Genomic DNA, 115343 nt, shown 5'->3' with positions numbered 1-115343 from the left:
TCAGCGCGCCCAGCGGGCCACCCAGAATGACCGCCATCAGAAATCCGGTTAAACCAACGGTAATCAGCGGTAAAATAATTAACGGTACCGAGCCAGCGGCCGGACCTGTAATCTTAACTTTGTTTTTGACCCACAAGGTGATGTATCCGGCAAAGAAGCCTGAGATCAACGCGCCGAGGAAACCGGCGTTGGTCTGCTGTGCCAGCACCCCGCCGATCAGACCTGCGGCCAGCGCAGGTTTGTCGGCAATGGAGTAGGCAATGTAACCGGACAGGACAATCGTCAATAGTCCAATACCGCTCCATCCTACATTTTGCACGAGATATAAAATATGCAAGAATCCGCTTCCATCTTTGTACGGATCAAGATCAGTAATGCCCATTGATAGTGCGATAATTTTGCAGATGGCAACGACCAGGGAACCCGCGATAATGACCGGCAGCAGATAGGAGATACCTGTCATTAGATGTGTTTTTGCTTCACCAAACCATTTTCTCATCGTACTCTCTCCTCATGTGGAAGGTGGGGTTAAGCTTGTCCGTTCACTGCCTCGACAGCTTTGGTTAATACCGCTTCTGCCTGACTTACGGCATGACCAATTTTGACACGCACGACTTTTTTATCGCCAAACCGATCCATGTCCTTCACCGTTTGATCGGCTGCAATCAGAACAAAATTCGCTGCTGCAATATCTTCTTCCGTCAGCTTATTGACTTGCCCCATGGCTCCCTGCTGTTCCACTTTGATCTCATATCCCAGTTGTTGAGCTGCTTTCTCCAATGCTTTGGCGGCCATCGGGGTATGGGCGAGACCTGCGATACATGACGTTACACCTACAATTTTCATTATGACACCAGTCCTTCCGTATATTGATGAAGCAACGTATATACATCTTCCGGCTGCACCGCTTCTACGATGGCCTCTTTGAATGAATCTTCCAGCAGTAAGGTGGCAAGTGAAGAGATGATTTGCAGATGGGATACGTCTACATGACCTTTAGGCACAAGGATGGCAAAAATAAATTTTACCGGCTTGCCGTCATGAGATTCCCAATCAATGGGCTCCCGCAATCGAATGACCATCACTGCCGGACGTGTTACAACTTCACTCTGGGTATGGGGAATCGCAAAGTGATCCTGAAGTCCCGTGGAGTAGACACGTTCGCGTTCCCACAGATCAGCCGCAAGTTGTGCACGGTTTGTAGTGATGCTGTAACGCTCTGCCTCCGCAGATATAAAATCAAATACGTCCTCTTTACTATGCAATGTCTGATCGAGATAAATCTGATTGGTTGTAATCATGATCTCTGTCTCTCCTCCTCTCTCTATCCAAAACGATAAGCGCTTACAAGATCATTGTAACGGATTCTTCCTTGACCTTGGATCTAGAAAATTTCCCCTTCGAAGCGGAAAAACATTAGCCATAGTAAAAAACCCTGAGTCGAATAGACTCAGGGCAGTTGTAAATGAGTTTCAATGGTGCGCTGCAAAGGCAGCTTAAGTAAGTACAGAACCTGGACTCTAAGCGGATAAAACATCAGGAACGCTGTGTCCAACGCTGCATTCCTGATCGAAGACCGTAATATGCTGCAGCTAGCAAAATAAATCCGGCAACAGCCATAATCATAGATGTTGTATCCCATTGAACACGGCTTCCAAAAGCAATCTTGGATTGCAATGGGGTAACAGAAGAAGCGGTGTTCGTAAGATCAGGTACATAATTCATGGTCATGATCATGCCTTGAACGACATTCCAAGCTACAAAACCGATGATGAATAACAAGGTAACCAAAAAGGATTCCATCGCTAATCGTTTGTTCATGCTTGTCATTTTGCCTCCTCTTTCCAACTCAATTAGACAAGATGTGCTGCATCTCCTGTTTCAAACGTTCTTTATTTTCGTCCACATATTGATACAGCAGGTCAAAGCTTTCTTCGTTATCCGATTGCATGCTCAAATTCGCGGCTTCCAGTTCAATCTGCTGTAATACCTCATGAATCTGTTCCCCGTGTGTTTGCAGGCTTGTCGTGATGTCATCTTCGGACAGGCCATTCACATTATCTCGTAATTGCCCGTGCGTTACGCCGCTTTTGGACAATAACTGTTCTATCTTCTTCAGGATCACGGCATCTGCATCATTGCCGATCCGCTCCATAGCTGTTATCGTCTCACCCAGATACTGTCCGCTGGAATTCTCAAGGAAACCGGTCATCCCGTTCATGGACAGCTCGGTATCCAGATCAATGATTAGAATGATATCTCTAAATACTTGCGGAAGTTCCGGCCCACTTTCTCGAATCGTCGCAAATTCAGCCCGATAAAGGTCCATGGCAATACTCCCCACCACTTCTTCACCTGAGATCTCTTCAAGCTGATCAAGTGGTAACAACTCCTGCAATTCTTCTTGTAACTTGTTCATCTTTCTCTGCCTCCTGTATCTCTCTGTCTAAATAGTTTGAACGTGTTTTTTACACTGGACCACTACGCAGTCAGAATAAACTTCCGATCGCTGTTATCCCCAGATTTTTTCAATCCCTTTATTAAAGGGTAAAATCCGGTGATAAAGGCGAAGTGTAAGCTTCCGAAGCAGCTTTCTTGCAGAAAGCTTTTAGCTCCGCTTCTTCAGTTTTTTTCTGCCCTCTCCGTTATCGTGTAAATTTCAAGTTCAACTACGCCGACACGTTATTACATCATATCAGAATACGCTATATAAGTTGAACTTATGGAAGTTGGTATAGTATATCCTTTAACAATTTACAGGGAATATCGTCAAGTTAACGTGCACTTGACCTCTGGAAAATGTTCCGCTGTTATGATCTTGACATCACGAGTCTTGGGAGGGGTAATGATGCGCCTGGCCTTGTTCACAGACACCTATCTTCCGGAAACCAATGGTGTTGCTGGCACGCTCCACCGCTTGAGTAACCATCTGAACCGCAGAAGAATTGAACATCTGCTGTTTACTCCGAACTCCGTCATTGAAGGAAGCCATGAGACTCAAGTCCGATCGGTTGCCAACATCCCTTTTTTTCTGTATCCCGAATGCCGCATTGCTCTACCCAACAGAGCAGACACGCACAAGCAGCTACAAACCTTTCAACCCGATCTGCTGCATATCGCCACACCTTTTAATATGGGGTTGCTTGGTCTGAGGTATGCCCTCAAACACCATCTTCCCCATGTTGTCTCCTACCATACCCACTTCGATCGTTATCTCGAATACTACCGGTTGAAAAGTATGATTCCTCTCTACTGGAAGTATATCCAGTGGTTCCACCGTGCCTGTGATGCAACCCTAACTCCATCGCAGGAAACGTTAAACACCCTGCAAACCCAAGGCATTCAGCGTCTGAAACTTTGGTCTCGCGGGATTGATTGCAACCTGTACTCCCCTGATAAACGCAGCTCGGATATCCGTGAACGATACCACATCACCGCTCCCCTTATTCTACTCTACGTTGGACGCATTGCCCCGGAAAAAGATATCGCTACACTCACGACTACCATGCAGCAGTTGCCCCAGGAAATGCAGTCCCGTGTACACTGGATCATCGTTGGCGACGGCCCATCTCTCCCGAAAATGCGTCTGCAATCCCCACCCAATGTCACCTTTACAGGTTATATGCATGGCGAAGAACTTGCTGTTATGTATGCTTCGGCAGATCTGTTTGTGTTTCCTTCCTCTACGGAGACATTTGGCAATGTGGTACTGGAAGCGATGGCTTCAGGACTCCCTGTAGTGGCGGCCAATGCCGGAGGTGTAAAGGATCTGATATCCCACCACCGCAATGGTGTATTATTCGAGCCAGGTCAGGCTGATGCACTGATTCGGGAGATATGTCTCTGGGGAAATCACGTGAACCAATTGAGGATGATGGGACTGGAAGGCAGAAAGCTGGCTGAGCAGCGGTCGTGGGAGCATATTTTTGATACACTGATCGGGGATTATGAGGAGGCTATAGAACATCGGAATAGACGAACGAAAGATCGAATTATTACAGCGTAGTTTTATGAAATCATCTTCTTCCAACAACCCATAACCACCGCCTCTGCCCTATGCTAAATTAAACCGGTTCGCTCGTTCAGGCTGCCATAGCATTTACACTCTGCTACGGTCAGCCTGAAACATGTTTCCAATACGTTTCATAACAAAACCTCCTTCTTGGAATGGGTTAAGCTATTTATTCCGTATGTAGAAACATAGAAGCCGAAGTTATTGAAATTATTTAGAGTATTTTGAATGATTGTATAAATAGAAAAAGACATGACCTCATTGAACTGGATCATGCCTTTTATTACAAACAATCTATTGGTTGAATTTACTGAACGGGACTTTGATATCTACAAACCCTTTAGCGTAGGGTGCAACCTCATAAGGGTGGAATCGGATGACGATACCTTTGTCATATAAAAAGAATTCAGATGTTTGATCAAGCTGAAAATCATAAATATTTTCTTCAAAAATAGAAACTCCTGCATTATACATGGCTAATAGACTGTTGGAGATTGATTTCTCTACTTTCTCCATTTGAGTATCGTCTTTAACATACTTGCTTAGCTTCAGTTCTTTCCCCGTTCTTAAATCATAGTTATATGATTTTGTCGCATCCATTCCATGTGCTCCGCCAGTGTACACATGATCTTCATATACCACAGATAACTTTTCTTTTGCATTGTATTTTACACTGGCCATGGTGATGTAGAAATATTTTTTGTTTGATTTCTTTTCTTCTTTGTCCAGGCGAGCTGCTTTCACTGCGTGGAGTTTAAATGTCTTGTTCAGTTTATCCGTCACAGATTTATTACCACCTGTTAGATGTATGTATGGCTGTCCTTTGTAATATTGGACCTTCGTTTTCACTGTAATCGTGCTGCCTGCCTCCACATGACTACTCGGAAGAATGATAGCAATCAGTACAGTGATCAACAGGTAATTTATCCATCTCAATTTTTTTCTTTCCATTCTATATTTCAACATTATCGATTAACCCCCTTTGGCTCAAATGATAACGTTTCCTGCATTCTGTTCCATATTACCTGTGGAGTGTTCTTTAGGTCTGTTCCGCTCTGAACGTTGCCAATCCAGATGTCCTCTGCTCCTGGGTGTTGTAAATAGTGCCTAAGCGTTGCTTTGATCAGAATAGACGAATTTAAGTCCAACACCTCATCCAGTGGTATCCAGAATAACTCGCCTTCATCCGAGGGCACAAAATGTCGATGCGTCGTCTCTCCGAAATATACAAACTGTTGCCAAATCTCACCACCGTTAACTTCCAACAGAATATATCGAAGCCGAAAGTGTTCGACATCCTCTTGCGTGAACCCGGTCTCTTCTTCAATCTCCCGATAGTTGGCGGTCATGGGTGTGTTCAGTTCCCCTTGTTCCAGATGTCCGCCAATGCCACCCCAGAATTCAAAATCAAACAATCTGCTACCCGCCTTCTTCATCATCAGCATGTCTGAGCCATTGCTCAAAAACGCTGTAGCCATCTGTCTAATTTCCATATGTTCCTCGCTTTCCAAACTGGGATTATAGGAGTCTTTATCTATTTAAACTGAACTAAAGAATATTTACACTAGCCACTCCGATGACAGAACAACCTTCCGATCGCTGTTATCCCCAGATTTTTTGATTCCTTTCCTAAAGGGTAAATCCGGGGATAAAGGCGACCGCTCCGCTTCTTCAGGTTATTTCTGTCCTCTACGTTTTGTGTAAATGTTATATTCAATTTATATAACCGCCTTCTACAGCAATTCCTTTAGCTCACTTAGATGCTCAATCGTATGTAAAGGACTAGTTTTAATCCTGTCCTGCCACGGCTGGTTGACCTTCATCCAGATGGTGCTCATGCCTACGCTTGCTGCTCCTTCAATATCGTTCACCGGATGATCGCCAATGTAGATGCATTGCTCTGGGCTTAGACCGAAATGATCTAGCGCAAGCTGAAATATGCGTGGATCGGGCTTTTTGACTCCAGCCTCTTCTGAAACAATAATATGGTCGTAATCATCCCGGATACCGAGTTGATCGATCTTCCCATACTGAATATCGGTCTGCCCATTGGTAATTAACCCGGTTTGATATTTCCCCCGAAGATGCTGAACGACTTCTCGCGCCTGTTCCATCAGAACTGAACTTCGCACATACTCTCTGCCATAGAACTCCATCAGTTCTGCATGTGGCGGATACTCTGCCCAAGGCAGTTCATTCAACAACTCGTTGAACAGAAGGGGTTTGTCCTTATAACCATCCTGGTCGAGTTCAATAATTCGTTTGCTTATATCTTCGGTTGACTCAAGGTGACCAAAATAGGTTTTAATCAAACTCTGCGTGAAGCCGTCAAAGGTCATTGTTCTGTTCAGAATTGTATTGTCCAAATCAAAAATAACGGCTTTAATATGATCCATCTTTCTTCTCCCCCAATTCTAGTACATGCGTTATCTTCTCCATACTCGTCACTTCTCTAAATCCCAAGTCGCGATAAAAAGAGCCGGCAACCGGTTGATCCGTGTACAGAACCAGTCGAGCGTAATGTTTTTCCGCTTTATGAATAACCGCATCCATCAGCCTGCGCCCAACCCCATGTCTTCGAAATTCTCTCATCACATAAAGCCTGCGAATTCTTCCGGTATCAGTCACTTCAGAATAAGGATCTCTGTTCAGACCGCAGATCCCAACCACCTTATCGTGCACTCTGCATTCAAAAAGCGCTTCATCTTCTTGCTCGAATGTATTGATTCCTGTCTCATATTCATGGATTAATCGCTCGATATGTCTGAACCCCTCACTGGAGCTTTCGACCAGCATCGCCACTAAATCGTCATGATTCCACACCGATATCTCCTGTATTTGCATGGTGTAACCGCCTCCATCATTTTAAATCAATGGTACACATGCAAACCCAACCATACATTGAACGATGGCCGGGTTTATCTTGTACAGCTCATTCTCATTTTTTCTTTTTGTGAAAGTGATAACCCGTGCACAGACCCTTTTGTTTGGATTTGGCTGAACAGTTATGTCCACCGTTCTTATCCAGTCTGCCTGGATGAGCATAAGCGGAAGAGGATACACCAACAAGTACGACAAGAGACAGGATTACGATAACAACCTTTTTCATAAGTCACCCTTCGATCAACACCCTATGCTTTAGGGCTTAATACGTGCTATATCATTCTACAATAAAATCCACAATTTGGATATCCTTCATCTTTTTAGCCGATCCATTCTCATAAAATCTTAAATTGCTTCAATGCATGGGTGACTCCATCTTCACTTGCCCGCAGGGTGACATAATCGGCGCTTTGTTTAATTCGTTCTCCGCCATTTCCCATCGCAATTCCGATTCCCGCATACACTAGCAGATCCACGTCATTCTCCCCATCGCCAAAGGCCATTGTATCCTCTCTGGATATCTTCAGGTAGTCGAGAACTTTCTCTGCGGCTATAGATTTGCTGACTTCGCTCGCTTCCAGCACATTCACTACATACGGATGGAATCTCACGAATCGTAAGGAAGGAAATCTGGATTGGAATTTCTCCGTCTCCGCTTCATCCGCATATAAACAAATGCAATATACGTCCTGTTCCAACATGCTGATTTTCTGTGGGGAATCCATAAGTCCAAGCGTATCTCTTAAAGCGTCAGTAACACGACCATCTGTTGTACACAACCCGTTCGTCTCAAATGACTCTGTAAAATATGAAATACTGTGCCCCTGCAACTCGGCAAACTCACTGAATGCTCTAACCATCTGTGCTGAAAGTACAGACTTATGTATCACTTCATCACCTGCTTTGATCAATGCCCCATTAGCCGAAATGATTGTATCGATTCCGAGATTTCTGAATTCTTCGCATAAATTATAGGGCCTGCCTGTGACGAGTACAACTTGAACGCCTTTACGAATCAATTCCCGGATCGACTCAGCTGTACGCGGTGATAAACTCCGATCTATTTCGCTCAGCAACGTACCGTCCACATCAAAGAATACAGCTCTAATCAAAATTTACTTCCTCCTCTGTCTTCAATTAAAAAGAGCAAGCACAGAATAACCTTGTGTGGTCTTCCTGCACTTGCTCTTGCAATTAACGGGTCTGAACATCTTGGGTACGACCCATGTACCATGATTGAAATGATTTGGCCGTATCCAGGGAAATGTCATGTGCCCGATGATGCAGTACTGGCTTGGCGCGGTTTACCGTATGAATGGAAGCCACACCGAACCAACGCTGTAACACATTACGGGTGATCTGCACTTCGATGACTTTCTCACGTTTGGAGATGAAGAGGGTTGAAGTGAGCGCACCGGTTCGAAGTTGAATGAAATTCTGATGCAGAATGTATCGGGTATGGAAAAAGTCCATCACTCTGCATGTTGCAATCCACACGAGCAGAATCGCGGAAATCACCCACCAGGCATGTTTCTGCCCAAACACCAATGGTTTGAAATACCACAATAAACCCGTAATTATGATCCACCCCCAGCTTGGTTTGAGCAGGCGCAGCCATAGTGATATTCGTGGAAGTTTTTCCATCTCCTGCGTAACCCGATAGGATGGCAGGATCTCCTCAATCAGGGTATAGGCTTGCTTCACAGGCAAGAAAGGATAGAGCGAGTTCACCTCCTGCTCGGATTCCCCCAGACTACCTGCAGTGGTCAGTTCTACTTCCGCTAATCCAAGCAGCCTTTTCATCGGTGACTGTGTAATTTTCACGGCCTGGACTCGCTCTTTCAGGATTGAAAATGACGTTTGCTCCATCATGCCCTTCGAGATATAGATCCGTTTGGCATCCGAGGTGATCTGGAAATTACCATACTTTACGAAGGTTCTGACTATGCCCAGAGCAATAGATATAATCAATAAAACTAAAATCATCAAACCGGCAATCCACCAGGAATCAAGCCAGGTTAATAACAAACTTTCCGTTACTTCTTCATCAGGGAAGAAGTCCTTCACCCAGGAATAGAGCGTAGCCAGGACCGGAATCAGTACGAGAAAGCTGAGCGAGGTAAAGGATGCTTTGAATATGTCCTTGCGGGTGGAATGATAATGAACAACCCGTTCCTGTTTTTCTTTTGCAGGCAGAGACATGACTTCATCAGTTATAAAAGGTTCGGATTGCGCCTCTCCCTCTTCCATAACCTGAACTGCATCCAACCTATCATGTTCCTCTGTTGCTCCTACTGTTTTTGCTTCTTCAGCCATATGACCTGCTACAATCTTCTCCAGCTGTTCCGCTTCGGAAAGTGAAACAACGTGTAACTGAAAGGTAGCATCTTCTCCCTTAATTCCGGTCTCGAATCGAATCGACGTCACCCTGAATAACCGATGAAACAACGTTGTATGACGATTCACATTCTGGACCTTCGTATAAGGTATCGTTCTTCGGGTACGGTTAAACACACCACTATAGATATGAAAGGCTGTATCGTCTGCTACATAACGCGAGGTGAACCACTTCAGGATCATGGACAGGATGCTAATGGAGACACCTACATAAAAAGCGATTCTTCCATAGAATATCCATTGGGACTCCGAGCCCTGACGGAAAACAAACAAAAAAAGGACGATAGCGAACCAATTCTTTACCCGTTTCCACAAGCTCCACAGCATGGTTAATGGATGATGTCGCTTCATATCGATCATTCATCCACCTCATTAATCCGCGCATAGGACGCAATCTGATGACGGAGTGCAAGTGCGACTTCCTCTGGCAATGCCGGGATTTCATGCGATGAACCCATCGTGCCAACCGATACGGAATAGAGTCCATATTTTCGCATTAAAGGTCCCTGATTTGTTGTAACCGATTGCACTTTCGCCATGGGGATGATCTGATGTACCTTGGTTAGCGCCCCACGCTTCAGTTGCAGGAACTCCTCATTCACATCATAGTACCAATGCTTGTATAACCATGAAGGCTGGATGAAAATATCCCACACCGCATAGAGCACAGATATGGCCGTAACGCCCCACAACAACCACCCAATCCACGTCTTCCATCCATAGATGGAGTCGAGTATTAACAGTACGGCAAGGATCAGGAAACCTATTGCATTCCATATGATGGCGCTAATTCTCCACAGGTTTACTGCATGAGGAGATAACCGTTGCTCGGGTGTATTCCACTGAATTGACATATGTTCACTCCTTTTTTCCTCGGGTACATAAAAACCACATGATACAATGTACGAACAATCGTCCACGATCGATGCAAAAAGATAAAGAGATGACCCCTATACAATACAGGTCGTCATCTCTTTTGTTCATTTCATTTTACTTTAGTGCATGTTCAAAAAGACTGGTTTTCAGTACCGAGAAGATGGGATGAAGCTAGAAATGGAGTAGCGGAGCGTAGGGAAAACTACGTGAGCAACTACAATGTTTCCTCAGGAAACATACTTCGTAAGCCTCCCGCTTATTTCGGCTGAATTCCATATTCGATGCTGATGATGCCACTAGGCATCCTTCGTAATCAAAAGCGGGCTTTTTGAACAACCTCTATAAAATCCTGTACTTCACACAGCCAAACCATATGATCTGTTCCTTCGCCCCAATAGTTGTTCGCCACCACATAGGGTTCACCGAATTTGCGTTGCCACTTCTTCTGTGCGATCTGGTAACCGCTATCCAGGCAGAATTGCTGAATTCCCAGCCGTTGCAGTTCACTAACCAGTGCAAGAATGAGCGCCGAACCAACCCCCTGTCCTTGAACCTCGGGCAACACATACAGGCTACCCAGTTCTCCGGTATCGTTCAGCCGGCCCTCTGTACATTCTCGAATCTCCTTACCACACGGTCCATACGAGATTGTGCCTACAATAACATCTCCCATTTTGGCGACGAGGAAAAATACACTTGCTTCGATGTTGTCCTTTGCTTGCAGTGCCTTGCGAATCATCACTTTTTTGTGTGTTATTTCACCCTGAATATCATCCAGAAGCGAGCCTATTCCCTCCTGATCAAATGCTGCGGGGATGGTTGTCTCGAACACCTGATACACTCCATCTGCATCCGATCGCGTCAAAGGTTCAATGGTAATTTTGTCATCCACAGGTTCTTCTCCGTCCCATATACCTTCTTAATCTGTACGTCGCTGAATCAGCCTTCTTAGTTGATTCGAATCCTCAAGAGGAATGCTATATCCAGTGTTCGTGTCTTCAAGGTTTACTAACAGGCCTTGCATCTTGGGATCCATTCCTAATGAAAAATCATACCGTGTTATCGAGCTGTCCGCATTTGTTATGCTCATGTCGTACTGTGCACTATAATTGAGAATACCCGGCATACGCTCTGCCTTATGTATTGCCTCCATCACGATCCGTATCTCATCAGATCGATCAAACTCAACATCTTGACATGGTTCCAAGGTGAGGTCTGGATTACACGTTAAGGTGATCAACAGAGGAAGCCCCTCTTCCGCGTTCGATTCATTCGGTTTACTGCACCCTGCAATGAACGTGGCAATGACAAATACGAGCAACACTCCTACATATTTCACCATACTGCGTGCCTCCCTGACTTAGTATTAAATAAACTAGTAATGAGTAGAGAAGTAATAAATACAGTATATAATGAAATGACTCAACTGCACTAACTATCTATATTCATATCAAGTTACGTAACTCCGGGTCCCATGAAGACAACATAGCTATCAGTTGCTCTACGGTCTCTTCCACAAATACCTGAACTCTCTCACCCGTGATGAACTCAGGAGTAATTCCCGGTTCTTCCCCATTAAGAAAAGAAAACGTGTGGTCCCGCCAGCGCACAATCTCATCAGCAGTTAAACGACCCGTCATGTCATAACCTGGTGAACTGTTGAGCACCTGCCATACCTCTTCGCTCCAACTCGAACCTTGATAGAGATTGAAATCGATCTGGTCCGTCTCCTGGTAATATAAACGCGCTAGTTCATCCTTCGATCTGCTACTGCCTATATGTTGATCTACCTTGTTGACCCGTTCGACGAATTCGGGATGCACACTACGGAACCAGTAATAATCTGTTAGCACATGCATAAAGTATCCTCGCACAAACCACTTCCATCCTTCATCGGTAAGTTGTTGCATATAGAATGAGTAAAGATCCTTCAATTCACCAACGTAATCTCCATCATCTTTTGGGTTGAAATGGGTGTATTCCTTATCATCTCTGGTTGTACCTTCGCGCATATGTATGGAATCTGGGGCGATATTCCCCAGATATAATGAACCTCGATCAGCCTGAATTTGCAGCGAGTCTGCAATCAGATTAGCAATATTGAGATGAACCATAGGTAACGGCATAGAGTTGATCTCCTTTTATCGGGAAGTATTCTACTATACTTAATAAAAAGAAACGATATAACCTACTGGTGCAACGCAGATCACTGGAATAGTGAGACTTCGCTAGGTTCCACCTTTTTTTCACCGTAGATGCGTGATTAACCCTGAATTCTCTCCACTTGCATGCGGTCAAACAGTTGCTCCAGATCCGTGTGGTACTCCGGATGCTCCTTCACAAGCAGACTAATATATTCCGACCCACACTCATAGAACATCAAGCGGTTAAACGGAGCAGTGTCTCCCATATGATTGCTTTCCTGCCCGAATTTTGCCCGAATCAGATTCTCAATATAACGCGCGTAACCCTCGTTCCACTCCAACCAGCTCCAATACTCGGCTTGTTCTTCATTTAATGAAGTGAACAACGCCTTTCTAGCTGTGTGTACTTGCGTCAGGTCTTTACTCTTCAAAGCTGACAACAATGAGTTTATCCGCTCCACAACGATTTCATCTTCGTACGGAAATTCATAATCCAGTTCCCATGTTACGCGCTTCAGCTCGTCCATTTTATGCTTAATTTGAAGACGGTTGACGATCCGCTCATCATATTTCTCATATATATAACAATGAACATATTCGTGGAACAGATAAACTTTCTGCTCCAGATCTTTGAACGCTGTATCCGTTACAATCGCACACATTCGTCCGTTCATATGATGCACCGGCATCGCAGCAAGGCATTCATCTGGAATATATAAATCGTCCGGTACCGTCTTCACCCACTCATATTGTTGCGTTTTGGACGAATAATCATAGATATATAATAAAGCTTCATAGGCTACAACCACTGGATAATGTTCTGCAAACAAAGGATGTATGCTAACCAAGTCTTTCTGAAGCTCGTTTAACTTGTTAATTTGCTCTAAAAAAGCATCCATGTCATTAACCCTCTCTTTACTGGATTGATGCGTTAATCATACTAGATCAGGAAAGATAAAACACTGAGAGAAAAATGATAATTCTGTTCGAGTGTGAGATGGTGAACGTTAAAAACGCTCTCCCCGTTTCTCATACAGGTAGATATCCAGTGCCTGAATCCCACGCCGGGCCAGCTTAATAAACAAGATCAGCGCATACACGCCCAGTCCATATAACAACACATTAATCAACATTGCAAATATCGTAACTATAGAACCAACCATCATTATAATTCCTCCTATTTTACCCTTTTAAATCATCACTCCCTATTCTAGCATATTTTTCCTTAGTTAACTTTTTTGGTAGATGTGAGAGTTGTTAGGTATGCTTATTGTTTCAAAACAAAAAAACTTCCACATCCGTATGTGAACGGTGGAAGTTTTTTAATCTGGTATACAGTTTCCTAAGTTCGCTCACCACTGACTATATGCCAATGCTGATGCTTCGAGTCTTGATAACTGCCCAAGTTAGTTATAATCTTCGACGAGCCTGTCTGAGCTAACAAGTCAGCAGCAATCTTTTTAATGACACGCATCATTTCTAAGAGTAGTTCATCATTATTCTCTTCCTCTTCTGAAATGAAGGACTGAATATGAATCTTGGGAATCACCACGATATGGTGTTCGTAGTATGGTCGGGTATGGTGATAAGCCATAACGTTATTTGTTTCCATGACAACTTTGACTTGAATTTTACCACTCACAATAGAAGTCCTGCGTCATAACATACCCTCCTCTTACTAGTGAGTTCTAATATATCCTGCCTTCTTCAACACATATTCCGTAAACGGATTGATCTCAGGGATCGGCTGATTCAGATCAAAATATCGGAGTTCCAGCCCTTCATCATCCAAAATGGTTGGGCTGCCCTTGATACCTGAAGCTTCATAAACAGCCATGACGTTGTAAACTTCATCACCATGTGGATACTGATAGTACATGTCCTCACCTGAAAAAATGCTAATGAGTTTGAATGATTCCGCTCTCAGTCCGGCCTCTTCATACAATTCCCGCGCAGCTGTTTCCTCCAAAGACTCCCCGGGTTCCATGGATCCCCCAAGTGTCCCCCAATCCAAGCTATCTGTACGTTTTTGTAGCAACAGGTGACCTTCCTCGTTGAACACGAGTACACATGAGCCCGCCATAATTAGAGGACGCGGGCCCACCAGTTTTCTTAGCTCCATGATATATCCCATCCATGCTTCTCCCCCATCTTCAAAGTGCATACGTGAAACCTACCCTTATGATTTGGTCAAGATTCCCTGATCTACGGATTTCTGAATAAGCTGCTGCGCATACTCCCACAATGTTTCGGAACCGTTCGCAATCTCACGGTTTCTGTTTAATACCTGATCACTTGTAATGTTATATTTCTGCCACGTATCTCCCTCATTCTGATGATTATGTATCAGAGGCTGCAACCGATCCAGAGATGAGGCAAATTGTGCTTCAGGCGTCTGCTTTGCTTCAAACTCTAACCATAATTGGAGTAGTTCTTCAGCCTGTTCCTTAGGCAACATACCAAACAGCCGATGAGCTGCTTTGAGTTCACGATCATATTTATCCGTGTGTCCCACCGTATCATAAGCGAACGTATCTCCGGCATCAATCTCGACCAGATCATGAACGAGAAGCATCTTAATGACTTTGAGGATATCCACATCCTTGTTGGCATGACTCTGCAAAACCAAGGCCATCATCGCCAGATGCCAGGAATGCTCCGCATCATTTTCAAGTCTCTCACCGTGCATAATTCTCGTCTTTCGTTCAATCGTTTTGAGTTTATCAATCTCAATGAGAAAGTGAATCTGATCCTGTAATGATTCGCTCACAGCACATCCTCCTTCATACCCATCTATGTGGATAGATCATACCAGTAAACTCTATAGTTAAAATCGAGTGACATCCCCACACCTTTTGCCAGACGAATTGAGCCTGTATTGTCCGGTGAACAATCCCAATACGGATGTATACCTACACGACTGCATTCTTCCACAAAAGCTTTTGCCACCATCGCACCATAATTCCTTCTTCTGTAGACTTCAACCGTTTCAATATCAACCGCATGTGTCTGATCTGCGATAAATGCCGAAAAGCAAACACTCGCGATATCATCGTTATGCACTGCAATATAGCCAAAGCCATGTTGTAAAAAATCATCTATTGTCTTCCAAAAGTGAGATATTTTATCTTTCAGGAATGGAGAATTGTTATATCTTTTCTCTCCTAATAGTACTTCATCTATCCTGAGAATTCTGACTTTCTCGTCCTGTGAAGCACATATGTCGAGAGGTGCTTGCTGACTTATCGAATTTGGATTCAACTTGAATACATGCTGAATATCACTGGAGATATCTCTTTTCCCGGAGATGTGCCGAAGAAAATCTTCCCAGGCTTCGTCCACCACACCAATTTCAACAGCATGCATATGTAAGTCCAATAACTCAGGTTCAATACGTTCCCGCATGTACTCTTTCAATTCATTCAAAAAGGGTTCACTTCGAGAATCTCCGATCAACTGAAAACCAGATTGTCCATGTACCCAAATTAGAGCTGCTGTGATATTCTCTGCATCATCTACATATATCCGTCCCGGGTTCAAGCCAGACGCCACCGCCTTGACTTCAATATTCTGACACGAGTCCGTGAGATGTTTTACTTTGTGGAAATCATGTTTATTAATCTCGGTAATCATAGGTTCATTCCTCCCGAATTCAAGACAAAGCCATAAAGCGTGTGTAACCTCTATCAAATCGTATATTCATAGATTCTCGTCTCTTCATCATCGAGCAGATATCCTTTGCCGATATAGGCCCAGTTATTTTTTTCATAATAATCAGTCAGATCAGTACATAAATACAGCTTGTCATACCCTTTTGCTTTCACCTCATTTAATGCATGGGTCTGAAGTTGTCCACCCAGATTTCGGCCCCGATATTCTGGATCAACATGAAGACATGCAAACCAGGGAAAGAGATCCTGCCTGCTATTCAGATCACTTCGCAACAAAGCGTACCCACCGACAATTCGGTCTCCGTCCAACATCACATAAAATCTTGGCACATCACTCTCTGTATCCACAGAACGCTCTATACAATCCCGATAGAAATGGAAGCTTGATTCCGAGCCCCATTGTTTCCAGAAATACTGTACTGCTTCTTGCATCACGTCCGGCTTCTGCCGAATATCAATAATTTGCAAAATGTTAATCTCCCTTCGCGCTTTTTGCTTTCGTATATGATCAAATGTCCAATTCAACGTTTAGTTCACGCACAAATACAGCTGTCCCCTTCATTCTGACATCCATATCCTCACCATCCCGAATCACACTCACTTGAACCTTTCCATCTCTTCCAATCTCATGCCCTTGCTCTATCACAAACTGTACCTCATCAATCTCTGGTTTCACATAGGTTAAATAATAAGCACCCATCACCCCGGAGGCTGTTCCAGTCACTGGATCTTCCGTCGTACCAGAGTAAGGTGAAGAGAAATGTCTGGCATGCATCATCGCATCGGAATCACGGGTTTTGAAACAAAAGGGGTGTAGGGAAGCTTTGGGATTCTCAATTAAAATTTCAGGGAACAGGGAAGAATCCGGTTTCATTTTAATAAAAGAGTTCAAATCACGAATCGGGATTAATACCGTCCAGGTTCCCGTACTTCCATAAACGATTGGAGTTGAAAGGTCAACATCATCCAGAGTGAGATTGATGGCGCTTACCAGCTTCTCGATATCCCCCTGGAATGGTATAAACTGCGGCTGATCCTGTTTCATTTCCATGTAAATGGTGTCGGCATTGCGCTCAAATCGTATGGGTAATGTACCTACATTGGTTTCAATTGTGATTAACTCGCTGTCACTTAACATCCCACGCGTCTTCAAACCATACAGTGATGCCATTGTGGCATGACCACACAGATTAATCTCATGTCCCGGTGTAAAATAACGTAATCTGACGTCAGCTATTTCAGAGTTCAACACAAATACTGTCTCATTAAAACCAACCTTATAAGCGATCTGCTGCATCTCCGTCTCACTGAAATGATCCGCATCAAAAACCACTCCTGCCGGGTTACCTTGACCCGGAACGGTAGAGAAAGCATCATAATGATAAACCGTAATTCTCCCCATGGTTATAACCACCTTTGCCCTAATTTACGAGAAACACAACAGAACCAACGTAGTCATCTTATTTCCTCCCGTACCTATTAGACTGACTTAAATTCTCTATCCAAAATCGAGAAAAAGTACTGGTCTGTCCACTGATTGTTCCACCATAGTTCTTCCTGGTAGACGGCCTCCCGTGTCATACCCACATGCTTCATCAGTGCTGCTGAGCGAACGTTTTGTGAATTGCACATACCGACGACCTTATGAGCTTGTAACTCTTGAAACGCAAATTGTAACAAAAGATGTGTAGCCTCGCTCCCATACCCGTTGCCTGCGTATTCCGAAAGCACACCGTATCCAAGTTCCCAGCTTTTTCGGTAATCCACATAACTCCACATCTGAACAATACCAATGGGTGTATCTTCCGGATCATTCAAGCGGCGTATAACAAAATCATAGGCATACGGTTTCTCATCTGCGACAGCAAAATGGCTGCCATATTTCTCACGGACCTTTTCCTCATCCGTTTCAACAGTTTCCTCAAAGCTCCATATATTTGTGTCACATTCAAGTTGACATATGAAGTCGAGGTCCTGCTCTGTGACTGTTGTTATTCTTACCTTCTCTCCCACGAATTCCATGTGTATTCATCCCCTTTATAAAAAAGATCATTGCTTCGGAATCTCCCACTCTGTATTAAGCACACCTCTACCAATATTCCATTTGGCGAGCAAAGCTCTCTGTCTGTTTTCCAGATCAAGATAGGGTGCTGCAACACAGGATAACGTGTCAAACATATGGATAAAATGAGGCCCTTCCTTGAAACGTCGAAGTCCGCCATATTCTTCATCATCCGCTGCCCATACAATCTTTTTAATACCCGACATTAATATGGTACAAGAGCACATAGGACAAGGTTCACAGGTAGTATAAAGCGTCAAGTCTTTCTTCTTCGAGAATTTCTTCTTCTCTACATCCAGCAAATGTTTTCCTGCCCGACGAATGGCATCCACCTCAGCATGTGCGGTGGGGTCGCAATCCGAGAAAACTCGGTTCCTGCCTTTACTCACGACAATCCCATCCACATCCACGATTATCGCACCAATCGGATACGTTCCTTCAATAAGTGATTGTTCTGCTTCTTCCAGAGCCAAAGTTAAATATTCATAATCCGATAACTTCATTTGAAAGTCCCCCTAAGTACAGTTATAGACCACCTACAAAACAGACTCCTTGTGCAATGTGTAATAGAAGAGATTGACGGAATCACCTTTAATCGTTAAACGTTTCGGATTGTGTACTGCCCGGCTTCACCCAGAAAATCACTTTTGGTTAACTCTTTTTCTCCGAGTAACATCCTGTAGTTCGATATCGTACCGTCATGTGAAATGATAAACGTATTGCCGCTCTGTTGCCTGCACCATTCAAGAAGCTTTTCAGCTAATATCTGGAACCGATCTGCATCCATCTGATTAATACTTTCTTCCCAACAATCCAACCCCAAATTAAGCATTCTTATGTCAGTATACTGATGGCTGAACTCTTCCTTGGAATAGATCTGATCACAGACGAAAGGTACAAACTCTGGATTCTGAAGAAACATTCTTGGGCCAACCAGCGGGCTGAAGAACACAAGATTTTTGTTAGGGGTTAGGAGTTGTGCTGTTTCAATAGTACGTTTCGTTGGACTAACCAAAATGACGTCTTCAGGCGCAAAAACCACTTGTTTACGCAACGCTATAACCTGACTTTTTCCCAATTCAGTGAGGCCCGGATGCTGACAATTTAATTGATTTGGGTAATCCATCAAGTGTTCGCCATGACCATGACGAATAAATGTAATGTCCATAGGCACCTATTCCTCTATTTCTGAATGAAGTGTTTGATGCCTTTTGCATCAAGAAGGTTAGTCAGTTCCTTTTTCAAAAACACAGGATATACTTCCATCCGCTCCAGTTCGTCCAAGGAAAACCATCGGAAGATTAACTTACCGTTATCCTCTAGACCTTTGAATTCAGTTTCACTATATAGTTTATGGGCTTCCGGCAATGTGATGAGATAATAAAAGCCAACTTCATGATACTTCAGGCCATCATATTCAAAGAAATCTTCACTAACATATGCGAGCCTTTCCGCTTCTACATGAACACCCAGTTCCTCCATCATTTCTCGTACAATAGCCGCTTCTGTTGTCTCGTTTAATTTCACCCGACCTCCGGGCAGATTCCAGAAATCATCCTGTTCAGTCGTATGCAAAAGAACTCTTCCCGCATCCATCACAATACCTGCCACACGGAAGTTGAATTTGTTGTTATTTTGTTCATACGATACATTATTGTTATCTGCAGTGGTCATCTCGCTGACCATCCATCAGCAAATCCGTCCATGAATCCCATGATGAATGAGGGAATGATGAGTACGAGCAATAAAATTAAACTGGCTATGCCCCATCTAAGAATTACTTTCCGTTTGCTTCGAACACCGATAATAATTAAGATTGCGGTTATTGCAATTAAGGCTACTCCATAAAATGTCATAAAACTGACCTCCGGTATGTATTCGTATTTCATTAAGGTTACTGCAGAATCTTTTCTAGCTTGTGCCTACAAGCCTCGCGGTCATAATCCGAATTATCCAGCCATACCTTATCCATCTGAAGTAACCCATAGATTTCGGACTCCAGCTTCTTTCTTTCCTGCAAAACCTGTACCGTACCCTCAACACCCTGATAACCCTGTGCCTGCCCCAAACCCTGGTTCGTATAGTAATTAATGAATCCCTCTGACCATTCTTTTGGTCTTTCACTAACCGCCTTATCAAATGTATAGGATATATCTTTCTGGTCGATATAGATGAGAAGCGGGTTCAGAGCATGAATGATACACCCAAGTTCCAATACATACTGCACGTTTTGCTCTTTGGATTGATTGCATTTTACAAGACCCATGGTTAGTGGATTCTGGATAAAACAACATTCAAATATCGTGATGCAGTCATCATTCGTTCTTAACACGTTTTGGGAGAAATCTTGCCACTTCCTGGTGATCAGCTTAACATTTTGCTCAAAAGGAATTTCGTAAATATCTCGTCTGAAAATATCCTGTACAATGTGATCGGGAAGCTCTATTCCCCATTGCTCTTTCATCTTACGGTATGGAATCAGGAAGCCTTGATCATAGGCAATCGCATTGCTTTCCAGAACCTCTCTGTAATCTTCATGCGTGCCCAATAAAGCCTCGAAGTCTCCTGCATAATAAAAAGATACGCCCTCGTAATCAGCAGGGTGATCCAGGTTCCCTTCTTGAAATAGTTGTACCTCTTTGCCTTGTCCTATCAAAATTTCGGATACCATTTTGGCAACCGTTGATTTGCCTGAACCCGGTAACCCTTCAATGAGTATTAATCGCCTATCCATCATTACATCATCCTTTAGGTTGTATAAAATTTTCAGCTCCATGATCAAGACAGTGTTCTACTGTGCTTAATCAATGTCTGCAAAAATCCATTGCGCGTTATCGCCATCTTCTTTCTTTTTCCAAAACACCATCGTATTGCTATACTCTTCGTCGTTCTCATTTATCTCATTAACTATCACCACTGCCTGATAGAGTTTCCTTTGCTCCTGTATAGTGATATCGCTCATGGAAGTAACCTTGAGAACTTTGTATCTTCCCATACCTGATATAGGAGATTCAGGATCAATCAAACTCATATATGCTATTTCATCCTTTTCGTATAAATAACGTATACGGGCATTCATAAGTTTGACGATTTCCAATTTGTCACCGGTATAGTTTGTTTCATCGAGATACTCTGGTGGGATGTCTTCCTTCTCATGGGATGTCGATATTTCTTCATCCTGTTGTGTCTCTTTTGCTGTGACACTTTGAGCCAAGGAATCTATTGATTGTTGTGCATCTTCAGTGTTTTCCTGGTTCTGACAGGCCACCAGAAGTAGAAATAATACTGAAACTACGGTTAACTTTTTCATAATCAGCCCTCCATTTAGTCATGGATAACACTCCCCTGGTAAAGACCTTAAATGACTTTTATTTAAAATAGAGACTTCCTATGTATGTAAAATTTTCTCTCAAGGTACATCATAACCCATAATGTGGAATTTGCGAATAAACGAAGTAAACCATCTCTGTTTCTATCGCATTTCGCGCAAAAAACCACGCTTCTCTGCACGAGTTACATCATGCAAAGCGCGTGGTTAACAGCAGAACTTTCACTCAACTTTTGTAACTGTCCACAATCAATCTACCTATCTATCAAATAACATATTTATTATGCCGACCGCTTCAATCTGGATCTCTTTTTCTTCATTATCCGAGAAAAGGTAACTATATGTTGAAAATATTCCCATATGCAGTATATGTCCACCTTTATAATGAAGCGTCTTTTCTTCACCGTCGATCGTCTGCGTAAACGTCCTGCCTTCATTCACATCATACGAAGAATGGATGTTATGTTCAGTTGCAAGCCATGCGACAAAATCTTCTTCGTTTGGATTGGTCATGACTAGAATAACGAACAGAACAACAAGCACAACAATGCCCGTTCTTAGTCCTCCGCCCCTCTTGCTACCATGCTGCGTGTTCTCACGCTCCATCCCGCTCACCCCGTTTCTTGAACAGAAATCTCTACGTTCTTTGCCAAAACCCAACCACTCAATCCATACGAGGATGAGATCACCATGTACTTGTAATTCTCTTCTATCAGCCGAGTTTGCAATTCGTCATAGGAATCATAACTGGCAGGCCACCCCTGACCCATCCCCGATTCTAACAACTCTCGATTATAAGGGATAAAATGCTCTATTTCCCACTCATCCAGATCCAAAATAATGCTGCCATGCAGCGGTGTATCAAACGCATGGGCCATTACACCAGAGAATAAAACATCCATATTTTTCGACACATCATGACTTGAACGAGTACGCATCCTGATTCTTTTGTTCTCTAAATCAACTTCGTAACTTAATATGATGTTGTCATGCAAACTTGGCATAGTCCCCCTCCTTCCATACCTTATAAATCCGAATCAAACACCATAATATTATTTATAGTGTGAGACCCATTCCGCGTTGGAGAAATTAACAAAATCATACGGTTCTAGGCTCCAATCCGTACAGCTGCAACAGTTCTTCCTCGTTCATATTTGTTCCCCTTACCTACTTGAGAATGTTGTTTAACTCTTCCGCTTTTTTCCTGCTATCCATTCTAGCATAAAAATAAAAAGCGATGACGTGTAGCACGATAGATAATAACCACATGCCGGGGAACCAGGGAGCGATGAATTGGAACATGTCTACCGAGAATAACCATACCATCGCCATACCTCCTGCAATATTGAATGTGGAAGAAATGACGATATTCCATACCGGTTTTAACGTAAAATAGTTCCACAGTATGTTATACATCATTCCAAACAACAAAGCTGCAATAAAAGCAATACCCGCTATGTTCCATAAATAGGACATCTGAATGGGCAGATCACCAAAGAATATTGTAGCCAAGAACGTGATCCATAGCGTCATTATAGTGAATACTTGAAAAAAAGAATTTCTAAGTTGAGTAATCATGATAATTTCCCCCTAAAGTTTTTAATATAAAATCGGCTGACGAAGTAACTGGAGCTATCGCTCAGGTCTACCTTAATTCGAGCTTGGTCTGTTGCAGAGAATGCGGTGATGTACCGCGTATTGATGATCGTTTGATTATTTATTTTTACAAAATGAAGGTCATCCAGATCCTCTTCTACAAATTTCAGACGTTTATGAAGCAAGTACCTCTCACCTGAGATCACCCGGACACAGCACATCCGATCCTCTGATTCAAAGGCAACCACTGAGCTCAACTGGATCTGTATATTGCGATTATTCTTGGCATGGATGACCGTTAATTGAGTTTCCGATTCACAGATTGCCTTCTGAATACGGTCCCACTTCGACTTCTCCGCAGGATGGGTTATGACCTTGGCTAACCTTTTTTCAACTGTCGTGTCCTCTTCAAAAATGACTTTCATGTGTTTGCCCCTCCTCTCACAACTCATATTACAAGCATAGTTACGGCAATCCCACTGTATTGCGTTTTGTTGCATGATTTTGCAAGTTTGTTGCATCGGTACTGCATAAATACTAAAAAGAACCACTCCATGGGAGCAGTTCTTTTAATATAAGGAGGTGCTACGTTAACCTTACTCAATCTCCAGATACATATCCCGATTTTGCAGGATCATCTCATTCATATGTGTAATAGCTGCTTGCGCCACGGTCTGATAGGTGTCATATAACACCTCTGTTCTCTGAAGCAAGATTGGGTCCTTATCCAGATCTGTTGCCAGCACCTCAAGCCACTCTTCACCCACTTTATTTTTGTCCGTAATGAGACTTTCAATCTGTTCAAGTACATTAACCATCTCATCTAAATGAAAAAAGTGCATCCCATTTTTTATTCCATTCCAGCTTTTGATCTCAATGATGTTATATGCCGAAAACCAATAAAATTCTGCCAGACTTTTCGTGTGATTGTGATAGGAATAGAACAGAAATAAAGCTTGTTGCCCTTCGTGTAACATTCGGTATATCTCTGTTTTGGCTGCCATATCTCTGCCCCGTACCGAAACAAGCATTGGTTCAATACACAGCCAGCTAAGTTGCTTTGAATATATATCTTCTGGTCGAAGTTTAGCCTTCATAACATGCCCCTTTCTTTTTACCTATTTAAGGATTCTCTGGTACTTCCACGGCCGGGTCATTCTCTCCGCCCATTCTGCGTCTGGATGTCTCCATTTTCCCTGTCGAAGGCACATGGTCAGAAGCTTTAGCTAATCCGAATTTGGGCATGTTGGCGTATATGGTCTCGAAGGAACCCGACTGAGCCTTGTATGTTTCATGATATATCCCTACTGTTCCGTCAGTACCAATGGATCGGTTGAATTTTTTCCAAGCTTCCAAGTGTAATCCGCCTCGTGCGTATTTCTCCAATTCATCGTAAGAGCGCCAGTATTGTAGTAGCGTCACCCCACGCCAACTTATAAAATACTCTGTACTCAGAAATCCAGTCTCCGGATTCATATACAGTTCTTTAATCATCGGTCCCATGGACTTAAAGACAGGCAACCATTTGTGTATAGCCCACAGACGATTGATCCTCATTCCGATGATAAAAACAACAAATTCTCCCTCAATCTGAGCGGAGTATCTTCCCTTATGTATGTTCACCATGTCACCCCTCCTTCTCGTCAAACACATTCGATTTCATCGGATCTGGACGACCCTGCCTATCCGCTCATAGGCATTCAGGGGAAATTCAAAACTCCACCGTTTGTGATATTCCTCCGGTCCCATTTCCTTCATTCTGCTTAGTTCTCTGTAAAATAGCTTAGTCAACTTGACCAAGGATAACTCCTCAGACATAAGCAATCGCCCCTCTGTAACGGCTTCCGTGCTAAAGTTATCACTCATCTCATACACCATGAATTGAACGATTACCTGCGAACGTTTCTTGATCCAGAAGCGATATTCTCCAGGTTCGGTCTGCATAGTCATGGTTACCTCCGTGGCTCCTTTGTGCAATGCAACGAATTGACGTGCTATCTCATCCACCGCATCCGACAAAAAAGAAACCGGAATCTCAATCTGTTCTCCCTGATCAGGTTGAACCAGGATATCCAGCCATCCGTGCGGTTCAAGCGTCATAACGATGTCCATGTCCTTCCTCCTTTATGTGATTCTATGATGCAAGATTAACTGGAAACCTACTTTCAGATATAACCGCTGTGCCGCAATATTTCCTGCATTTACAGCTAAAATAATCTCATTGATCTTCGAATGCAGCATGCGAACGAATTTGTGCAGTGCCTTCATTGCTGCGTAAATCTTCATACACATTCCATTTTGTATACAATTCTTTTAGCGCTAACGCCGTTTTATGTATGAACTCTTCCATAGCTTCCATGGATAACATATTTAAATCACCCAAAGGTTCGTTGTCAGGGTTAACTAAAAACTCCAGTTTTTCTTCCCTATACTGATACACTTCGGATTCCAGCAATCCACCTAAATCAAATGCTTTTCCCACGTTCAGCTCATTTAACCATTCATGGGCCCCTTTCCAATTCTGTAGAATCATAAACTCTAACTTTGTGACATCCTGTGTATACACGCTTCTTCCATTGGGGTGGACTTCATATGCAGGATACATATCGAATGTCCACACGCGATCCGTATAGATATGGGCGATGTAACCGCACAGATATTGCAGGAATTTGGGATCACTATAAGCTAACTTCTTTTGGGTTTCAAAAAAGTCTTTAAGTTCTTCGTCTGTTGCAAATCTTCCTGCCTCCGGCATGAGGTGGGTTTTTGCCTTTTCTGTACGAAGATTAGTTCTTACATGGATCGAATCAGGAGCAAGGCTCCCCAATAACAATTCAGGGGATGGCTCGGATATCAACTCGGATGCAATTGCAAAATGTACCATCGGCCAAGGCAATGTAAAAACTCCTTTCTTTATTAAAAGGCTCAACTATGATGTTCTATGACTTACAAAGCTAAGTGCTCACTCTCTTGCACATGTATCAATTCAATATCCTCACAATAAAATCCTAATATTCCGTCCTCATAGTCTTCAACGTAATATTTCATCGGATGATATCCGTGGTCTTTCAGATCTTTAATCTTAAACCCACTGATCTGAACTAGAACACCATGAGGCTTATAATGAAAACTTTCAATATTAGTGAATCTAAGAAGTAATTCATATGTAACATTTAATAATTTTATTAAAAATGTAATATCTGCTATCGAAATATTTTCATAATATTTGTCTTGTTTTATATACAGATTCAACCCAGCAACCCACTCCAAATTTTGAACAGAAAATGCTGGGATAAAAGGTTGAATTATTGCCATGTTTTTCACCATAATCTAACCTCTATTCATTTTGGGCTATTATATTTACGCAATTACTGGCGTAGCAATTTAGACTCTCCTTGCTTCAAATCTACAAATATAGGCTTCTGCACATTGTTAATTGTGGAAATATCAATCTCATCCAGGCTTTTAAAAACAAGCTGTAATGACTCCTTCTGTTCATCTTCAAATAAAAGAGTTAATTGATCATCACAGAGTTTTCCTTCCAACTCCGCAATAACGTCAAATAAAAACATTACAAATACTACTTCATTTCCATCCGGATACGTATAGTGCATCCTCTCGCCCGTATAGATGGAGGCCAATTCATAAGAATTCACCTCAAGCCCTGTTTCCTCTTTCACTTCTCTAATCATGGTTTCTTCGATTCGTTCACCTGGTTCCATACCACCACCGGGTAATCCCCAATCTCCATAATCTGATCTCTTTTGCAGCAGAACCCTCCCCATATGATCTCGAATAATAGCTCCACCCGTAACTACAATACGACTAGTCATTATTCTTGCTCCTCTCTGTTGGATTACTTCAACAGCTTACGATTTTAATCAGGAACCTTTTCTATTGATTCATATTCCAAAATGTACAATACATTTCCCATTTATCTCAGCGTACTTTGCCATGTTCGCAAGCTTGTTTAATTCGTTGATTAATTCAACTTTGTTGTACACGAGTTTCTCGTAACTGCCCTTCTGTTCTTTCCCATCAACACAGTAACTCCCTGTTAGAACAATCGGATCCGTCGCATGGCTGAATAGATCCATCCAAGCCCGAATCAGTTGATGAAACTTCAACAAAACATCCTGCTCTTCAATAACGGTTAATCCATAGTTGTTCAGTCCACTACATCTCATACAGGTAGATGGATTCCATGTATCCAACCAGCAAAGGGAATCATAGATGTACGCAATGAATTCGTCTTCCAAGGTCGCATGATTCTCTGTGGTTAATCCATTTCCATGTATCACGCCGTTAGAGTCCCAAGAATAGAAAGTATAGATATCTTCGTTTACTTGCGATTTGTTTTCAATAACAAAATGATGCTTCGACATACCCGCACCTCCGTTACAGTTCCCCATGCTTCAATATCTGTTCAATCCTCTTAATTCATCATAACCCATGTATTGGTAAATGCGAAATCATTTTGAGCATTGAACTCTACCATTTATATTCTACTCTTTTCAGAAAATCAAAAAAGCCTCCACAGTCTTATTCGACAGTGGAGACTCTATTAGCATCTATACCTTCATCAGAAAAGTCACTAATGAAAATGGTCTTCATACATAAATATCAGGGTGTAGCAGTAATCTCCCCCGTACCAACCGTCTGAGTTGCTGGGGCAATATAATTTCCTGCATCAAGCCCTGTAAGAGTATACTTAATTGTTATTACTTTACTGGTACCAACAGCTGCATTATTGTATGTCGCTACAGCATTTACTTGTACGTCATCCCCATAGATCACGTTAGTTAATACTCCTGGTGTTACATTTGCTGCAAGAGTTCCGTCATATACTTTGGAGAGTATTAATGTCGGATCCGTGATCATCAATTGCTTTGCAGTGATCACACCTGTATTCACTTCGATACTGGTTGGCGGTAAATAATTTCCTGCACCATTACCCGATAGAGTGTACGATACGGTTATCTTCATATTTGTTCCTACATGTGTATCATCATAAGCTCCTGAAGCACCTACCGTTACGTCTTCCCCTGGACAAATTCCACTACCTGGACAAGCCCCTTCTCTAGAACCCGCTGCTACATTTGATGCTAAAGTTCCGTCATACTCTTTGGAAGTTGTTATCAGGTCTAGGATAATCCCAGTATGTCCGGTGTATTGTACATAAACAGTGTAATTCGTATTATTAGCTGGAGCAATATATTTGCCACTATCCGTACCAGCTATTGTGTAAACCACAGTTACAAGTGCCGAATTAGGCGGGGAAGTTGTATCATATACCGCCTCTGCACTCACCGTCACATCCTCACCTGGAACAACCCCAACTAAGGAACCGGAAGATACGACTACCGATGAATCTCCATCTGTCTTCTCAATAACAGTCAACATCGGCTCCCCGATCGTCAACTGTGCGGCTGTAATGGCCCCTGTCTGGATTATATAGTTTGCAGGCGCAATATACTTGGCCGCATCCGCTCCGCCCAACGTATAAACTACAGTTATTGTTTTACCTGTGCCTATTATTGCATCATTGTAGGTGGCTGCTGCACTCACGGTTACATGGTCTCCAGCAGCAACTCCGGTTAGTGAATCTGCTATTACTGTAGCCGAAGACGTTCCATCGTACATTTTCTCGGTTGAGAGTACTGGAGTCGAAACGGTTAACTGATTTGTACCAATCACGATCTCTGCCGAAGCCATCGATATATTGTTCGCGAGATCAACGGCATATACGACATACGTACCTGAAGCTAATCCCACTGTATTAATTGTGGCATCTAAGTTTGCTATCACAGACTGCTTCTTGCCTAACAATCCTGCAACAGATTGATTTAAACTTGTGATTGTTTTTGGTGTTGCGGAAGGAACCAAATACAGATACCCATTTTCATTGCTTCTACCCACCACAGGATCTCCACCTGCAATATGACCACTCGTTACATTGGACAGAGTAGGAGCGATTGTATCCGTTCCTCCAGTGGAAGGTGAAGTCACAGGAGCAGTTGGAGTAGCTGGAGTCACTGTATTTATGACTTTATCCAACAGTCGAATTGTAGTTTCAAAAGTCGTACCACCTTTAGCAACGGAACTCAGCGTCACCTTTTCAATAGTACCCGTGCCTAGAATTTTAGCGACTGCATCTAAGAAAAGGTTTACAATCGTTGCATCCGTGCCTAAGTTAAGAGTCGTCCCCGTTGCTGTAACTGCTACGATAACGTCCTTAATACGGCCTTCAGGAATATCCACCTGAACCCCACTGCCTTTAATGATTAAGGAATCAAATGTTCCTTTCAAACCTACTTTTGAACCCGCAGGTAACCGCTCGGATAATGTAATCTTGCCGAAGCCATTCCCCGTAATATCCGTTTCTTGTAGCGTAGCAGGGGAGTGAATGGTTACTTCTCCAACTGTCGTTGAACCTTCTACAATAATGAGAACGGGTCCTTTTTTCTTATCAACAATAAGGGTAGATGTTACGGTATTTTTTAAATAGATGGTACTAACGCCCCCACCCTCTACCCGTGTCACACCTTTAATCGTAACATTCGTAAGGTGTACATCTCCTTCTTGGATACCTTCACTAAATAATAGGTTTCCTTTGATGATCATATTCTTCAATTTAACCCCAGCCGTGCTAATGAGCACATCCCCATCAATGGTCTGCGTCCCCGCCTCAGGGCCATATGTTCCAGCTAAGCTGTAATCCGTTGCTCTTGCATTCACTGAACGATCCAGCGCAACGACTGCTTCAGCACGAGTGATCGGTTTATTCGGATTGAAGTTATTATCGTAGCCCTGTAAAATCCCTTTAGCCACTATAGCATCTACCGAATTTTTAGCCCATAAGGCTATCATATTGGAATCCGTAAAGTGATTTCCAGTACTAGCTTCATTCGATAGATCCAGAAGATCATTGATAATAACTGCAACTTCTTGTCTAGTAATGGGTTTATTGGCACCGATTGTACCGTCCCTATAACCCTTTATGTATCCAGCTTTTACAGCTTTGGAAACCTCAGCATATGCCCAGTTAGATGAAGTAACATCCTTGAAGGATACAGATGCTGTTTCAGTAAATCCATATGAACGATTAACCAATGAGAAAAACTCTGCTCTTGTTATGGTATTGTTCGGTTTAAAGCTGCCATCTTCATAACCATGAATAAAACCTTTGTCGATCCATTTCGTAATTTGGCTTTCTGCCCAGTTTCCCTCGATGTCTGATGCCGAAGATTCGGCGGCACCCAATACTACATTAAACGATGAAAACAACATAACTGTAATCAATAGAGTGGTCACAAGCTTTTTAGCACAATTCATGATATTAGTCCTCTCACTCATAGTATGATTACTGGATCTTACTCGCTCAACTTATCACAAAGATCAGCAATAGTATACATAAAATACTGACCATGAAATATGGCTACAAAACCCAGTCTGTTAAAGAGTTTAGAGCCCAACTTTCGGTGCATACAGTATACATTTTTCTACTCCTCCCTATCACATCAGAACTGAAATATAACAAAAAAAAGGACACCTCGTTGTCGTATCCATAGGTATCCTCGTTTATTAAATTAGGTAGTAAACTAAAGTGCTGAATCGTTAGTTTCCTCAATGCTCACATTCATAAAATCCTTCGTCTAATCAGAAATGCTGTTCCTTCTTCTCGGTACATCTCTATAGATTCATTGGTCACATGATCATGCCTCAGTGCTCCCATATAATCTGTTCCAGGTTTGTTCGATCTATAATCTGAATCAATCGTGTAGATATTGAAGTGCACCTCATCTTCATCCTCTGACACATCTGTTATATCAAAAAGTGCAATCACTTCATCTTTACCAAGAAACCTAAATGGAGAATCCTGACGCTCTATAATATAAAATGGATATGTGATGTTCTCTATCTGAATGAATTTCTGGTAATCCCTTAAGCTCCTCGGGTATGAGATCCATATACTGTCTAGCTACATCTTCTGCCTGGAATACACCCGAAACCCACTTCAAACTCCCCTTGGTTGCTACGATAATGAACATACTAATCACCTTCTAATTTAAATATTATTTCTCTCTTTCACGCACAAAAGTCTGGGACAAAATCCGGTGGCTACCAGCGATGTTGTCAATTTCAATGTTATATTCAGACTCAGTATATTCTATCTGATGTTGCTCATAATATTTTTTCCAGAACGAAACTGCTGCCGCATTATTAGCAAGCTGTTCCACTTTGAATGTACCCTCAAATTGAGCAAAAACCAAGTCAACCGCTTGGGCTGCCAGCCCCTGTCCGCGATATTTTTTGACCAAGAACAGCTCTTGCACGGTATAATCCACACCTTCCGGCACATATGGAGGTGAGCAGACCAGTACGAATCCAATAACCTTTCCTTCATACTGAATCAAAAACGGATGTAATTCATCGCGTTCCAGATATAGATAGGTGTTCGTTGGATCATATTTCCCCTCTTCAAGTAGATCCTCGCCAGAAAATTCGGACAGATCATATAAGTACAAGTTGTACAGGTTGAGGAACAATTCCTTTTGTTCTGCCAAAATACTCGTAATTTGTACATTCATCTTCATTGCACATCTCCCTCAGTTAATGAGTTGGCTAGTGGTCCATACATGACATTACCGATGTCCACAACGAGTTTGCTGTGCCCTGTTCTCAATATATTCTTTCAACCACAGCAGATATAGGCAAAGTTTGGTTTAAACCATGGAGTAACCTTACTTTCACAGTGGACATGAACATTTGGACAAAAAAAGACTCCCTAAAGAGTCCGATTATTGGTCTTGTCTTTATTTTTCACCAAATATCCATTAGCACTTAGCTAATAATTATCGAATTATATAGGTTCAACTAAACTTTTTACACAAAAACGGAGAAGACAGAAATAACCTGAAGAAGCGGAGCGTTCGCCTTTATCACCGGATTTCCCCTTTAAAAAGGGAATCAAAAAAATCTGGGGATAACAGCGATCGGAAGGTTGTTCTGTCATTGGAGTGCTCAGTGTAAACCTCTTTAGTTGAACTTATATAGATAATCAACCACAGGATATGAGATCACATTGCGATCTCTGTACGTTGAAGTCACTGCTTCGGGATGTGTGCTAAGAATTCCATTTTGCAACATCACCGGCCGGAAACCTCGCTCCATCGCTCCGTTGTAGGTGAATAGAACACATTCCTCTGCGGCAAAACCGGCGATGATCACCAATTCAACTCCATGACTCTTCAACACCTGCTCCAAATCGGTCTGCCAGAAGGCATTGGAGGCTTCCTTGGTAACGGTGAGATCCTTCTCATTCACGTCCACCTCGGGTATGATGCGATACTCATCTGACACTGCCTCCTCCATGCCCTCCACATCCTGCACGTGAACGACCGTATGATCATTCGAACGCAGCACATTAGCCACATGGTTAATGTACTCACAGGCATGGTCTATCGAAGTCTGATCCATCTTTTTCCGCACAATACTCTCCTGCATATCAACAATAAGCAAACCTACTTTCATCCAATCTCTCCTCATAAATAAATTTCATGTCGCATGGTTGAGTGACTTCCCTTGTTAAACTGAGAACTTAATCTTTAAATAATTCATTCAGCATCCGGTCGCGGTTCTCCAGAAAGCTGCGAGTAATCTGATAATGATCGGTCTCCTCATAGGCTACCTCTTGAATATGGCTATCGTCAAAACTTAAAATCTCTGCCCCCGGATACCCCAGTAAAATGGGTGAGTGCGTCGCAATAATAAATTGTGAAGTGCCCGACAAATCATGAAGGATACGCAATAAGGAGAGCTGCCTAGCTGGAGATAAAGCGGCTTCGGGCTCGTCAAGCAGATAGATGCCTTTGGAACTGAAGCGATTGACGAACAGACTGAGAAAAGACTCCCCATGTGATTGTTCATGTAATGAACGCCCGCCATAATATTGAAGCGATGCCGGCATCTGATCGACATGTGATGCGAATTGATAGAACGATTCAGAGCGCATGAAGAAACCATTCGTTATTTTGGGTAACCAGGCCAGCCTGAGATAATTCCCGAGCGAGGATTCCGAAGCATGTGTCTCATAGGTATTATTCCTGCCGCCCCCTGCGGTATTGAATCCACATTGATGAGCGATGCCTTCGAGCAGCGTAGATTTCCCAGAACCATTTTCACCTACAAAAAAAGTAACGTTATTCGTGAGCTCCAATCGTTCCAAGGACCGGATCGCGGGGATGTCAAAAGGATATTGGTTCCGATTCTCGATCTTGGCCGACAGGAGTTCCACACTTCGAAGATACATAATCATCCTCCCACATTTATTTATATAAGTTCAACTAAAGAATATTTACAATTATGAGGATAACGAAAAGCTGCGGGTTTATTGCCTTCATAATAGAAGTGCCCCATCCAGGATAAAGCGTAATGGGTGACAGCGAGTAGGAGCGTGACTTTGATATCAATAAACAAAAAAATCCATGCCACAAACGCCGACAAAAACGCGAAGTAATGCAAAATGCGGTTTTTCCGATCCTGATGCTCCTGAAGATAATAACGCAAGTCCTTGCGCACACGATTCAACATCAGTCCACATCCATTTCACCTAAAATAAGGCTCCTTATATCCCACTCCATCGTAACCTATTTCGGGGTACATATGAAACCGTTTCAACCAAAAAAGAGCAAGCCAGTGGCTTACTCTCTCCTCAGAGTTAATAGACAAATCTGCGCTGTGCCCAATAGCTGAACAGGAAGATGGATACCTCGGTCAGCAGCTTAGCTGCGAGCAGCGGGATAATTAATTTTTCATTATAAAAATACAATAAACCGTAGTTTAATAACAGCACCAGTAGGACAAGTGAGAAGTATTTGGGCAAAGACTGCCGAACCTTAGAGGTTCGTCCAGCGGAAAATACGTACTTTCGATTAATCGTGTAGTTGAAGATGGAGCTGCACAGCCTTGCTGCGACAACCGACAGAAACAGATTATGCGTCAAATACTGGATGACGAACAGTAATCCAAAATCAATCAGTGCCGATAGCACCGAAGATGTGCTGAACATCAGGATTGGCATATAGATCCGGAACGAATCTACCAGTGGGCGGAAATGAGAGGACTCATTGTGATCCAGATACACCGTATCAATAAACTCCTCCGTAATCTCATACCCTTCCTTGTGTGCCGTTAACAACATGTTCATCTCGTATTCAAACCGATCCCCGGGAATCTGGTTCAGCCAGTCCAGCATGGAGTAGGGAAAACCGCGTAGACCGGTCTGCGTGTCATATACTTTGGTACCTGTTGTGAGGGAAAAGACCGCCCTTGTGACTGTATTGCCAAACCGGCTACGTGCTGGAATTTTACCACTGAAGCGACGGCTGCCGAGTACAATTCCTGTTGTGGTTTGTGCGAGTAGCACTTCGAAGATACGCTTAATATCATGTGGCAGATGCTGTCCGTCACTATCTGCGCACACTATACCGCCCTGAGGTCCATACTCCTTAATATACTGAAAGCCAGTCTTCAAGGCCCTGCCCTTACCCAGATTGACGGGATGTGTCAGGACCGTACAGCCATACGCTTCTGCCGTTTCAAAAATTCCACGGTAACCGGGGCCACTGCCATCATCCACAATCACAATGGGTCCAAGTTTAAAGGTTTGCAGTTGCAAAACGAGATTCAGTAAACGCACATCGGGTTCATATGATGGAATTAATATCGTCATGATCCTTGTCCCTCCGTCAGATATAAAATGTCACTTACGCCACGTTCCTGGTTACGCCCCAGCGGGTTATTGACAACTCTGCCCATAAAATACATGGTGGATGAACCGCCACCATCCAGATTGTAGGCCTCGGTTGCTCCCAGACCTTTCATGACATCAGCCAGTTCTGCCAAGGTCATGCCTCGGCTGTTGTCCTGCCGTCCGTCCACCACCACAAAGACGTAATGATTCGGAGCAATCATGCCAATCGCTGTTCTTGGATTTGTATCCTGGATGGAGCGGTTGCCAAAGTTGTTATCGATTTTCACACTGCTAAAATCACTGACGATCTCGCCATTTTGAATCAGAATGGGCCCAAAGGATAGTGTATTGGTTGCACCTTCAGCCAGCAGTTCCGAGGAAGAAATTTCATTCTCGTTATATGTTTTCATCGTACCGTCGTTGAATAGGGCAAGTGCATCCCGCGTTGGGCTGTCCCGGTACAACGTTCCATTTCGGATAATGACACCATCATCACGGAATCCGTAGTAGTCACCATTAATGGCCAAGATCGCATTATTGGCAGCAGCAATCTCTGACGTATTCTCGGTGATGTACGTTCCAAAACTGTTGTCCGCTAGCGCAGTTCGCAGGCTGCTTGCATCCGTTAGCTGAACATCGGCGACATAATACGCAATCTGATCCGAGCCTGATCCTGTCTGTACCTTTTCAATACTGACTTTCATATCATCACTCGAATAATTCCAATCATCTGACGTTGCATTCACTTCAGTCGTAGTGGTCGTAGTACTGCTGGAATCATTGGCGTTGCCCGTTGCTACCGTTGCCGTGTTCTCATCCGCCACAACCACCTGCACATGCCGGATCAGGTAACGGTCAGCCAGGCTGTACAGGATTCCACCTACTGCAAGCACGATGACAAGTGTGATGATGAGCCATCTGTGCTTTCTTGGAGAGATCGGTCGTTTATGTGGTTCTTTCCGGGTTGGTTTCTCATCAATCTTTATCATGTGAAGCTCACCTCTTCATCTAAGTTCTTAAGGCCATATTAGGCTGGGTAGCTTAAATGAATCTGAAACCATATCAATTGAACTAAAGAATATTCACACAGACACTACGATGATAGAACAACCTTCCAATCGCTGTTATTGTGTAAATGAATAGTTCAATCAAAAAAGGCCATCCGTTTTCCCATTGAGGAAATCAGATCACCTTGATTTTCAATCTATATAACCCTAAGGCCACTAATATCGTGTACATATTCGTTCAACATTCATATCACATATCTTCAACAGGTCTTCCTGTTATGCATCTGCAAAAAGAGCATCGTACGCGGGACAAGGCCGCTTCTCCAGGAATTCCGTTAACGCCGGGGGCTGCTGAGCGTAAATATCCTTCAACGACGTTCCAGTATAGATGTTGCCAATCACAACAGGATGGCATAATTCACAGATGAGAATATCCCCGTTGCCGTGCAGATGCAGCTGTTTCGTGCCATCCACACAATTAGAGAAATACACACCAGGTTGTTCGCGCAAATTCAACTGTTCAGCGAACCGATCCATACAGGTGAAATAGAGCGTTGTATCTGGCTTTTTATGTTTAATTAATTCCGTAACAGATCGAACAAGGGACTCTTTGGATACAATCTGGGTCCAGTCGGTATGCGGCATCTTAATACTGTTCTGGATCTCATGGATGCGCACACCCAGATCATACACCTTATCGCTAATGGCCTGCATGTTCGCTTGGTTACCCTCAAACAGTAACGTTTCCAGCACCGTCTCCAGACCAGCTTCCGTACACATATGGATATTCTGCTCCAGTCTCTCATACATGCGAGGATGCACGTGGTAGTACGTAGCATACGACTCCGCATCCGTATAATTGAACGAGATATGAATGTTGGACAAGCCTGCATCACGCAACGCCATGATTCGTTCTTCAGTCAGCAGACTGGCATTACTGTTCAATTGTGTATCGATGCCATGTGCCGCACAGTACGTCACAATCTCCAGGCAATCCTGATATTTCAGAGTAACTTCTCCCCCTGACAATCGCACTCGCTTGAGACGAGGAAGCTCACTAATAATACGGATGACTTCCTGACTATTGATGCACGCTCCATCATCCCGATTGTAGGCGCAGCAGTAGTCACATTTATAATTGCAGTTCGATGTCACTCCCACTTCAAGCCCTTCTAGCTCATATACGCCGGGGGTTTCCAATTCGAGTGATTTATATTTGTTTTTGATCGTCAATTCGTTGTACCTCCTGGTTCTTTCATTCAATCCACATTTGGATAACTTGAAGATTATAGCGGAAGGCACCAGGTTCAAGATATGACATTATGTACGTTGCTTGCTGAAAACAAAAATAAAACCCATTTCCTCAATGATCGGGAGTGATGTAAGGTAATCCCATAATCCTCTATTGTATGTCATCCTTGTTGAACTCAGGATTATAGGCAAACTCATGGCTCGCCAGCATAATGAATGACACACGACCCTTTTGATCAAAATTCATGGACAACCCTTTCATGTTCTCAAATCCTCCTTCCAATATTGCATGATCAAAGGACGGTATGACATGGTAATTACCTTGTTTATTTTCCTCCATGACATATGTAATACTTTTTACTTTTCCTTTTTTAGTATCTATAAAAGCTTTTTTGCCGTATTTTTGGAAGACCTCCTGAACTGTACTTCCATAACCTATCCCGCTTGGCGTTTTGTACGTTTTGAACTTTGCCGGGCCATCAATCATAATGCCATCCACAATGCCATCTTTGTAATGAATTCTCATATCTTTGTACTGATAGACATTCGTGTAGTAGTAATAATCCACGTGGAGTCCAAGTTGCTGCTCAACCTCTTCACGAGTACTTCCTAATTTAATCGTAATATCTTTGGATTTAATCTGAAATTGGAATTCATCCTCAGTAAATATCTTTGTTGCATGAGATGCAGGAGGTTCTTTTGAAACGGCATTACGATTGTATGTCACTTCTGAGCTACTTAAAAAAGTCATGAATAACATAAGATACAGAATTCCTTTGTTCATCCTCGATCGCCCTTTCAAAAATACGTTCTTTATTTAACACGAGTATAGAAGTCTTCTTTTACGATAGCATACATCTTCAGATCTTGAAGCTCATTTTTTACCTTCATGTATTTCCTCAGCACACCTTCGAATTGCATGCCTGCCTTCTCCATGACCTTGGCAGAACCTGTGTTTTCCACTAAACATCTGGCCTGGATTCGCTCGAGCCCCATTTCGTCAAATCCAAATCGGATGATTCGTTTCACTACTTCAGTCATGTAGCCTTGATTCCAATATTGATCAGATAACACATATCCCAGCTCAACTCTCCTGTTATCGCTATCACACCCTAGATAGTTACAACTACCGATCAGCCTCTTGGTGTGTTTATCTTCAATCCCCCATGGGCCTATTAGATCCGTCTCATAGCGACTCATGACAAAATCTAAAAAAGCTTTGGTGTCTTCTTTGCTCTGATGCGCGTCCCAGGTGGTGAACTCCGATACAGCAGGTACAACGCAGTAACTATACATATCCTCCAGATCATCATAGGTAAGAGGTCGAAGTAACGTCCGTTCGGTTTCCAACATGGGAAATGGTTTGAAGAAACTTTCAATCGTTTTCATAGATTTATCCTCCCTCAGATTGTTAGGAAAAAGAAACACACAGCAGTTCGGTCCGTGTTGCCTAACTCACCTGTTGTACAATCAAGGCCACAATCTGAGTGTCTTCCACTGCCCATCTTGCTTTACATATTGGACTCGTACATGCTTGCGCTCCGAATCTCCCTGCCAAAACTCCACCTCTTGTGCATTCACGGCATATAGACGCCAATGAGGTGTAACAACACTGGGGTCACGTCTTATTTTTTCCTTCTGAGCTTCAATGGAACTATCCAGCACTTCCTTGCTATCCAAAACCTCACTCTGATGCCCTGTCATGGCAACTGCTCGCGCTCCAGCTGAACGTTTGCGGAAATCATCAGCACCCGCTTCATCTCCACAATCTTCGGCAATTCCCCTTATCCGAATCTGTCTTCCAAGGGAAGGCCAGTAGAAGGTGAGAGCCACATGAGGGTTCTCCTTCAACTGCTGCCCTTTTCGGCTCTCCGAACTGGAGGCAAAATAAAACGTTTCGTCAATTACGTTTTTCAAAATCAACACCCGCGCATCAGGATAACCGTCTTGATCCACGGTGGAGATTGTCATAGCATGAGGTTCTTTCACTTCGTTCTCAACCGCCAATCTCAACCAATCCAAGAATAGCTTCCCGGGCCGATCCGGCAACTGCCCCGTATCCCACGTTGGAAAAGGGCCGGATAAAGATTTTAAACGTTGCAACAGTTCAATTGGTTTATCGCTCATGTCATCGCCTCCGTCTTCTATTTAATCTATCATGAAAACAACTAATGTAGATGACTTAACACATTTGCACTGCTAAGTTTCCAACCATGCCTTCCCTTTTCAACGGTATGTACACTGGTGTTGTCCATGGGATAAAAGCTGGACTTATTGCTCCATTCCCTCTTCTCAAGCAGATAATACAGGATGTTAATCACTCCGCCGTGAGTAATTAATAGAACATTGGACTTGACTGTTTGGTCCTCTATATCTCTAAGAAGATTCTCGAAAGATATGCTTATCTGGTTATAAAAATCCCCTGGACTTTCTCCTCCTGGAAAAGGCGAATCCATCTCAAGGGTGTTGAAATAAATCCCTGGGTAATGCTCTTCAGCATCCTTATGGAGCATGCCTGCCAAATCTCCGTTATTCATCTCCCGCCAATCTTTCATTAAGCTAGCTTGCATGTTTAATTGTTTCTCAATTTCCCGTGTAGTCTGCACTGCACGAGGAAGATCACTGCTAATAATCGTATGTATGTTGTACTCCTCAGCGTAACGATGCAAATGCTCTCCCAGTTTCTTTGATTGAATATGACCCTGTTCCGTAAGTCCACGATCGCTCCATCCGCCTCGATACCCTTCCTCATCCATCCCATGCCTTACCAGATAAATCTTCAAGATCTCTCCTCCTTTTCACTTCTATAATGAACAATGTACCTTTACACTGTATGACTAGCCCGGCATATATACAATAAACCCGACCTCAGATAGCTTCTATCCAAGATCGGGCATTTCCTGCTTACCATTTATCTTACAAATGTGTTATGAACTCGCTCGGATTTGATAAAATAAGGAATCCAAATGGCACAAGTGATGACAGATTTAGCAATTTCTCTGATCGAGCTTCCATCTTCCAATTCTTTTGCTAACGGAATCTGGAGCAATAATAGGTAATCAATAATACCTACAATCAGACTGAGACCATAGAAGATGATCATCAGACGGGGTAATATTGCTTTCTTGCTATAAAACACAAAAATTGTATATACACTGAATAATAAAAACAGCGTATTGTACACCATCTCAAAAATAAGTACTGGACCCCATAATGGGTGATAATAGTCTGATTGTTTGGAAGTTAGCATTTCCCAAGTCTCAGTTGTGAATGTGGGTATTATCTGCTGAAATAATTGCACTGCAAGTAGAATTACCGTAACAAATAATCCAATCTGGATGAGAATCAGCCAACCACCCAATCCCGACACGCCTAGTGGACGGTAGTCTGTTTTTTGCTCTTGAATATGTGGTTCCACCTCGTAACACTTCCTTATGCAGTTTTGTTTTTCTGAGATGAGTCTTCCTCGTAATAGTAATAATGCAAATCGAATCTACGGGTGCTTCTATCCCTTTACTTCACGTGCGTTGTATGTATTTTCACACTCTCCTTATAGCGATCTCTCCGTCCTCCTCTCATATAGAATTTTACACAACTTCCTTATTGTACTACGAGTGTCAAGGACGAAGCAGCATTTTCAAAAGATCTTACTCATACGCTGCAAAAGCCATAGAAGACCTTCGCTATACTTCCGCCATGTTCAGTTTAGTACGTGAACGTCATAATCCTCTTATACAGATGCAGATGGTGACTCTGCATTTGACTACAAAGGAGGATATGGATATGCCCAATCCTAAAGTAAAACTTTTGCCTTTTGCCGACATTTCAAATTATGTCGAGGACTTCGATATCGTTTCCACCCAGTGGGGCGGTGATGGCCTTGTCTATGTGTTGTTGATGAATCAGATCCCCGAGAGAGAGCGAGGTATGTTCGTCCAAAGTAAATTGAAGCAAAGCTATACGTACAAAGTGCTTATTGTGACAGATCAAACTATTGAGGAAGTTGTCATCTGGGGGCAGACGTTCAATTATCATTACGTACAACCATTACATGATCATCTGCTGCTCGTCGGAGCACGGTGTGCGAATTACGGAAATGAACAATTTGATTTGAACGCCAAAGTGTGTGATTTAGACGGAAATACAATTCGCGAGTTTCTGTTGGGAGACGGTATCCAAAGTGTACAGGTCACAGAGCAGGGAACAATCTGGACCAGTTACTTTGATGAAGGGGTATTTGGTAACTACGGATGGGCCGATCCAATTGGATCAAACGGTCTGTTGGCCTGGGATGAGCACGGTAATAAAGTGTACGAAAACAGCGCAGCTGACATTGCAGATTGTTACGCACTCAATGTGGTGAATGAGAAGCAGATCTGGTTCTACTTCTATACCGATTTTGAACTCGGTTGTATCTCAGGGGGAACCAGTGAACCTAACGTAACATTTATGAATCCAAACATCTCCGGTTCCTCTGGCCTCAGTACGGATGGTTATCATTTCTTGTTCGATGCCGGGTACGGTAAACAAGGTACGTTTGTCCTTAAGAAAATGGAGAAGCCCGGAAGAATGAGCAAGGGGCAGAAGATTGATTTGCTAAATGAAGATGATCACCCCTTCAAGCAGGCACGACAGGATTTTCGCCAACATCGTCTGCTACTCAGTGAAGGTAACTTCTTGTATCGGGTAACGATGGAGGAGATTACTTCCGCTTCTGGTTTGGATTAGTGGAACAGCGTGAAGAGGGTTATTTCTTAAAAGACAATCCCTCTTCTTCCAAAGCGCTTCGCAGTTTGGGCATGGCAGATGGCCCGATTCCGTGAAGTTTCAGGATCTCTTTCTCCGTGTACTCCGCAAGTTGCAGTAGTGTTGTGATGCCTTCATTCTCCAAGGCCCGTCTGGCGGGAGCTGACAATAAGGCTAGAAATCCCTCTGTCGGTTTACGTTCAGCTTCGCACGTCGGACAGGTTGGGCAATCACTTTTTTTATAATACAAATGTCCTTGTTCGCATGTTCTGAGTGTTCCTTTATCGTTTGCCATGTGGGCATCACTCCTTATAAATTGTATAATATAACCAAGGCAACCTGAATGATAGTTTACTCATAGGAGTGTGTAGAATGGAATTAAAAGACAAGTTGTTATTAATAAAAGAGAATGACTACCAAGCACCTTCAGATATATTTCCATTAGTACAAGAAATGATACATAACATCGGTTCTTTGGATGCCCAGCTACGTGATGAATTAATTTACACAACCTTATCGAATTGGATTCCTGGTCATGCTCTGACTGTGTACGAACTAGAGCAAATCTTACCCGTAGTCTTGGATGAAAACCATTTGCATTTTAGACTTGGAGAAACAAATTCAGACGCTGTATTCACTCGATCTTTCTCTATGTTGGTTATATCGCTCTTTTTATCCAGGCATAGAGAATCACCATTTCTCTCAAAAGAACACATTCATCAGATAAAAGGGAACGTATTCTACAATGTACAAAAAGAGCGTGATTACCGTGGACATGACGAAGTAAAAGGCTGGGCTCATGCCATAGCACACGCAGCAGATGTTTTGGATGATTTAGCTCAATGTAGCGAACTAGATGAGACCGATCTCTTAACTATCCTCGACCTAGTTTATCAAAAGATAACCGTCACAGATCGCGTGTACTCCGATGGGGAAGATGAAAGAATGGTGAAATCCATCATTAGTGTCTTAAATAGAAAGATACTTAGTGAGACTTACATAAAGCAATGGATTCAACGTTTTGGTGATGTAGAGAAAGATGCAGAATTTCTTCCCGCGTTTAGGCAAAAGAATAACATAAAAAACTTTCTAAAGAGTCTATACTTCAGGATTAAATTTCACCAATTGGATGCTGATCTCGGTCCAACTATTGAGCACACGTTATATAAAGTAGAACCCGTATATTACTCATGATTATCAGTCCTTCCAAATTAACACCCTTATCTCAGACATATTATTGGAAGGAATCGCAATTTTAATTATTGTTAAATTCAGCTCCAAACAAATTGAAATTAGGTTATGAATTCGGCTTGTTTTCTTACCATATAACTTATAATCCGTACTCGGCAAAAACGGCTGCATATTTCTTTTCTAATATCGTCCAGCGCTTTTCGGCTCCGTATTTGGCGTGCAGTTGCTGTAAATAATGCTTGGCTTCTTCCGTATTGCCGGCTTTTAGCAGGAAGCGGAAGGTTACTTCGCTTAAATATAGCGCTGTCTTGTCCATATAATAATGGACTATATCTTTGGCCCCTGTTAGCGAGTGTAAGAATGACATACCCTCTTCCAAATGTGACACCAGTTCTTTCGATAAAGCGTCTGGATCGATATCAGGCGTTAAGGTATAGTGGGCCGGAGCGGAAGGGGCTATTTCTCTGATTCGGCAGGTAAAATGAGATGTGAACTCCAATATGTCTCCATTCAATCCAACGGAATGCAACTCCGCAAGTTCGGTGGAATGAACACCACAATTAACATAAAACTGGACTTGTCTACTGGTGTTATACTTTGCTCTTTGAATGTTGAACTTATATGCGAGGTTTCCATCCGCTTTGTAGAAATTCAGATTTTTCTTCGAATAGCCGTGTTTGGCAAATACGGGTTTGACGTCTGTTTTGATGATCTTCTTAAAAAGTTCCTGCATTGATATCACTCCCAAGGCAAAGTTTATTTAATTCGTTGTTACCCTTTTTTGTTCAGAATCATGCTTGTTCTATTTTATAAAAATAAGGGCCACACATGGATTCGTGCGTATACACGTACGTCCATGTAAACGCTCGGTCGAAGATATAGATATCCTGCTCCGAATCAAAATCCGCTGCAATAATCCGATTCGCGTTTTCGTATAAAAGCACCCAACCACCACTTTCATACATCACATATACTTCATCTTTCGGCTCGGCATTGAAAGCATCTCGTGCTTCATCATGTGTCAGACATTTCTGTTGTTCATAACTGAACATATGCCACTTGTACTGGCTATAATGGATAGACTCTTTGACCACATCATCGATATTATGGGCAAATACGCTGTCCCATTGCTGTACAATCCCTTCGGATTCCTCATACAGTTCGGATACGACAACCCCTTTATCCTGCAATTTCTCCTTGAACATATATTCCTGATGGATACGCTCAATCCCCCAATATGCTCGGTTCAGTTCCATTTCGGGTAACGCATCCAGCAGCTCGTTAATTTTATCTCGAATCATCATTACCTCCGTAAGTTATCTGGAATTATAATACCTGGGCCCTTGCCTGACTGTTTAGCTTCTTCTCGTAGCATATGAGCCAGTTTGTACATCTCCGCAATGTCATATCTGTTCTGTTCCTGGAATCTTCGGATTGCCTTATCAATCTCTACCACTTCCACCGCAACCACCTGCTCGCCATCTTCCGGATTCAGTGGATCACCGACAAGTTCAACATCTCCATATCCGATGATTCGTACAAAATGGGGATGCGGAATATGCGGCCGATACGGTTCCAAAGCACTGGATGTGCAATAGAATTGACCAAAGATCTGATAGGACCGCATGTTTGCCCCAAGCTCCTCCATCAGTTCACGCTTCAGTCCATCCATGTAATGCTCACCTGCTTCAAGCGTACCCCCAGGCAGCTCCCAGGCTCCATTATCCAGTTGGAAGACAACACATTGATCCCCGACAAACGGAATGATGCTAATATTACTCACCAGCTTTTCATCCACGATCTCGTTTAATCTGAACTCTGCCTCAATAATTCCCCAATGAATTGACGTACTCAGCGCCGGAAATAATTCCGCACTCAAGCTACTCATCCGCACCCGATCCTCTCTATTTAATTCCACTATTCTTCCAATTATAGTCGAAAACATAGAAAGAAGGCCACCTTCCCACCGGGGAATACGTGACCCTCTTCTTACGCTCTCTGCAATTAAGCCTTGGAACAGTGTTCTCTCCAGACTCTCAGGCCATTCTCCCTAATGCTGCACCAGTTTCCCATTTTCCAAAAAAAGAACCCGGCTACAGAGCGGCAAAATCCGCTCATCATGCGTAACCATCACTGCACTCTTGCCCTGCTCTTTCACGAGCCGTGCAATCATGCCTACAATATCCAGCCCACGTTCCGCATCCAGACTGGCTGTCGGTTCATCTGCGAGCAGGACAGCCGGATCGTTCATCAATGCCCTTGCAATGGCGACCCGCTGACGTTCTCCGCCAGACAGCTTCTCTGCATATGCCTTCCGCCGATGGGTCAACCCCACCGTGTCTAATAGCTCATGAACGCGCTTCTCCGCCTTGTTTTTTTCCGTTCCGGCGAGCTTTGCAACGACCATGAGCTGTTCTTCTACTTTCAGATAAGGAATGAGGTTGGCACTTTGAAATATAAAACCGAGTTGCTGAAGCCGTACATCGGATATATCTTGTTTGCTTTTGCCCATAATAGAGTCTCCGTCCAGCAAAACCTGTCCTTCCGTCGGTTCAAGAAGTGCGCCTGCAATGGACAAGAATGTACTTTTGCCCGAGCCGGAAGGCCCCATCACAGCCACAAGTTCCCCTTCAGCAACCTCAAGGTCCAGTTTGTCCAGAATCGTGCGTTTGCTGCCGCCATCTTCAAAGGTCTGTGTAATTCCCTGTAATACCAATCGGTTTCTCATGCTGCTGTCCTCCCAATCGCATCAAGTGCATCAATTTTGCTAACCTTCCACACCGAGAATAACGAACCCGCCACAGACATGAGTATGAATAATACACAGGTCAGTGCGAGAGTGGACAAGCCTAATTGAAATGGCATTGATGCTGGCAAGATGGACTCGAACAGTCGAACCAACAGTACGCTAATGACCAGACTACCAACTGACAAGACCAGAACTTGTAACGAAACGCTACCCGCCAGATAACCATTCCGCGTTCCGATGGCTTTTAATATGCCGAACTGACTCGTCTTCTGAATTGTGATGACATAGAAGAATACCGCAAGCACAAACGCCGAGATGATATATAGAAATGCAATCATCATGAGCAACGATCCCTGCTCTTCCTTATATCCAGGAATGGCCGATACAGCATCCGACTTCGTAATTATTTCTGTATTTGGTATTGCAGCACTCAGGCCGTCTACCTGCTCGCCTGCACCCTTAATCGCAATAGCATTGTATATCGGAATCGGAGCATTCGCATTGGTGTCTGCTGAAGCTTGAGAAGTCCGTGAACTTCCCTGGAGTGCGAGCCATTCCTGTTCATTCAGGAATACGACCGGGGAGTGACTGAAGGACTCATTTTGTACAAATCCACCAACGGTCCACTCCGTTCCCGAAGCTTGATCGACCAGAACGGTACCAATCGTGACACCAGATTCAGACAACTTTTGGTCCACCACAACCTGCCCTTTTGTCTGATCTGTAATCGGAGACCCTTCAGTCACCGTTGGAGCAAGCCAGCCCTCCGGATTAACCATGAACAGCGTGACATCGATCTTTTTTGTGTCGCCGGTTGGACTGACGGTTGTCATTTTCACACCGAGTGGCTCAGCGTTCTCTTGCCCCACTGCGGAGCGAGCTTGATTAAGTTGATCCTGATCCACTTGTGACCGGGTAAATCGATGATTCGAATCCTGCTCCAGCACAAAGTGGGTTGCTGCCATATTTTTGACCGAAGCTGCGTTATCATACGCCAGCCCCTGTGCAAGACCTGTAACAAACAGTACCAGAAATGAAACCAGTACCATGATTGTAGCAATTAAGGCATAGCGCCCTTTGGCATACCTCATTTCCCGAATAGCCAAGTACATGTTCTGTGACCTCCCTCTTGATAACCCAAGTATAGGAGGCGAAAATGAACGGCAAATGAATAACAGATTACATCTGCGGAAGTGTCACCGTGAAGACTGTACCCTCAGGCGAACTGGAAACCTCGATTGTACCGTCATGAATTCGGATAATTTTCTGCACAATGGCAAGTCCAAGCCCGGTTCGTCCAGAAGAACGTTCCCGCGCACGATCCACCCGATAGAATCGATCGAACAGGAAAGGCAGATGCTCCGCAGCAATCCCGTCTCCTGTATCCCGAATCTGAATCACACACTGGTTATCCGACTGCTCGGCATGAATCTCAATGCTTCTTCCCTGTGGAAGATGATTCACTGCATTGCCCAGCAGATTCATCCACACCTGCATGAGCAGCACTTCATTGCCGACCAGCTGGATGGATTCGGGCACCGATATCCGAAGCAGCAGTTCTTTTTCTTCGAGTTGCCATTGCAACACCTGAACCGCTTGCCGGAATTGATCTCGCAAAGAGAACTTTACTTTAGACAGATCTTCGTTGCCTTGTTCAAGGGAGGACAGTAAAAGCAGTTGTTTACTGAGCAAGGAGAGATGACGACTCTCTTCCTCAATGATCGATGCATAGTGCTCCCGCTCCTGTTCAGGTAGATCCCGATCCGCAACTAATTGGGCAAAACCCTGAATCGAGGTCAGAGGTGATTGAATCTCATGGGATACGTTGGATACAAACTGCTGCCGCGCCTGATCTACCCTCTCCAATTCACGACTCATGGTCATGAAATGCTGGGCCAATTGTCCAATCTCGTCACGCCGTGCAGTAGGTAGTATTAGATTATATTTTCCTTGTGCAATGCGCTTGGTCGCCTCGGACAGACGTTCAATCGGATTGACCAGATAGCGGGTACTGATCAGAAAGATCAGGATACTAATACCTATCGTCAATGCTCCAATCAGCGCAAAAAAGATCCGCAGCTCACCGAATTGCAGAATTACATCCGGACGCATAAAGAGTGCGTAATTTGCATTGTCCAGCTGTAGATGAACACCCACGGTATTGCTTAATTGATTATCGAAGAATCCGGTAATAAACGGTTTGCTTGGAAACTGGGCGACGCCATGGTATACCTCACCATTCAACACCAGTTCTACAGCTTGCTTGTCCAAATCTTTCTCTCGAAATTCGCGGCCGTAGAATTGGTCGTTGCCTTTTCCATCCGTCACATAGATTTCGTACCCAAGTGCGGCGGCATTGTTCAAATACTGCTCCATCGTGCCGGGTTGCTGCTCCACAAATTGCTTCATATGCGACGCGATGCCCACCAGCTTCTCATCATTAAAATCCTTGAGCTTTGTATGATAGTAGATGTTGGACAAAAGAAAACCGAGCATGCCGCTGACCATAATCACCGCAATTGTAATGAGGAATACCCGGACGTACAAGGTCCTCAAGGTGCTTTCACCTCCATCTTGTAACCAATACCCCGCACAGTCTGGATGATGAAATCGTCCGTATAATCGGCAAAACGATCACGCAATCGCTTGATATGTACATCAACGGTACGGTCATCTCCTTCGTAGTCTGCTCCCCATACGAGCCGAATGAGCTCATCCCGCGAGAACAAACGGCCCGGAAACTGGGCCAGCTGTGAGAGTAATTCAAATTCTTTCATCGGCAAAAAAAGAATGGATTGCCCGTCGGTAACCTCCACATTGTTACGGTCAATGACAATCCGGTTCATACGGATGATATCGCTGGATGTGCGATGGTACCGACGAAACAACGCCTTTACCCGATAGACCAGTTCTTCCGGTTCAAATGGCTTGGTCACATATTCATCTGTTCCTTTCAAATAACCGTCTCTCTTATCGGATAGCTGATCTCGTGCTGTCAGCAACATAATTGGAATGTCGTAATGCTGTCGAATGTAATCACATAACTCCAGTCCATCCATGCCTGGCATCATCACATCTAAGATCGCCAGATCGATCGGTGTTTCTTGCATCAGTTTGACCGCTTCCAGTCCGTCCTGCGCTTCATGTACCCGATACCCTTCCTTGGTCATGACATGCCGCAGGAGTGCTCGAATATTGGCATCATCGTCTGCCAGCAGCAGATGTTTCATATCGTTGTCCGCCCTTCTATGTAACGAGTACATCTCACTTTGATCCTGCACAGATGGTAGCATAAAAGCAATCTTATTCGCCAGCACATGCATGGAGACACCTTGGACATGTTTATATTTTCTTAAATCTGGTTGACACTACTAAGAGGCAGAACTATAATAAATCCATAACATATGAACGAACGCTCATATATTCATTTGTAGATGATCACACATTGCCAAGAATCATCTATATTCCACTAGAAACCATATTACATAACGGAGCAAGGCTCCAAAGGAGAGGATTTATATGTCCGGACATCATCACGATCAGAACCATGGGCACGATCATGGACACAATCACGCTCACACCACCAATAACAAGAAAGTCCTGTTGTTTTCCTTCATTATTATTACCATCTATATGATCGTTGAAGCCATTGGTGGATTCATCACTAACAGTCTCGCGCTTATCTCGGATGCAGGTCATATGTTGTCCGATTCCATTGCGCTCGGGATCGCTTTGCTGGCGTTCACCTTTGGTGAAAAAGCAGTAAATACCGGCAAAACCTACGGCTACAGAAGATTTGAAATTTTGGCCGCTACGTTAAACGGAATTACGTTAATCGCCATTGCACTCTACATTTTCTACGAAGCGATTGGGCGTTTTATCAACCCGCCAGAAGTCGCAACCGTAGGCATGTTAATCATCAGCGTCATTGGATTGCTCATCAATATTCTGGTGGCCTGGATCATGATGCGTGGTAGCGATACGGAGAATAACCTGAATATGCGCGGGGCTTATCTCCATGTCATCAGCGACATGTTGGGATCGGTTGGGGCCATTGCGGCAGCCCTGCTCATGATGTTCTTTGGCTGGGGTTGGGCCGATCCACTGGCGAGTGTAATTGTCGCGGCGTTGGTATTGCGTAGTGGGTTCTATGTCACCAAATCATCCCTGCATATCTTGATGGAAGGCACTCCAGCCAATGTGGATGTGAATGAACTGGTGCAGACCATCAAACAAGTCGATGGCGTCAAAGGTGTTCATGATGTGCATGTCTGGTCCATTACCAGTAACCTGAATGCGCTGACCGCACATATCGTGGTGGATGGAACGATGGATGTCTATGCATCCGAGATCCTGGTTCAGAAGATCGAACACATGCTGGAACATAAAGAAATCAAACATGTGACGCTCCAAGTAGAGTCCGAAAAACATCTGCATGACACCTCGGTATTATGTACCGTCAAAGGCGACGCACCAGATGCCCATGCGCATCATCACCATTGAGATGGGTAACAAATATTAGTTGCTTCTAAATGAAAACAGGGCAGATTCCCCGATGAAAGGAACGCCCTGTTTTTATTTTCCTAAGTTCAGCTTTTTGGTATGAGTAGAAAATAGAATAGCCTTTACCTAACCGCAGCGGGCTCTGGACTACTTATATCTGGAGAGTAACTTCTCTTTTTTTTGATCGAATTCATATTCTGAAACGATATTTTTCTCTTTTAATTCCCCCAACTGTAACAGTTGTTCATGAACATTCACAGGGGTCTTTTTTCTCTTGCTTGATATGATCAAGGCTAGAATTGAGAAAAGCAGACCATACAGGACACCCAAAATCCCCAAACCTGCCGCTACCTCCGCACTTTCTTGCGAACCATCTATAAAAACTACGATTAATAAAAAATTGAGTAAGAACCCAATAAGGCTAACGATTGATAATGCTTTCAATGAATATTCCTCCTAAATGTTATGTATGTTCTATTCAAACTTCAGGAAAGATCGGTCAGAAGACTAAACATTAACCTCGTCCCAGTTTATAATGACGTATCCAAGCTGAAACAACAGGATGACAACATAACTGATGTTGATTCCCAAACTGGTCTTAACTTTCTTGATCTGATCCAAGTAGTCTTCTTTGTTCATTTTTCCGCGTTCCAGCTTGGACTTCATCCAAGCCTTTCTCAATTCCTTGCTTAAAGCTTACATTCACGCTTAAGGTCAAAACGACTAAACCAAAACCTATAAAACTTAAATACGGTGTGAATTTGTTGCTTCGCATGTGCTCTTCCCTTCCGGCAATCTCCATTTGTCTAGTGACTGTTTCATTCAAGATTGCAAATTCACTGTAGCCCAAATACTCAATCTCATTAATCTCCGCCACCACCACAAGATGAACAGCTGGATGAGCTGCAAGAAGAATCGGAAGATGATCCCGAGGATGATCCAGATCCTCCCGAGGAACTACTGCTGTCGGTACATTGATCCGCATAACAGCTGGAACTGCTCGTGCAGCCACTGCTTGACGAGGAACCATAGGCTGCCTTTTCCTGTGGAAGAATTTCCTGCTCCAGCCGGCCCATGTGTAGCCCATATGTCGCCACGTTATGCATGGAGTAATACACCATGGCGCTAGCCATGACGAGAGCTACATCGCTACTTCCGGAAGACGCTGGAGATAGCTCGTCTTTACTTAGAGTTGCGCATCTACGTAGTTGATCAATCAAGTAGGCAATCACCTGAGCAGCTTCAGGATCCTCCTGCATGCGTCTGGCATGAAACAGTTCATTCACCAGTTCGGATTGATCTCCCTGTGCGATCAGCTTCTGTACATCACTGGACAATGGGTAAGTGAAAAAATCACCCCAGATTGCAGCACTGTAGGGGGTGAACTCGAATAATTGACAGTACACCCAGTCAAACCATGCACGTGCTCCTGGCGTTTCGCGGCGGGTGATTGCCGGCTCATGGTGCACCGTGGAACCCATGAATTCTGCACAAAAATCAGCGTAAGATTTCGTGAACATCAGCATCTCATGCCACAAATCATCAACTTCATCACTGAACATGGGCACCTGCTTAAGTAATGAAGCCATAATGAAATATCGCTTAAGCTCTATCAATTTCCACCGATACTCCAGCGTTTTCATGTGAGGATATTCCTGTTGAATTCGGATCTTGAGTTTGTTGGCAAAATGCTTATTGTAACTCTTCTCCAATTGAAGAATGGTTTGCTGATAGGAGACTTCTTCTCGAAGTCCAAGATTCAATGGTGCTTTTTTTCGTCTGTACGTAACTTTCATCTGTTTTCTGCGTCTTCCTGCTGCTGGACGGAAAATCTTGAGCTTACGTCGAACCAAATAGGCTGTTACAACTAATAAAACTGCTGCAAGGTAGTAGTAGGTCGGCATAATAAAAACCGCTCCTCTCCGTGATCTTCTCTATGTAGGGTTAAACTATCATTAGTATATATAACAATACCGATATTTTAAAGAGCCCTAGCATGTATGTTCCCTGCTCATCATCAATTAACAACAAAAAAACCAGGCTCTATTAAAAACATAGAGCCTAGTTTTGTACATCAGTAAATTATCCCATCAGTCATTCGGGTTATCAATTAGATTGGTCTCTATCAAAAACCTTTGCACTATTGCTGCAGTTTCACCTCGGGTAAGGTTCTTTGTAGGCATCAAGCCTTCATTCGATCCTTCTACAAGTCTGTTCTTCACAGCTGCAGCCATGGCCTGCTTTGCCCATAATGCAACCATTGTTTGGTCTGCGAATGGAGACAGCAGAGAGTCTGGAGAGGCTCCGTCAGCTGCTATACCCGCCAGTCTCATCGCCCGGTTTATGATCACCAATGCTTCCTGCCGAGTAATAGCTTGGTTAGGAGCAAAGGTCCGGTTCTCATAGCCTTCAATCAAGCCATACTCCACAGCCTTAGCGATAGAGCCTGCGTACCAATCACTGGACAAGACATCATTGAATGCACTCTCGGTGCCAGTGTCAGACAAGCCCAACGCACGAACCATAATGGCTGTAAGTTCTGCTCTAGTGATGACAGCATTCGGTTCATAATGATTCTCATCTTTACCTTTGATAATCAATCGGGAAGCCATATCATTAACGGCCTGCTTTGACCAGTGACTTTCCACATCCGCAAAGGTCTTTGGATTCCAGATCAGGAAGTAATCGCTGTTGGTGAGACTGTTCACGGTCGCATAATTCTTCCCTTCACGAGTCGTGAGATAGGTTGGTACGTGGCGTACACGGCCATCTGAATTCAGCACGGCTGCCGTCGTCACCTTGCTCACATCGATACCAGCGGGAAGCGGAATTTCACGTTCCACGTAGCTGCTAAACTGCTCAACAGCTACTATTTTACCATTGTAAGAAGCTGTTACATTAAAAGTGACCGGCGGGGCTGCAACCTCAAAGCCTCCTTGCGCAGAAGCAGTCTTGGCGAGAACAGCTGTATCCTCATCGCTCTTAGCAATCTCCACCTGAACGACAATGTCAGAAAGTTTAACTTGTTCGCCCAGTTTAGAGGAAATATCATCGATGTTAATTTGCCCAGCAGGCAGCTTATAGGTACCGTTTGTCGTTTGTACCTCCAAGATCGATTGTTTAATTTCCATACTTTTCACTGCTTCACCGGTCAAAACCACTAATACTTTGTCTGTTTTGGCGGTCACAGGAATGACCACGGTGGATTTGTCAGCAGCCTTCTTAAGTTGATCAGCTAGTTTGAATGAATCAATTGTAGCCTTCAGCACCGATTTTCCGTTCTCTATAGCCGTCGATCCTGTAGCAATTTGGTCTTTCACAATACCGTCAACAATGACTTGAAAACCGACTGGTTTATCGTCGGACGACGTACTTGGAACGGATGGCATGCCAGAGTTATTTGAGTTATTTGAGTTATTTGAGTTGTTCGAATTGTTCGAACCATTGCTTGTCCACTTCGCATACAATGTCATATCCGAGGTGACTATATCCGTTGCATAGTTCCAAGCATTTGTACCCGCTGCTTCTTGGTACCAACCTGCAAATGTGTAACCGGCTCTCGTCGGTGCTGTCGGAGCACTGATTGTCGTGCCACTATTCACATTGGAGATACTGGAAACCTCGCTACCTCCCTGCGAGTTAAATGTAACCATATGTTGCACTGGTCCCTCGATTACGGTTACCTTGCCAGGGGTAAGCGTTTTGTTCATCTCTATCCCTGATTCATCCATGATGGAGAATAGAGCGGAATCTTCTGTCTGCACTGTCAGCGCCTTCTCGCCTAACACTGCCTCGCTCTTCACTTTGAAGCTAACAGTAAACATTCTCTCTCCGGCAAGGATCGGTGTATCTCCCCCATCATTATCTACCCATACTGTTTTGAGCCAGCCTGCATCGTTATCGTAATTGGAGTCGAAGTAATCTCCAACGTTTCCCGTAACTCCCGTTACTTCCAAATCTTCTGTGTCAAAATCAAGCTGTACGCTATAGGCTGCTATTCCATAAGTTAAGTCGGTCACTGTGACTGGTACGTCCACCGTGGAGCCAGGCATTCCGCTCACCGAGCCAACCTGAATCTGCACCGCGTGCCGCGTCCATTTCGCATACAACATCATATCAGACGTTACCGCGTCTTCTTCAAAGTTCCATGCATCCGCAACGGACGCATCCTTGTACCAGCCTGCAAACGAGTAGCCCGCCTTCGTCGGCGCTGGAGGAGCACTGATCGTCTTGCCGCTGTCCACGTTGGTCACACTCTCTACAACACTGCCTCCCTGTGAGTCGAATGTCACAGTATGCTTAATCGTACTTTTTGTCTTTACCGTTACCTTCCCAGACTCAACTGAGGTGGAAGCGAGTTCATCACCCTCGTAGAGGTCATGTTTTATCACATTAAAATCCCAGTCTCCAGGCTCTGCAGAGTCCGTGATTTTGAAATGAAGAGTGAATGCCTTTGTATCTGCTTCTGTAATGAATACTGGATTAGCCTTGATATTGATCGTCCCATTACTAGAAAAATCCGATTCAAAACCCCCTTCATCAGAAATGACCCCCAACTCATCTGTCACTTCATTTCCAGGTACCAACGCCAACGTAGATTCATCAAATCCAATCGAAATGTCATAGTGATTGATCAGATCCTCCGGTGTCAAATGTACCGAAATGTCAACGAAATCTCCAGGATATCCTTGTTCGCTGCTTACCTTAATCGAGTTTGAAGCTACATCTGAACTAGATTCGGCATAACCCATTGTTCCAAAAGTTAAAAATACAACGACCGCCATCATTATTGAAATCCATTTTTTCCAAGCCATCATATCAACCCTTTCCTATGGCGATGGCAAGAATCGCTTTGACATCCTCATCGTCCCATTTCCCATCACCATTCATATCAAGCGCGTGCAATTGCTCCGGCGTAAGTGTAATCTTGCCTTTCATGTATTTGGTTAACAAAAGTGCATCAGCAGCAGTCACTTTACCGTCGCCATCTGCATCTCCCATGACAAACACCGTGTATTGTGCAGTATACGTTACATTAGCTGTTACTGTGGATGTACCTACTTCATGACTACTAAGCTTAGTGATGCCACCATCGCTGCTCCATCCTGCAAAATGGTACCCCTTAGCAGGCGTGACTGTAGGCACGTTTACTGGATGTCCGCCAATCTCTACCTGCTCGCTCGTGCCGTCGATTGTCCCATGCTCTCCTTGTAAGTAGCTAACCGTCACGACCTTTGGTGTAGTGTTATTAATTGTAACTACCAGCTTCTGTGTAGCCCCTGTACTAAAGGTAAAGTTCAGGTCTATTGTTCCTTCTGCTTGTTTGACCAAATACTCCTTACGGATCGTCACAGTACCCGCAACCATCTTGTAATCGCTGTCCAATACGAGCTTCTCGGCTCCATTTTCAATTCCAGTGAATTCATTCCCATTTAAGACGACTTCTGTTTCAATATCCTTGTAATCTGCAGATGAACTGTTTTTGTCAAAAGAAGCGGTTGTAGGATCGATCGTGCTGTTCATAACCGATTTCCGCAAAATAAGTCCATCCAAACCTATCACTACATCCTCGCTTCCGCTTGAGATGCTGCCGCGCAGATCAACCTTTGTCCCGCTTATTTGCTTGGTCCAAGTGATACCATCCGGTGAAGTAAGCAGGACTCCAGAGTTACCAGTAGCCTTAAATCCATTCATGTCATAATGTATACCTTGAAGCACATTATTTACCGTACTCGTTACAGTACTCCAGTTTTCCCCGTTGGAAGAAGTGATGATTTTTCCACTTGGTCCAACGGCAATAAACAAACCGTTACCGTATGCGATATCATATATATACCTTGAAGAGTCACTCGGTTGTTCCTTCCATGTAACCCCATCAGGCGATGTCACAACTGTACTCCCGCCTACGGCAACATATAAACCATTTCCATAACTAATGTCAGTAAGCGGAACTGACACTCCACTTGTTCGGCTCGTCCAAGTTTCACCATCCGGTGAAGTCATTATTTTGCCAAAAGCCCCTACAGTCACATATTGATGATCACCATATACGCTATCCAAGAGTGTCCCTTCATCTAATAATTGCTCTGTCCAAGATACTCCGTTAGATGAGGTCATAATAAGCCCAGTATTGGAGAGTCCGGAAAGTTCTTTATACCCTACGGCTATGAATTTGCCGTTACCATAGCTAACACTACTGATATAATCTCGTTTATACGGAAAAACTGCCTTTTTTCGGTTTACCCAATTTTGTCCATCTTCAGATGTGTAAATTGCACCTATCAGACTCGTCGATCCTATCATTTCATAACCAGCTGCAACAAATATGCCATTGCCATAAGTCAGGCTTTCAAGACCTGCAGCTGTTCCCCTCAACTGATCTGTCCAAGTCATTCCATTATTAGAGGTTAAGATCACACCACTGTAACCAACAGCAAAAATGAGACCATCCCTAGCAAAAACACCATTAAGATCCTTTATAGTACCTGTGGTTTGAACTGTCCAGTTCGTTCCGTTAGCTGAGGTCACAATGGTGCCTCCTCCACCGACTGCTACATATAAGTTATTAAGGTTGTCATAAGTCACTGTGTTAAACGTGACCGTGGAATTGCTGATTGCGGTTGTCCAACTGTTACCATCACTGGATGTGGCAATCAAACCACCTTGACCAACAGCTACAAATTTGTTATTGCCATAAGTTACTCCATTAAACATATAGGTATTGTTGACTGTTGCTGTGCTCCAAGTAGTTCCATCGGCAGATTGGATCACAGATCCTCTTTGCCCGACACCAACAAACTTATTCTTGCCGTAAGTAACACCCATATGATATGTACTGGTTACTGGCTGCCCCGTCCAAGTTATCCCGTCTGTGGATGTCATAACAATTCCATTGGCCCCTACTGCTACGAACTTCCCGTTGGCAAATACAACGCTAGTTATAGCGTAAGAGGTGATATTCTGTCTCTGAATTTTCCATTGAGTTTCACCGTCTACTAGGGTTACTATCAAACCACTTGATCCAACTGCGACAAATCTGCCATTACCGTAGATGATACTTGCTAGATTGGAATTCACTGCTTGTGGATGGTCCGAGACTATCCAATTCTTACTATCAGTGGAAGTGATAATTACTTGATTTCGTCCCACAGCGACAAATTTATTGTTGCCATAGGCTACAGCACTAATCGAATTAGCCGTAGGGAATGGACTCACCTGTTCCCATTCGCCAGAAACAGCTTGCGCAGAATTTTGTGTCATGAATGCCACCATTATCAAAAATGCCAGCATAATCACTAGCCCTCGTTTGAAAGATGCCATCTTTTTGCCCCCTATGCTCCCCTTCAAATCATGTTCCTCCTCATTTACATTTAAAATTTGAAACTTCACGTGAATTATAACAAACGATTCTGAACCGATTCTGAACATGCGTTTTTTGTTTTCCCAGCCGAAAATGCCAAAAAACGCCATACAATTCATAATTATGGCGCTTATATTCGTGAAGGATCGCTTTCCGTTGTGGAATCGTTGAATCCCCGTCCAGTGCCAGACTAACCATCTGTTTCAGTGTAGATACTTTCATACCCGTTGCCCTGAAACAGGACATCAGTCTCATCCAATCCAGATGTTCTTCCTCGAACATCCGATTTCTATGTTGATCCCGTTGAATGTAAGGGAGCATTCCCTCCTTCTCGTAGTAACGAATTTTATGTGCAGGACAACCCAGCTGCTCCGAAGCTTCTTTTATCGAGAAAGCCATACTGCTGACTCCACCTTTATATTCATTTTGGATGCATTTGGCCGGTTTTTTTACATCCTAAGGCTTAATGTTCACATTAAGGCAAGCACAAATTTCAAAAAAATCAACTGAACTGACGTTCACTATTCTAACAAATGGAGGACATAACACATGCTTCAGTACTGGGAAATAACGATTAGAGGAGATATGACGAAAAGATCGGTGACAAGCTGATATTCAGAGGAGAAGAGTTTGGAGATGCTGGGCTACTTTATCACTTACTTCAATCGTTTGGTGCCATAAAGTACCCGGGCTTGATCACAGTTCAATGGTTCGGTAAAAGGTACTTCCAAGAAGTATTCCAGCTGCCATTGCTGCGTTTTTAGAGCCTGTTTACTTGTTGGTTTGTCCCAAGGCGGATATACACGTATTGCGCGCTTGCCACCTTTGCCTTGATCCGATAGGATATCTCGCTGTAACAATACATGCTTCGGAAATACAAATTGACCAAAGTGGCTACCTATGCGCGTACTAATGACATACACATCTGCTGAATCTGATCCATCATTTGGCTGTGTCGATCCATCCTCACTCCGCTGCCACAGGGTAACAAATTGTCCAATCTTGGTTGGGGTGGTTTTTGCGACGCGAAATCGAATGGTGAACACATATGCACCATATTCAGCATTTTGTGCTTCTTCATATGGTTGTGAGCAGATAAAGCCACACTTGTCATAGATAAGTTCTTTACTGGCAAGTAAGTCGCCATGAAGCATATCGGAGGTCCATCCATTCGGACTATGCAAACTATTTTTGTTATCCAACTTGTGATATCTCTCCTGTCTTGTATAGTCTGAACTACGGCATTTGCAATAGCTTTAAAGCTTTGCTAGTTCAAAATTCATGACATAGTCGTTTCCATTCATGCCAAGCCTTCAAATACTCAGGCAGATCATCAGGATGATGCTTGTTACTCAGCCCAATTCGGCAATATAGATGGACCAGAGCTTCCTCTATCAATCTGGATTTATCCATATCTACTTGCTCTAAAAGTTCGAACGTAGCAAATAATGTTTCGGTGTTGATATCATCCGGCGAAGAGCTAAAAGCATACAAGAAATCATAGAGGATAGGTCCAACCATTGGAGATGGGTCAATAACGCCGATGAGTTCATTTTGATCATATACAAAATTATGAACCCCCGTATCGCCATGTAAAAGAAATTTTTCTTCTTCCTCATGAAAAAGACGATCCACTTTGGATTGAACCAGATTATAATCATCTGTCGTTAAAACACTTCCGATATTCATCTTTGCTTCATGAATACTAATCTGATTGAATTCTTTCCATGTCCTCTGCGGGAGCTCTATTCTGCCCCATGATTTCGTATCTGTAGAAAGCACATATGTATTGAATAACTCTTTCACCAGACGAGTTAACCATTCTCTCTTCAGGCCCCGGTTGAAATGGGTCGTACCTTCCATATACGTATAGATAAAATAAGTGTTAGCCGGGTCAGTGTACAAAACTTCAGGCAATAACGAAGAATTCTTATACGTATCCAAAAACTGCTGGGCGATGTGAATCTGTTCGGGTTCATCTGATTTCAGAATATAGTGCCTGTTCAGACCCGTACTCAACCGATAAATACGTCCAGCTGTGGTACCTGACAAACTTTGAATTTCAGATATTTCTTCGTTGATAGAATGCATCTTGAATAAGTCATTGATCTCATTAATCGTTGGATTAATTAACATATGGTTCTCCTCATAATAACTAGGATCTGAATTCATTTGGTAAATGGTAAACATAAGGTGAGTTTAGATTTCAATCGCACAGTGGCTTATCTTTCAAAATGGGCTCGTTCTTCTTGGTTGGCGCTAAAAATTATTTTCTGAATTCACTTCCATGAATGACCCATTGTACTGCATCCCAAATATCTTCTGCGATATAATCAGGCTCGGTCTCCGTCCATTTGTCTCTGAATTTCGTTAATGAAGATTCTCCCCAGCCTGTTCTCACCATGATCTTGATCGCTCCTACGGCATGGGCAGCAAGCATATCTGTATCTCCTACATCTCCAATAACGATGCATTTGGATAGATCCAGACCGTATTCCTCTGATGCCCGTAATAACATTCCGGGTTTGGGCTTTCTGCAACTGCATTCTTGCTCATGCGGACATATATAGGAGTGATCAAATCCATACTCACGAAATTGCTCTTCAAAATCCTCAACACTTGCTTCTCCACGTGAGATTCGATATTGATTTGTAAAAGCCAGTACCATAATTCCTTCTCGCTTTAAATGCATAATTGCTTCTTGAGCATTGGGGTATAATCTGAAATCTCTCGGATGAATAAAATGACCTGTACCACCAATTGTTCCATCTCTGTCTATAAAAACAGCTTGTACGTTTCCCTGTGGTTTCATCATGGTCCGTTCCCTTCTTAGAAAAATTTCAAGTCGTTCATCTATACTTTTTCGTCAATAATATGCTTGCTACCATCTTGCTGCTTATGGTGTTGCATTTTTTTAATTTCAGTTTTCAGATAGTGTACTTCTTTGATCAATACATCCAGCTTTTTCGATGTTTTGGATGAATCTATCGCATAACGTACAATTGCAGCAAAGATAAGAACGACAATTAAACTTATAATTGAGATCACTACAGTCCAGATAAATTCAAAAATGGTGTCCAACTCCTTGCTGTCAAAATAATAAGTTATAAAACTCTTTCGAAAACCAAAACCATATGGTCCCTAGTATAACCATTATGGTGCCTAGTACTTTTAATATTATTTCGATATGTTTAGGGATATCACTGTTAGGAGGGTTATCTTCAAACTCGTAATTCGGTTTTATTTCTCGATATCTTATCAGGACAAATATTTTGTATAGAAAATCAGGAAAGAAGTAACATGCAATGCCCACGACAAATACGGGAGTAGATAAATAACCAAAGGTACTGGTGGTCCATTCCATCTCTATTCCCTCCATATTCATCCTCTTGGCCTCTCTCATTCTACCTCTACGAGAATGTCAGCACAGCGAACAATCAATTCAGGCATATTCGCACCATCAAATAAAACATGAAGCTCATATCCGTTATCCATCCGATACAGCTCTTGATATAGCCAGTAACTGCCTACAATCCCACCGTCTTGCTTGATGATTTCGGACGCAACCAGCGTAAGTTTATTTATATTGGTGAAGCCCCCACGGGTGTCAAAACGAATGACCACCTCACCACCCGTCAGCAGTTCTGTCACTGTACAATCATGGTATTGAATCCGCCCATGTATTTCATCTGTAATATCCTGTGCCATCATCACTTCTCTAAATTCTTTCGATATGCGTTCCATTTCTCTTCTATTCTCTACACTCTGTTTATTCAGCTGGAGCATAACTTCTCTCGTGCAATAACCCAACGTAAATACACGGATATCCGCAATTTGTTCAACGATTTCCTGTGGTAATTCTCCGCCTTGTATTGAAAATTCCACTCCATCGATTCTTTGTACTCTTCCTTACATTTCTTCTCATCAAACGGAGGACGTACATCATATTCTGCAATGAGTTTCTCTATATGCGCTCGTTCTTCCGGAGGCATGTGAAATACGATCTGATCCTCTTCAGTCACTTCTTCCTCACCGAAAGCTTTGTCTACGCGAGTAAGTACTTGACCATCATGCTCCAGCATGAAACGTGGGTCCAAGTTATATTGCTCTCGCTCCTGCTTCACATGTGCTTTTTCCTTTCTTTTATACAGCCTTAAAAATAGATCCTCATCTGACTCGTAAGCTCCGTTATGTACTCTTAAACCAAAATGAAGATGTGTCTGCTGACAAAGCTCATACCATTCTTTTGTTAAATATTTCATATGCATCTCTCCTGCTGATTTATAGAATCTACTTTGCTATTGAAGCATAGACCTGATCTCGTTAGAAACTGCTCTATTGTTTGCATCGCTACTCCTCCAAAATCTTCAGCCCTAACGATTCCTTATACTCAACAGACGTACTGGTCTACCCCACGGTTTGAAAAAATTTATGTTTGATCTCTTTGTCGTTTCGCGCCGCCCATTCATGCACAGCTTCTACGCCTGCGGATTCCTGACCTCGTTGAAAGTAAAAACATAGATCCATCGGTACTAACCGTTTACCATAGAGTTTGATGCCAATCCGTCTGTAATTCATATAAATACACTCAATCTGAGATGCATCATATCTCTGATGTTTCATAGAAATCACATGATCGCTTTCCAGCGTAATACTGGGTTTAGTGAAAAACAAACGCCAGAGCAGAAAAACGATATAACCGAGAATAAAGGTCAATATAACGATCAGGAAGTACTTCATAATACCATTTTCATCATAAATAATATTTCTGAAAAACATAGCTTCAATGACCAACATACATAATAGGCTCAACCATGCTCTTGGATAAATCGTCTTGTATGTGATGAGTTCCACCTCCTAATTATTCTCTTCATTAATCCGAAGCCACTCGGAAGGGGCTTTTCTGGCAAAATGCTTTTCAACAAAATCCAAAATGTTATCAATCCCAGGCAATGCCGCATTTTCTTTAGCTTCGTCAAACGTCATCCATTGGTACTCGGTATGTTCATGATTTAACCTGACAACCTGGCTTTCATCCACATATCCTACGAATACGGGAGCGGTATAGATATACTCCCCCATGGGTGAATAATATTGTTCGAATTGATTGGCAGAATACAACCGGACTTCGGTAATACCTGTTTCCTCATGAACTTCTCTGAGTGCAGCTTCCCATGCCTTCTCGCCCTTTTCTATCCCGCCGCCAACATAACACCACTCGTTATGCAACATACGACCAGCCCGCTTCAACATCAGTACACGGTATTGATCGAGGCTTTTCTTCAACAGAACTACAGCCACGCCTTCACAACGAATAGGGACTACCTGTTTCACGTGCTCCGCACCATTCAATTTCTCGCCCCCTTCTCTTCAGAATCGAAGTCCTCCAAAACTTTAAACTTATCTCCGTGGATTTTATCCAGATGCTCTTCTCCCCAATAACACAAATGGTCCAGGGCAGGCTTGAGTCCCCAGCCGTAGTCCGTCAACTCATATTCCACTTTGGGAGGTACCTCTGAATATACCTTGCGCTGTATGATCTCATCCTTTTCAAGTCCTCTGAGCTGTGTTGTCAGCATCTTTTGCGTAATGTCCGGTATTAACCGCCGAAGCTCCGACGTACGTTTCCGTCCGGTCATCAAATGATAAATAATCAAAGGCTTCCACTTCCCACCCATTACTTCCAAGGCCGCTTCCACGCCTACTTTATATTTTTTTGGAGCACTCGTTTCTCCATGTTCTGTCATTTTTGAACCCCTCCATAAATAGGCTATCAAGGTGAAGCATGATCTTTTTTTCTGCTATTTTTTCCATTATTCAAATCTATTTCAAGGCATTCATTTAGGGTACTTTGATGTTCCTATGGCACTTCATTCTTCCTATAGAACATCAAAGTGCGTACTTCCAGATGTTTTCATACCTGTTTATAATAGCATCAGCCACTGATTTATGGCTACAAGACTGGAATCCAGAAAGGTAGTGAAAGATAAGATGAACGTACTCGTTGTAGTATCCCACCCAAGAAAAGACTCCTTGACCTTTCAGGTAGCTCAACGTTTTGCACAGGGTCTTACCGATGCCGGTCACGGTTATGAGATATTGGATTTGCATGGGATTGGCTTCGACCCAATTCTCCGAGAGATGGATGAACCAGACTATACCCAAGAAAATCAGGTGTTCTCGCCTGAGGTTGAAACGGAGATGAAGCGGTTGAAGAAACACGATGCTGTGGCTTTTGTGTTTCCTCTCTGGTGGTGGCATCTGCCAGCCATGTTGAAAGGTTATGTGGATCGTGTCATGAACAACGGATTTGCCTACGGCGCGAACAAGCTCTCTCATCAGCAGATATTGTGGATCGCTCTTTCGGGTGTGACGGAAGAACAGATGCATAAGCGCAACTATGGTCAATCGATCGCCAACCTGCTCAATGTGGGGATTGCCGATTACTGCGGCGTGTCCCAATCGAGGGTTGAGTACTTATATGAAACGTTGGAATCCAAGCCTGAGCATTATGAGGCACTGCTGAACCATGCACATCACTTGGGACTGAACTATGCCAACGATATTCCGACTTCATGATCGTATGAGAAAAAAGGTATGACCCGAATATGAATTCTGAAGTTTTGTGGTACGTTCAATAGCGGATTACTATACTTGAACACGGCAAAAAGGTCGCTCCGAAGAGCGACCCTGCCTGTGTGTCTTGCATTATTTTACTGTCGAGAGAAGAAACTTCTCCAGCATAGTGATATCGGTAATACTATGGTTGCAAGCTGTGTTATCCATGCATACGTACTGGGCAATGGAAGAAAAGTTATCCGGCGAATGAGCCTTGGTCTTCACGTTGAAGAATCCGAGCTCCTGATGACGATGACAGAACATGCAGTACCCCTTTTTGTTCGTAGGTGTAATCCGTCCCTCAATACCGAGGAATCTGCCTTCGTACGGGTACACGATGAACAAACGGCTCGTCGCAATGTCAGTCCATCTCAGATAGGTTGTGTGTGCGTAATCGATGGATTCGAGATCGGGCACTTTGAGCTTCTTGGCCTTTGGAAAAAGCTTCTGAATCTGCTTCGCTGATACTTGCGGATATGGAATCAGATATGATTCGAGCTGGTTCAGATAGGTCTGCAATTCATGTGTCGTCTCATACGTGGATAACTGCTCCAGCAGTTGCTTCTGCTCCTGAGTGAGTTCATCGAAGATGCTCACCGCATTTGTGCCGACCGTATAACGGACAGTTTCCAATACTTTTGGATCCACAACCGAGCGTAGCGTTTTCAGCAGGAAATCAGTTTGTTTTTGAATATAATTAAATTGATGATTTTGAATAAATGGTGTTTGCATGGCTTTCAGCCCCTTATATTTATTAAGAAAATAAAGTAAGGTGCAAAGCCTGCGGGATGTAACATTATGTTGATGTTGATTCCAGGGCAAACAATCTCATTTTGTCGCGCCCTACACAAAGTCCGCCCCTATTCAGGCTTTGCATAAGGCTTTCTAGCGAACGAGCAATCCGGCATCATCCATATTGCCACGTCATAACCCCCAATACGATAGATATATCGAAATTATAGCAGGGCTGCATAGTGTAGGCAACGGGCTTCGTTCCAATTTCCTCTGTTCAAGAAATATAATTACATCTTAGGCTTTCTTCCCATTTTCCAAGAAATGATCTACCGCTGACTGCTCAATGGCCAGTCCTTCCGTGTAACGCTCCATGAACAAGGCAAATCCATTCACATCCGCGCTATTTGGAGAAACCTCTTGTCCTTCTGCATCAATAAACACCTTAGTGGTAAGGTAATCCGCCAAACTATCGTGCTGTTGCTTATTAACCATGTAGGAAGCCAAAATAGCCATTCCCCATGCGCCACCTTCACCAGCGGTAGACATGACCGACACGGGAATATTCAGTGCGGATGCGCATATTTTTTGAGCGACTCGTGGGGTTTTGAACAATCCCCCATGCGCCCAAATGTGCTCAATCGTTACGTGCTCCTTCTGTGTGAGAATATCCAGCCCGAGCCTTAGTGCAGCAAACGCAGCAAACAGATGGACTCTCATAAAGTTTGCCAGGTTGAAGCGGCTCTCTGGAGAACGTACGAACAATGGACGACCTTTTGCAATTCCTGTAATGTTCTCGCCTGAATAGTAGCCATAGCTCAGTAAGCCACCGCCATCAGCGTCAGCTTTCAGTGCTTCATTGAACAACACACTGAATAACTGGTTCATATCGGGCTTCTGTCCCATCGCCTCATAAAACTCACGGAACAAGTCGACCCAGGCATTAATATCGCTGGAGCAGTTATTCGCAAGAACCATAGCCACAGGATTGCCATCAGGTGTAGTCACGATGTCAATCTCAGGGTATACCCTAGATAGGTTTTTATCTAATACAATCATGGCAAAAATCGATGTACCTACGGAAATGTTGCCCGTACGTTTTTGGACACTATTCGTAGCAACCATGCCTGTTCCAGCATCGCCTTCCGGAGGGCAAAGTGGAATATTGGATTCCAAGTTACCTGATGGATCTAACAGTCGGGCACCAGCTTCACTAAGATATCCGGCATGTTCACCTGCAGTGTACACTTTAGGTAAAATATCTTTAAGATTCCACGTGTAGCCTTTGTCGGCAATTATATCGTCAAACTTCTTCAACATATCTTCATGGTATTCCAGTGTGGATTCATCAATTGGGAACATACCTGAGGCATCCCCTATACCAATAGCTTTACTGCCAGTTAACAGCCGATGTATGTAACCCGATAACGTCGTAATATAATTGATGTTCGTAACATGCTCTTCTCCGTTCAAAATCGCTTGATACAAATGTGCGATGCTCCAGCGCTCTGGAATTTTAGTCTGGAATTTCTCGGTTAGCTCTGATGCAGCCTTCCCCGTTGTGGCATTACGCCATGTACGAAACGGAACCAATAACTCCCCATTTTGATCAAGTGCAATATAACCCTGCATCATAGCAGAACATCCGATTGAGCCAATTTTTTGTATCGTTACGCCATATTTTTTTTCAATCTCTTGCTTTAATTGATGATAAGTTTGTTTCAACCCATGAATCATTTCATCGATATGGTAAGTCCAGTAACCGCCAATCAATTGATTTTCCCACTCATAACTGCTGGAACAGATGGTATTAAAATGGTGATCTATGAGTACAGCTTTGATTCGTGTGGATCCAAATTCAATGCCTAGCGAAGTTTCTCCCCTGACTATTGCTTGTTTCAAGTTTTGATCCATCATCGTATTCATCCTCTCTCAATTTGGAATTCGCCCAATTCGGAAATAGGTGATTTGAATAGCCAAATCAAGGTGTAAATTTCATGAAGAAAGAGCAGGATTGGAGCTGTAACGGACAATTACAAAGTTAATACCGCCTGTACTTCGCCACATGCCAATATTTCACCAGTTTGAATAAAACCAAGAGAGTCATAAATTTTCTTCGCAACGACATTTTCAGGTTTGTAGGTGAGTTCTACAACTTTGGCTTTTCCACGTGGGAAAGTCCTCGCATACTCAATTGCTTTTACTACCATTTCTTTACCATATCCCTTACCTTGATATCGCTGGTCAATCATCATCTTGAAGATGCCATAACTGCTATAATCAAAATTGCCATCCCCGTCATCATAGTACATCGAAATAAAACCTACCATATTGTCTTCCTTATAGACTGCAAAAGTAATAATAATCTGCCCCTCATCTGAGGCAACGTACGCTTCAGCAAGTGCATGTTGGTTCGAGGATATGAACCTTTGTTGGTCTGGAGTGACTTTAAGTTCAATACATTCGATAAAATTATCCCAAGTTATTCTTCTAAATTCCATTTTGAATTCCCTCCCGCACTTATCATCATTACTATTCTCTTCCTATTTTGTTGCACTAATATAGCTCAATTTAAAAATACGATCATACATATATGTGTAAGAATCGTAATACTCAAGCGCCTTTTTTCTCTCTTCGTGGAAAGACTTTAATCTTTCCTTGTCCCCGGTATGAACATAGGCTATTAACTCAGTACTCGCTTTTTTATATGATTCCACACTATAACCCGCATCAGAAAAATCAAATGAATTATAGTCTTGTACTGGAGTAAACACCTCTGGACGGATCCAGCCCTTAAATTCGGCTTCCTTTATTAACTGTTGTAATCTGGAGATGTCAACTTGCTCTTCTAATATCACTTTACTAAGAACATCAACCACTTCTTGCTCGATCTTGTTGAATTTGCTTGTAAATTCATGATTGGAAAGATGCATCTCTATTAAATTTTTAGTGTAATGAGAATAGCTATTCACTAGATTAAGATTGGAGTTCTTATACTCTACCGCAAATCTTGCATCACGAAGAACACTGGCCGGGATATAAGCATGATTGTCAATTATTTTGACTTCTGTCCCTGCCCTGGTCTTTAGTTCTTTTCCATTCAAAAATATACTTATCTTCTGTGGTGCGCTTGTCGCTGCAAAAGCAAGAGAAGCGCTTACTAACGACAAAGCAAGAGTAACGATTATCATTTTTTTCACTTCGTACACACCCTCTGATATGAATAATAAAGATAACTTTCAATCAGCTATCATCGTACCATTTTATTCAAATAAAGGTAATACACTACATATATGCAACCTTCTTTATCCATACACAAAAAAGAAGCCACCTCCCTGGCCTTCCCCAGTTCAGTGACTCCATTTTGCAATCCTATTCATTCCCTACATTCAACTACTCTTTCACAGCACCTACAACAATCCCAGTCACGAAATACCGTTGCAGGAACGGATACACGAGCAGGATCGGCAGTGCGCTAATAAAGATCTGCGAAGCCCGAATGGTCCGTTGGGACAGGTTCTTCACCGCTTCTGGATCAAGCTTCGACATATCGGCCTGCACGATGATCGTCTGCATGAAAGTCGCAAGTGGCAGCTTTTCCGCATCACGGATGTAGATGATTCCGTCAAAGTATGCGTTCCAATGCCCAACCATCATGAAGAGCGAAACCGTTGCAATAACGGGTACCGAGACAGGCAGATAGATTTTGATAAACGTCTTAAAGTGCCCTGCGCCATCGATAAATGCCGCTTCTTCCAGATCCTTCGGAACGGTACGGAAGAAATTCAGCAACAGAATGATGTTAAACACTGCAACCAATCCTGGCAGGATCAAGGCCAGCAATGTGTTCATCAGTCCCAGCTTCAGAATCAGGATGTACCCCGGAATGAGGCCACCGCTGAACAGCATCGTGATGACAAAATACCATAGATAGATGTTACGTGCGCGGAACACCCGCGTCTCTTTGGAAAGCGCATAGGCTGCAATCGTATTGACGATTAACGCAAGTCCAGTACCAAGTACCGTCCGCTCCACAGATACCCATAAGGAAGAGAGGAAGTTGGTATTGGCAAATGTCTTGGCATACGCCTCCAGTGTAAATCCAATTGGCCAGAACGTTACGAGACCCGCATTGGCAGGTGCAGATGCGCTAAGTGATACCATGAGCAAGTGATACAAAGGCAGCAAGCAGAGCAGTGAAAGGATGGTCAATAACACATTGTTGAATATGCTGAATATGCGGTAAGGCATCGTTTTATGGTACATTCGTTTGTCATCCTTTCTAGAAAATTCGATATCCGGCGAATCGGTAAGCCAGTCGGTACGAGATCACAATCAGGATCAGGCTGATGACCGATTTGAACAGATTCACGGCGGTAGCGAAACTGAACTGCCCACTAAGCAGACCTTCTCTGTACACAAACGTATCGATAATATCTCCTTGTTGATAAATCAACGGACTATATAAGTTAAAGATCTGGTCAAAGTTGGCGTTAAGCACATTACCCAGTGCCAAGGTTGCGATTACGATCCCAATGGGAATCAGTGCCGGGATGGTAATATACATCGTTTGTTTCCAGCGTCCTGCCCCATCTACTTCAGCTGCTTCATAAAGTGCAGGGTTAATGCCAGACAGTGCCGCGAGGAAGATAATTGTGTTGAATCCAAACTCTTTCCAGACATCACTCGCAATAATTGTGAATCGGAACCAGCTGCCATCCCCCAAGAAGAAGATCGGTTTGATGCCGAATACCGAAACCAGGAACTGATTGACAATACCCGTCTGGGCCAGAATGTCGATCAGAATGCCTGATAGCGTAACCCAAGACAGAAAGTGTGGAAGATACACGAGCGTTTGAATCGTTCTTTTCAGCGCCATCTTCCGTACCTCATTGAGCAATAAGGCAAAGATAAACGGAATTATCAGATTCATGACGATCTTCGTACAGGCAAAAAATAACGTGTTCCACGTAATTTGCAGGAAATAATCATTTTCCCACATGTACCTGAAGTGCTTTAGTCCTACCCATTCGGAATTAAAGAATCCCAGTGCAGGTTTATAATCCTGAAATGCCATCAAAATCCCGGACATCGGAATGTATGAAAATATAAAGACCATAATGGCCGCCGGCAACACCATAAAGTGCAGAATCCATGGCTGTTTGTAGCGTTTTTTTCTCTTTTTATCCAGCTTGTTCCCAACGTTTGCCTGCGGGATCCGCTTACCCTCCAATTTAGCCTCCATAGCGCTTCTCCTGTTCCCAAAAAAAGTTTTTGTGTGTGATCGGGTTCTCTGATATAAATAGTATCAAGCCATTCTGAGGTCTGCTATATAACATTGTTAGGCTTGATAGTGTTTTGTTAGGGTATCATCAGAAGAGGTAGTTTACACACGAATTAGAAGGAGACTTTTCATGTATATATGGAAGCGCTTAATGCCTTTTCAAGGTAAAACCAGATCCCCATTCAGTCTTTTTGCCAAAATAAACTTGTTAATTGTGGTCTTGTTCATCCCCATTCTAATCATGTACACCTACTCGAATAACGTCACCTATGATGTCGTCAGCAAAGAACTGCAGATCTCCAACACGAAACAGCTCACGTTTCTGTCCAGTCAGATCGACTCCCGCATCAATCAGATGATGGATTTCAGCCTGATTCTCTCCCGAGACCCCAATGTCAGAGCATTCAACGGCCTCAACATGTGGGATGATCGGTACGACCGGATGCAGACCCGTTATGTGATACAAGAGAAGATGATGCTGCAAACCGGCGTTACGGATATATGGCCCACCCGATATGCGGTGCATTCACAGCAGAATAAGGATGTCATCGCTAACTACAATCAAACGACAGGGTATGATGAGGCGTATTTGAAAAAAAATATGAGTGGACGATGGACCTATGGGGATCAGGGTGCCGCATCACAGGACGAACTGAACTCCTTCTATTGGTTCTATACCGATTCCTTGGCACAGCCGGGGATGCTCACGGGAAGTAACCTGGTGATTGAAGCCAGCTTCAGCTACGAGAACATTCAAAATATGCTGGATACGTATAAAGCGGGCGGACAAGGCGATCCTTTCTTGTATCACAAAGGAAATTCCCCCATTCTCAATCGCAGCGCGGACAAGCAATTATCCGCAGAACTCATTCAGTATCTGGACACGCATTCTCCGGAAGATACTACACAGGATGTCGTAGAGCTGAACGGTAAGAACTATCTGGTTAGTTCCGTGAAGTCCACTTATCTGGATTGGCATCTGGTTGACGTGATTCCACTGTATCAGATTTTGAAGCCCATCTCGCTGAGTCAAAATCTGTTCTACACCTGTATGATTTTGCTGCTGGTGGTGGGCATCTCTGCTTCAATCCTGCTGTACCGAAATGTTCAATATCCAATCAAAAAGCTAATTAAAGGCTTACGCCGTGTAGAGCAAGGGGATTATTCTGTCCGACTGTATAGCAAAAACCAGAATGAGTTCTCATTCCTGTTCCGCCGATTCAACGATATGTCCCATCAGATTCAAGATCTGATCGAGAATGTGTTCCATGAGAAAATTAGAGCCCGGGAAGCTACGCTGAAGCAATTACAAGCGCAGATCAATCCGCATTTCCTATATAATTGTCTTGGTTATATCATCAACATGGCTCAGATGAAGGACGAGCAAGCTGTCGTCTCCATGGCGCATAACCTAAGTGCGTATTATCGCTACACCACCCGTATGGAACGGGAGACGTCGTCGCTACAAGAAGAGATTAAGCTGCTGATCAACTATCTGGATATCCAGAAGCTGCGCAATGGTCGTATTGAGTATCACATCGATATCCCTGAGGATATGCTCTCCCAGTCGGTGCCACGATTAATGCTTCAGCCGATGGTTGAGAATTCCGTCATACACGGCGTGGCGAAGTCCTATTCATCCGGGGAAATCCGAATTACCGGGGAGCAATTGAATGGTTTTGGCAGAATATACATCGACGACGATGGTCCTGGCTTAAGCCCGGAACAGTACGAAGCGCTGAACTTGAAGATGCAGGAACCTTTACAAGAAGAAATGGGCTGCGGCCTTTGGAATACGTACCAACGAATCACGCACCTGTTCGGCAGTCACTCCTACCTCCTATTCGGCCCATCCCCACTTGGCGGATTCCGAACCGAAATCATCTGGGAGATACCAAAAGAGGATACAGATTCCGATAAAGGTAATACCGATAATATACGTTGACTATTTGATTTTGAACGAACCATTTACACGTGAACGTAGAGGACAGAAAAAACCTGAAGAAGCAAAGCGTTCGCCTTTCAAGCACCATTTTAACCTTATAATCATTTAATTCAGAAAATGGGGCTTGAACAGCGATCGGAAGGTTGTTCTGTCATCGGAGTGGCAAGTGTAAATATACCTTTAGTTCAACCACCAAGGGAGACATTATAATGCACATGATGATCGTAGACGATGAAGCACACTGGGTCGATAACCTGTCCATGACCAAGCCCTGGCACACGCTGGGGATCGAACATGTGCATAAAGCATACTCAGCACACGAAGCACTACAAATGATCGACACCCACCCCATCGATATCGTGATCTCGGACATCCAGATGCCCGAAATGACAGGAATTGAACTGATTGAACGCATCCGCATCCGGGACAAAAAAATAAAATGTATCCTGTTATCCGGGTATTCCGAATTTGATTACGCCAAAAAAGCCATCCAGTTCGAGGCTGTAGACTATCTGCTAAAACCGCCGACAGATGATGAATTAATGGGGGCTGTTCAGAAGGCCATCGATCAATTGAACAACGAATGGGAAATTGTCAGTTCACTGACACGAACGCAGTTTACGTTGCGAGAGAATCTCCCCCATTTGCGGGGACGACTACTCCTAGGAGCTTTACAGGGACAACGAATCGCCGCTGCCGAATGGGAGCGTAAGCTAGCCAATTACGCTCTGCCCTTTCATACCGGGGATGCCGCATTAATGCTGGTACGTCTGGAAGAAGAATTCGGACACTATGACAGCAATGATCAGACCCTGATCGAATATGCGATCATCAATATGGCGGAAGAGATTATGGGTGAGTTTATGGAAGTTTGGGGCGTCAAGGAGGAGCACGGATATCTCGTGTTTTTACTTCAGTTTAAAGATCGGAAAGGCGATATTGGGAAAGAAACCATTCTGGAGAAGCTATCGATTCAGCTCCAATCCAAAGTAAAACAGTTTCTGAAAGGCTCCCTCTCCATCGTTATCACCGAGTGGTTCACCTTTCCGGATCAGCTCTACGATCGTTTCCGTCAGGCTTCCGCTTATTTCCGGCAGATCGTTGGAGACGAACGCGAATTTGTCATGCGTGTCAGCGATGTCGAGACACCTGCGGCACAAGGTCCCTTGGATGTTCTGTACACCCCGCCCACCTTTATTAGTTTGCTAGAGAGCGGACAATGGGATGCAGCGGAGGAGAAAATACGCGCGGTCTGCGCCGAGTTGGATGAGAAATGGTCGGAATCATGGGAGCACTGTATGGAGGCAGGTTTTCTTATTACGGCTTCATTCACCAATATTGCCCATCGGAACAAGTTGACTCTGACCACTTTAATGGGAAATGATGTCGAGGATTTGCAAAGTGGGGAAGTTTTCGCTACCATCAGCAAATTGCGGAAATGGTCGCTCAGTGTACTGGGCAAACTCAAGGAAGGCACGTCCAACGAGATCAAGGACATTCGTTCCGAGTATGTGAAGAAGATTCAGGATTTTACAGATAAGAACCTGCATCTGGATGTGTCTTTGCGTGTGCTCGCTGACCATGTCAATCTGCACCCGACCCATTTATCCAAAATCTATAAGATCGAAACGGGCGAAGGCATCAGTGATTATATCTCACGCCTGCGCATGGATCGGGCCTGTCACAAGCTGGTCACGACCACCAAAAAAGTGTACGAAATCAGCATGGAGATTGGCTATATGGACCCAGCTTATTTTATCAAAGTGTTCAAACGCCAGTTTGGCGTTACACCGCAGGAATACAGAGACCAGCATAAATAACATGACTGAAAACCGATCTTTTTGCACATTCACTAATAGAGTCCTATGGAAACTAACAAACTCATATAGATGCCCTCCCGTCCAAATTGGTACAGTTACATTGTAGAGGTTGTTCAAAAAGTCCGCTTTTGATTACGAAGGATGCCTAGCGGCATCATCAGCATCGAATATGGAATTCAGCCGAAATGTCCGTTGCTCACGTAGCTCTATCTACGCTCCGCTACTCCATTTCTAGCTTCATCCCATCTTCTCGGTACTGAAAACCGGCCTTTTTGAACACGCATTTTTAAAGATCATACACCGTAGGGGGATTGAACAATGATCAAATTCAAAAAAACATGGTGGTCACTGCTCATGGTTATCGCGCTCATTACGATCACTGCGTGCGGCAGTGGCGAGACAGCCAGTGACAATGGTAATAATACGCCGGGAACTGTCGGCTCAGCTGAAGCAGAAGCTGCTTTTGCTAAAGGAAAATATGATCCACCCATCGAGTTCAGTTCGGTATTGATGCCGAAGAAATACGTGCAAGGAGATACCAAAGAAAATAACGTGCACGATCGCTGGATGCTCGAAACGCTGGGTATGAAGCATAAAGATACCTGGTATCCGGCCAATGACGACCAATACAGACAAAAGCTTCAACTGGCTATCGCTTCTGGCGAGAAGCTCCCTGATTTCGTCACCGTACCCACCAATGCGGTACTGACCAATCAACTGATCGACTCCGGTCAATTCATCGCCATCGATGAGTTGTTCGACAAATACGCAAGCCAGACCCTGAAAGATCACGCAGCAGCACATCCTGAACTGTGGTATCCGTTCACCAAGGACGGCAAGAAATACAACATGCCGATCATGGAGTACACCGATAACGACGATACACTGCTCTGGCTCCGCGAAGACTGGATGGAGAAGCTGAACCTGGAAGCTCCGAAAACCATTGCAGATCTTGAGAACATCATGGACAAATTCAAAAACGAAAACCCAGACGGTCTGTCTCCAGACAAAGTATTCCCTCTGGCGATCTCGCTGAAAAATAACACCAACACCTGGATGGGTCAGCTCGACTGGTTGTTCGGTGCATACGGCACAATCGAGGAGCAATGGAACAAAGACGCAAACGGCAACCTCGAGTACGGCTCCGTTAACCCAGGTGCCAAACAAGCCCTTGCCAAGCTGGCTGAATGGATGGATAAAGGTTATATCCACGCTGACTCCGCTCTGTGGGACGAAGGCAAATCCGCTGAAAGCTGGACAGCTGGCAAAGCGGGCATTCTGCCTGGCGCAAACTGGGTGCCGGACTGGCCTGCACCTGACCTGCTGAAGAACGTACCTGGCTCTAAGTATAAAGCTTACCCTGTTCCAGCTGGCCCAGACGGCAAGATCGGTACGAAGTGGCAGAACTCTGGTGTCAACGCAAGTATCATGATTAACAAGGATGCGAAGCATCCAGAAGCCATCTTCTTGTATTACAACTACCTGCTGGATAACCTTGCGAACCCGAAAGCGGGCAGTGAGTATGAATACGGCTTCGCCAAAGGTTACGACTGGGATATCATTGACGGAGAACCGACCAGTGACAAAGAGAAGATCAAAGACTTCTCCAACGAATTCCCTTTCCTGACCGGCCCGGCACGTATCCCGGATCTGTACATGAAAACACTCGTGAAGCTAGCCAACGGCGAGAAGCCTGAAACACCGTACGAGAAACAAATGGCCGAATTCCGTAAACCGGAAAACTGGTATGCAGGTAAAGTCGTTATGTCCCAGATCGACGTCCGTAAACAAAACTACTTTACTGGCGCTGCAACACCAACCATGGTATCCAAATGGAACCTGCTCCGCCAGTCCGAGATGGAAACCTTCAATAAAATCATCTACGGCAATTTGCCAATTGATGCCTTTGACCAATTCGTCGCCAACTGGAAATCCAATGGCGGAGATCAGATCACACAAGAAGTGAATGATTGGTTTAAATCGGTAAGCGCGAAGTAAGATTTGGATTTTGGAAAAGTAGAGATTATAAAACCAGCCGAAGCGATAGTTACACGCTTCGGTTGGTTTTATTTAAATAGAGATTAAGGTCGCTTCCCCTGACTTATGGGTTTGCGTTATTTGATTGAGCCTTCATATCGTTCTCCTCCGGCATTGACTGCCCCAGCAAGGAAACTGTGAGCTGAATGCCGTCCCTCAGTCCCTGCATGTATAACTGCTCATTCTCTACTCCTCTGCTGACAATATAACGATTCTCCCACTCGGCATATTCAGGTGTCTCTTCGACATCCTTACCTGCAAACAAAGTTGCAAATGCTTCGTCTGTTTCCCCACGCACACGACTCAATTCAGGATCTTGCTCAATCTGGGCAGATACCTCTTCCAGCCTTGCCTGAATCGCTTGTTGCAACCACGGCGGAAAATCCATTGCTTCTCCTCCCCTACGCATTATGTACCTCACTCATCATCGTACAACTCGGTTATGCCTTGCCTTTATTTCACTCACTCGGGTCACCAGTTCATCCACCCTTCGGCTCTGTTCTTGCACTTTAGGGTTGTCCCATAACGGAATCGCTTGCTTCAAGGATGCCTCACCAAGCTGATTAAGCTTGCGCCGTTCCTCTTCCAATAAGTCAAGCAACCGGCTCATACATCCACCTCTCTGATGGGTTTAAATTGCGACATGTCTTGTTAATGCTAGACATGGTCAGTTTAAGACATTCTAATTGTACGAGAAATTATAATCGTTTTAATGCGGATATCGAATAAGTCTATAAAAAAAACAGCTACACTAAGGTTAAGTGCAACCGTTTCCCTAAATAGTATCTATCCAAGATGTTTACTTTTTCCAATCTTTATAATTAAGATATCTGACAGTGAAACAAAATTTTGATGACTCGTAAACGTTATTGTATTCACGACCCAGCTTATGCCGGACCCAGGATGAATGTCCGCATCATGAATATTATGTTATATGACGTCTTTCTTTAGTATTAATGAAACACGATTTAGAAATTATCATTTTAATTTCTCAAATACATACTTCAAATCCACTTCATCGTTTTCACAGTTCCATTCTTCTAATTTCTCAATAATACTGCTAGCTATGTCTTCTTGATATTTAATATACGATATTGTGGTATCTCTATACTTTTCATTAAGATTTACCATAACTGCTCTCTCATTTTCAAAAGATTCATTAAATTTGAATAACTCTACTACAAAGCTTCTAATTAGTTCAGGATAAGAATCTGACAATTCGTTAAATAAGTCCCTACAACTATGAGAATTGTATCCGCTTTTTAATGCTTCTCGCATAATAGCTGAAATTAAATCATACTTAGATTCATTTGAGACTAAGTCAATCCATACTTCTTTATCAATTTGCTTAAATAAAAGTACAGCTTTATTTGCAACATTGAAATCCCAATTATTTATGTTTTTAGTTATAACTTTAATCCAGTGTTCAAACTGAAATCTATCCTTCATAGCTATTATTAATTTGATAAAATCACTGTCTTCATAATGCTCTAAAATAAATTCTTTTCTCATACTTTTCATTATTTTTTCATGAAAAACAACATCACAATTTTCGTCTTTTATAATATCGTAAATGAAATTGTACTTTACACAATTAATTTTAGGTACATTTTTAAATCTAGTAAGCGATGCTACTATTGAATTACTATGATTCTCATTTCCCTGTAAACGCGAAGATAATACAATTTTCACCCAACTTTCCCTGTTTGCAACTTCAATAGCATCTAAATTAGCACTCAGTTTGAATATTATCTTTTCTATACTGCTCTCATTTAAATGATTTATTATTTCAATATTTTCATATAACAATTCAAGCAATTCATTTTCATTCTGATCCTTTTCAATTAATGGCGAGATAATACTTTCATATTCATGTGGTAGTTGTTGCAAAGAATAAGCTAAAAAATAAATCAAGTTTTTTTTGTGAGTATTTGTTTTCGGAGCAATGGTAACTTTACATATTAGTTTCAATAATGAACTAAATGCTTTAGGATGAAACTTTATTAATCTTTCTTCTACAATCACCCTGATTCTAGAGGGTTCTTTAACAGGGAAAAACGACTTTTCTTCAAGTTCTTCTATCAATCCCTTCATATGTCGGAAACCAAATAATACAGGTTTAGATAACAATATATCTATCACTGATGTAAAAACATCTCTAGCTTTTTCTGGCGAACATACAAAACTATTAGGATGAGCACAATCATTTCTCGTGTCCAAGCACCGTATTAATTCTTTAGCTTCATTGCTATTTAACATATCAATTTCAGCTGTAGCACATTGTTCTACTAAATATTTCTCATAAACCTCTAGATCACGTTTTTTCTGTTCTACTTTATCATCAAGTTCTCTACAAGCTAAATCGCTCGATGCCATTGCTTTTACTTTCATATGCAAATCATAGATTGCTGATATCACACTCATGATTACACATGCTTTATAAGAACCTGCATTGTAGCATCTTAGAGCTTCAGACATATGAACTTTAGTTTCTGGGCTCTCTACCTTATTCAACATTTCTTCTATATCACGTAGCACTATCCATTCCTTCTTCCTCATCAATTTATTAAATTTTTAACTTTTAAAAGACTAATCTTTGTAGATTTTAGATGTCAAATAACTTTCCTTTGTTCATGAACTCCGAAGAAGTTGTATGCTGAAATCCCTCTACGAACTCTAACAGACTAAAGCTACGTTAGGATCATTTTCCATTTAATTAAAGGGGCTAAGATAAAAACGCACATTATTACTTAATGCCTCAGTTAAAAGTCTACTTTGATTTAGCATTTTCTTTAATCCTGTAATCCATTGATTTCTGTTAATTTCGTATATGAGAATCCACTTATCTCCATAGATAGTTTCATTTATCAGTTTAGATTTTAAATCACTCTTACTAATTTTAATTTCATTCTCTCTATTCAAGCCTTTCTTTTGAACATAGTCTAAAGCCATAATTGTAGATAACGGTTCAGCATGGACAATAATATTAACAAGATTCTTCACTTCAATCTCCATATTAAGAGAACCCATTACACAAAGTAGCCATATGGTTTCAAGTTCATGTTTGTAATTAAGGCAACTTGCTAATATGTTGTTTATATTCTGTTGTATTGATCTATCAAAAGTGAAGCTATTGTTTATTATTACATTATGTACATATTCAGCCATATTAGGGAATGATAAAATTATATTAACTAGGTGCGAGAAGACAAGTTTCTTCTCTTTATTTGGAATAGTGTGGCTACTTAAAATTTTCAAACCGTATTTTAGAACACCTTTGTTATTTTGGTGAAGTTCTATCATTTTCTCTATATATTTTAAGTATCCGTCTTTAGAAAAATCATGTTCTTTTAGAATTTTGGTAAAGTCTTGGTTCAACTGATATGGATATTTACTTATTTGTGTCTTTTCAGTATTAATATGCATTTTATAATCATAAAGTATATTTTGAAATAGAGGGATAAATTCATTGATCTCACTTTCAGTTCTAAAATAGAAGTTGTAATCATCCACATAACGCTTAAAATGGTGCCCTTTCCCACTTAAAATCTCATCAATAGAGGTCAAAATAATTTCCGAAACAATTCGAGAACTCAAAGGACCTGTTGGAATACCTTTAGTTTCATTATTGTTTATAGATCTAACTAACTTGTCAAATTCATCATAACTTGCGTATGTCAAATTTCTTAGTGATGGACTTTTTTTAAGTTCATCTTTTGATTGTTCCTTACCATATAAAGCCCATGTTAGACTATGCGTATAGATGTTCTCATAGCATTTACTTAGATCAATTTTTAAAAGATACTTGTAACCAGCAGAATATATAGTGCGGTCATGATAATTTTTCATAAATCTAGAGAATACTTTGTACCCTCTGATTTGATTAGGTGCAATGATATTAGAGTACGAATGTTGATTTTGGCGAAGCTTATATTCTATAACTCTTCTATGTTTTTCAATAGCTTCGCAAAGCATAAGATACAAATCTATGTGAGGGATAGCTATAATTCTCCTTTCAAGGTCACTCTTGTAACTTGAAATAAATAAACAAGGAGTAGATTCAATCTTCCTAGATTTTAAACTTGTTGAACTCAAATTTATCATTGATGGATTAGCTTTAAGAAAGTCTGCTATTTCAATACTTGTAAATACTTGAGATGGTAGATTATCTGAAAAAAATCCACATTTAATCAAATTATATATTGTTAATCTCATCATAAATCTCCATTCACTTTTAATAGTTTGCATTGTGTGTGATTCTGTTGTATAACGTTCCTGTATTCATGAACCCCAAAGGGGTTGTCTGCTGAAATTCCTCTTCGAAATCCTTCACGCAGACCAAGACTCCGAAGGAGCCGCTGCTTGAATATTATGTTATCAGATGTTGGCGCCTTCATTGAGGAATTTTTAAGTTAGTTATTGTAATTATTATTTATCTGTTTGTTCTGTTCCTTCTTCCACTAATTGCTTTCCTTACTCTGCCTCTCTTTCTGCCTCTTTTTCTAACATACCTTCTATTTTTAGCACTTTGAATTATATCTTCTTCTACCTGTTCAAGAGAATTCATTTGCAGAAAATCATTATTTGTGAACTCTACTTTTACTATAGGCTCCTCAACTTCTTGAATAAACTTGTTATATTCTTCCGATTCTCTAATTTCAGTAAATATAGGCCATTCCTTTAAGTTATCAACAGAAAGATCATTGGGCATAGATATTTTCAATAAATCAAAAAATTCTTCTTTTTCGTTTTTTAAAGCTAATAAAGAAAGTTGAAATTTTTTATTATAAGGACTAAAGTCTGCTTCTTCAATCTCTTTTTTCAAAATTTCATATTGTCCGCTCCTTTTCATACATAGCCAATAATTCACCTTGGACATTAATTTATCTTCTGCAGATATACTAATCTCATTGGAACAAAAATCATAAAGATTTGCAGCTAAACTCCAATCTTCATCTAACATTAATGTATAGCCTTCACCCATTATCTCATCTACACGTTCTTGTGATTTCTTCTCAGCTTTTCTCCACATTTCTAGTAAAATTAATATACCTACATTCTCAATAATTGAAATTGATTTATTTATATATTCTCTGTCTACATTAATTTTATCTCCCAAAGAAATATCTTTCCTCAAGTCAACATTTACATTTTTAAAATAGATAGAATTCACAATTCCATCATTATGTACAACAATATTTCTTCTTTGGAAAATTTCTGATATTAATTCTTTATTTTTCTGAAAATATGAAATTGTTATTTTAACTTTATCGGTTAAATATTTATACCACTTATCGAGACTTCCATACATAATACCTTCAACCTCTTGATCGATAAGATATTTTTCTGCATCTTCGAATGAACCTAATTTCCTTATATCTTCAAGACTTAATGTTTTATCCTTTATACTCATTATTTCAGGAAACTTTGTTATATGCGTGTGCAATACTCTTGAAATTAATAATTCAAAAAATACTATCAAATTTATTAATGAATTTTGATAGAGCATATTGATTTGTCCCTTTTGCAAATTTATCTCTTTCATTGCATTATTGAGCCCAACACCTGCCTTTCCTTTGATAGTAACACTAACACCTTTGGTAAGGTCATCTTCATCTTTTTTTACTACATTCACTTGGTCTTCAAAAATATTAATGCATTCTTTAATTTGTTTATCACTTAATTTATATTTATCAGGATTTAGTTGACTAAATGCAAATATCATTGGTAGTAGACCCATAGAGTTCTTTTTTATTACTTCTTCTTCTTTTTGTAATAGACTAGACTCCACTCCTGATACAAATGATCTTAAAGTTTTAATATTATTCATGTAATTTTTCAGAATCGATTTATACATTGAAATCCCCCCATTATCATTTAAAATAATTAGCGCCAATTTCTTATAACATCTAATTTATGTACTTCGTAAACAACACACATACTACCTGATATCTGAACTACGTATATGATAACCTATGCGGTGATATTTGCGAAGAAAAATTTGGTGAAAAAGGGGGACTATTGGGATAATCAATCTCCCAAATCCATCCGATCCAGCGGGCTTTGAATACGCTGGATATTATTCGTACTAACATGTGTATATCGCTGAGTTGTACGTGCACTCGTATGACCAAGTAGCTCCTGAATGTAGCGGAGGTCTGTCCCGTTTTCTAGCAAATGAGCGGTAAAGGAATGCCTTAACACATGAATACTAACCTTCTTCACAATTCCTGCGCGTTGTCTAGCTTCTTCAAAAACCTTCTGTACGCTCCGCTCAGTAAGATGTCGATCAGAAGATTGGCCCGGAAATAGCCAACGATTGGAACTGTATTCATCTATGTATTTCTGCACCATATCCCAGGCGAGACTTAAAAGAAGCGTCCTCCGATCCTTTTGACCCTTTCCCTGTCTCACAATGAGTGTCTGCCTTTCAATATCCAGATCGGTGCAACGCAGACGCACAACTTCACCTGCACGAAGCCCGGAAGAATAGGTCAGAAACAATATGGCCTTATGTTTAGGGTTGGTTACGGATTTAAGTAATTGAGCAACTTCCTTTTCGGACAACACTTGCGGAAGCTTGGTCTGCTTCTTGGGACGAATATACTGGATATCCGTAGGATGATGGAGCACATGTTTGCAATAGAAGCGGAGCGCGCTAATGGCCTGATTCACGCTAGAATGGGAAATTCCTCGTTCCAGCAAACCTAAACAATACATCTGAACATTGGAAGTAGTGACATCCTTATTTTTAAGGCTAAGGCTGCTTAGAAAACGCTCGACCTGATTACAATACGCTCGACCTGATTACAATACGCTTTGATCGTTTTGCGACTATATCCTCGTATCTTTAGTGCCTTCTGTAACGGTTCTTTGCTCCGGGGTAATCTGAACTTCATCTGGATCAAACTGGCTCGTAAACTCCTGGATGGCCGCAATAGTGTAGGGTATGATCCACATTTTCTGTTTGGTTTCCCACTTTCTGCCCGTAATCTGGCGAATGCGCTGAATATATGCAGGGTTATAAGGACAACGAATATGCAATGAATGAGTAGAACCTTTAGTTATGGTGATCTTCTCTTCCGTTGTAGTATCGTCGTTCATAGGAAACTCTCCATTGTTTGAGTCTATGTCTTTCTCCGCAATTTTGAGAAATAAAAAGGAAGGCTATCCTCATCCCAAAAAGGGAATCAGATGACCTTCCGATGCTTTCGGAACATATATGATCTTTAAAAGTAAAGATGGGCACAGCCAGTGTAATAAAAAACTGCCACTCCATGTAGCTTCAACAAAGTATACCTACTGTCAATTTGTCCTCATGGATAACAGTAGACGATTGAACCCGCAGGTATTTCGTCTGGGGAGATCCCTTTTCCCAAACATATACCGATATTCTTTTTGCCGGCTATAGAATGATTAATTTGAGTAGAAACAACTCCAAACACTTGCTCCTCCCCATCCGTTTTTTTGATAATAATCTGGTCACCGATCATCTCTTTGATTGTTGAAGGAAGTAGTTCATCCAACTCTTCATTGGCCCCCATGACGATGGTTCCGAATTCCGGTGTATCGAAGACTAACCCCACGCCAAACAGCATTTTAGTTTCCATTCTGTGTCCTCCTTATCTCTGATCTATGAATAGCTCGCCTTTGACATCTCTCACCCTGAGATCGGCATTACGAAGTCTAACCATCGCATCTCTCAATAAAGCATACCGTTCAGTAGAATTGAGTTCAGGAGCAAACCTTGCTGCCCGGATACTTGCCTGAGCCTCATCAAGAGCATAGTTTCTTTTGGTGACTTCAGGAGGAAGATCATAAAGTGGGAACGATCTGCCTGCGATAGAAGCCTCATAGTGCCCAACAATCTCGTGAGCTAGTGTAGCATTCATTGAAATGCGTGTATTCGCACTCAAAGTCCCTACTCCCGGGGCTGCTGCTGGTAAGACATCCGTATTGATGACCAAGCGATTATACATCATGCCTGTATTCCAGGTATCATAATAACCAGGTTGTGCGATTAAGATATTTTCTTCGGGGAAATCAAGCTTGTTCAAGTAACTCTTTATCTCAATCTTTTGGTTATCCGTCAGCGGAAGCTCATTGCGTTGTCCGTCACTTAAAATCTGTCTAAAATCCACTGCGCCCTCATATTTAACAGGGGTATCGATATGCAGCTTTGGTTTGAAAACAGAGCTTACCCCTAATACCATACCACCTGTACCAAGCATACTTGCCCAATGTTCACTTGACCAAGCATTTGTAGGCAAAACGGCTTCCCTAATCGTTCCATGGACTCCAAATGTCAACCAGTTCAGTGTGTCTTGAGGCGACTCTAAAGCTTTGTCAGCTCGATCAACATACCCGTTTACGAGTCCACTTGGAATACCAAATGTCCAGTAATCCAGAAATCCGCCTACACTATCATATCTCTTCTGATATCGGTCATCTGCCGATTGTATAAATGCTTGTCCTAGCTCTTTTAAACTATCTACAGACTTCTCAACTGCATTCCGATCGTCTACACCTTCCTGTGGGCCACAAGCATTCGGTGGTGGTGGTAAACAGTTTATGTCTACTTGCCCTTCCGACCCGTGATCAGCTTGGAGAAATCGTTCTCCATGGTTATGTAACACAGTTGATATTGAACTCATAAGTGTGACAACTTCAGTCATAACAATCTGTGACTTCTTGAAATCATAGTAGAACCTTTCTCTAGTACTCCCATCCCAGTTCGCTTCAATATCAGTCATACTTCGCAGAAGACTTTCATTCATGTGTTGAAGAGTAGTATAAGCTGTAGAGAACTGTTTACTAATTGCGAAAAGTTGCTCTGGCGTAACCATAATTCTCGTCATAGAATACCTCACACCTACTAAAGAAATATTTAGTTTCTGAATTCAGGGAATATCTGGATTTTACCGTTCATTTATTAACTGTGTCAAATACCTGTAGCAATAAGCCAGTGAGAGATCTAAACTAGAGCCCTGATCATTTTTGTTGTTACCTTTGACTTTGTTTATATACTTGTCCAACTAATTTAAAGACAGCAGGTCCCGATAAGGAACTGCTGCCTTTATGTCTTTGTAATTGACCTCACTTAATATCACTTATATATAGGAGTCATCCGCAAGCCTTTGTAATGTTTGAAATATCTATATTTAGCTTCTGCCCTTCTAAACATACAAATTCCATCCCACAATAAAAGCAGCCAAGATGAACGCCGAGATGCCAGACATGATGTACATCACCTTTTGCTTTTTGCTGTAACTGTTCTTCCGCAGTTTGACCATAAGCAAGCCAAGATACGCGACTGCTAGAACCACATAAAGTAGGTTAAACATTAAATTGATCCGTATCGAAGAATGAGCGGGATAATTTGGAAGTCTCGTGTGTATGATTAAAAGGTTAAGAGGAAGTACAGCACCTGCAACATTAATTGCAAGATGATATTTATTAAAATCTATCCGAGGATTTCCTCGTTTATTTAGTTTGTAAAGTAGCATCCGGATAAAATAGACGAGCAAAGCAGTCACACTGAAAAGGATGGCTAGTATGACAGGAATAAAAGATATTACAATCAAGTTCACCTTCAAATTCGATACAGGCAAGTAATCCATGTAAGGAGTGAAGGAAATTTTCTCAACAACGCCATTATGCTCGACCACATTATAAAGACTACTTAACTCAGCTTTTGAAAATTTTGTTATATCAAGTTGCCTGAATAAATCGGTAAATCTAGAGGCAGGCCGTCGTGCGGATTGAAAATATCCTCCTCCCTCCGAAGTAATTATATTAGAATTTACGTTATCGCCAAAAATCTCTTTGATAAGCCCATAATAATAAATTTCTTCAAAAGACTGGTTTGTCATGACCACCATCCCGAATTTAGATTTGGGATCAAAGACAAGTTTGCTGGAAAACCCTTTCAGATTCCCCTCATGCATCAGTGTAGGTACCCAGTATTCCATCTCAACGAACCCATGCGCAAATCGCGGAGTAGAAGTCCCGTCATAATATAGACTTGTTGACAACATTTCGTTTAACGTATCCCTGTTCTTAAATAATACATTGCTATCATCTACTGGCATCAGCGCTGCAAGGAATTTGCCTAAATCTTCTGCTGTCCCAATCGCTGCCCCTGTAGGATAAAAGGTTACGTATACTCTGTTCTCAGGGATCAGTTTCAAATCTTTCGTATACCCTTCAATCTCATTTCTTCTTTGTACTAGGTCTGGATGATCTTGCCCCGTTGGATGAATTGAGGTGTCGTTCATATGAAGCGGTTCGAAAATATGTTGATTAACATATTCATAAAAAGGTTGTCCACTTATCTCTTCCACGATGTAACCGGCTAGTCCAACGCCATAGTTTGAATAACCGACGACGCTATTTGGTTTATAGATTTGTTTCGGCTCATTTTTACGCAGCGTATCTCCCAAATCAACATTTTCATTCTCGGCGTAATAATACACTTCAGTCACTGTTTGATCTTCCCAACCCGCATTGTGATGCATCAGGTTCAAGAGGGTAATTGGATCATCGTATTTCAGCTTTTTGAAAAATCCATCTGGCAGATATTCCTGGATATCCGTCTCCAAATCAAGCTTTCCTTGTTCGACAAGCTGCATCACACTTGTATAGACCAACAGTTTCGAGATGGAAGCCCACTCAAACACAGTAGAGGTATCCGCCTTTCGCTGATTCTCAATATCCGCGTAACCATATGCCTTATTCACAATAGTTTCACCGTCTTTGATAGCCACAACCGAAACGGCAGCGGTGTACTTCTCATACGAGGCTACATAAGCATCAATCGTTTCCTCTAACTTGGATAAAGGAATCCTGGATGGTGTAGTCTCCACCTGTTTCCCCTCAGCGTGGGCAGGTACCACTATTGCCATAATGATAAATATGAATGACAGAACACAAGCGATTACTTTGTTTACCGTGTGATGTCCACGATTCATCTGCATTAGCTTCTCTCCTTTTATATGAAATGTTAATTACATCTGTTGTTTTCACGTATGCGTTTTCAAAAAAGTCCACACGAATCTAAGTTATTTCTCCAATGCAATTACACTCCATTTAGGAGAGATGTCGGAGAATTTCGCCTTTCCAATTAACGATGTTTATTTCTTTATCTTTCAAGAGGCACCAATCAATAATCTCACCTATCCATTTTGGCGTGATGATCTCATCGCTCCATTGTGGTGTTAGTACTCTTCTGTATCCTATATATTCTGTTGTCCAGCCTTCGAATTCTTCTCCGATGATGACTATAAATGGGATCTTGTTCTTAATACTGTGTTGTCCCACTTCATAAGTGACGATTAGCTTCTTATCCTCAGAAACGATATGTAATTTGATTATCCCTTCATCGTCTATATCCGGTTCAACATACCAATAAAATAATCGATTGGAGCGAACGATTTTACGTTTATATTTTTTTCTTACGCCCATAACGCACCTCACATATTCTTCTTAACACTCACTCTATGAAGTATTTCAACAGTTTGCCAATCCACAACATGAACACTTTGTTATCCGATGTTGGCGGACCTTATGATTCATTCATTTTATTACTTTGTTAATCTTTCTTTATTGCCTAATATGACTTCATGAATTTCATCATATAATTGTAAATCTATAAATTCTTCATGAATCCATAGTCCTTCTTCAACATCTCCTCCCCCCATACCTCCACCAATTCCATCACCAGGAAAGTGTTTTTCGTAATATAATCCTTGGCCTTCTCCCTCATTACAGTCCCATGCAATGGTATCTAAATCTTTTAATAGAGTATGTAATGTCTCTTCACTACAGTTTACTAATTTCATAGGGCAAGACAAATAGATCTGTCCTCCATAATCACCCTCCATAATTACATATGCATCTGGAGTATCCAGAGCTTTCTTAAAACTGTCTATAAACTGATTGTTCGGTTGTCCATTTGCCTCATTAAGGATATGTCGAATAGGGCTATGGTGCTCTGGAATTACAGCCATCTCATTGTTTTCATCTTTTTTTCTTCCCATAAAAATACACCTCTTTGTTAGATATGTTTTCTTGGAGATATCTCAAATTAGTTATTTACATCATTCATTCCTATGACTTGTTCAATTGCTACATTAAATTTGTTAACATTAATGTTTAAATTAATTATTCCTTCTTTATCCAGCCCTCTAGTATCTAATTTAAAAGTACCTGTCAGTGCTTCCGAAGTATTACCATCAATTTTCTTATTTATGTCCAATCTAATGTCTCTATCGATTAATCGCTCCTGAATCTCATTACTTATAATTGGTTCAACTGTTTTTAGGATTATTGATTTATTGGTTCTATTCCATAGATTGAAATGATATGTTACGACTGTTATACCTTCATCTTCTTCGCTCCCTCCCAGTCCAATTGATATCGAGTTTATGTTCAACCCATCCTCAATAATTTTATCCGTCTTCACACTGTTTGAACTGCAACCACTTACGGCTAGTATCATTAAAAGAAATAGCAAAATCATTGAACGCTTTTGATTCTTCAATTCGGAAACTCCTTTAATTTTTTTCTTCATCTTGCAGATCCATATTTGCAAGTTCAAGTGCAATCGCTAATCTAATCTGTGAATATTTCCTAAGTCCTTTTAAATAGACATTGTCTAGCTGTTTGCTTTCAATTATAGGTTCGTTTTGATTTATTAATTTCTGGAATGTACCAGCATCACGACGCCCCCCTTTAGATAGCCTTATCTTAGGGAATGGATGTACCTGCTTATCCATTTCACAGAAATATTACGGGCAGATCAAGGGGCACAAGCCCCTGCGCGGGAATATGATATTATAAGAAACCACTTCTAATTTAATTTAAAATTGTATATTCTAGTAATTTTGTCAAGTGGCCCTCTTGCTATCGCATAAGACTACAGAGGTCTCAATTTGTCTTTCTGGAACATTCCAATAGGTATTTAATAGCTTTTTCTTCTCATCAGGTGATACCAGTTTAAAACCATTCTTTAAGTAAAATTTCTTAGCCCATTCAGCTGAGTCCCATGTCCCTATTAAGATCGGTTTATTGGTTAAAGCCACCATGTGAGATAAAAGCTTCGTACCTATTCCGCTATTCCGTTGGTTTGTTCGTACATATGCGTGTCTAATTAAACATACATCACCCTTATCTTGAATTCCCATAACTCCTAATAATTGATTTTTTTCTTCAAACCCCCAAAATACTACACCATCGTTCATTTCGCACTTTAGCTCTTCCAATGTCATATAAGGTTCATGATACCTATCGTCAGGAATTACTCCTTTGTATGCCTTTGCTGCATCATTAATAATCTGATACATTACATCCGTATCCATGCTTTTACACAATCTAATCACGAAATTGGCCTCCTTATGGTTTGATGTCGTTTCGTAGATGTTAACCCACCACCCGCTTAAAAGCACCCGAAAGGGTGCGGCTACATGAGCACAGTTAGCTGGTGCGGGGTTATCCGCCTATATCCATAGTCTCTCACGAACTCATTATAGATTATATTTCGTTTTCATTCTTTCATATAATTTATAATCCGTATTTCGATTTACAATCTCTCCAATTAACTCTTTCCATTTGTTTTCAATCCACTTTGGACTTTGTTCTTTCAGAATATCCTCGTTAAATTGACTATCGATATACTCCAAATCTTGTTTAAGCACTCCTATATCCTTAATCAGTTGATTTCTCGATTCTTTTTCTAGCGATATCTTATTCGATAAAATTTCGCCTATGATTTCTACTCTTATATGCGTATACATATCTCTAAACACATTATAGATTAAATAAGTTGATGATAATTGATCTTCCCTGAAGTCGGATTTCAGGAACACGAATAATTCTTCGCCAACTTTCAAAGATACCGCCACATTTCCTAAGGCATGTATGACTGTTTCCTTCGATGAGCCGTCCTCTAAGCTTTTTATCACATTATCTAAATTAAAAATTGATTCTTTTATACCCATTTGAGTTCCATGATTTAGTTTTACTGTGTATTCAACTTCTTGATTATCTTTGTACGCTTTGAATTGATAGTTGAAGTACATGCTTATTATCAATCCGACCATTAGTACGATTATTGCAATATTTTTTTTCATTGAATCCCCTCCTAATAGTGCCTGAACTACGTATATGATAACCCATATTGTTACAATTGCGAAAGGAAATTGGCGAATAAGGGAGATTTATTAGTTTTCTCAACCCCTTATCCAATCGATCTAATGGGCTTTGAATACGCTGAATATATGTAGGGTTGTACAGGACGCGAGCATGCAGTGGAACCTTTCGTTATAGTAATAAAACAAAAAGGTCCTTCTTCATCCCATAGGGAATCCGACGACCTTCCGATACTTTTAGAACCTATCAACTTTAAAAAAGGTAGAGCGTACCACCTTTCGCTGCAAGCGGGCTAGCGCCAACAACTACCTATCAAGCCAACAACGCCTGTTCAATCTGATCCACAATGCCATTAATGCCTATCGGCCCATAACAACCGATCCATGTCGCCGCATCTACCGAGTGTATTTGCTGTCGCTCATCCGTATCAAGCATCCCCCAGACACGTTGCTCTGTCGCAGATATCCCATCCTGCATAAGCTCATTACTCAGTAAAAAGTAGTGGCTAGCTTGTACTGCCGGTAATCTCTCAACCGAGATATGATAGGCCGTGTCGGTGGTATCTGCAACAAATAGCGGAACGGGCAGACCCAGATCCCGGTACAACACAGCGCCTGTGCGATGAGCAGCAGAATGGACGCGCACGAGGGAATCGAGTGGACGTATCAATGCCACACTTTTTCCTGCCAGTACAGAGGACAATTCCTCGGATAGCAAAGCTGTTCGGCGATGATAATTCGCGATAATCTGCTTGGCCTCTGCTCGCTTCCCTGTCAGTTCATCGAATAGACTCAGGATGGTCTGCCAGTTTTCATTACGCTTGAACATGAGCACTGGAGCGATCTGGCTTAACCATTCATGATGCTGATCATGCACCTCGGTGCAAATAATCAGATCCGGCGCAAGTCGCTCTACCGCTGGAAGATCGGGGTATTCATACGTACCAAGTAATGCTGTATGCTGGAGTCCTGCCCGGAGTGATTGAGGGAACGTCAACACGGTACTTCCTAGTCCGACACTTCCTACCGGAGACAAGCCCAGTGCAAGCAAATGATCAGCATATTGCACATCGAGGACAGCGATACGCTGTGGTATCTCGGTGACGGCATACTCTCCGCGCATATGGCAGATGACCGGGCCTTCGGCTGATTCATAGGAAGAAGCTGTGCGATTTTGCAGCAAAGCATTCGCATAGTCTGCATCTCTTCTCGAAGCGGCGGCATGCCGGTAGTGTAGCGGTGGAACGCCATGATATTTTTTAAATGCCCTACTGAAATAATACATGTCGCGGTAGCCCATTTTTTCAGCAATTTCCCCAATGGACGCATCCGTATGACGCAGCATGCGTGAGGCACTTTCCATACGCAGCTGAATGACGTATTCCATCGGTCCAAGCTGCTTCTCTTGTTTGAATCGTCGCTGCAGCTGTCTCACACTACAGCCCGCTAGTGCTGCCAGCTCTTTTAGCTCCAAGTTTTGACGATAGTGCGATGTGATATAAGAAGCGACTACATCCACCATGTCGGACTCCGTTCCCCCTTGACCCCGTTCATACTCCATGATCAGCTCGTAGATTATTCCTTGAAGCAAAGCGTTGGCATAAAAACGTTCCAGTCCTTCACCGCGGCGCCATTTGGCAACGATTTTTTCGGCGTTTTCGATCCATTCCGCATGGGTTGCCGAGTTTTGAACAAATGACCTGCGCAGCGGGTGCTTGCGATATGAAGGCACAACAAGAGAGGCTCCCTCTATGGAAGAAGCCTTGTACATAATGACAATATAATGAATGTCCTCTGATCTGGCCGTCAGCGTAAAGGATGATCCCTTCACCACATGACAGGCAAAAGAAGCTCCAATGTGGCAACCCTCACCATCCATTGCAAGCTCCCCTTCCCCTCCATATGCCAGCAGCAGCACATTTGAAGTTAAGTTCGTTTCGTGTAACACGCTGCCTGTCTGCAAAGTACCGCTATCCCCGTTAAGCATCTTAATCGTTGTATCACTCCATAGACTTGTCTGTTCTTGCAGCGGCATTTCTCTCATCTCCTGACAATAGCAAAGGTAAAATTCTTGCTGTTGTCATTTTAGTTGAGATTCTTTCTCATTGTCAATTTTCGGACATTTGAGACAGTATTCCCCTGACATCTGGTAATAGAAACAGCAGGTAATTCGCTCGCTTTTGGCAACATGCACATTGTCCTTACAATCGGTGAAGCGGGTTAACGGATTCTTCCTCTCACCAAACACTTCCCCGGATGCCACCTGCGTCAGATATGAAAAGTCCTCACGAATGATCTTACTTTCCTGCTCAGTCTCGGCTTCATCAGGAGCGAATAGTCGGCCGATACGTACCATGATATTCTCCCAGAGAATACTCATCGAAAGTGGTGCAATTGCAGCAAGCGTCTTTAACAGGGGTGTAAGCTGTACCGCAAACATCTCCTCGACCACCTTTTCCCGCCACACTGCCCTGTCTCCCGCTAGTCCTTCAGCCTGAAGTCCATTCACCGCTAGAAAAGGAAATCGTGTGCCTCCCTCATGATCTGAGAGCACCGGATGATAGAGAAAGCTGTTCTCCAGCTGAAACGAAACATGCTGATGATGAAAAGTCATCGCGGTCACCAGCGGAGCCGTCCACAGATAACCAATCCGTTTGGCTAACATCGAAGCTGCAACCTTCATGTCAGGCGCATCGATATACTCCTGAAACCAACTGATATACTCCCGGCATGCCGTTTCGTCATGCAACTCACTTAGAGCAATGGTACGGACACTATGTTCAGGCGGCTCACCAAGCAAGATCGAATAATCCTCCACTGTCTCTTTCCATAAGTCTGTCGAGAGATATGGGTTCATATTAGTTCGATCCGAGCAGGGCTTCCGATGCCTGATCTACAATCAGATTAATCGCAAGCGGTCCGTAGTATGCAATCCACAGTGTGGAGTTTACGTCATACGTGCGGTTATTTTTCACAGCATCAAGGGACTTCCACACGGGATTAGTTAACATCGCCTCTGCCTCTGCCGCAAACAACTCATCCGACAGCACAAAATAACGATCTGCCCCAATGTCAGGAACCTTCTCCATCGAGATTTCTACGGAACCATCTTCATTAATCTCCTGTACCAAAGCAGGCATCTTCAGCCCCAAGTCATTGTACATAATACCGCCAATGCGGTGCTCAATACCGTGAACACGAATTCCTTCTTTTCGTGGACGAATGATCGCCACCGTTTCATCACCCAGCTTCTCTGACAATTTTGTCTTCAGCCCGGCGATTTTCTCTTCATACGCTGTACGCACTTTCTCTGCCTCGTCCTGCTTGTCTGTAATCTTAGCCACTGTAGCTAACGTATCCCGCCAGTCTTCGTAGAAATCGAGTACCAGGGTAGGAGCAATTTTACTTACACCCTCATATTGCTTCTCTTGAAAGTCGGTCATGATGATCAGATCTGGGTCGAGTGCTACAATCGCTTCCAGGTTAGGCTCGTCCCGTGTACCCAGAACCTGCACATCACTTGGCTGATCACCTAAGTATTCTGGATAATCGGTGTTACCTCCAGCGATTACACTACCAGCTGGCTTCTCGCCAACTGCTAACATTTGATCCAGAAATTTAACATCAAGGACTGCAATTCTCTGTGGTTTTTCGTTTAGCGTCAGCTCACCCTTCATGTGTGTGATCGTTACGGGAAAAGCTCCATCTGTCTGTGTTTCTGCATTCGCAGGTGTCTCCGCTGGCGTTGCCGCAGATTGTTTACCGCTATCTGTACCTGTTCCGGCACCGCAAGCCGTCAGGACAAGAATAAGGGCCAACATCAAGCCCATAAATAATCGTGATTTGTGAGCAGCATATGCCTTGCTTCCGGCAGCCTGCCTCTTTGTTCCTTGATTCATGATGAGTCCCCCTTATGTATAATACTGATAATGATTTTCATTATCGAAACATAAAGAGAGTATAAACGATCTCTGCATCGCGTTACCATGTACTTTTGCGACATTTGAGCCGGACTAATGCGACATGGTGCGGAGAAAGGCATTAACTTCTTGGAGAAAATAAACCATGCTTCTTGTGCTCAAACTGGAGAACGGACAATCGGTTTCATGACAGCGAATCGTGCTTATGTTTAGTGTTGGTTACGGATTGAAGTAATGGGATAAGAGCATAATTCAACTGTTGAAAAGCGCGTAGGCTCTAGAACAAAAAAAAACTAACAAAATTTGTTAGGTAAAAACCACTTGTATATGTATCTTATTATCCGAAACGCACTATATATAAGTCTCATTCATTACTACAATTTTATTTTCAATAATGTAATTCTAATGTTTTCAGATCAATTATAAAATTTTGTTGTTTCAGAATATCCAATCCGAGAAGCCCTTTATATTCTTTAGGTAATATGCCTACATCTATTTCTATATTCCCAATGCTTTTTGTTCCTATTTCAATCCTGTCCATGACTTTAGTGTAGAAAGGAATACTTCCTCCAATCCCGTATGCTTCATATATCGAATCGCCGGTTTCATAGGTCACACCGATTTCCTCTAAAACATCAGGACTAATGATCGTATGTGAGGATCCTGTATCTATAATTACATCATCTATTCTTAATACTCTGCCTCTTAATGTAACGGTGAGTGACGTGGTAATTAACTGACCATCATAGTTAATTTTCATTCGTATTACGTCTCACTCTCATTAATGGATCTCTGCGAAGATTGATCACAAAGTCTTGATTTGAAGTATGATACACGACGTTACCAGGCTCTACTTGAAAAAACTCTTTATTTACATCTCGTTCTGATATGGTTCGGATTGGTGCAACTTCATCTACTATTTTTTTGTTGTCTTCCTCATGATAATGAATGATAGAAACCAGAACAAATTGGTCAGGGAACAGTTCTCTAACTTCTTGCCATTTCATGTGTTCTACCTCCTGTTATTGAGTTAGTTCTACTTTCTGTAATTTTAACATATCTCCTGATCTCATTTTACCGTATTCATGACGTCTGACTTGATAAGATGTGGTTTGCTGGAATAACCCACCATGATCCATCTTATACTGTTACTGGCATCAGAGGTCTCCGATGAAAATCCAGTTTCTCTAACTCTCCATTTCAAACCGTGTTTGAAGCTCTTTAACAAATACCTCAATGGGTTCTTTATAGTCGATGGGTTTATACATAGATCTATTATTCCACATATGGCGTTCATCTTTATCACGAAAATCATTATCTTCAACTTCAAGCGTCTTCATCACAAGCATGATTTCATTCATGGTACTTATAACACTTCGACTATCCGTTTTGGTGATCGTGCTCTCGTTACATTTTTCCAAATAATAGTTCACCAGGTGATCAGGAAGCTTCTCAACGGCCAAATAGTCCTCTAAATTCTTTTTAAAGATTCCTGCCAGTTTACTCGCCTGATTTGCTCTAATCCCATTGACCGTTAAGCTTAATCTGGAAAAATCATTCATAAAAACATAGTGTTTTCTGCCATACAACGTGAAGAAGTTTACATGCCAACTAAAGAAGGCATTGCTGTCTTGGATGGTTTCCGGTTTGGCATGAAGATCTTTTAATGTGAGTTGGGTTGTTTTGAAAATAATCATGCTCGACTCCTCCTTGCTCCTTAATCTGATTATAAACTACTTCAAGCGTACTATATCCAAATTTGTTTGCAAAATACAGACTTTGTCTTGAGGTCTAATCCTCCATCTCCAATTTTTGACCACCTTACCAGCCTTGGTCTTGAATTCATTTCTTTTACGGTGTTTTTACCTCTCTTCTGCTTAATTTCTTAAATGCCGAGTATTCCTGATCAGACTTCATATAACTTAATATCTTTTCCGCGCATGCAGCTGAACTAAGCTCTTCCGTATTCACTTCCAGATCATATTCATCATAGGAGTAGATGTAGTCGAACTGGGAATGAGCAAGTCCAATCTCGCGATCTCCCCTGCTCTGCTCTCTTCTGGTGAGTTCCTCTTTCGAGCACTGCACGCCTACAAACAATATCGGATAATCCGATAGTAACTCATAAAAATCATTAAACCACTTGTCATTGCTGATGACCGTATCCACGATGACATTCAAACCCATTTCCGAAAACAGTTTAATGGTTGCACAGTACATCGAATTGATCGGGTCGAACAGGATATCTGTCATGACATGGTGCTCTACTTCTCTAGTTGGTTTCATATCTGGATATGTATTGTCGATAAATTGATCATAATTATGCAGAAATTGATCTACAGATAAGTGATGAAACGGAATGTCTCCCTGATTTTTCATTTCCATCGCAATGCTTGTCTTCCCCGAACTTGACGTTCCGTTCAAAAATATAATGAGTCCTCGTTCCATATTGATCACCCTTATCATTAAAATTGGAAAACACTGTTCTGCTGAATTACCACTCTCTCCATTCTTCCGTAATATCTTCATCCTCATGGATGTCCAATCCAACCAGCCTAGCCGCCTTGTCTATAAAATCAGCCAATTCTTCACGTTCCATCGTCTCAATAAAGTAACCATTGGCCTCATTCATTTCATTAAAGCTAACCACAACTTCTTCTACAGCCTTCATCATGCGCTCAGAATCTGCGTTTCTTGTAATGCTATTAATTGGTGCAAATATGTATCTAGGGCTTGATCAGACATGAGTAATCTCTCTTCTGTGAAGAGCTCATCTCCGCCTTCAATCATTCTTTCATTCCACAACTTGGTTGGTTTTTGATGAAACAAGTTTTGTAACGTCATTGGAGTCAATTCCTTCCATATTTAATGATATCTATATTTTACTTGTAACCAAAATTATGAACAAGCGTTCTCGCTTGTTCACTTTCACCCTATTCGCTCCATAGCCTTGTCACGTTCTCTAATTCCATCTTGTCAAATTGTAATCGATAAATGTCCGGTTTCTTGGTTTGATTCATAAAATCCAATCCGTAACTCGAATCAAAGTAGTTCATCATCAACGTCATTACATGTCCGTGTGTGCCGATCGCCACTTTTTCACCCTTGTATTCTTCTAATATCTGTTTCAACACGCCCACTGCTCTATTCTGGCAAACCGTGTTCGACTCGCCTCCTGGCAATGCATAATCCGGGTCATCAAACATCTTCTTCGAAGCAGGCTCGAACTCTTCATCCACAATCATATCATCTGAAAAATGCCTTTCCCGCAGATCCTCCATGATCTGAATATCTAATTCTAACGCTGCTGCCACACCCTCTAAGGTTAGAATCGCCCTGGCATAAGGACTTGAGACGATGGAATGTATTCCTTCATTCGTTAATATTTCCGTTATTCGTTCTGCATTCATCTTGCCCTCAAGGGTAAGCCCCCTCGTTCTTTCCGTTCCTTCCGTATACGGTGACTCCGCATGCCTTACCATATAAACGATGGTCTTCATAGGACCCTCCTTAAATTTTTTTTATCAATTTTATGGTCACGCTTTAGGTCCTTCAACATATTTTGTCTTTTCGTTCCAAAAATTAATTACATGGTGCCACCATATTTTAGATTCTGAATTCAGGATTGATACTCTGTCAGACATTTAATTTACAATAATTTTCAGATATGTGTATAGTAGAAATGTAGCAAGATGTTTTCAAAAGAAGTTAAATCTGACGGAGAGGATGAGATCATGTCTTTTTTCAAAAAGAAGGTTGTACTAGTCTCTTTACTCGTATTGGCTATCTCTGCTGTTGCAATCGCTTACGTAAATGGTCAATCCAAACCGGACGTAAACATTCATAAAGTCGTCAACCTTTCAGCCAACTCTTTAACATTTCATGAAATAGATAAGCTGGATGCGTTCGCCGAACTGATCGTTATTGGTTATGCAAAAGAAGATTTCAGAGATCGAGAGCATGTTATTACTGGATTTGATGATGGAACCATGCAATCCTTTCACACCAACACAAACATCAAGATTGAAAAGATATTGAAGAAACCTAATGGTTTCCCTTCAGATCAGAACAAATTGACAATCATTGAACCCGTTAGCCTCGAAGGAGACGTCAAATATACAGTTGATGACTATGTAGAACTGCAGAAGAATAATAAAAGTGTGATTTTCTTAATGAAAAATACTTTTGGTAATTATGGATTAATCAATGATAATTTAGGGAAGTTCAGCTTAGAAGAGACTAGTCAAAGTAATTTTCCTCAATCTTTCACTTCTCAGGAATTATCGGAATACGAAACTTTCCGTAACTCAGTATTGGAGAAGTATAATTTGAATTAGTGTCCGATATTCATTTTGCCGGCTATAGAATGGTTAATTTGAGAAGAAACAACATCAAATACTTGCTCTTCCCCCATCTATTTTTTATGATAATCTGATCACCGATCATCTCTTTGATTGTTGCAAAAGTAGTTCATCCAACGCTTCACTTTACCAATATGGTCTAAAAATCGATTTTGATAATTTATTTATTTCATAACGCATATGGGTTTTCTCAGGTGGGACAATCTTGAATCCAGTGCAGACTTTCATTTTAAGTATGTTCGATGGGCAGGGCAAAAATGGGTAGATTACTATCCCGGTAGTGGTTCCTGCTTCGCATGAGTTGATCCACCGCAAAATTTACCGTAACCCGGAGTACAGCAGCGTTCCCCAGATATCAGCTTTTATTGGAGTTACTGACCTCAAAATTCTCTCGGTAAGGTTTGGTATTAAATCTTCTTTATGATCGTTATGCTAAACAATACTCTTCTGAAAGCCTGAATCATTTCTCCCCATTACCTTAGAAATACGTTGTTCATTCTTTCTCGATCATACTCTAAAATCCAATCATTGAATTCTTTATAGATATCCGTTAGCCCTTCTCTAGATGCTGAAATAACATCGCAACCTCTATCATCATAGATATGAAATATCGTTTTCTTACTTATATTAATGAAATACACCCTATGGTAGATCATTGGTTTCATTCCAACATCATGATTACAAATAGCTTTGATGAACTGACTATATTTTAAGTCCCCAACTCTACATCTAGTCCAGTACCTATACATGTTCTTCTTAGGGTTTGGGTCTGGAAGCCCATCCGGTTCACAATCGAAATGTGGAAGTATCTCGTGTCTTAAGGCTCTAATCGGCTCTTTCTTCTTGATATATTTCCTGTATAGGTTTAACTTCTTCACTTTGTTTTTAGACTTATCCGCAAAATAAGCTTGAGTAATGAATAGGACTTCATCTTCTTGATCATGGAGAGCCTTAAATAATTCAAGCGATCGATAATAAACTTGTTCCATATAGTGCTCTTTATTTAATCTAAACATCAGAGGATTACCAAGTTCGAATCGTATTGAAACGTCCCAAGCATAGAATAGAGGTGGTTTTAAAATTAAGTTAGGAAAATGCTCTGCCAGGTACGTCTTCAAATCCATTCTGTGGCCTCCTTATATTGTTATTGCTGCTCGCTTGCTCGCCTGGTTGATTATCTAACTCTCCATCTCAGCCCTTGCCTGAAGCTCTTTAACAAATACATCAATTGGCTCTTTATAGTCGATGGGTTTGTAAATGAATCTATTGTTCCACTTGTGTCGTGTATCTTTGTCTTTAAATTTATCAGTTTCCCCTTCAAACGACCTGATCACAAGCATGATTTCATTCATGGTACTTATAACACTTCGACTATCTGTTTCGGTTATCGTCTTCTCGTTACATTTATCTAAATAATAGTTCGCCAAGTTATCAGGAATTTCCTCAACAGCGAAATAGGCCTCCAAATTTTCTTTAAAGATTCCTGCCAGTTTACTCGCCTGATTTGTTCTAATCCCATTGACTGTTAAACTTAATCTGGAAAAATCATTCATAAACACATAATGTTTTCTGCCATATAACGTGAAAAAGTTTACATGCCAACTAAAGAAAGCATCTGTCTCTTTGATGGTTTCCGGTTTGACATTCAGATCTTTTAATGTTAGTTGGGTTGGTTTAAAAATAATCATACGAATCCCCCTTTCAAAATCTTCGTTCGGTTCGATATCATAGATGAAATGCCATTTGCCTTTGCTGTCCTGCCAATACACTTTCCATGCTTTCTCATCTAATCTGAACTGTGCTACCGGCATCTGTAATGTAAAATCATCCATATTCTCTAACTCTTCTGTCTTGATCCATTTTGCTTTGATTATATCACGATGTTTTCTCAGATTTATATGATTGCTTTAACTTGTGAAAGGTACAACGGAGCGCGGCTTGTGAATGGCAAGAGCGTGAGGGTGAGGTGCTGCCCCCAATAGGGCAGTACCTCACGAGGAGGTTGCACCGCATGCATTAGCGTGGTGCTAATGCTGCATCACGAACACAATTCCGTGGTGGAAACACTTGGTGCATCACGATAGCTGCGCCGTGATGCACGCAAAAAAAAGCGCCGCGACCTCATCGCCGTGGCGCTTCCTCCTGCTGTATGATGCCATTCGGCCACGCAGCTTGTGTTACACGTCGAAAAGAAATGGACGTATCGCCGAATCACGGAGCATTTAGCTACAAGAACTTGCATTGTTAAAACAAAAAACCGTCAGTTTGGCGGTTTCTATTCGTATATGTCCTGTCCCCTGGAAAATGTATAAAAAACAACCACTGACGACTTAGGCTGTCAGTGGTTGATTGAATAAACTTGCTTACTTGTCAATTAAATTGGTAATTTTCAACATCCTTGCAATCAGTGCCGTCACTTCAGCACGCGTCATCGGAGCTTTCGGGCTGAGATGAGTACCTTCGCCCTGAATGATGCCTGCTTCGATCAATTGCGCCACATCCGCCTTGGCCCAGTTCGATACGCTCGCACCGTCTTTATATTCGGACAGAGCAGAAGTATTCTGACTAACGACAGCTTCGGATTTAATCAGGCGGTACGCGCGGGCTACCATTGCGAAGCCCTGCTCTCTCGTAATTGGCTGGTTGCCGTAGAAGTTGCCATCGTCATAACCGCGAACGATATCAAATTCATCCGCAATCGCGAGGGCATTTCCGTACCAGGCGGAAGTCGGTACATCCGGGAAGTTATTCTGCGACGCTCCCTGACGCATCAGACCCAGGCCGAAGACCACGATCTCCGCGAACTCGGAACGGGTCACGCTGCGTCCCGGCGAGAACGTGTTATCCCCGTTCCCCTTCAGATCCAGTCGTGCCGCAATGTTATTCACATCCGCTTGACCCCAATGGGTTTTCACATCCGTGAAATCCTGCGGATTCCAGATTACCGAGTACGTACCAATGCTGCGCAAATCATGGATTTGTGCATAATAACGATTGCCGATCTTCGTTACAACGGTTGGCAGATGATATACGCTGCCGTCCGGATTCACTACAACACCCGTCGTAATCCGGTTCGGATCGATGCCTTCCGGGAGAGCGATGTATTTCGCCGCATAGCCGTTCAATTGACCGGATTTTACGGTTTGACCCCCATGGCTAAACGTCAGGTCCAGATCAACCGGATCAACCAGCAGCTCATAACCTCCTGCTGCTGCCTTGTTCTTCGCAGATGCAATCAATGCATCCGAAGAACGCTTGATGTCGATGCGAACACCGATATCGTTCAGCGCTGCATTGCCCAATTGACCGGCGACAGCATTCAGGTTCATTTTTCCGACAGGTACCGGATAAATGGCCAGTGGGTTACTTATTTTCAGGCTTGCGCCCTTATCGCCCAGTTTCTTCAAAGTGTCTGCTGTCAAGCCATCAACCGTCATATCCCCTTCATTTGGCGAGTGAATCGACAGATCCTGGCCTGTACCTTCAGATACAGCTTTACCCAGCTTGTCCGGGTCTACCTTAACTGACGTTGTCGTACGACCGTCTGCAGTTGAAGTTGTGCCTGTTGCAAACGGATCGTCTTTGCCGTTCAAAGTTACGTCGAGATTACCCTTTGGAGCTTCAGGAGTACTTGGTGCTGCTGGCGTTGTTGGAGTTGTACTTCCGCCACCTCCGCCTCCACTGTTACCATTATTGTTGAATGCACGGAAGACGGTCAGCGTATAGAGTTTTTCCCTTCCGTTAACGGTAACCTTAACAACAATCGTGTTGCTGCCTTCATTCAAAGGCAATTCATTGCTTGCTTTACCGCTGGCTGCATCCGTCCAGGCACCATTGTTGAGCGAAAACTCAATCTTGGCGTTCGGATCCAGACCTGCAAGCGAGTCCAGTGTTGGTGTGAAATATACGCTGTACGTTGCAGTAGTAGCAGTGTAATTGTACGTATTCTCAGCAAAAGCCGGTGACAGAGGTAGCGAAGTTCCATCGTTGGCATTCAGCTCGAGACCGGTAAGATGCGATTTTTGAGCAGACTCGACTACGATTGTCTTGGATTGTTTGGTCACTTTTCCATTTTTCAATGCCGTTACATCAACCGTATATTTTCCATCCGGCAATTCTGCCGACGGGGTAAAGCTCCAATTTCCATTACTATCTGCTTCTACTTCCCTTGTTTCAATCACTTTGCCGTTCTCATCCTTCAATTCAACGGTGACTTTCGAATCTTGGTCTACCACACCTTTGAGTTCAGGCTTGGACACGTTGACCAGCCCACCGCTCGGCTCGGTGATCAACCTGGGTTTCAGCAGCTCTCTCGCTGTTTTCAATTCCTGAACTGCTTTATCTACTTCTTCTTGAGTTTTGGTTTTGTTGTCAAGCACGGCTTTGGCGTCTTCCAGAGCTTTTTTATACGCTGGCCATTCCGCTACCATATAATCTTCTTGGTCCAGTTGATCCCCTTCTTCAACGGCTTGTTTAAGATCGGTACTATTGACAACAGCAATGGTTTTCTCAGCGATGATATCCAAATTTTCGTCGCTCGCCATGCCGCCGTATTCAATAACATACCCTGTAACATTGTTGCTCAAAGGGTAATCGTTCCAATGTCCTGCTTCTCTGCCGGGCCCATAAATATGGGCAACATATTCCAAACCAGAATAATTATTAGGTTCGCTGGCGGCCCAATTTGCATACCCTATTTTTGTGCCGCCCAGATAACCCTCATAGAACTTCTGACCATTCCCGCTATCTTGCTGGCCCTCCGGTCCGGTTACCCAACGCCAGTCACCAGTATTTACGGGTTCACCGTTTTTCCGTTGGATATCTTGTGCACCAATCCATCCAAGACCTAACGTCTTTTCTTTTACAAACTCATTCTCTTGAGCATCTGTAATCGTGACCAGATATCCTTCGCGCCCGAAATAATTGTCGGCGGCAGCCTCATTCTTCGCGGCAGCCCAGGTAATATTGCTTCTCTTATTGATATACTTATAAAAATGGCCGTTAGCATCATTTGGAAGGGCATCACCCAAGGCAAACCTAACGGTTCTGACTGACGTATTACTGGAGGTTGTTGAGAACGCAACAGTCGATAATGTCTGATTATAGGCTTCCGCTGAAGCAGTTCCCTTCAACGTTAAGACACCATTCGCAGGATTATATGTTCCTGTGATTCCTGTCGCTGCGGTAAATGTCAATTGATCCCCTGCTTGAAAATTTTCAAGCAGCACGGTCGCAGCGTCCAGATTTATTGTATAAGGGGAGTCTTGAATCAGAATTCCAGGATCAATAACGGCCTCGGACGATTGCTCTCCGTCCACAATATCGTATCTGGTTGTACCACCTGATGTGGATATTAAAGCTTCGCCTGCATCAGCTGCACTTGCTGTCGTCGGGAACATTGCTGGTGGTAAACCGCCCACGGTCAGAGCCGCTGCGAGAAATAATGCTCCATGCTTTTTCTTAAAGAACTTGTTGCTTTGTTTTGACACGTACCTTTCCCCCAATTCTTTTTTAGACTTTCTGATGTAGACAAATCCTTTTTAGCACTTTCATATGAGCTAATGTTTTTCTTTTTTTCGATGATCCCCCTAATTTAATTATCAATTTATGAAGTTACCTCATGTTGGATTGTAAAAATAGAGCTCTATTTTCCATCCAATCTCTTCTAATTAACATCGGGTTATATTCTCGACAATTCCCCACAGTTTCTGCAACTCATATTTTAACGATTGAATCTATACAAAAACTATACAACTCATCTAGCCGGGTAGTAATCTGCACATATACTGCATCAAAATGGTTCGTTAAATCCTGGATGGTTGCAATAGAGTAGGAATGATCCACAGTTTCTTATTTAGCTCCCACCGTCTACCCTTTAACTGACGAATGCGTTGAATATGTACAGCGTTATAGGGAATATGGACATGCAATGAGTCAGCTGAACCTTTAGTTACTGTGTTTGTCTCTTCAGTTTTGGCCTTATCATTCATACGAAACTATCCTTTGACTGAATTGGGTATGTGATTCTATGGGAATTTCGAAAACAAAAAAAGGAAGATCATTCTTCATCCCGTATAGGAGTCAGATGACCTTCCGATGCTTTCGGAACATGTATGATGTTAAAGGTAGATCGGAGCGCGGCTTGTACGATGGCGGCGAGCCTCGTAATGATGAAGTGCTGCGCCCACTGGGTGCAGCACTTTCTTGAGACACACCGCGTTCATTAGCGCGGTGGTCATCATTGCAGCATCACGATTGCGACCCCGTGATGCATGCAAAAAAAGCGCCACGACCGCATAGTCGTGGCGCTTCCTCTTGCTACATGGCACCAATTAGCCATGTAGCTTATCTCAGGCCGCTGCACCTACATGGCAGCGGCTTCTTCTCCCAGCGGCAGCGTGTAATACTGCGCCTGCTGCCCTTCATGCTGCTGGTACACAACGACCAGCAGCGTCCGGCCTTTCGCGGCAAGCGGGCTGGCGCCAGCTAGCACACGCTCAAGCCGGAACGGAAGCACATCCAATACGGTGTGCTTCTGCAGTTCCTTTTCGCCGAGACCAAGGTCGGCGAAAGCACGGGCACCCATGACCGTCTGTGCGGTCATGGCCGAGGTCATCGGCAACGCACGCGAAGCGTTGCCGTCCACCATGTCCGCCGCTCCATCCGCGGCGGACCCTGTTGCGTCGCCCGAAGTGAGCGACGCTGCACCCCCGGCTTCGCTGCCAATCACACCCGCCGCATCTGCGGCAGCGTCTTCCCCGGCAGCAGCCGAACTTGCCTCAGCGACACTCGCACCCGTGCCGCTGCTTTCCAACCATGCCGTGCCAGCGGCACCGGCAACACGTGGCAGACGAACGTCTTCCGGACGTTCAGCCAACGTTTTCATATAACCCGCCCACTGGTCTTTTTGGAGCGGATCTTCCCACCAGATTTTGCGTGGTTTGTATTTGTGGCCGAGGAAATAATCCAGCTTCATCAAGCCGAGCACGATTTCCATATGCGGCGTGTTCCGTGACTCCAGGAAGCTGTGCAGACGAGTGAACAGATCCTCCAGTTGGTGACCAATCTTCTGCCACCCCTGACCTTCCCAATAATCCCCGAACGCCTGGAAGAAATCAAACGGCGAATTGAACTCCTGCTCCATCAGATACTTCAGCGTATGGTCCATCCGGTGTGCATTCCAGTATTTCTCCAAAACATCTTCCAACCGCTTCAAACGCACAATGTCGCTGAACGGTAGCACATCACTGCCCAGAATCTCATACGGCGCGTGATCCATATACGTATAGTTGTACTTTTCTGCATCCAGACGCAGACCTGTACCACGCAGCATTTTGAGGAATCCGAGTTGAAGTTCTTCCGGCCCCAGTGCAAACACATCGTTAAACGTCTTGCGGAACGTATTGTAATCTTCCTCCGGCAGTCCGGCGATGAGATCCAGATGCTGGTCGATTTTGCCGCTGGCTTTCACCTTGTTCACGGTACGGCTCAGCTTGGTAAAGTTCTGGCGACGTTTCACCAGTTCATTCGTCGGATCGTTCGTAGACTGAACCCCGATCTCGAACCGGAATGTGCCCGGTGGCGCATTCTCTGCCAGATAGTCCAGTACTTCGGGACGCATAATATCCGCTGTAATTTCAAACTGAAACACCGTCCCCTGATGATTCTCGATCAGGAATTTGAACATTTCGAGCGCATAATCCCGCTTGATGTTAAACGTCCGGTCCACAAACTTGATCAGCTTCGCACCCTTCTCAATTAGGTACAAAATGTCCGACTTCGTCCGTTCGATATCGTAATACCGCACGCCAACCTCAATACTGGACAGACAGAACTGACAACTGAACGGACAGCCCCGACTGGTCTCAAAATAAACAACCCGTTTCCCAAGCTCCGGGATATCCTCATCAAAACGGTGCGGTGACGGCAGATCGTTCAGATCCGCTTTCGGGCGTCCTGGCATGAGAATGACCTCTTCCCCTTTGCGATACGCCAGTCCATAGACAAAGTGGAACTTCTTGCTTCCTTCCAGCTCCGTCAAAAGCTGATGCAGCGTCTCTTCCCCTTCACCCATCACGATGAAATCTACATTGGGAATGCGGTTCATCCAATATTCCGTGTCGTAGGACACTTCAGGCCCGCCCAGCAAAATTTTCACGTTCGGCATAACCTTTTTCAGATTATCAATGACCTTGATCGTCTCTTCGATGTTCCAGATGTAACACGAGAAACCAATCACGTCCGCGCCGCGCTGATACAGATCAGACACAATATTCATCACCGGGTCCTTGATCGTATACTCCGCCAGGTCAATATCAAAATCCTTCTCACTGTACGCCTTCAGACACCGCAAGGCCAAGGAGGTATGGATGTACTTTGCATTTAATGTAGAAAGAATAACCTTCATGGTTCACAACCTTTGCCTGGACACCCAGACCATATATTTTTGGTAAAAAGAAAGCTGCACAGCCATCCTGCCCCGGACGCTGTTCATCTAAACCTCTTTTGAACTAGCCATTCCATGTCTCATGGACATATCCAACTTTTGTCTTTCAAAGAGTGGACACTCTTTTCAAAAAGACATATACACCCATCAAATCCGAACCACAACATACAGTATGAAACACACATAATAAAACTACATGCTGTATGCTATAAGGTCAGCCATTTCTAACGCCAATGTCCACCCTTTGAAAGACAATTCGCCACCATTTGTCCACTCTACAGAGACGCGACAACCAACTTCAAAGATTAGAAAGTGAAAATTAACAATTCATACTCAATTCACTCTTACTCTTACTCTTACTCATTTCATACTCACTCATACTCGTAAAACGCATCATCATCCGTATCCACTTCTTCGCCCGATTGCTTCTGGAAAAACTCCAGGAACGGCAGTCCGTACTTGCGGTACTTGACCTCACCGACCCCTTTGATATCCAGCATGTCACGTTCTGTTTGTGGACATACCACACTCATCTCACGCAGGGTCGCATCATTGAAGATAATGTACGATGGTACATGCTCTTTCGCCGCCAAGTCGCGCCGGATCAGACGAAGTTGTTCAAATACCGTCTCATTAACCGCAGATGGCATTGCATCGCGTCCGCGCCGTCCACCATAGTTCGTACCCGAAGCCGTTGCCGCTGTCTTGCGGACAACACGCTGCATCACTTCACGCTGGCCTTTGAGCACTTCCACCGCTAGTGGCTGCAAACGCACAACCGGATACTGTCCCTCAGACAGCATCAGATATCCTTCGGATACCATCACGTTGATGATCTCCGAAATTTCACGTTCTGTCCGATTACCCATCACGCCGTAGGTTGGCAGAGAGTTGAAGCCATAATCAAGCACTTTTTTGGCACGGGAGCCTTTGAGCACCGAAGCGACCAGCGATACACCATACCGTTCACGCATGCGGTGAATGCAACTGAATATTTTCTGTGCATCAATCGTCATGTCTACCAACTCGCGGTCGTCCGTACAGGAACTGCAAGTACCGCAAGGTGTATCGTCATGCACCTCACCGAAATAATCGAGTTGCGCACTGCGCAGACAACGCGTCGTGTAACAGTAATCCACCATCTGTTGCAGCTTCCGGTAATCGTTCTGTTTGCGGTCGCCGTCCATCGGATTCTGCTCAATCAGGAACTTCTGGGTGATAATGTCCTGTGCCCCGAATAACAGAATACACTGGCTTGGCTCTCCATCCCGGCCTGCACGTCCGGCTTCCTGCACGTATGCCTCCATATTTTTCGGCATGCTGTTATGAATAACGTAACGCACGTTCGACTTATCAATCCCCATCCCAAACGCATTGGTCGCCACCATCACTCGGATATCATCGTACAAAAAAGCTTCCTGGCTCTGGGACCGTTCATCGTCCGTCATGCCGGCATGGTAGCGTCCTGCGGGCAATCCCGCCTGCAACAAACGCTGATGCAGATCGTCCACGTCCTTACGGGTCGCGGCGTATATAATACCTGGCTCGCTGGCATGCTCGCGCGCGTAATTCAGGACAAAATCCTTCTTGCTCTCGCCACGCAGCACGCTAAACGCCAGATTATCCCGCCCAAGTCCGGTCACATATGTCTGCGGGTCCTGCAAACGCAGCAACCGCAGAATATCGCCCATGACCTCGGGCGTCGCTGTCGCCGTGAAGGCCGCAACCACCGGCCGCTCCGGCAAACTATCCACAAACGGCGCTACCGCCAGGTAGCTTGTCCGAAAATCATGCCCCCACTGCGATACACAGTGGGCCTCATCCACGGCAACGCAAGAGATCGGCAAATAGCCCATCTCCTCGCGGAACCAATCCAGCTCCAGTCGCTCAGGCGCGACATAGAGCAACTTCAGCTCACCGCGCTGCGCCGCGCGGATGCGATCATTCACTTCTTTGCCGCTAAGTGTACTATTAATATACGCGGCAGCAATTCCGGCGGTCGTCAACGCATCGACCTGGTCCTTCATTAATGAGATCAACGGGGAGACCACAAGTGTCAGTCCCGAATATAACAGAGCGGGGATCTGATAACAGATCGACTTACCGCCCCCGGTTGGCATAATGCCCAACGTATCTTCACGTTCGAGCAGGCTGGCTACGATCTTTTTCTGTCCCTCACGGAAGTCGGGGTAGCCATAATATTTTTGCAGGAGACCCTGCGCTTCTTCTAATGTAGGTGTTTGCACACTCATGTAAAGACTCCTTACTTATCACCGGCGTTTTCCCACCAGCTTGGTCCGATCCGATTCTGACATCCGAAAGCGGCTCATATCCCGCATCCTTGACAACAAAATGGCGTTCTCATGACTTGTCCGTCAAGCAAACGCCGCTCCCTTTAGTTTAACGGCCCAGCCCGGAATGAGCAACCGCGTTTTACTGTAAAACGTTTGAAGCTTCTTCATTAAAATAAAAACAACCGTCCTGCCCTAGTTGGACAAAACGATTGCATTCATTTCAACATACAATAAGAGCTTAATTAACAACTAGTTTGTATTGTATACGCTCCTAGCCTTTCAATGACTGTATCTCAGGCTCAGTTAGCCACTCAATCATGGAAGCTTCGTCATGCAAATATTTCGGGCGCTCTTCATACAAACGACGTGCTTCCCGATCCTGACTCAAGAACTCCAGCGTATCCATTACTTTTTTAACCCCAGATTCATTCATGTTGTATCACCGCCTTTTGCATTCATACGATAATACAATCCTTTCCTCTGCATCAGTTGTTCATGCGTTCCATCCTCGGCAATTCGGCCATGTTCCATCACAAGGATGCGAGAGCACTGGCGAGCAACCTCCATGCGATGTGTGACAAGCAACCCTATTCTGCCTTTCATAAAGTTCAGCAAGTGATTCATCACGTTCTGTTCTGTCTGAATATCCAGTGATGACGTTGGTTCGTCCAGAATATACAGATCGGATGACCTCGTAAAGAGTCTGGCAAGCGACAGTCGCTGTTGTTGGCCTCCAGATAGATTGGCCCCTTTCTCATGCAACATTGCTGCGTATTGTCCTTCCTGTGCCTCAATATATTCATCCAAACCTGCCTGCTCTGCCGCAAACTTCACTCTGTCCAATGTAACGTCTGAACTCAGACGAATATTATCTTCGATCGTTCCTGTGAAAAAAGTTGGTGTCTGCGGCATATACGTCAGTCTGGACTGGTCATCTATCTCTACATACTCTGCAACATGTTTATCACCCAGCAATACGCTTCCGTTTGTTGGCTCGATCAACCCCGCACACACTTGGCACAGTGTAGATTTGCCAGCACCGCTGGCGCCAACTACAGCAACCAGTTCACCAGGAACCAGATTAAACGTAATCTGATCCAAAATCGTCCGATCACTGTTTTCATCTATTACCGTAACCTGTTGAAGACGTAGCGTCGCCATTTCGTTCTCTTCATGTGCCCCTTTTTGTGTATTCCCTTGATCTTGGTTACAAATTCCCTGTGCAAGCTCCTCGTGCTTAGTATTGGATGTGTCAGTCTTCTTGTTCTCCGCCAACTTCAACCATGCAGAGATACGTCCAAATGCACCCACGCTGGCTTGCATCTGACTCCACTGGCTGGACAAGCCGAGTACTGGCCACACCACCAGTTCAAACAGCAGACTACTTGCAACAACCATGCCTGGAGATAAAGTTCCCCTAGCCGCTGACAAAGCAATAAGGAACAGCGCTGCCAATTGAGCGAGACCAAACACCGCCATCGCCACGTTATCCGACATGCTCAGGGTCATCTGCAACTTGGCATGAACACGATTCAGTGATTGCTGTTGTGTCCGAAATCGAGCGAGAAACCACGGTGAAGCATTATACATCTGAATCACCGGTATCCCTTCAACATACTGTTGGATCTGTTCTTGGGACTCGCCTTCCCTGGATTCGACCTCATCGGACAGATGTATAATTCGCTGATCATACAACCTCGCAGTGAACCAGATTGCCCCTGCACTTACCAAGGCAATAACCGCAACCCATGCATCTGCTCTGTACAAGTATCCCAGCGATAGAGCAATGATGAATACAACCGTAACACCCTCTGCAATAGCCTCCACAACTTCTGCACCATGCTTCGTGTCTTCCTTGATACGAAGCATCACATCCCCGGACTTCTGTCTGCGCACCCAGGAATAGGGCATCCGGTTTAACAGTTTCAACAGATCCATGGACATATCCCGTTGCATTGATTCCTTGAGCCATACCAGCACATAACGATGCATCGCGAGCAATACAATAAATCCTGCCAGAATGGCGATGAAAATCATTGCGGTGGCATTAAGCTGTTCCTGTCCCCCATCATGAATAGCATCCACGAAGAATCCCTGTACAAAGGCTAGTCCCCAATCAAAGACCGCATCTGCTGCGATAAAAATGAACAAGATCGCTACAGCTAATCCATAAGGCTTCATCCAGCGAAAAATAACGGGCCATACCGTTGCCAATGATACAGCTTGTTTTGGGTCATCTGGAACATCACTTTCGTTCATCTGATGATGAGCTTCATTTTCATTATTTTCATTTATCTCATATGCTCCGCTTTTCTCATGACTGCTTTTCATTTCAACGTCATCGGCATATGCTGCATCTTCAATCTTGTTACTCATGCTGTTCCTCCACTTCCGTATCCTGCTCCGCAATATAACTTCGATATCCGTTTGGACGATCCAGCAATTCACGATGAGTCCCCGTATCTTCGACGCGTCCCTTCTGGATATATATGACCTGATCTGCCCGTTCTATCAGCGATAATCGATGAGTAATTGCAATAACCGTTGTGCCTTTGTCAGCAGTGATTCGGGCAAAAAGATCATTCAATCGTTGCTCATGCCACGGGTCTTGAGATGACGTCGGTTCATCCAACAATAGAATATCCGGGTTCCTCAGCATCGCTCTGGCTAAACTAATACGCTGAAGCTCACCACCCGACATCGTCCCGCCTTGCGGCTGAAGCTCTGTCCCATAGCCGAGCGATTGACGCATAATCGCGTCATGTGCATGCGTCATATGGGCCGCAACCTTTACTTGATCCGCAGATATCCCCTCTTGTCCAAAAACAATATTCTCTTCCACTGTACCTGTGAAGATAAAGGCTTGTTGCGGAACATACACCTGATTGACATGCCCTGTCTGAACTTCGTGCATATCCTTCAGTGAATTCTTCTGATTCATGACCTGGATCGAACCAGTAACAGGTCTATCTAATCCGGCTATCAATTTCAATAACGTGGTTTTCCCGCATCCACTTGGCCCCGTGATTACAGTAAGCTTTCCTTTCTTGGCCTCAAAAGAAATATCTGTTAACACTTCTTCTTGCTCCGCATACCTATAAGACACATGCTGCACGTTGATGCCAGCCGGTTTAGATTGTTTTTCAAGCTGGCCTAAATGCGTATCGGACCGTACATATGTATTTGTACCGGTATTAGCAACCGTGTTTTTTCTCTCCAAATCCAGCACTTCAAAGATTCTGGACGCATGAGAAGCCGAACCAATAAAATCATTCCACAACCCAGATAACGATTCAATCGGACGTGTTAACTGACTACTTGCTACCAGAAAAGCTGCCAGTCCGCCTACATCCATATGTCCATTCAGGACCTGCATGCCGCCTAGATAGAGAATCAGAATCATGCCACCATACGTGGAGACCCGTCCGGCTGCTTCCGAAAGTCGTTGTAACACAGATACGGACATCGTATATCTGAACACTTGATCCATTCGATCTTTAAAATGATGGTGTACATAACCCGCGAGTCCGTAACTTCGGATCTCAACTGGGGCTTGGATGATTTCAGTCAGTATCTCATCTCTTGACGCTGCGCTGGTATTCAACTGATCATGCCGTCTTTGTAGACGTTGACCAAGTCCTACCGTTACAAGAGGATAGATCAATGTGAATGCAATGATAGCCAACGACAGCGGCAAGTTAACCCAGCTGAAGTAAGCAAAGGCAAGAATCAGCTGAATGATATTTTTTGCGAGTTCAATGCCATGTTGGTTTATCCCCTTCTGTGCTTCCTTGGCTGAAGTCCAGACCCTAGAGGTTAGGTCACCCGTATGATAATGTGCCAGATTGCGTGTCTCTGTGTTGCTAAAGGATGAGAGCAGTAGAGACTGCACAGACAATAATGTCTTTTGCTGGAATAACGTCTCGACCCTCGTCATGAATGCGGTTACAATCAATCGTAATACTACAATGCTAACGCCTATGATCAACCCTGAGTAGAGTAACGAAAACTGTGCTTCAGTCGCGCCTTTGACCAGTCTTCGGATCGATTCCAAATAACCGACCTCAATCAGGGAGACCATACATGCGGCGAAAAGTAATAGAATGATGAACATACGGTACTTGCCCGTTAGTGTCCATAATCGAGTTAACATGCCTAACGTTGTATAAGTTCTTTTGTCAGCAAACATGGATGCTTTCTCCAATCTTGTCATTAAATTATGTACTTGGTTATGATATCATCGGTGATAAGGAAAAAATGAACATTTATTGCTGTAAGTACTATTAGAAGTAGGGAGATTGATATGCAACATGATCTGCTAGACACATTGGATAAGCTATTCGACTACATAGAAGACCATATTCAAGACAAATTAACGCTGGATCATCTGGCATCTGTGACTCATATATCCAAATTCCACCTGCATCGCATGTTCAAACATGTCAGCGGACAATTGCCTGGAGAATACATTCGTTCACGCAAATTGGCACGCAGCCTGGAGCAATTGGTGAATCTGAACTGGAAGATTATCGATATCAGCGGACATTACGCTTTTGAACATGAACAATCCTACATACGTGCTTTCAAACAAGCCTTCGGCATTACACCCCTGCAGTATCGCAAACAGGGAGCTGGAGACCTTGAATTCACAGCCCGCATGACTTCGTCCATGATCACAACGCTTCCATATGGATATATTTTCAAACCAACGTATGTGCGAAAACCGGCTATGAAACTCATTGGGCAACGATCCCACATTCGGTATGCAGATAACGAAGAGCACTATGAAGCCAATTCAGCAGGCAACGACTTTTTTGAAAAACACTTTCATTCGATTCCTAACGTGTTGCAGCCCAACGTATATATTGGATTTACCAATGAAATTAACGAGGATTACAGTACATATCAGCCGTCTGTAGAGGTCACCAGTCTGGATCATATCCCTGAAGAACTGGACGGAATTGAGGTCCCGGCCAACCAGTATGCCGTATTCAAATTTGTGTGTGATTTCCATCCAAGTCTGATCAATATTGATCATTTGGACAGTGTCTGGACATTTATCGATGAATATTGGCAGAGCCATTCGGGGTACGAGAAGAGTGATCCCTACTATTTTGAAAGAATTGATGGCAGTCTGGCTCAGGACCACTACGGAGAGATGGACATTTATATTCCTGCAAAGCAAATTTCACTGTAAGCTGCAAATGGAGGTTCAACCTTATGGACTCAAATACTCAAGCTAATTCAAGTTCATCCCATACAAATTCTCGCAAACCTTGGATACGTAGACACCCGATCCTCACTACATTTACATTGTTGATTCTTGTACTGTTTGCCGCTGTATTCCTGTATTTCTGGCTCCGTCCTTACGTCTCAGCATTTGACCGTTCCGAGCTGGGGGAATTGAGTTATTCCATGCCTTCAAGGAATGGTGAGTATACTGCCGAGATTTATGGTGTGCCCTATGGTGGCGCGGCAGGCGGCGTTACAATCTGGGTCGATGTAAAGAAGACAAATGCCCCTGAGGACGCCACGGTAAAAACGATCTATCGTGCCCAGCACCACGGGAATAACCATCTTGAAAGGGACAGTGAAAACACGCTCCGGATTGAAAACTGGAATGAATATACGGATGAAACCATTACCCTCAATATCGATGACGAAATATATGATGGATGGGGCTGGGCTTGCAAAAGCTTACGAATGAAGGACCAGTCTGTGCGATGCTTGGCACCCGAAAAGTAAAATAACTTAGCAACATAGTGCAAGTCTAAAACACGCGAAGTTCCATCCTGATGCGTAATCTTCACTGCACCGCACATCAGAAGTTTTACGCGGTGTAAGCCTTGTGAAAATTTCACCAAATGCTACTTTCATTACACCATGTAGGAGATACACGCGGTACGAGAAGCGTAAAAAGCCCCGCTCACCGACTCTTTCGGTTAAGCGGGGCTACGCTTGTTCTACATGTTATCGTGTAATTACTTATACTTCATTGTGATCTAATATGCTTGTTTATTAACAACTTCGTAGCTATGGAACTTTAAATATATGGCAGCACATAACTTATCTATCACATCTATTCTACCTCTTCTGCTTCTGCTTCTGCTTCTGCTTCTGCTTCTGCTTCTGCTTCTGCTTCTGCTTCTGCTTCTGCTTCTGCTTCTGCTTCTGCTTCTGCTTCTGCTTCTGCTTCTGCTTCTGCTTC

The 115343-nt window shown here is 43.0% G+C and carries 126 protein-coding genes and 2 pseudogenes (1 of these 128 running past the window's edge); 11 read left to right on the top strand and 117 right to left on the bottom strand.

The genetic code is table 11. The features are described from left to right. The 5 genes from CXK86_RS28440 to CXK86_RS28420 form a co-directional block, all read right to left on the bottom strand. Positions 1-499, bottom strand: partial view of a PTS fructose transporter subunit IIC gene (locus CXK86_RS28440; protein ID WP_101314956.1) — the 5' portion only. Its footprint begins 620 nt before the window's first position; 499 of the gene's 1119 nt are visible here — the first part of the coding sequence; it begins with the start codon at positions 497-499; the stop codon falls past the left edge of the window. Positions 500-528: 29 nt separating this feature from the next. Further along, positions 529-846, bottom strand: a complete 318-nt coding sequence (locus CXK86_RS28435; RefSeq protein ID WP_101314955.1) for a PTS fructose transporter subunit IIB — start codon at positions 844-846, stop codon at positions 529-531. Beyond that, positions 846-1301: a PTS sugar transporter subunit IIA gene (locus tag CXK86_RS28430; protein WP_101314954.1), complete on the bottom strand. Its 456-nt coding sequence runs from the start codon at positions 1299-1301 to the stop codon at positions 846-848. Before CXK86_RS28430 ends, CXK86_RS28435 begins: the two co-directional genes overlap by 1 nt. A gap of 235 nt (positions 1302-1536) precedes the next feature. Further along, positions 1537-1821: a hypothetical protein gene (locus CXK86_RS28425; protein ID WP_144029841.1), complete on the bottom strand. Its 285-nt coding sequence runs from the start codon at positions 1819-1821 to the stop codon at positions 1537-1539. Positions 1822-1849: 28 nt separating this feature from the next. Further along, a complete protein-coding gene (locus CXK86_RS28420; RefSeq protein ID WP_101314952.1) occupies positions 1850-2419 on the bottom strand; it encodes a DMP19 family protein in 570 nt (189 codons plus the stop codon). Positions 2420-2848: 429 nt separating this feature from the next. Between CXK86_RS28420 and CXK86_RS28415 the strand changes: the two genes are divergently transcribed. Beyond that, positions 2849-4006 carry a glycosyltransferase family 4 protein gene (locus CXK86_RS28415; protein ID WP_101314951.1) on the top strand — a complete coding sequence of 386 codons (1158 nt, stop codon included), beginning with the start codon at positions 2849-2851 and terminating at the stop codon, positions 4004-4006. Between the two features lie 300 nt (positions 4007-4306). On the opposite strand, the gene CXK86_RS28410 is transcribed toward CXK86_RS28415, so the two are convergent. From CXK86_RS28410 to CXK86_RS28160, 49 genes are all read right to left on the bottom strand, one after another. Beyond that, positions 4307-4963 carry a DUF3298 and DUF4163 domain-containing protein gene (locus tag CXK86_RS28410; RefSeq protein WP_179087900.1) on the bottom strand — a complete coding sequence of 219 codons (657 nt, stop codon included), beginning with the start codon at positions 4961-4963 and terminating at the stop codon, positions 4307-4309. A 14-nt stretch (positions 4964-4977) separates the two neighbouring features. Continuing rightward, complete coding sequence (locus CXK86_RS28405) at positions 4978-5505, bottom strand: NUDIX domain-containing protein (RefSeq protein ID WP_256720083.1); 528 nt, start codon at positions 5503-5505, stop codon at positions 4978-4980. A gap of 240 nt (positions 5506-5745) precedes the next feature. After that, positions 5746-6408, bottom strand: coding sequence for an HAD family hydrolase (locus CXK86_RS28400; RefSeq protein WP_076252570.1), 663 nt, complete (start codon positions 6406-6408; stop codon positions 5746-5748). Next, positions 6395-6856, bottom strand: a complete 462-nt coding sequence (locus CXK86_RS28395) for a GNAT family N-acetyltransferase (protein WP_076252572.1) — start codon at positions 6854-6856, stop codon at positions 6395-6397. The genes CXK86_RS28400 and CXK86_RS28395 overlap by 14 nt, the downstream gene beginning before the upstream one ends. 94 nt (positions 6857-6950) lie before the next feature. Beyond that, positions 6951-7121, bottom strand: a complete 171-nt coding sequence (locus tag CXK86_RS28390) for a YHYH domain-containing protein (protein ID WP_101314950.1) — start codon at positions 7119-7121, stop codon at positions 6951-6953. A gap of 109 nt (positions 7122-7230) precedes the next feature. Then, entirely contained in the window at positions 7231-8007 is a 777-nt protein-coding gene (locus tag CXK86_RS28385; protein WP_076252574.1) for a Cof-type HAD-IIB family hydrolase, read from the bottom strand. Between the two features lie 82 nt (positions 8008-8089). Continuing rightward, complete coding sequence (locus CXK86_RS28380; protein ID WP_076252576.1) at positions 8090-9652, bottom strand: PH domain-containing protein; 1563 nt, start codon at positions 9650-9652, stop codon at positions 8090-8092. Further along, positions 9649-10146, bottom strand: a complete 498-nt coding sequence (locus CXK86_RS28375; RefSeq protein ID WP_076252578.1) for a PH domain-containing protein — start codon at positions 10144-10146, stop codon at positions 9649-9651. The genes CXK86_RS28380 and CXK86_RS28375 overlap by 4 nt, the downstream gene beginning before the upstream one ends. Before the next feature lie 335 nt (positions 10147-10481). Beyond that, positions 10482-11060, bottom strand: a complete 579-nt coding sequence (locus CXK86_RS28370; protein WP_076252580.1) for a GNAT family N-acetyltransferase — start codon at positions 11058-11060, stop codon at positions 10482-10484. A 27-nt stretch (positions 11061-11087) separates the two neighbouring features. After that, on the bottom strand, positions 11088-11510 hold the full coding sequence (locus CXK86_RS28365) for a YhfM domain-containing protein (protein ID WP_076252582.1): 423 nt from the start codon (positions 11508-11510) through the stop codon (positions 11088-11090). Positions 11511-11613: 103 nt separating this feature from the next. Continuing rightward, positions 11614-12294, bottom strand: coding sequence for a zinc dependent phospholipase C family protein (locus CXK86_RS28360; protein ID WP_101314949.1), 681 nt, complete (start codon positions 12292-12294; stop codon positions 11614-11616). Positions 12295-12431: 137 nt separating this feature from the next. Next, a complete protein-coding gene (locus tag CXK86_RS28355) occupies positions 12432-13211 on the bottom strand; it encodes a hypothetical protein (RefSeq protein WP_076252586.1) in 780 nt (259 codons plus the stop codon). 108 nt (positions 13212-13319) lie between these two features. Continuing rightward, positions 13320-13478 carry a hypothetical protein gene (locus CXK86_RS32350; protein WP_162158967.1) on the bottom strand — a complete coding sequence of 53 codons (159 nt, stop codon included), beginning with the start codon at positions 13476-13478 and terminating at the stop codon, positions 13320-13322. 176 nt (positions 13479-13654) lie between these two features. Beyond that, the gene (locus CXK86_RS28350) at positions 13655-13954 is read right to left on the bottom strand and encodes an HIT domain-containing protein (RefSeq protein ID WP_306068593.1); all 300 of its coding nucleotides are present in this window, start codon (positions 13952-13954) and stop codon (positions 13655-13657) included. A 36-nt stretch (positions 13955-13990) separates the two neighbouring features. After that, a complete protein-coding gene (locus CXK86_RS28345) occupies positions 13991-14446 on the bottom strand; it encodes an NUDIX hydrolase (protein ID WP_076252587.1) in 456 nt (151 codons plus the stop codon). A gap of 45 nt (positions 14447-14491) precedes the next feature. Beyond that, on the bottom strand, positions 14492-15082 hold the full coding sequence (locus tag CXK86_RS28340; protein WP_076252589.1) for an HD domain-containing protein: 591 nt from the start codon (positions 15080-15082) through the stop codon (positions 14492-14494). 23 nt (positions 15083-15105) lie between these two features. Further along, positions 15106-15945, bottom strand: a complete 840-nt coding sequence (locus CXK86_RS28335; RefSeq protein WP_076252591.1) for a GNAT family N-acetyltransferase — start codon at positions 15943-15945, stop codon at positions 15106-15108. Between the two features lie 53 nt (positions 15946-15998). Beyond that, complete coding sequence (locus tag CXK86_RS28330; RefSeq protein WP_340389773.1) at positions 15999-16451, bottom strand: GNAT family N-acetyltransferase; 453 nt, start codon at positions 16449-16451, stop codon at positions 15999-16001. Positions 16452-16491: 40 nt separating this feature from the next. Beyond that, positions 16492-17385: a PhzF family phenazine biosynthesis protein gene (locus CXK86_RS28325; protein ID WP_076252593.1), complete on the bottom strand. Its 894-nt coding sequence runs from the start codon at positions 17383-17385 to the stop codon at positions 16492-16494. 77 nt (positions 17386-17462) lie between these two features. Beyond that, on the bottom strand, positions 17463-18005 hold the full coding sequence (locus CXK86_RS28320; RefSeq protein WP_076252595.1) for a GNAT family N-acetyltransferase: 543 nt from the start codon (positions 18003-18005) through the stop codon (positions 17463-17465). A 27-nt stretch (positions 18006-18032) separates the two neighbouring features. Then, positions 18033-18548 (bottom strand): nucleoside deaminase, encoded by a 516-nt coding sequence (locus CXK86_RS28315; RefSeq protein WP_036610381.1) that lies wholly within the window; start codon positions 18546-18548, stop codon positions 18033-18035. 95 nt (positions 18549-18643) lie between these two features. Then, positions 18644-19213 carry a histidine phosphatase family protein gene (locus CXK86_RS28310; protein ID WP_076252597.1) on the bottom strand — a complete coding sequence of 190 codons (570 nt, stop codon included), beginning with the start codon at positions 19211-19213 and terminating at the stop codon, positions 18644-18646. A gap of 14 nt (positions 19214-19227) precedes the next feature. Beyond that, on the bottom strand, positions 19228-19719 hold the full coding sequence (locus CXK86_RS28305; protein WP_076252599.1) for an NUDIX hydrolase: 492 nt from the start codon (positions 19717-19719) through the stop codon (positions 19228-19230). A 220-nt stretch (positions 19720-19939) separates the two neighbouring features. Beyond that, positions 19940-20779 carry a P-loop NTPase family protein gene (locus CXK86_RS28295; protein ID WP_076252601.1) on the bottom strand — a complete coding sequence of 280 codons (840 nt, stop codon included), beginning with the start codon at positions 20777-20779 and terminating at the stop codon, positions 19940-19942. A gap of 66 nt (positions 20780-20845) precedes the next feature. Further along, positions 20846-21355: a hypothetical protein gene (locus tag CXK86_RS28290; RefSeq protein ID WP_076252603.1), complete on the bottom strand. Its 510-nt coding sequence runs from the start codon at positions 21353-21355 to the stop codon at positions 20846-20848. Between the two features lie 276 nt (positions 21356-21631). After that, entirely contained in the window at positions 21632-21979 is a 348-nt protein-coding gene (locus tag CXK86_RS28285) for a hypothetical protein (protein ID WP_076252605.1), read from the bottom strand. Positions 21980-21984: 5 nt separating this feature from the next. Beyond that, entirely contained in the window at positions 21985-22377 is a 393-nt protein-coding gene (locus CXK86_RS28280) for a hypothetical protein (RefSeq protein ID WP_076252607.1), read from the bottom strand. A 163-nt stretch (positions 22378-22540) separates the two neighbouring features. Then, complete coding sequence (locus tag CXK86_RS28275) at positions 22541-22951, bottom strand: hypothetical protein (RefSeq protein ID WP_076252609.1); 411 nt, start codon at positions 22949-22951, stop codon at positions 22541-22543. Next, positions 22948-23394, bottom strand: coding sequence for a LytTR family DNA-binding domain-containing protein (locus CXK86_RS28270; protein WP_047842163.1), 447 nt, complete (start codon positions 23392-23394; stop codon positions 22948-22950). The genes CXK86_RS28275 and CXK86_RS28270 overlap by 4 nt, the downstream gene beginning before the upstream one ends. 171 nt (positions 23395-23565) lie before the next feature. After that, positions 23566-24066: a hypothetical protein gene (locus CXK86_RS28265; protein ID WP_076252611.1), complete on the bottom strand. Its 501-nt coding sequence runs from the start codon at positions 24064-24066 to the stop codon at positions 23566-23568. Between the two features lie 25 nt (positions 24067-24091). Next, positions 24092-24595: a DUF4188 domain-containing protein gene (locus CXK86_RS28260; protein WP_076252614.1), complete on the bottom strand. Its 504-nt coding sequence runs from the start codon at positions 24593-24595 to the stop codon at positions 24092-24094. A 33-nt stretch (positions 24596-24628) separates the two neighbouring features. Beyond that, complete coding sequence (locus CXK86_RS28255; RefSeq protein ID WP_076252615.1) at positions 24629-25081, bottom strand: hypothetical protein; 453 nt, start codon at positions 25079-25081, stop codon at positions 24629-24631. 106 nt (positions 25082-25187) lie between these two features. Further along, positions 25188-25853, bottom strand: a complete 666-nt coding sequence (locus tag CXK86_RS28250) for a hypothetical protein (RefSeq protein WP_180361894.1) — start codon at positions 25851-25853, stop codon at positions 25188-25190. A gap of 62 nt (positions 25854-25915) precedes the next feature. Continuing rightward, positions 25916-26296: a hypothetical protein gene (locus CXK86_RS28245; protein ID WP_076252619.1), complete on the bottom strand. Its 381-nt coding sequence runs from the start codon at positions 26294-26296 to the stop codon at positions 25916-25918. Between the two features lie 41 nt (positions 26297-26337). Next, positions 26338-26802 (bottom strand): NUDIX domain-containing protein, encoded by a 465-nt coding sequence (locus CXK86_RS28240; RefSeq protein ID WP_076252621.1) that lies wholly within the window; start codon positions 26800-26802, stop codon positions 26338-26340. 69 nt (positions 26803-26871) lie between these two features. Further along, entirely contained in the window at positions 26872-27354 is a 483-nt protein-coding gene (locus tag CXK86_RS28235; RefSeq protein WP_083684639.1) for a hypothetical protein, read from the bottom strand. A 238-nt stretch (positions 27355-27592) separates the two neighbouring features. Beyond that, positions 27593-30304, bottom strand: a complete 2712-nt coding sequence (locus tag CXK86_RS28230) for a YDG domain-containing protein (protein ID WP_076252623.1) — start codon at positions 30302-30304, stop codon at positions 27593-27595. Between the two features lie 740 nt (positions 30305-31044). Then, positions 31045-31566: a GNAT family N-acetyltransferase gene (locus CXK86_RS28215; protein WP_256720086.1), complete on the bottom strand. Its 522-nt coding sequence runs from the start codon at positions 31564-31566 to the stop codon at positions 31045-31047. Positions 31567-32008: 442 nt separating this feature from the next. After that, a complete protein-coding gene (locus CXK86_RS28210) occupies positions 32009-32503 on the bottom strand; it encodes a cysteine hydrolase family protein (protein WP_076252630.1) in 495 nt (164 codons plus the stop codon). Positions 32504-32570: 67 nt separating this feature from the next. Continuing rightward, complete coding sequence (locus CXK86_RS28205; RefSeq protein ID WP_076252632.1) at positions 32571-33281, bottom strand: AAA family ATPase; 711 nt, start codon at positions 33279-33281, stop codon at positions 32571-32573. Positions 33282-33301: 20 nt separating this feature from the next. Beyond that, a complete protein-coding gene (locus tag CXK86_RS28200; protein WP_076252634.1) occupies positions 33302-33562 on the bottom strand; it encodes a DUF962 domain-containing protein in 261 nt (86 codons plus the stop codon). A gap of 127 nt (positions 33563-33689) precedes the next feature. Further along, positions 33690-34703 carry a bifunctional glycosyltransferase family 2/GtrA family protein gene (locus tag CXK86_RS28195; protein WP_076252636.1) on the bottom strand — a complete coding sequence of 338 codons (1014 nt, stop codon included), beginning with the start codon at positions 34701-34703 and terminating at the stop codon, positions 33690-33692. Further along, complete coding sequence (locus CXK86_RS28190; RefSeq protein ID WP_101314947.1) at positions 34700-35713, bottom strand: phosphodiester glycosidase family protein; 1014 nt, start codon at positions 35711-35713, stop codon at positions 34700-34702. Before CXK86_RS28190 ends, CXK86_RS28195 begins: the two co-directional genes overlap by 4 nt. Positions 35714-36007: 294 nt before the next feature. Then, positions 36008-36964 (bottom strand): radical SAM protein, encoded by a 957-nt coding sequence (locus CXK86_RS28185; RefSeq protein WP_101314946.1) that lies wholly within the window; start codon positions 36962-36964, stop codon positions 36008-36010. A 169-nt stretch (positions 36965-37133) separates the two neighbouring features. After that, complete coding sequence (locus tag CXK86_RS28180) at positions 37134-37766, bottom strand: hypothetical protein (protein WP_076252642.1); 633 nt, start codon at positions 37764-37766, stop codon at positions 37134-37136. 29 nt (positions 37767-37795) lie between these two features. Continuing rightward, entirely contained in the window at positions 37796-38371 is a 576-nt protein-coding gene (locus CXK86_RS28175) for a GNAT family N-acetyltransferase (RefSeq protein ID WP_076252644.1), read from the bottom strand. 81 nt (positions 38372-38452) lie between these two features. After that, entirely contained in the window at positions 38453-39109 is a 657-nt protein-coding gene (locus tag CXK86_RS28170; RefSeq protein WP_101314945.1) for a pyridoxine/pyridoxamine 5'-phosphate oxidase, read from the bottom strand. Positions 39110-39150: 41 nt separating this feature from the next. Then, entirely contained in the window at positions 39151-39765 is a 615-nt protein-coding gene (locus CXK86_RS28165; RefSeq protein WP_076252648.1) for a histidine phosphatase family protein, read from the bottom strand. Between the two features lie 128 nt (positions 39766-39893). Then, positions 39894-40400, bottom strand: a complete 507-nt coding sequence (locus CXK86_RS28160; RefSeq protein WP_076252651.1) for a DUF2569 domain-containing protein — start codon at positions 40398-40400, stop codon at positions 39894-39896. Between the two features lie 365 nt (positions 40401-40765). Between CXK86_RS28160 and CXK86_RS28155 the strand changes: the two genes are divergently transcribed. Beyond that, positions 40766-41710: a hypothetical protein gene (locus tag CXK86_RS28155; protein ID WP_076252653.1), complete on the top strand. Its 945-nt coding sequence runs from the start codon at positions 40766-40768 to the stop codon at positions 41708-41710. Between the two features lie 19 nt (positions 41711-41729). Here the strand turns inward: CXK86_RS28155 and CXK86_RS28150 are convergent, their stop codons facing one another. Then, positions 41730-42023 (bottom strand): RNA polymerase alpha subunit C-terminal domain-containing protein, encoded by a 294-nt coding sequence (locus CXK86_RS28150; protein ID WP_036610457.1) that lies wholly within the window; start codon positions 42021-42023, stop codon positions 41730-41732. A 77-nt stretch (positions 42024-42100) separates the two neighbouring features. Between CXK86_RS28150 and CXK86_RS28145 the strand changes: the two genes are divergently transcribed. Then, positions 42101-42922 carry a DUF2785 domain-containing protein gene (locus CXK86_RS28145; RefSeq protein ID WP_076252655.1) on the top strand — a complete coding sequence of 274 codons (822 nt, stop codon included), beginning with the start codon at positions 42101-42103 and terminating at the stop codon, positions 42920-42922. Between the two features lie 136 nt (positions 42923-43058). On the opposite strand, the gene CXK86_RS28140 is transcribed toward CXK86_RS28145, so the two are convergent. The 7 genes from CXK86_RS28140 to CXK86_RS28110 all read right to left on the bottom strand — a co-directional run bounded on the left by CXK86_RS28140 (position 43059) and on the right by CXK86_RS28110 (position 48898). Continuing rightward, positions 43059-43652, bottom strand: coding sequence for a DUF4304 domain-containing protein (locus tag CXK86_RS28140; protein WP_076252657.1), 594 nt, complete (start codon positions 43650-43652; stop codon positions 43059-43061). 58 nt (positions 43653-43710) lie between these two features. Next, positions 43711-44220 carry a DUF4275 family protein gene (locus CXK86_RS28135; protein WP_076252659.1) on the bottom strand — a complete coding sequence of 170 codons (510 nt, stop codon included), beginning with the start codon at positions 44218-44220 and terminating at the stop codon, positions 43711-43713. A gap of 2 nt (positions 44221-44222) precedes the next feature. After that, on the bottom strand, positions 44223-44807 hold the full coding sequence (locus CXK86_RS28130; RefSeq protein WP_076252662.1) for an NUDIX hydrolase: 585 nt from the start codon (positions 44805-44807) through the stop codon (positions 44223-44225). Between the two features lie 162 nt (positions 44808-44969). Beyond that, positions 44970-45647 (bottom strand): ABC transporter ATP-binding protein, encoded by a 678-nt coding sequence (locus tag CXK86_RS28125; RefSeq protein ID WP_076252664.1) that lies wholly within the window; start codon positions 45645-45647, stop codon positions 44970-44972. Next, the gene (locus CXK86_RS28120) at positions 45644-46780 is read right to left on the bottom strand and encodes an ABC transporter permease (protein WP_076252666.1); all 1137 of its coding nucleotides are present in this window, start codon (positions 46778-46780) and stop codon (positions 45644-45646) included. The genes CXK86_RS28125 and CXK86_RS28120 overlap by 4 nt, the downstream gene beginning before the upstream one ends. Before the next feature lie 67 nt (positions 46781-46847). Then, the gene (locus tag CXK86_RS28115; protein ID WP_076252669.1) at positions 46848-48224 is read right to left on the bottom strand and encodes a sensor histidine kinase; all 1377 of its coding nucleotides are present in this window, start codon (positions 48222-48224) and stop codon (positions 46848-46850) included. Beyond that, entirely contained in the window at positions 48221-48898 is a 678-nt protein-coding gene (locus tag CXK86_RS28110; protein WP_076252748.1) for a response regulator transcription factor, read from the bottom strand. Before CXK86_RS28110 ends, CXK86_RS28115 begins: the two co-directional genes overlap by 4 nt. Before the next feature lie 289 nt (positions 48899-49187). On the opposite strand from CXK86_RS28110, the gene CXK86_RS28105 reads away from it, so the two are divergent. Then, positions 49188-50171: a cation diffusion facilitator family transporter gene (locus CXK86_RS28105; protein WP_076252671.1), complete on the top strand. Its 984-nt coding sequence runs from the start codon at positions 49188-49190 to the stop codon at positions 50169-50171. A gap of 147 nt (positions 50172-50318) precedes the next feature. Here the strand turns inward: CXK86_RS28105 and CXK86_RS28100 are convergent, their stop codons facing one another. From CXK86_RS28100 to CXK86_RS28035, 15 genes are all read right to left on the bottom strand, one after another. Further along, complete coding sequence (locus CXK86_RS28100) at positions 50319-50615, bottom strand: SHOCT domain-containing protein (RefSeq protein ID WP_076252673.1); 297 nt, start codon at positions 50613-50615, stop codon at positions 50319-50321. Positions 50616-50678: 63 nt separating this feature from the next. Further along, positions 50679-50837, bottom strand: coding sequence for a hypothetical protein (locus CXK86_RS32345; protein WP_180361893.1), 159 nt, complete (start codon positions 50835-50837; stop codon positions 50679-50681). Between the two features lie 197 nt (positions 50838-51034). After that, positions 51035-52075, bottom strand: coding sequence for a glycine-rich domain-containing protein (locus CXK86_RS28095; RefSeq protein WP_076252675.1), 1041 nt, complete (start codon positions 52073-52075; stop codon positions 51035-51037). 186 nt (positions 52076-52261) lie between these two features. Then, entirely contained in the window at positions 52262-54985 is a 2724-nt protein-coding gene (locus CXK86_RS28090; RefSeq protein WP_180361892.1) for an InlB B-repeat-containing protein, read from the bottom strand. A 4-nt stretch (positions 54986-54989) separates the two neighbouring features. Then, entirely contained in the window at positions 54990-57491 is a 2502-nt protein-coding gene (locus tag CXK86_RS32840; RefSeq protein ID WP_257468239.1) for a DUF6242 domain-containing protein, read from the bottom strand. Positions 57492-57531: 40 nt separating this feature from the next. Next, the gene (locus CXK86_RS28080) at positions 57532-57930 is read right to left on the bottom strand and encodes a MerR family transcriptional regulator (RefSeq protein WP_083684648.1); all 399 of its coding nucleotides are present in this window, start codon (positions 57928-57930) and stop codon (positions 57532-57534) included. A gap of 257 nt (positions 57931-58187) precedes the next feature. Continuing rightward, positions 58188-58733, bottom strand: coding sequence for a MepB family protein (locus tag CXK86_RS28075; RefSeq protein ID WP_076252682.1), 546 nt, complete (start codon positions 58731-58733; stop codon positions 58188-58190). A 70-nt stretch (positions 58734-58803) separates the two neighbouring features. After that, on the bottom strand, positions 58804-59667 hold the full coding sequence (locus CXK86_RS28070) for a phosphotransferase (RefSeq protein ID WP_076252685.1): 864 nt from the start codon (positions 59665-59667) through the stop codon (positions 58804-58806). Between the two features lie 130 nt (positions 59668-59797). Continuing rightward, positions 59798-60346: an HAD-IIIA family hydrolase gene (locus tag CXK86_RS28065; RefSeq protein WP_076252687.1), complete on the bottom strand. Its 549-nt coding sequence runs from the start codon at positions 60344-60346 to the stop codon at positions 59798-59800. A gap of 38 nt (positions 60347-60384) precedes the next feature. Beyond that, entirely contained in the window at positions 60385-60612 is a 228-nt protein-coding gene (locus CXK86_RS32335) for a hypothetical protein (RefSeq protein WP_180361891.1), read from the bottom strand. A 318-nt stretch (positions 60613-60930) separates the two neighbouring features. Continuing rightward, the gene (locus CXK86_RS32835; RefSeq protein WP_256720088.1) at positions 60931-61416 is read right to left on the bottom strand and encodes a DUF4085 family protein; all 486 of its coding nucleotides are present in this window, start codon (positions 61414-61416) and stop codon (positions 60931-60933) included. Then, complete coding sequence (locus CXK86_RS32830; RefSeq protein WP_256720092.1) at positions 61305-61793, bottom strand: hypothetical protein; 489 nt, start codon at positions 61791-61793, stop codon at positions 61305-61307. Before CXK86_RS32830 ends, CXK86_RS32835 begins: the two co-directional genes overlap by 112 nt. Before the next feature lie 145 nt (positions 61794-61938). Further along, entirely contained in the window at positions 61939-62328 is a 390-nt protein-coding gene (locus tag CXK86_RS28045; protein WP_144029839.1) for a hypothetical protein, read from the bottom strand. Positions 62329-62388: 60 nt separating this feature from the next. Further along, positions 62389-62883, bottom strand: a complete 495-nt coding sequence (locus tag CXK86_RS28040; RefSeq protein ID WP_083684651.1) for an NUDIX hydrolase — start codon at positions 62881-62883, stop codon at positions 62389-62391. Beyond that, positions 62880-63278 carry a winged helix-turn-helix transcriptional regulator gene (locus tag CXK86_RS28035; protein WP_036610505.1) on the bottom strand — a complete coding sequence of 133 codons (399 nt, stop codon included), beginning with the start codon at positions 63276-63278 and terminating at the stop codon, positions 62880-62882. The genes CXK86_RS28040 and CXK86_RS28035 overlap by 4 nt, the downstream gene beginning before the upstream one ends. Positions 63279-63522: 244 nt before the next feature. Here CXK86_RS28035 and CXK86_RS28030 point away from each other — a divergent pair, with 244 nt between their 5' ends. Next, positions 63523-64110 (top strand): NAD(P)H oxidoreductase, encoded by a 588-nt coding sequence (locus CXK86_RS28030; RefSeq protein ID WP_076252697.1) that lies wholly within the window; start codon positions 63523-63525, stop codon positions 64108-64110. A gap of 129 nt (positions 64111-64239) precedes the next feature. On the opposite strand, the gene CXK86_RS28025 is transcribed toward CXK86_RS28030, so the two are convergent. The 6 genes from CXK86_RS28025 to CXK86_RS28000 form a co-directional block, all read right to left on the bottom strand. Beyond that, positions 64240-64881: a FusB/FusC family EF-G-binding protein gene (locus CXK86_RS28025; RefSeq protein WP_076252699.1), complete on the bottom strand. Its 642-nt coding sequence runs from the start codon at positions 64879-64881 to the stop codon at positions 64240-64242. Positions 64882-65178: 297 nt separating this feature from the next. Next, positions 65179-66795, bottom strand: a complete 1617-nt coding sequence (locus tag CXK86_RS28020) for a xylulokinase (protein WP_076252750.1) — start codon at positions 66793-66795, stop codon at positions 65179-65181. Positions 66796-66914: 119 nt separating this feature from the next. Beyond that, complete coding sequence (locus CXK86_RS28015) at positions 66915-67382, bottom strand: GNAT family N-acetyltransferase (RefSeq protein ID WP_076252701.1); 468 nt, start codon at positions 67380-67382, stop codon at positions 66915-66917. Between the two features lie 42 nt (positions 67383-67424). Next, on the bottom strand, positions 67425-68081 hold the full coding sequence (locus CXK86_RS28010) for a hypothetical protein (RefSeq protein ID WP_076252703.1): 657 nt from the start codon (positions 68079-68081) through the stop codon (positions 67425-67427). 193 nt (positions 68082-68274) lie between these two features. Then, positions 68275-69147 carry a carbohydrate ABC transporter permease gene (locus CXK86_RS28005; protein ID WP_017689839.1) on the bottom strand — a complete coding sequence of 291 codons (873 nt, stop codon included), beginning with the start codon at positions 69145-69147 and terminating at the stop codon, positions 68275-68277. A 16-nt stretch (positions 69148-69163) separates the two neighbouring features. After that, positions 69164-70126, bottom strand: a complete 963-nt coding sequence (locus tag CXK86_RS28000) for an ABC transporter permease (protein WP_370511435.1) — start codon at positions 70124-70126, stop codon at positions 69164-69166. 169 nt (positions 70127-70295) lie between these two features. Between CXK86_RS28000 and CXK86_RS27995 the strand changes: the two genes are divergently transcribed. The 3 genes from CXK86_RS27995 (at position 70296) to CXK86_RS27985 (ending at position 75928) form a co-directional block, all read left to right on the top strand. Continuing rightward, positions 70296-72110 (top strand): sensor histidine kinase, encoded by a 1815-nt coding sequence (locus tag CXK86_RS27995; protein ID WP_076252705.1) that lies wholly within the window; start codon positions 70296-70298, stop codon positions 72108-72110. A gap of 209 nt (positions 72111-72319) precedes the next feature. Further along, on the top strand, positions 72320-73930 hold the full coding sequence (locus CXK86_RS27990; protein WP_076252707.1) for a response regulator transcription factor: 1611 nt from the start codon (positions 72320-72322) through the stop codon (positions 73928-73930). Between the two features lie 318 nt (positions 73931-74248). After that, a complete protein-coding gene (locus CXK86_RS27985; RefSeq protein ID WP_076252709.1) occupies positions 74249-75928 on the top strand; it encodes a type 2 periplasmic-binding domain-containing protein in 1680 nt (559 codons plus the stop codon). Between the two features lie 103 nt (positions 75929-76031). Here CXK86_RS27985 and CXK86_RS27980 read toward each other — a convergent pair whose 3' ends face one another. The 26 genes and pseudogenes from CXK86_RS27980 to CXK86_RS27870 form a co-directional block, all read right to left on the bottom strand. Then, positions 76032-76355 carry a hypothetical protein gene (locus CXK86_RS27980; RefSeq protein WP_076252711.1) on the bottom strand — a complete coding sequence of 108 codons (324 nt, stop codon included), beginning with the start codon at positions 76353-76355 and terminating at the stop codon, positions 76032-76034. Between the two features lie 36 nt (positions 76356-76391). Next, positions 76392-76577 carry a hypothetical protein gene (locus CXK86_RS27975; RefSeq protein ID WP_076252713.1) on the bottom strand — a complete coding sequence of 62 codons (186 nt, stop codon included), beginning with the start codon at positions 76575-76577 and terminating at the stop codon, positions 76392-76394. 368 nt (positions 76578-76945) lie between these two features. After that, a complete protein-coding gene (locus tag CXK86_RS27970) occupies positions 76946-78484 on the bottom strand; it encodes a hypothetical protein (RefSeq protein WP_180361890.1) in 1539 nt (512 codons plus the stop codon). Positions 78485-78679: 195 nt separating this feature from the next. After that, on the bottom strand, positions 78680-80182 hold the full coding sequence (locus CXK86_RS27965; protein ID WP_076252717.1) for an RNA-directed DNA polymerase: 1503 nt from the start codon (positions 80180-80182) through the stop codon (positions 78680-78682). A 217-nt stretch (positions 80183-80399) separates the two neighbouring features. Beyond that, positions 80400-81797, bottom strand: coding sequence for a hypothetical protein (locus CXK86_RS27960; RefSeq protein ID WP_180361889.1), 1398 nt, complete (start codon positions 81795-81797; stop codon positions 80400-80402). A 200-nt stretch (positions 81798-81997) separates the two neighbouring features. Then, complete coding sequence (locus tag CXK86_RS32825; RefSeq protein ID WP_257468244.1) at positions 81998-82537, bottom strand: tyrosine-type recombinase/integrase; 540 nt, start codon at positions 82535-82537, stop codon at positions 81998-82000. 108 nt (positions 82538-82645) lie between these two features. Then, positions 82646-82708 (bottom strand): annotated as a pseudogene (locus CXK86_RS32820) (hypothetical protein); the annotation flags it as partial. Positions 82709-82801: 93 nt separating this feature from the next. Further along, a complete protein-coding gene (locus CXK86_RS31915) occupies positions 82802-83071 on the bottom strand; it encodes a hypothetical protein (RefSeq protein ID WP_143781252.1) in 270 nt (89 codons plus the stop codon). 212 nt (positions 83072-83283) lie between these two features. Continuing rightward, entirely contained in the window at positions 83284-83577 is a 294-nt protein-coding gene (locus CXK86_RS27950; protein ID WP_228469201.1) for a hypothetical protein, read from the bottom strand. A gap of 12 nt (positions 83578-83589) precedes the next feature. Beyond that, a complete protein-coding gene (locus CXK86_RS27945; RefSeq protein WP_076251691.1) occupies positions 83590-84825 on the bottom strand; it encodes a WXG100 family type VII secretion target in 1236 nt (411 codons plus the stop codon). A 318-nt stretch (positions 84826-85143) separates the two neighbouring features. Continuing rightward, positions 85144-86943, bottom strand: coding sequence for a serine hydrolase domain-containing protein (locus tag CXK86_RS27940; protein ID WP_076251689.1), 1800 nt, complete (start codon positions 86941-86943; stop codon positions 85144-85146). 112 nt (positions 86944-87055) lie between these two features. Continuing rightward, entirely contained in the window at positions 87056-87430 is a 375-nt protein-coding gene (locus CXK86_RS27935) for a hypothetical protein (RefSeq protein WP_076251687.1), read from the bottom strand. A 119-nt stretch (positions 87431-87549) separates the two neighbouring features. Continuing rightward, positions 87550-88005: a hypothetical protein gene (locus tag CXK86_RS27930; protein WP_076251684.1), complete on the bottom strand. Its 456-nt coding sequence runs from the start codon at positions 88003-88005 to the stop codon at positions 87550-87552. Positions 88006-88052: 47 nt separating this feature from the next. Next, entirely contained in the window at positions 88053-88538 is a 486-nt protein-coding gene (locus tag CXK86_RS27925) for a hypothetical protein (RefSeq protein WP_180361888.1), read from the bottom strand. Continuing rightward, entirely contained in the window at positions 88522-88743 is a 222-nt protein-coding gene (locus CXK86_RS31910) for a hypothetical protein (protein ID WP_144029838.1), read from the bottom strand. The genes CXK86_RS27925 and CXK86_RS31910 overlap by 17 nt, the downstream gene beginning before the upstream one ends. A 111-nt stretch (positions 88744-88854) precedes the next feature. Continuing rightward, complete coding sequence (locus tag CXK86_RS27920) at positions 88855-89325, bottom strand: GNAT family N-acetyltransferase (protein WP_257468238.1); 471 nt, start codon at positions 89323-89325, stop codon at positions 88855-88857. 165 nt (positions 89326-89490) lie between these two features. Beyond that, positions 89491-90096, bottom strand: coding sequence for an oxidoreductase (locus CXK86_RS27915; RefSeq protein ID WP_101314941.1), 606 nt, complete (start codon positions 90094-90096; stop codon positions 89491-89493). A 331-nt stretch (positions 90097-90427) separates the two neighbouring features. Further along, positions 90428-92149, bottom strand: a complete 1722-nt coding sequence (locus CXK86_RS27910) for a helix-turn-helix domain-containing protein (protein ID WP_101314940.1) — start codon at positions 92147-92149, stop codon at positions 90428-90430. Between the two features lie 45 nt (positions 92150-92194). Next, complete coding sequence (locus CXK86_RS27905) at positions 92195-92971, bottom strand: IucA/IucC family C-terminal-domain containing protein (protein WP_101314939.1); 777 nt, start codon at positions 92969-92971, stop codon at positions 92195-92197. Between the two features lies 1 nt (position 92972). Continuing rightward, positions 92973-94013: an ABC transporter substrate-binding protein gene (locus CXK86_RS27900; RefSeq protein WP_101314938.1), complete on the bottom strand. Its 1041-nt coding sequence runs from the start codon at positions 94011-94013 to the stop codon at positions 92973-92975. 409 nt (positions 94014-94422) lie between these two features. Then, on the bottom strand, positions 94423-94794 hold the full coding sequence (locus tag CXK86_RS27895; RefSeq protein ID WP_101314937.1) for a retropepsin-like aspartic protease: 372 nt from the start codon (positions 94792-94794) through the stop codon (positions 94423-94425). Continuing rightward, the gene (locus CXK86_RS27890; protein ID WP_036669338.1) at positions 94784-95041 is read right to left on the bottom strand and encodes a hypothetical protein; all 258 of its coding nucleotides are present in this window, start codon (positions 95039-95041) and stop codon (positions 94784-94786) included. The genes CXK86_RS27895 and CXK86_RS27890 overlap by 11 nt, the downstream gene beginning before the upstream one ends. Before the next feature lie 180 nt (positions 95042-95221). Then, complete coding sequence (locus CXK86_RS27885) at positions 95222-95731, bottom strand: DUF6933 domain-containing protein (protein ID WP_101314936.1); 510 nt, start codon at positions 95729-95731, stop codon at positions 95222-95224. A 154-nt stretch (positions 95732-95885) separates the two neighbouring features. Further along, positions 95886-96482 carry a chloramphenicol phosphotransferase CPT family protein gene (locus CXK86_RS27880; RefSeq protein ID WP_036669335.1) on the bottom strand — a complete coding sequence of 199 codons (597 nt, stop codon included), beginning with the start codon at positions 96480-96482 and terminating at the stop codon, positions 95886-95888. A gap of 46 nt (positions 96483-96528) precedes the next feature. Then, a complete protein-coding gene (locus tag CXK86_RS32460; protein ID WP_218973875.1) occupies positions 96529-96708 on the bottom strand; it encodes a hypothetical protein in 180 nt (59 codons plus the stop codon). A 259-nt stretch (positions 96709-96967) separates the two neighbouring features. Next, positions 96968-97534 carry a histidine phosphatase family protein gene (locus CXK86_RS27870; protein WP_101314935.1) on the bottom strand — a complete coding sequence of 189 codons (567 nt, stop codon included), beginning with the start codon at positions 97532-97534 and terminating at the stop codon, positions 96968-96970. Between the two features lie 234 nt (positions 97535-97768). Here CXK86_RS27870 and CXK86_RS27865 point away from each other — a divergent pair, with 234 nt between their 5' ends. Further along, positions 97769-98371: a hypothetical protein gene (locus CXK86_RS27865; protein ID WP_101314934.1), complete on the top strand. Its 603-nt coding sequence runs from the start codon at positions 97769-97771 to the stop codon at positions 98369-98371. Positions 98372-98868: 497 nt separating this feature from the next. On the opposite strand, the gene CXK86_RS27860 is transcribed toward CXK86_RS27865, so the two are convergent. The 8 genes and pseudogenes from CXK86_RS27860 to CXK86_RS27825 all read right to left on the bottom strand — a co-directional run bounded on the left by CXK86_RS27860 (position 98869) and on the right by CXK86_RS27825 (position 113324). After that, positions 98869-99519, bottom strand: coding sequence for a DUF3885 domain-containing protein (locus CXK86_RS27860; protein ID WP_076251660.1), 651 nt, complete (start codon positions 99517-99519; stop codon positions 98869-98871). A 54-nt stretch (positions 99520-99573) separates the two neighbouring features. Next, on the bottom strand, positions 99574-100206 hold the full coding sequence (locus tag CXK86_RS32815) for a DUF6933 domain-containing protein (protein WP_257468237.1): 633 nt from the start codon (positions 100204-100206) through the stop codon (positions 99574-99576). A 552-nt stretch (positions 100207-100758) separates the two neighbouring features. Further along, entirely contained in the window at positions 100759-103884 is a 3126-nt protein-coding gene (locus CXK86_RS27850; RefSeq protein WP_076251658.1) for an S-layer homology domain-containing protein, read from the bottom strand. Between the two features lie 875 nt (positions 103885-104759). After that, positions 104760-106802 (bottom strand): B12-binding domain-containing radical SAM protein, encoded by a 2043-nt coding sequence (locus tag CXK86_RS27840; protein WP_076251655.1) that lies wholly within the window; start codon positions 106800-106802, stop codon positions 104760-104762. A 410-nt stretch (positions 106803-107212) separates the two neighbouring features. Beyond that, the gene (gene recQ / locus CXK86_RS27835) at positions 107213-109093 is read right to left on the bottom strand and encodes a DNA helicase RecQ (RefSeq protein WP_076251653.1); all 1881 of its coding nucleotides are present in this window, start codon (positions 109091-109093) and stop codon (positions 107213-107215) included. A gap of 340 nt (positions 109094-109433) precedes the next feature. Next, a pseudogene (locus CXK86_RS32330) lies at positions 109434-109568 on the bottom strand (Rpn family recombination-promoting nuclease/putative transposase); the annotation flags it as partial. Then, on the bottom strand, positions 109565-111316 hold the full coding sequence (locus CXK86_RS27830; protein WP_257468243.1) for an ABC transporter ATP-binding protein: 1752 nt from the start codon (positions 111314-111316) through the stop codon (positions 109565-109567). The pseudogene CXK86_RS32330 and the gene CXK86_RS27830, both read right to left, overlap by 4 nt. A gap of 187 nt (positions 111317-111503) precedes the next feature. After that, a complete protein-coding gene (locus CXK86_RS27825) occupies positions 111504-113324 on the bottom strand; it encodes an ABC transporter ATP-binding protein (protein WP_180361887.1) in 1821 nt (606 codons plus the stop codon). A gap of 114 nt (positions 113325-113438) precedes the next feature. Between CXK86_RS27825 and CXK86_RS27820 the strand changes: the two genes are divergently transcribed. Then, a complete protein-coding gene (locus CXK86_RS27820) occupies positions 113439-114332 on the top strand; it encodes an AraC family transcriptional regulator (RefSeq protein ID WP_101314931.1) in 894 nt (297 codons plus the stop codon). Between the two features lie 23 nt (positions 114333-114355). Next, entirely contained in the window at positions 114356-114880 is a 525-nt protein-coding gene (locus CXK86_RS27815) for a DUF5412 family protein (RefSeq protein WP_101314930.1), read from the top strand. Positions 114881-115343: the final 463 nt, after the last annotated feature.

Origin of the sequence: Paenibacillus sp. BGI2013 (assembly GCF_002843485.1) — a bacterium.
Classification (GTDB): Bacteria; Bacillota; Bacilli; order Paenibacillales; family Paenibacillaceae; genus Paenibacillus; species Paenibacillus amylolyticus.
This window is presented reverse-complemented; position numbering and strand designations above follow the sequence as displayed.

Bases quoted from the DNA above. Each gene is read 5' to 3' on its own strand.
- CXK86_RS28210 (WP_076252630.1), bottom strand. From the start codon at position 32,503: ATGAAAGTAGGTTTGCTTATTGTTGATATGCAGGAGAGTATTGTGCGG.
- CXK86_RS28005 (WP_017689839.1), bottom strand. From the start codon at position 69,147: ATGTACCATAAAACGATGCCTTACCGCATATTCAGCATATTCAACAAT.
- CXK86_RS28030 (WP_076252697.1), top strand. From the start codon at position 63,523: ATGAACGTACTCGTTGTAGTATCCCACCCAAGAAAAGACTCCTTGACC.
- CXK86_RS28270 (WP_047842163.1), bottom strand. From the start codon at position 23,394: ATGAAAGTCATTTTTGAAGAGGACACGACAGTTGAAAAAAGGTTAGCC.
- CXK86_RS28090 (WP_180361892.1), bottom strand. From the start codon at position 54,985: ATGGCTTGGAAAAAATGGATTTCAATAATGATGGCGGTCGTTGTATTT.
- CXK86_RS28155 (WP_076252653.1), top strand. From the start codon at position 40,766: ATGCCCAATCCTAAAGTAAAACTTTTGCCTTTTGCCGACATTTCAAAT.
- CXK86_RS27980 (WP_076252711.1), bottom strand. From the start codon at position 76,355: ATGGATTTTCCGCCGTGGTTGCAACAAGCGATTCAGGCAAGGCTGGAA.
- CXK86_RS28420 (WP_101314952.1), bottom strand. From the start codon at position 2,419: ATGAACAAGTTACAAGAAGAATTGCAGGAGTTGTTACCACTTGATCAG.
- CXK86_RS27990 (WP_076252707.1), top strand. From the start codon at position 72,320: ATGCACATGATGATCGTAGACGATGAAGCACACTGGGTCGATAACCTG.
- CXK86_RS28170 (WP_101314945.1), bottom strand. From the start codon at position 39,109: ATGAGCGATAAACCAATTGAACTGTTGCAACGTTTAAAATCTTTATCC.
- CXK86_RS28120 (WP_076252666.1), bottom strand. From the start codon at position 46,780: ATGTACTTGGCTATTCGGGAAATGAGGTATGCCAAAGGGCGCTATGCC.
- CXK86_RS28130 (WP_076252662.1), bottom strand. From the start codon at position 44,807: ATGAGTAGCTTGAGTGCGGAATTATTTCCGGCGCTGAGTACGTCAATT.
- CXK86_RS28135 (WP_076252659.1), bottom strand. From the start codon at position 44,220: ATGATTCGAGATAAAATTAACGAGCTGCTGGATGCGTTACCCGAAATG.
- CXK86_RS27975 (WP_076252713.1), bottom strand. From the start codon at position 76,577: ATGAGCCGGTTGCTTGACTTATTGGAAGAGGAACGGCGCAAGCTTAAT.
- CXK86_RS28315 (WP_036610381.1), bottom strand. From the start codon at position 18,548: ATGAAGTTATCGGATTATGAATATTTAACTTTGGCTCTGGAAGAAGCA.
- CXK86_RS31910 (WP_144029838.1), bottom strand. From the start codon at position 88,743: ATGGATAAGCAGGTACATCCATTCCCTAAGATAAGGCTATCTAAAGGG.
- CXK86_RS28285 (WP_076252605.1), bottom strand. From the start codon at position 21,979: ATGGAGCGTGAGAACACGCAGCATGGTAGCAAGAGGGGCGGAGGACTA.
- CXK86_RS27935 (WP_076251687.1), bottom strand. From the start codon at position 87,430: ATGGGCGTAAGAAAAAAATATAAACGTAAAATCGTTCGCTCCAATCGA.
- CXK86_RS27915 (WP_101314941.1), bottom strand. From the start codon at position 90,096: ATGAAAAAAAATATTGCAATAATCGTACTAATGGTCGGATTGATAATA.
- CXK86_RS31915 (WP_143781252.1), bottom strand. From the start codon at position 83,071: ATGAACGACGATACTACAACGGAAGAGAAGATCACCATAACTAAAGGT.
- CXK86_RS28095 (WP_076252675.1), bottom strand. From the start codon at position 52,075: ATGCCGACCTACTACTACCTTGCAGCAGTTTTATTAGTTGTAACAGCC.
- CXK86_RS27945 (WP_076251691.1), bottom strand. From the start codon at position 84,825: ATGACGAGAATTATGGTTACGCCAGAGCAACTTTTCGCAATTAGTAAA.
- CXK86_RS28070 (WP_076252685.1), bottom strand. From the start codon at position 59,667: ATGTTAATTAATCCAACGATTAATGAGATCAATGACTTATTCAAGATG.
- CXK86_RS28375 (WP_076252578.1), bottom strand. From the start codon at position 10,146: ATGTCAATTCAGTGGAATACACCCGAGCAACGGTTATCTCCTCATGCA.
- CXK86_RS28145 (WP_076252655.1), top strand. From the start codon at position 42,101: ATGGAATTAAAAGACAAGTTGTTATTAATAAAAGAGAATGACTACCAA.
- CXK86_RS28150 (WP_036610457.1), bottom strand. From the start codon at position 42,023: ATGGCAAACGATAAAGGAACACTCAGAACATGCGAACAAGGACATTTG.
- CXK86_RS28190 (WP_101314947.1), bottom strand. From the start codon at position 35,713: ATGATAAAGATTGATGAGAAACCAACCCGGAAAGAACCACATAAACGA.
- CXK86_RS27825 (WP_180361887.1), bottom strand. From the start codon at position 113,324: ATGTTTGCTGACAAAAGAACTTATACAACGTTAGGCATGTTAACTCGA.
- CXK86_RS28240 (WP_076252621.1), bottom strand. From the start codon at position 26,802: ATGACTAGTCGTATTGTAGTTACGGGTGGAGCTATTATTCGAGATCAT.
- CXK86_RS28175 (WP_076252644.1), bottom strand. From the start codon at position 38,371: ATGAAAACGATTGAAAGTTTCTTCAAACCATTTCCCATGTTGGAAACC.
- CXK86_RS27900 (WP_101314938.1), bottom strand. From the start codon at position 94,013: ATGAATCAAGGAACAAAGAGGCAGGCTGCCGGAAGCAAGGCATATGCT.
- CXK86_RS28020 (WP_076252750.1), bottom strand. From the start codon at position 66,795: ATGGATCAAAACTTGAAACAAGCAATAGTCAGGGGAGAAACTTCGCTA.
- CXK86_RS28360 (WP_101314949.1), bottom strand. From the start codon at position 12,294: ATGCCGTTACCTATGGTTCATCTCAATATTGCTAATCTGATTGCAGAC.
- CXK86_RS28195 (WP_076252636.1), bottom strand. From the start codon at position 34,703: ATGACGATATTAATTCCATCATATGAACCCGATGTGCGTTTACTGAAT.
- CXK86_RS27985 (WP_076252709.1), top strand. From the start codon at position 74,249: ATGATCAAATTCAAAAAAACATGGTGGTCACTGCTCATGGTTATCGCG.
- CXK86_RS27830 (WP_257468243.1), bottom strand. From the start codon at position 111,316: ATGAAGCCTTATGGATTAGCTGTAGCGATCTTGTTCATTTTTATCGCA.
- CXK86_RS27925 (WP_180361888.1), bottom strand. From the start codon at position 88,538: ATGAAGAAAAAAATTAAAGGAGTTTCCGAATTGAAGAATCAAAAGCGT.
- CXK86_RS28310 (WP_076252597.1), bottom strand. From the start codon at position 19,213: ATGGACATTACATTTATTCGTCATGGTCATGGCGAACACTTGATGGAT.
- CXK86_RS27905 (WP_101314939.1), bottom strand. From the start codon at position 92,971: ATGAACCCATATCTCTCGACAGACTTATGGAAAGAGACAGTGGAGGAT.
- CXK86_RS28230 (WP_076252623.1), bottom strand. From the start codon at position 30,304: ATGAATTGTGCTAAAAAGCTTGTGACCACTCTATTGATTACAGTTATG.
- CXK86_RS27995 (WP_076252705.1), top strand. From the start codon at position 70,296: ATGTATATATGGAAGCGCTTAATGCCTTTTCAAGGTAAAACCAGATCC.
- CXK86_RS28265 (WP_076252611.1), bottom strand. From the start codon at position 24,066: ATGAAGGCTAAACTTCGACCAGAAGATATATATTCAAAGCAACTTAGC.
- CXK86_RS28430 (WP_101314954.1), bottom strand. From the start codon at position 1,301: ATGATTACAACCAATCAGATTTATCTCGATCAGACATTGCATAGTAAA.
- CXK86_RS28390 (WP_101314950.1), bottom strand. From the start codon at position 7,121: ATGAAAAAGGTTGTTATCGTAATCCTGTCTCTTGTCGTACTTGTTGGT.
- CXK86_RS28380 (WP_076252576.1), bottom strand. From the start codon at position 9,652: ATGATCGATATGAAGCGACATCATCCATTAACCATGCTGTGGAGCTTG.
- CXK86_RS27910 (WP_101314940.1), bottom strand. From the start codon at position 92,149: ATGCCGCTGCAAGAACAGACAAGTCTATGGAGTGATACAACGATTAAG.
- CXK86_RS28365 (WP_076252582.1), bottom strand. From the start codon at position 11,510: ATGGTGAAATATGTAGGAGTGTTGCTCGTATTTGTCATTGCCACGTTC.
- CXK86_RS27890 (WP_036669338.1), bottom strand. From the start codon at position 95,041: ATGAAATGGCAAGAAGTTAGAGAACTGTTCCCTGACCAATTTGTTCTG.
- CXK86_RS27860 (WP_076251660.1), bottom strand. From the start codon at position 99,519: ATGGATTTGAAGACGTACCTGGCAGAGCATTTTCCTAACTTAATTTTA.
- CXK86_RS27965 (WP_076252717.1), bottom strand. From the start codon at position 80,182: ATGAGATTAACAATATATAATTTGATTAAATGTGGATTTTTTTCAGAT.
- CXK86_RS28280 (WP_076252607.1), bottom strand. From the start codon at position 22,377: ATGCCAAGTTTGCATGACAACATCATATTAAGTTACGAAGTTGATTTA.
- CXK86_RS27870 (WP_101314935.1), bottom strand. From the start codon at position 97,534: ATGAAGACCATCGTTTATATGGTAAGGCATGCGGAGTCACCGTATACG.
- CXK86_RS28395 (WP_076252572.1), bottom strand. From the start codon at position 6,856: ATGCAAATACAGGAGATATCGGTGTGGAATCATGACGATTTAGTGGCG.
- CXK86_RS32840 (WP_257468239.1), bottom strand. From the start codon at position 57,491: ATGGCATCTTTCAAACGAGGGCTAGTGATTATGCTGGCATTTTTGATA.
- CXK86_RS28045 (WP_144029839.1), bottom strand. From the start codon at position 62,328: ATGTTGGTCATTGAAGCTATGTTTTTCAGAAATATTATTTATGATGAA.
- CXK86_RS28215 (WP_256720086.1), bottom strand. From the start codon at position 31,566: ATGAAGATGAATGTACAAATTACGAGTATTTTGGCAGAACAAAAGGAA.
- CXK86_RS28425 (WP_144029841.1), bottom strand. From the start codon at position 1,821: ATGAACAAACGATTAGCGATGGAATCCTTTTTGGTTACCTTGTTATTC.
- CXK86_RS27950 (WP_228469201.1), bottom strand. From the start codon at position 83,577: ATGGAAACTAAAATGCTGTTTGGCGTGGGGTTAGTCTTCGATACACCG.
- CXK86_RS27865 (WP_101314934.1), top strand. From the start codon at position 97,769: ATGTCTTTTTTCAAAAAGAAGGTTGTACTAGTCTCTTTACTCGTATTG.
- CXK86_RS28125 (WP_076252664.1), bottom strand. From the start codon at position 45,647: ATGAGAAACCGATTGGTATTACAGGGAATTACACAGACCTTTGAAGAT.
- CXK86_RS32345 (WP_180361893.1), bottom strand. From the start codon at position 50,837: ATGAAGTCCAAGCTGGAACGCGGAAAAATGAACAAAGAAGACTACTTG.
- CXK86_RS27970 (WP_180361890.1), bottom strand. From the start codon at position 78,484: ATGTTGAATAAGGTAGAGAGCCCAGAAACTAAAGTTCATATGTCTGAA.
- CXK86_RS28355 (WP_076252586.1), bottom strand. From the start codon at position 13,211: ATGGATGCTTTTTTAGAGCAAATTAACAAGTTAAACGAGCTTCAGAAA.
- CXK86_RS28035 (WP_036610505.1), bottom strand. From the start codon at position 63,278: ATGACAGAACATGGAGAAACGAGTGCTCCAAAAAAATATAAAGTAGGC.
- CXK86_RS27820 (WP_101314931.1), top strand. From the start codon at position 113,439: ATGCAACATGATCTGCTAGACACATTGGATAAGCTATTCGACTACATA.
- CXK86_RS28255 (WP_076252615.1), bottom strand. From the start codon at position 25,081: ATGGACATCGTTATGACGCTTGAACCGCACGGATGGCTGGATATCCTG.
- CXK86_RS28295 (WP_076252601.1), bottom strand. From the start codon at position 20,779: ATGGATAGGCGATTAATACTCATTGAAGGGTTACCGGGTTCAGGCAAA.
- CXK86_RS27940 (WP_076251689.1), bottom strand. From the start codon at position 86,943: ATGCAGATGAATCGTGGACATCACACGGTAAACAAAGTAATCGCTTGT.
- CXK86_RS27930 (WP_076251684.1), bottom strand. From the start codon at position 88,005: ATGGGAAGAAAAAAAGATGAAAACAATGAGATGGCTGTAATTCCAGAG.
- CXK86_RS28015 (WP_076252701.1), bottom strand. From the start codon at position 67,382: ATGGAATTTAGAAGAATAACTTGGGATAATTTTATCGAATGTATTGAA.
- CXK86_RS28245 (WP_076252619.1), bottom strand. From the start codon at position 26,296: ATGGTGAAAAACATGGCAATAATTCAACCTTTTATCCCAGCATTTTCT.
- CXK86_RS32815 (WP_257468237.1), bottom strand. From the start codon at position 100,206: ATGCCGGTAGCACAGTTCAGATTAGATGAGAAAGCATGGAAAGTGTAT.
- CXK86_RS28275 (WP_076252609.1), bottom strand. From the start codon at position 22,951: ATGATTACTCAACTTAGAAATTCTTTTTTTCAAGTATTCACTATAATG.
- CXK86_RS28200 (WP_076252634.1), bottom strand. From the start codon at position 33,562: ATGTTGAATCGTGTGCGCAAGGACTTGCGTTATTATCTTCAGGAGCAT.
- CXK86_RS28065 (WP_076252687.1), bottom strand. From the start codon at position 60,346: ATGATGAAACCACAGGGAAACGTACAAGCTGTTTTTATAGACAGAGAT.
- CXK86_RS28405 (WP_256720083.1), bottom strand. From the start codon at position 5,505: ATGGAAATTAGACAGATGGCTACAGCGTTTTTGAGCAATGGCTCAGAC.
- CXK86_RS27895 (WP_101314937.1), bottom strand. From the start codon at position 94,794: ATGAAAATTAACTATGATGGTCAGTTAATTACCACGTCACTCACCGTT.
- recQ (WP_076251653.1), bottom strand. From the start codon at position 109,093: ATGAGTGTGCAAACACCTACATTAGAAGAAGCGCAGGGTCTCCTGCAA.
- CXK86_RS32350 (WP_162158967.1), bottom strand. From the start codon at position 13,478: ATGATGGTTGGTTCTATAGTTACGATATTTGCAATGTTGATTAATGTG.
- CXK86_RS28105 (WP_076252671.1), top strand. From the start codon at position 49,188: ATGTCCGGACATCATCACGATCAGAACCATGGGCACGATCATGGACAC.
- CXK86_RS28235 (WP_083684639.1), bottom strand. From the start codon at position 27,354: ATGTCGAAGCATCATTTTGTTATTGAAAACAAATCGCAAGTAAACGAA.
- CXK86_RS28345 (WP_076252587.1), bottom strand. From the start codon at position 14,446: ATGGGATATATCATGGAGCTAAGAAAACTGGTGGGCCCGCGTCCTCTA.
- CXK86_RS28320 (WP_076252595.1), bottom strand. From the start codon at position 18,005: ATGGAATTCGTGGGAGAGAAGGTAAGAATAACAACAGTCACAGAGCAG.
- CXK86_RS28410 (WP_179087900.1), bottom strand. From the start codon at position 4,963: ATGGAAAGAAAAAAATTGAGATGGATAAATTACCTGTTGATCACTGTA.
- CXK86_RS28140 (WP_076252657.1), bottom strand. From the start codon at position 43,652: ATGCAGGAACTTTTTAAGAAGATCATCAAAACAGACGTCAAACCCGTA.
- CXK86_RS28260 (WP_076252614.1), bottom strand. From the start codon at position 24,595: ATGGTGAACATACATAAGGGAAGATACTCCGCTCAGATTGAGGGAGAA.
- CXK86_RS28305 (WP_076252599.1), bottom strand. From the start codon at position 19,719: ATGACCACTGCAGATAACAATAATGTATCGTATGAACAAAATAACAAC.
- CXK86_RS27880 (WP_036669335.1), bottom strand. From the start codon at position 96,482: ATGGAACGAGGACTCATTATATTTTTGAACGGAACGTCAAGTTCGGGG.
- CXK86_RS28000 (WP_370511435.1), bottom strand. From the start codon at position 70,126: ATGGAGGCTAAATTGGAGGGTAAGCGGATCCCGCAGGCAAACGTTGGG.
- CXK86_RS28400 (WP_076252570.1), bottom strand. From the start codon at position 6,408: ATGGATCATATTAAAGCCGTTATTTTTGATTTGGACAATACAATTCTG.
- CXK86_RS28180 (WP_076252642.1), bottom strand. From the start codon at position 37,766: ATGAACAAAGGAATTCTGTATCTTATGTTATTCATGACTTTTTTAAGT.
- CXK86_RS28290 (WP_076252603.1), bottom strand. From the start codon at position 21,355: ATGAAAAAGTTAACCGTAGTTTCAGTATTATTTCTACTTCTGGTGGCC.
- CXK86_RS32460 (WP_218973875.1), bottom strand. From the start codon at position 96,708: ATGATGAAGGCTGTAGAAGAAGTTGTGGTTAGCTTTAATGAAATGAAT.
- CXK86_RS28250 (WP_180361894.1), bottom strand. From the start codon at position 25,853: ATGGTACATTTTGCAATTGCATCCGAGTTGATATCCGAGCCATCCCCT.
- CXK86_RS28415 (WP_101314951.1), top strand. From the start codon at position 2,849: ATGCGCCTGGCCTTGTTCACAGACACCTATCTTCCGGAAACCAATGGT.
- CXK86_RS28025 (WP_076252699.1), bottom strand. From the start codon at position 64,881: ATGCAAACACCATTTATTCAAAATCATCAATTTAATTATATTCAAAAA.
- CXK86_RS27815 (WP_101314930.1), top strand. From the start codon at position 114,356: ATGGACTCAAATACTCAAGCTAATTCAAGTTCATCCCATACAAATTCT.
- CXK86_RS27840 (WP_076251655.1), bottom strand. From the start codon at position 106,802: ATGAAGGTTATTCTTTCTACATTAAATGCAAAGTACATCCATACCTCC.
- CXK86_RS28205 (WP_076252632.1), bottom strand. From the start codon at position 33,281: ATGTATCTTCGAAGTGTGGAACTCCTGTCGGCCAAGATCGAGAATCGG.
- CXK86_RS27920 (WP_257468238.1), bottom strand. From the start codon at position 89,325: ATGGATACGGATGTAATGTATCAGATTATTAATGATGCAGCAAAGGCA.
- CXK86_RS28080 (WP_083684648.1), bottom strand. From the start codon at position 57,930: ATGGCTTTCTCGATAAAAGAAGCTTCGGAGCAGCTGGGTTGTCCTGCA.
- CXK86_RS28110 (WP_076252748.1), bottom strand. From the start codon at position 48,898: ATGAAACATCTGCTGCTGGCAGACGATGATGCCAATATTCGAGCACTC.
- CXK86_RS28435 (WP_101314955.1), bottom strand. From the start codon at position 846: ATGAAAATTGTAGGTGTAACGTCATGTATCGCAGGTCTCGCCCATACC.
- CXK86_RS27885 (WP_101314936.1), bottom strand. From the start codon at position 95,731: ATGATTATTTTCAAAACAACCCAACTCACATTAAAAGATCTTCATGCC.
- CXK86_RS32830 (WP_256720092.1), bottom strand. From the start codon at position 61,793: ATGAAATATTTAACAAAAGAATGGTATGAGCTTTGTCAGCAGACACAT.
- CXK86_RS27960 (WP_180361889.1), bottom strand. From the start codon at position 81,797: ATGAATAATATTAAAACTTTAAGATCATTTGTATCAGGAGTGGAGTCT.
- CXK86_RS28335 (WP_076252591.1), bottom strand. From the start codon at position 15,945: ATGATTACCGAGATTAATAAACATGATTTCCACAAAGTAAAACATCTC.
- CXK86_RS28325 (WP_076252593.1), bottom strand. From the start codon at position 17,385: ATGGGGAGAATTACGGTTTATCATTATGATGCTTTCTCTACCGTTCCG.